Here is a 114,314-nt window from a genome sequence, read left to right as displayed (position 1 = left end):
TTCCCGTTTCGCTCGCCGCTACTCAGGGAATCGAATTTTCTTTCTCTTCCTGCAGGTACTTAGATGTTTCAGTTCTCTGCGTCTACCTCGAATGCGCTATGTATTCACGCAAACGTAACATCCTATAAAAGATGCTGGGTTCCCCCATTCGGAAATCTCTGGATCATAGCTTACGTACAGCTCCCCAAAGCATATCGGTGTTAGTCCCGTCCTTCATCGGCTCCTAGTGCCAAGGCATCCACCGTGCGCCCTTATTCACTTAACCTTATCAACCTTGCGGTTGGGTTTTGATCTTTCTTCTAGCGATAGAAGTCCGATCAAGAAAATAAGCAATTGAACTTATTAAAAAACTCACTCAACGCGGTGTTCTCGGTTTGTATTACTAATTTACTTCAAATATCCAGTTTTCAATGAACAAAAATATCTCTTTGAGAGTAAACCTCTCAAAACTGAACAAAGTGAAAAACAAACAGTGTAGTCTCCGTAATATTCCTTAGAAAGGAGGTGATCCAGCCGCACCTTCCGATACGGCTACCTTGTTACGACTTCACCCCAATCATCTATCCCACCTTAGGCGGCTGGCTCCAAAAGGTTACCTCACCGACTTCGGGTGTTACAAACTCTCGTGGTGTGACGGGCGGTGTGTACAAGGCCCGGGAACGTATTCACCGCGGCGTGCTGATCCGCGATTACTAGCGATTCCGGCTTCATGTAGGCGAGTTGCAGCCTACAATCCGAACTGAGAGAAGCTTTAAGAGATTAGCTTAGCCTCGCGACTTTGCGACTCGTTGTACTTCCCATTGTAGCACGTGTGTAGCCCAGGTCATAAGGGGCATGATGATTTGACGTCATCCCCACCTTCCTCCGGTTTGTCACCGGCAGTCTTGCTAGAGTGCCCAACTAAATGATGGCAACTAACAATAAGGGTTGCGCTCGTTGCGGGACTTAACCCAACATCTCACGACACGAGCTGACGACAACCATGCACCACCTGTCACTTTGCCCCCGAAGGGGAAGCTCTATCTCTAGAGTGGTCAAAGGATGTCAAGACCTGGTAAGGTTCTTCGCGTTGCTTCGAATTAAACCACATGCTCCACCGCTTGTGCGGGCCCCCGTCAATTCCTTTGAGTTTCAACCTTGCGGTCGTACTCCCCAGGCGGAGTGCTTAATGCGTTAGCTGCAGCACTGAAGGGCGGAAACCCTCCAACACTTAGCACTCATCGTTTACGGCGTGGACTACCAGGGTATCTAATCCTGTTTGCTCCCCACGCTTTCGAGCCTCAGCGTCAGTTACAGACCAGAGAGCCGCCTTCGCCACTGGTGTTCCTCCATATATCTACGCATTTCACCGCTACACATGGAATTCCACTCTCCTCTTCTGCACTCAAGTCTCCCAGTTTCCAATGACCCTCCCCGGTTGAGCCGGGGGCTTTCACATCAGACTTAAGAAACCGCCTGCGCTCGCTTTACGCCCAATAAATCCGGACAACGCTTGCCACCTACGTATTACCGCGGCTGCTGGCACGTAGTTAGCCGTGGCTTTCTGGTTAGATACCGTCAAGGGATGAACAGTTACTCTCATCCTTGTTCTTCTCTAACAACAGAGTTTTACGATCCGAAAACCTTCTTCACTCACGCGGCGTTGCTCGGTCAGACTTTCGTCCATTGCCGAAGATTCCCTACTGCTGCCTCCCGTAGGAGTTTGGGCCGTGTCTCAGTCCCAATGTGGCCGATCACCCTCTCAGGTCGGCTATGCATCGTCGCCTTGGTGAGCCGTTACCTCACCAACTAGCTAATGCACCGCGGGTCCATCCATCAGCGACACCCGAAAGCGCCTTTCAAATCAAAACCATGCGGTTTCGATTGTTATACGGTATTAGCACCTGTTTCCAAGTGTTATCCCCTTCTGATGGGCAGGTTACCCACGTGTTACTCACCCGTTCGCCACTCCTCTTTTTCCGGTGGAGCAAGCTCCGGTGGAAAAAGAAGCGTTCGACTTGCATGTATTAGGCACGCCGCCAGCGTTCGTCCTGAGCCAGGATCAAACTCTCATAAAAAGTTCGAACAATCTTGCGATTGTTAAGCTCAATTGTTTGCTAGCATATTGCTTGCTTGTTAAAAATGTTTGTTGTCTTGAATCAATCAAGACGCCCTACACATTTGGTTTGTCTTTGCTTTGTTCAGTTTTCAAAGGTCTACTTGATTAACGCTACTTGATTTAAAGTTGAAACTTCTTAACGAGCTAGCGATTAATCATTCGATATTGCCGTAGCAACTTTTATATCATAACAGACCGACATTTGTTTGTCAACTCTTTTTTTAAAAGTTTTTTCACTTCGTTTTTCAGAAGTGCTTCAGCAACTCATTTATCATAACTCATCGTTTGTTATTTGTCAACAACTTTTTTGAAGTTTTTTTCGATGAAATCAAGCTTCATAAGCTGTTGTTTTTTAACGACTCAGTTATCTTATCATGTGATAACTCACACGTCAAGAACTTTTTGAATCTTTTTTATTACTTCATTTTTTTAAAACGAGTAACTAAAAACAACAAAAAAGAATATATCATGTAATTTTACACATGTCAATAAGTATTTAAACCTTTGGTATAGGTTATACTTCAAGTTTCAGCTTTTCTATATTAAATAAGCCATAGTCATTCTACTGATTCTGGCTATCCAGATAATCGAACTGTAAGACTTCTTTCAGCTGTTGTCCATTTATGACATCTTTGGTTACTCCACACGGTTGCCCCATTGATGAACGTTCATCGTTTTCCCGTTGATCAATGAGGTTGAGACAAGAGGCTGTGAAATAAGCGTTCAACTCCGAGCGAATAAGCGATGATTTTTTAAAATAGCTCCTCATATTTTAGAAAACCATCGCTTATTGTTGAGGAGTTGCTTCTTGAACGCCTTTTAGCAAGAGGTTGTGAAAAGAGTGTCTTGACCTAAGCGTTAAGTCAAAAAATCTCGAAACAGCTCCTCATGTTTTGAGATTTTTTGACTTATCGCCGAAGGTCAGCTCTTTGAACACCGTTTATTCGTTTTTAGAGATAATAGAAGAGACTGAGACAAGTTTCTTTTAGAAAAGATCACTCACAAAAAAAGGAAATGAATAGCCATCCATCTCCTCTAACCGACTATTTCGTTTTTTTGCCACTGAAGTCATCCTGTATTTATTGGCTTGCAATTAATTTCTCCATTAATTCCTCATTAAACCCAACAAATAAAACATTATCAAAAATAATCAGCGGACGTCTGATTAGTTCTCCATGTGTTCTACACAAAACAATCAATTGTTGTTCATTAATAGTAGATAAATCAATTTCCAGATTTTTGAAACCTTGTGACCAAGTGGCGAACAGTCGTTCCGCGTGAACATTCTCAAACCCACACAATTCTTTTGCTTCCTTAACGGTTAGCTCTCTCTGATCTAAATCAATAAACTGATAAGAGAGATGATGTTCTTCTAACCACTGCTTTGCTTTTAGACACGTCACACAATGCGCCGACCCGTATACCTTCACAAGATTCCTCCTTTTTTAAATTTAACTGAAGATACTGTTTTGCATATAAATCATTCTTCTTGCAACTGAACGAATTTCTCTTGGAACAAACGAACGAATTTCATCTTCATTAAAACCGATCAATATTCTTTTTTCATCAATTAAGATCGGACGTCTTAGTAAAGAAGGATATTGTTTAAACAGGACGATCATTTGCTTTAATGTGAGCTCGTTGAAGTCAATAGCTAATTTTTCGTATATTTTTGAGCGAGTAGAGATAATGTCTTCAACGCCTCCGTTAGCGGCTGCTAAAATTTCACGTATTTCATTTTCTGATATCGGCTCTGCAAAAATATTTTTTTCTTCAAAATCTAAACGATTTTCTTGCAACCATGCTCTTGCCTTTCTACAAGAAGTACAGCTAGGGGAAGTATATACTTTTATCATTCTCTCACTCCTTTTTAATTATAATCCCATTCTAACTGAAAGTTATAAAAAACACCAATTATTAGCTATTAAAATTCAGAAAATTTATTCTTCTTTGCTATTAAACCCTTTTAATCCTGTGTTTATATGAAAAAAAATAATTTATTTTGTATAAAAAAAAGAAGAAAAACACATAAAAAAAACGACATTATTAGTATTTTATACCTAATAATATCGTTTTTTATGTGATTAAACATGTATTTTTTTAATTTTACAACCTGTTTCTCTAATAAATCTAGAAGTTTTCAATTTTCTCGTCCCCTTCATCAAAGGTATACACAAATAGAGACGATTTCTTGCTCGGGTCATTGCTACATAAAAAAGACGGCGTTCTTCTTCGACTGTTGTCACATGCTCTGCCTTGACCTTATCCAAACTAATGGCTGCTTTATCAGAGGCACCATTGTAAGGAATAGCTCCTTCATTACAACCAACTAAAAAAACATTGCGATAGCTTAAGCCTTTACTTCTATGAATACTTTGAATGCATAAAGCATCAAGTTTTCCTTGCCGGTAAGCGATTAAACGAGTTTTTAGTTGTTTCGCAACTGCTTGGATGTCTTTTTCTAAATGGTTGATTTTTTCTAATGTTGGAAATTGTTTGAGCGTTCCTAACAACCATTCACGCTCACTACCGTCTATTTCTTTAGTTGGTCGACTTAATTTAAGGTAGCTTTGAATTAAACGATCAAAACCTTTTCCGCCATTTTTATCAAAAGTATGAAGGTCCTTTACAAACCGATGAATCTCTTTTTCTTTTGTTTTTAAATGCGGCTTTACAGAAAGGATATATTCCACAATATCTGTTACTTTATTTCGTTTAGAAAAATAGTCCTCACATTCAGCTTTCTTGAAATAGCAATTAATCATTAACTGATAGAGTACTTGTTGATAACCCTGTGTCTTTTTTTGATAAGTAGTTGCATTTTGCCAGTAAAGGATCCTTTGATAGAACTGTTGAAATAGTTTTATTCCAAATATCCCTTCGTATGGGCCATCTGCTTCTAGCACAAAGGGGATATCCGTCTGTAACAAGTCTTGGACTAATTGCTGGGTTTGCGTTAACGACCGATATAAAACGATTGATTCTTTGTATTTTCCTTTATGTTTAATCAATGTTTTGATTTGTTCAATGATCCAGCGACTTTCAGCTTGTATATCATCAAAAGCTAGCGCCTGCATGATCCCCGCCTCTTTCTTAGCTGGAATCATTGCTTTTTGGATACGATCATTTTTATTAAATGTAATTAAGCGATTCGCTCCTTGAACAATGGTGGCACGTGAACGATAGTTGGTTAATAAAAAAAGCGTCTTCGTTGCGTACTCTTGGTCAAAATTTTTAATATAAGAAGGTTCCGAACCTCGAAACCCATAGATACTTTGATCATCGTCACCGACCACAATAAGTTTCATTGGTGTTTCCTTCGTGATCAGGCGAACAATTTCCCACTGTAAAGGATTCGTGTCTTGAAATTCATCAATAAATAAATAATCATATTTTTGTCCCACGAAGTTTCTGATTTCTTCGTTCTGCAAGGCTTGTTTTAAATTACTTAGAACATCATTGAATTCAAAAAGATGTTGCTCTTTCTTTTGTGCTTGCAGTTCTCGCATGAAGTGGGTCATTCTTTCGGAAATCGGCATAGTTGCATTCGGTTCAATAAAGTCAAAGTTTTCTTTTATCAATACTCGCGTTTCTTCTATTGATAAGTTCATATTCTGCCAATAATCAAGACGTGCCGCCAAATTTTTTTCTCCATATTGATCAAAAGCATATAAATTATACTTACGAATAAGTTGTTGTATTAGTCCACTGACTTTGTATGAGGTCTCTTTTGAAAATTCTCCCTGTATCCCTTCAGTGACTACTTCTGGGAATTGGCGACAAATATCATTGTACAAACGAAAAAAGATACTATGAAAAGTTCCTATATGAACATTGGTCTTTCGTTGGCTAAAATTATCTACTCGCTTTTTCAATTCATTCGCAGCATTTCTCGTAAAAGTGATCATCAATATCCGTTGCTCATCTACCTGATTTTCAGTCATTAAATAGACAGCTTTTGCACAAATTGTTTGGGTCTTCCCACTTCCCGCTCCTGCAATGATCCTTAGATTTTTTTCCATATTGTAAGTAATCGCTGCTTTTTGCTCGTAATTAAAACGATTGTAGGAGCGCTTTTCCATCATATCGAAAAATGAATGACTATTATTCGTTTCTTTTTCTTCCTCAATCAGCCCAGGTGCTTCACCATAAGCTGCTTCATAGCTTGCAATGATCTCTTCTTGCATCCGGAAAATTTGTTGGAGCTTCTCATATCTTTTTTCCCAATGACTGATTTCTCTTTGTAAGCGAAGTATTTCTTTTTCATTCCCTTGATTGATTGTTTTCACATCTTTCTATATATAAATGGTCAATATTTTTCTTTTATACTAACAGACCTTTCTAAAAATTAAAATGACTTTAGCAAACACTGACCTTTTCTGAAAATTATCTATAAAATATCAAAAACATATAACCAATATGATAGAATAAAAAAGACAAATATATTAATTTGAAGGTGAATATAAATGAGTACTTCATTTCATGAAGGACGGACAATCGGACTTTTATTATCCTTTATCGGTGGCGCAATGGACAGTTATACATATATTCAATATAACGCATTTGCTTCAGCACAAACGGGTAATATTGTCTTAGCAATCATCCAAGCTTTCGATGGTGAATGGATTAGCGTTGGAAAAAAAATTCTTTCTACTGTCTTCTTTTTTTTAGGGATTTTACTGACAAAATTTTTGATTGATTATTTCAAAAAGAAAGAAAAACACTATTGGCGTTTGTATGTTCTTTACTACGAAGCAATTATCTTTTTCTTAGTCAGTCTGACTCCAATCAGTATCCACCCAGCCATCGTAACCATCATGATTGCATTTACAGCAGCTATTCAATGGGTCGCTTTTGATAAAATCGATGGACGAGCTTATACTAATCTTTTTACTACGGGGAATCTAAAAGGAGTTGCTACTAACTTATACGATTCTCTTGTCACAAAAGAAAAAGCAGCGTTCGATCGTTTTTTCCATTTTCTGACAGTTGTTCTGGCTTTCATCAGTGGCGCAGGCGTTCTCGTTTTTTGCCATCATTTATTTGGGCATTTTGCTATTTTATTAGTGGCTGTTTTATTTTTAATCATAGCAATTGTTCAAAGCATTCAAGTATGGAAATTTTACCAACGTCATATAGTCTTATCCAAAAAATAAGGACAAGCGTGTTCACTTTAATGACCAACTAAAAAAATCACTATACTAAAACACAACAAATAGACTGATTTACAGGATACTCGGACAGTACCTCAGCCTATTTGTTGTGTTTATGTTTATTTTTATTCATTCCATTATCGCACTTGATTTTCGAACAACAAGTTGCCAATGCAAACTGTCGGCAGTTTCATTATCTTCTACTGCACATTTGATGACCCGGATCATCACGCTGTTTTCATAAACTTTTTCAATTTCTCCTTTGATAGGTGCTTCAAATAAATCTGAAACAAAAGCACCTGTTTCACCAACTTCAAATAATTGCTCATCCATTTTCTCCATTACTTGTTCATTCCCCATGATAGTTCCTCCAATATTTTTTAAGTCAATCAATTTTTAACACACTTCTAGGCAGAGAACACATAAAAATCATAAAAAGCCCTTTTCATGTCAAAACCGTTCACTTTTTTTATCTGCCATTTATAAAATACTCAAAAAAGAAAGATCTAACTGAATTTTTTGATCTTTTTTTTACGGTTTTGATGTCAAAACAACCTTTTATGAATCGAAACACTATTTTTAACAAATTTAGAATAAAATCGTTATTGGAGGTACGTTGGATGAAAAATAAAGTTGTAAATAGAATATTAGACACATTATTCAGTGGTGAAAAAATAGAAGATGAAATGGTTTATCTCCAAGTAAAATTTGCCCTTGATGTATTAATGAATAACCTTGGCAAATTGGCCGTTGTTTTAGTATTTTCTTTAATAACCGGTTCTTGGGTCGAAACAGGATTGACCTTTCTTTCTTATATTTGTATCCGTCGCTATGCTTACGGACTTCATTCTGATTCTGAATTTGTTTGTTTACTATGGACTTTGCTTTATTTGTGGGGCGTTCCCCTCTTAATGAAACACTTTGATGTGACCATCTCTTCCCCACTGAAGGTCATTTCATTGATCATCTGTTTCTTATTGTTGCTTCGCTATGGATCAAAAGGTACAGCAATCAATCCCATTGAACCTGAAAAACGCCCACCACTGTTAAAAAAAGCAATTTTCATGTTTCTTCTATTTGCAATAACTATTTTATTTTTCGCTAATTCTTACTTTTCTACTTACTTGCTTCTCGGGATTATTTTAGAAATAGCTACGCTGCTTCCAATTACGAATTATATAATGAATCTTGGAGGAATTTTCTATGAAAAAAACAATCATTAAACAACTTACTAATTTGTCTGACTTCTTTGTGTCTGGATGCTGCTTTGGTATGAGTTCAGAGTTTAAAATCCCTGAAAAATTAAAAAAATAATTCAATAAATATGCTATAATTTGGTAAAAATCAATGGGAGCTGTACTTTATGTTTTTGTGGTCCATAGCCTTGCAATATTTAATTTACACAATTTGTGTATTACTCATTGAACACCAAATTAAAAAGAAATACTTATTCGTTACCACTATTTTAATCTCTTGTGTCTTGTTAGGTTTTATGTATCCTTTATTTGGGATATTTACTGCTTTATTTGCTATAGGTATGCTGATGCTAACATTCTTCTTCTTTTCTACTTCCCCGCAAAAACTGGTTTATGCTCTTCCTTGGGGATTGCTTACTTCGCTTTTAGGAGACCATTTGACGAGCATCAGCGATTTTTTTATTTTGAAATCTGCTGTCATTGAACCAGGAGATTCCTTGCAGTATATTCATATCGTCATTTCTGCGACGTTATCGATCTTACTTGCTTTAGCTTTTAAAAAAGCCTTAGAAAATTTCCATGGGTTGGATCGCCGAATGATTGGAACCGTTGGCGCGTTGATGTTATTTACCTATTATATCGTTATCTTTTATACACGTTTTTCTGGCGAGACTCCCCAAATTTTAACTATCAACACTGGCTTTTTCATTCTTTATCTCTGTGGCGGGCTGTTTATCCTCATTTATTATTGGAAAATTTCAAAGAGAAAAATGGCAGACCAATTGTTAGAACAGCGTATGCAAATGCAACAAGATTACATCCGTGATCTAGAAAAAAACTATCAAGACCTTAGAGAATTCAAGCATGATTATCAAAACTTGCTTTTTTCAATGAATAGTTATCTTGCTGAAGGTGACCTGGAGGGATTACGTAAGTACTACAATCAAAATATCTTACCCACTCGTCAAATGATGGATCTTTTCCCAGCAAACCTTAGTCTGTTAGATAACATAAAAATTCCTGAAATAAGAAGCTTATTGTCTTTGAAATTAATGATGGCACAAGAAAAAGGATTATCCGTGCATCTTGTTATTCCAGAAGAGATCACTTTAAAGAAAAAACACACAGTAAACATCGTCCGAATGTTAGGTATTATTTTAGATAATGCGATTGAAGGAGCTTTAATTACTAAAAAGAAGAAAATTGAACTCTTTGTTTTAAAAAAGAAAAACTCAGTGATTATTCGTGTCATCAATACAACGATGAATACACTTCCGTTAAATCAATTAAAACAAAAAGGTTTTTCAACAAAAAAAGATCCTAAAAACGAAGGACTCGGTTTATTCATTTTGGATGAGCTGTCAAAGGCCAATCCTTATATCTTTTTAGAGACATCTATTGAGAATCAACGTTTTTCTCAGACAATCTATATACAAACAAAATAAAGGAGTATTCGTATGATTCCAATTTATATTTGCGAAGATGACACGAAACAGTTGGAAGTAATTTCAGCAGTGATCAAAAATCGAATTATGATTGAGAATTTGGATAGTTATGTCCATATCGCCACTTCTGATCCAATTGAACTTCTTCAAGCAGCTAGAGTACGAACCTCATCTTTTGGTATTTATTTTTTAGACATTGAATTAAAAGATAGCGATCTAGATGGTATTATGATCGGAAAACGCGTAAGAGATCTAGATCCTTTAGGAAAAATTATTTATGTTACTTCTCATACGGATCTTTCAATGTCTATCTTAAAGAGTAATATTGAACCGACTGATTATATTATCAAAGAAGATATTTTTGATTTAAAAGAAAATGTGGAACGTATTTTAAGTAAGATCTTTGAAGATGTCAAAGCGACTCCTTTACAAAAAGATATTTTTAAAATCGAATTTAATGATGAAATAAAATTTCTTCCGATCAAAGATATCCAGTATTTCTCTACTTCCCCAGGAACGCCACATAAATTAGAGGTTCATTTGACTCATGCGCAAATGCAGTTCTATGATAAAATCAAAGAAATAGAGAAAATGAACCGTCATTTTATCCGCTGCCATAAATCATACGTGATCAATACTCAAAATGTCCGTACGATCAACAAAAAAACTCGTGAAATCACGTTAGCAAATGGCGAAGTGATTCCGGCTTCTGTACGTGGTTTAAAAAAATTGATCTCGTAAATCTCAGACTTCTCCCCAAAAACAAACAAAAAAATGAGCAAAACTCGTCTGTTTGTTTTGCTCATTTTTTCTTATTTATCTTTTCTTGTTCCTATTTTGTAGTTTAATGTAACAGCATTTCTTGCGCAATTTCTTGCCCACTCATCTCCACTGGATAAAAAGTTGGCCAATGATCCATTTCTGCCAGTAAACTTTCTTGACTTTCATTCCCTAAATAGATATGAAAATGTTCCGAATCTGTTGGTGCAATCGAATGATCACTGAATTGTACATATCGATAAGCGCCACTTTCTGGCTCTACTGCTTCAAATAAGTAGCGTACGCCTCGATTTCCTGCAGCGTAATTCAAAACTCTTTTACCTGCATATCGGTAAGATGATTGCTTCGTCTCACCATTTTTAAAAGTAAATGCCATTCTATCTCCGTCAATCTTGATCTTTTCGACATCCGTCTGGTATCCGACGGTATAATAATCCTTGTACTCTTTTGCTGATTTTTTTGGATCGATTTTTGCCTTATACTCAAATACGGGATCTAAGGTTCCATCAGCTAAATAGTTATCGACCGTTTGCCATTGCCCTTTCCAATCGGACAATTTGCGGTCTTTCACAGCTGAATCTTCAAAGTAACCATTATATACATTTTTTTCTTTTTCTGGTGTCAGTGTGGCTTCCAGTGGATTCACTGTATCTGTCGTTTTTTGTAACGACTTGAGGTTTTCTTTCATTATGGTTACGTAGTTTTCACCATTTGCAAGTTGTTCTTTCGTTAAACCTTCTAGAGGATTCAAGACAGCCAAAGAAACGCCGGCTTCATTTGCTAGAGTTCTAGCGATACTGTCTTTAGCATTTTCTTCGAAATAAATATATTTGATCCCATGATCTTTTACAAACTGTTTTAATTCAGCAATTCTTGCGGCTGAAGGCTCCTCACTTGAGGATAAGCCAGCTATTGACACTTGATTCAGTCCATACTCTAATGCCAAATAGTTGAATGCGGCATGTTGGGTAACAAAAGATTTTTGTTTTGCTTTACTTAAGGTATCCTGATAACTCTGATGAAGTTCTTGTAATTTTTCTAAATAATTCTCCGCATTTTTAGTAAAGGCTTCTTTTTTATCGGGGTATTTTGTGATCAGTTGATCCCTTATACTTTTTACTTGTTTCATTGCTAAACTTGGAGCTAACCAAACATGCGGGTCTAATTCATGAGAATGCCCTGCTTCGCCATGACTATGGTCATGTCCTTCTTCACTACCCGGTAACAACAACATCCCTTCAGTCGCTTTGACTGCTAACACATTCCCCTCTTTCAATGTGTTTTGGATTGCTGGTACCCAGGTTTCCATATTTTCGTTGTTATAGACAAAGACATCCGCATTTTGAATTTTTGCCATATCTTTTGCTGATGGCTCATAGTCGTGTGAATCTGTCCCAGCAGGAATCAATAACTCAACTTCTCCTTCATCTCCCACTACTTCTTTCGTGAAATCATACATTGGATAAAAAGTCGTCATCACCTGCAATTTTTCTTTTTTGTTCGCGGCTTCTTGTTGATTGCCACAACTGGCAAGTATACAAACAGTAACTACTATCCCTAATAAATAAACCAAACGCTTCATTTGACGACACTCCTTCATCTTCTTTCATTTTACGATTAAAGTTACCAAATCGTAATCTTTACGTTTTAGCAACAGGATTTAATTTATCATATCGCTAAATAAATAGTCAAGCGTTTTCTTAAAACTATTTCTTTTTATTTTCTAGCCATTTCTGAACAGTATCATTTTCTTTTTGTCACTAGTTCCGACTATAATAAGATAAATCAGCTTGACGTTCCCGATAGGTAAAAAACAATTTCCTTTTACTTTTATCTTGAACTTAGAGCGATTTAGTACATTGAAAGGAGTAATAAATTGAAGAATAATTCTAAAGATCAGTCTCGTCTGATACGTTTTCTAGGAGGAACGACTTCCTATTATGTATTAGGGTTGTTGATTATGTTAGCTTTAGTGATCTATTTTTTTCAGCAGATCGGTTTTATTTTTAAACCATTTTTTGTGATTTTTGCAACGACACTCGCCCCAGTACTATTTGCGTTAGTTTTATATTATTTACTAGACCCGTTGATCAAACGTTTGAGCCGAAAACTATCTAGAAATTTATCTGTTACTATCGTTTATGTCATTATTTTATTTTTGATCGGCTTAGGGAGTGTTTGGTTAGTTCCTTTCTTGGAGCAACAAGCCAAAACACTAATGACTAGTTTTCCTGATTTATTTAACGATTTTATACAAACTTTGAAAAACTTCCTAGCGCAAACACCTTTTGCGGACACATTCGATCAATTCTTTTCATCGATTGATGATTGGACGTCTAATTTTGCCTCGTTTATTGGCGATTATTGGGAAAGTGGTGCACAAAGTATCGGGAATATCTTTTCAGCAGTAACATCTACCTTTATTACATTGTTTACTGGTCCAATCATTGCGTTCTTCTTATTAAGAGATCCTCAGAAATTTTATCAAGCTGTGTTAGGGATCGTACCACCCAAGTTCCGTACAGATTTTCGGACATTGACTAAAATCGCCAATCAACAATTAGGTGATTTCTTAAAAGGGCAAATCATTGCTTCTTTCATCTTAGGAGCTGTTTATTGGGTCACATTTTTATTGATCGGCTTAGAATTTGCAAGCATACTAGCAATCGCAGCTGGGATTTTATGTATCATTCCTTACATTGGACCATTTATTGCCTTCTTTCCTGGATTGTTTATTGCTTTCCAAGATTCGACATTCATGGCAATTAAGTTTGTTTTGGTCTGGTTCATCGTCCAATTACTTCATGGGGACTTAGTTATCCCTCGAGTTATGGGCAATCGCCTTCAAGTCCATCCAATCACTATTTTGATTGTTTTATTAGTGATGGGTGATTTACTAGGACTCATGGGTGTAATTTTTGGTATCCCAATTTACACATTGATCAAATTATTGGTTGTCTTTACTTTTAAAAAGTTCAAACAACGCTACAACAAGTATTATGGCGATCAGGGTGTCTACCAAAAAGCAGAATTTTCGGAAAAAGACTACTTTGAAAAAGAGTAAAGAAAGTCTGGAACATCTCTCAAAAAAACGAGGGACTAGGACGACCAAGCTTATTTTCTTACTGAAGAAGACTATTGTCCCAGTCTCTACTAAACAGACCTTTTTTCCTGTATCTATGTAAAACAACAAGAGCTGCAATCCACATTTAGGAGTGCAGCTCTTCTTTTTTATGCTCATCAATCGCATAAAATGATTGGGGTTTTTAATTTACATCGATTCAATGACTAAGTGATTCCGTTTATTGAAGTGACCTGTTACTGAAATAGTATAATTGCCTTCTTCCAAAATAAGCAATTTATCCGTTATTTCTATATTGACCACTGATTGATTGGTTCAGGGCTCATTGGTAATGTAAATCGCACAAGCAATGGCTGTGTCTTGATTTCCTGAATTTTACCGAGTAAAACAATAGATTATTCCATCACGATCACCTCGCTAAAATTATAGAAAAAACAACTAAAATCGAGAATTTTTAATCGATTTTAGATATGCTAATAATAATCAAGACAGTAAAGTTTGTGACGGTGGCTATCCGATTGAAAGTGAGGTGGTGCGTATGTGCGTACTTCCAAAATCTTACAGAAAGGAGAAGCCTTTTGCCTGTTGAAACGGCGTTAGGATTAATGATTGGTTTCGGTTCTTTAATCGCAACAATCATTTTTGGAATCTTGGCAGTTGTAAACAACAATCAAAAAAAATAACCGTCAGCTTTAGCCGGTCGACGATTATTTTTCAAAAATAATATTAAACTGGTCACCGTCTTAAACGGTGCTGTTAAGGGAGTTGTTAGCGCAACTCCTCTTTTCGTATTCATTATATCAACTTTATTGATCTTTTACAATCAGAATGGGAAATCATCATTGCTAATATCATTGTCCATCCAATGGATTTTGCGAAGCGTTAAATCCACTGTTATTAGTCATCGTTGTTTCATGTTGTTCAAAGGTGGTTGTGATTGGAATCTTGGCAGGTTGATCAGTGTGATTACTACATAACACTAAGTAACGCATAATTTTACATCATATTTATTTTTAGATATTAGTGTCCAGAAAATGGAGATTTGATCGACACAATGACAATAGATATTTTTAAACTAAAAAGTAAGAATAGAAAGGGAAAAAACAGCTAAGTTCACAAGTTTAAAAAAGAAGAAACCCCTGATATAATGTATTTTTTGTGTGTCACTTTTCTTTTTAAATGGCATAAATTTTTAATTTTATTTGACACAAAATATAAACCTCTGTACACATTCCGGTATTCCTCATTTAGCTCAACCTGTTTTAATTTTGAGCGTATCTTAAATCAAGAAAACTGAGACATTGATCAGATTTTTTCTAATCAATGCCCCAGTTTTTAGACTTACATTAATTTGTTTTTTCCTTAATTTACAGACACTGTTTGGTTTTCAGCCAATAAGTTGCCACTTCCATCATAGAAATTCATCGTTACTTGATCATCAGCTTTGATTAGATCTGGCTTCACATAATAACTGATTGCCCCATCCTTAAAGCTCCCACCTTTACTGATCAGTTTACCATTGACAAACAAGTGTCCTTGGTGGACTTGGGTATCAGAGCCATAGGCTCCTTTGATCGTTTGTGTGCCGATTTTATAAGTCAATTCGTTGATTTCAGCTGTTGGTGTTTGAATAGTGACATCAATCTCTGATCCTGGAATTTGTTGCCCTCGATTGTTGGCACCCATCAAGACTACCTGATCATCTTCTGATACTTTGAGGTTTCCTACATAATAACTGAACTTGCCATCTTTGAAGCTACCGCCTTGACTAACTTTTTCGCCATTGACCAACAAGATTCCTTGGTAAACATCGCCTGTGTAGCTTCCTTCGATTACTGTACTGATTCCCACACGATGGGCTTCTGTTAATTGACCCAGTTGTTCTCCTATAGTCACTGGTTGCGGGTCCCCTAGTGGTGTATCGAATTTATCATAGCCTTGAATCGTTGCTTGATCCCCTGCTTTGATGATTTGAGAGTTCACATAATAGCTAAACTTACCATCTTTATAGGTTCCGCCCCAGCTGATTACTTCCCCATTCACTACTAGTTTTCCTTTATGGATATCCCCCGTATAAGTTCCAGTAATGGTTGAATCACCTAGCTTATAAGTGTCCACCTGATCAATTGATCCTGAAGATTCGGAAATCACTTCAATCTCTTTTGAATCTATCAATTCCTTCTCTTTGTTGTAGCCATCTAATACGACTTTGTCACCGACTTTTAATTTGCCAACACCGACATAATAGCTGAATTGACCATCTTTGAAGCTACCGCCCCAGCTGACCACTTTGCCATTAACGGTTAATCGTCCGAGAGACATATCCCCTGTGTAGGTTCCAGTAATATTGACATCTCCTACATGATATTCTTGTGGTTTCAACTCACTTTTCACTAGTTCTGCCACATAAGTTCCTGCCGTTAAATCACCAGTTCCGTAATTTGTCATAAAGTCAGCAGGTGAATAGCCTTTGGACTGACCATCTTCACGAATCCAATTCCCTGTCAGCTGATCTCCATCGTTCAATGCTTTCGGTGCTGATAAACCAGTGTCTCCAACCGCTTTAAAGTGATCGCCTAGTGTTAATTTAGCAAGAGGTGTGTCCTTAAAAATATCCTGCATATTTGTTACGTTACTAGTATCAAAACCACTTAAATCTAGACTTGTTATGCTACCCATACCACTAAACATATTACTCATATGTGTTACTTTGCTAGTGTCAAAGTTGCTTAAATCTAGACTTGTTATGCTACCCATACCTTTAAACATGGCTCTCATATCTGTTACGTTGCTAGTATCAAAACCACTTACATCTAAATTTGTTACGCTACTCAGACCGTTAAACATAGAAACCATACTTGTTACGTTGCCGGTATCCAGTTGACTTAACCCTTCGATTTCAGTTACATTCGCAAGGTCACCTTTAATGCTACTTCCAGTAAATAATAAATTAGCATTTTCTGGAGCAACTACTTTTCCAGACAAGACAATTTTCTTGATGGCTTTAATATCTACTTTGTCGCTGTTCCATGGTGATTCTTCATAACCACTTAACTCACCTGCTCCGATTGTTAACGTTCCTGTATCTTCATCAAACATATACGGACTAGTACCCCACGTGTCTGTTTCAACGGAAACATACGTGCCAGCAGTCAAATCACCAGTGCCATAGTTTTTCATGAAATCTTTTGCTGAATAAAACGTCCCTTTGCCATCTTCTCGCTTCCAAGCAGAAGTAAGATCTCCTTCTCCATTAACAAATTTAAATGTGTCTCCTAGTGTTAATTTCTTAAGTGAAGTATTAGTAAACATATAACCCATATCTGTTACTTTGCTAGTGTCAAAGTTGCTTAAATCTAGACTTGTTACACTGCTCATACCATAAAACATAGAAGCCATATCTGTTACGTTACTGGTATCAAAGCCACTTACATCTAGACTTGTTATGCTACTCATATCTTTAAACATTTTCCACATATCTGTTACGTTACTGGTATCCAGTTGACTTAACCCTTCGATTTCAGTTACATTTGTAGGTTTTTCAGCCGTGGTATTTCCACTAAATAATAACCTAGAATTTTCTGGAGCAACTACTTTTCCAGACAAGACAATTTTCTTGATTGCTTTAGCATCTACTTTTTTGTTTTCGAACCATGGCGATTCTTTATAGCCACTTAATTCGCCTGCTTCAATCGTCAATGTCCCTGTGTTTTCATCAAAATTATACGGACTGGTACCCCACCATCCTGTAGCAGAAACGTACGTGCCAGCAGTCAAATCACCAGTGCCATAGTTTTTCATGAAATCTTCTGCTGTATAAGCCTTACCTTTGCCATCTTCTCTCTTCCAAGCAGAAGTAAGAGCTCCTTGTCCATTTACAAATTTGAATGTATCTCCTAGAATTAATTTCTTAAGTGGAGTATCAGCAAACATATTACCCATATCTGTTACTTTGCTAGTGTCAAAGTTGCTTAAATCTAGACTTTTTACGCTACCCATACCTCTAAACATATAACCCATATCTGTTACGTTACTGGTATCAAAGTTACTTACATCTAGACTTGTTAAGCTACTGACAAAATTAAACATAGAGTGCATATCTGTTACATTACTGGTATCAAAGCTACTTACATCTAAACTTGTTACACTGCTCATACCATAAAACATATAACTCATAGCTGTTACGTTACTGGTATCAAAGCTACTTACATCTAGACTTGTTATGCTACTCAAAGCTTTAAACATATCTCCCATATATGTTACGTTACTGGTATCCAGTTGACTTAACCCTTCGATTTCAGTTACATTCGTAGGTTTGTCATCCGAGGTATTTCCACTAAATAATAACCTAGAATCTTTTGGAGCAACTACTTTCCCAGACAAGACTATTTTCTTGATGGCTTTACCATCTACTTTTTTGCTGTTCCATGGTGATTCTGCAGAGCTACTTAACTCACCTGCTTCGATCGTCAATACCCCTGTATTTTCATCAAAGTTATACGGACTAGTTCCCCATGTGCCTGTTTCAACGGAAACATACGTGCCAGCAGTCAAATCACCAGTGCCATAGTTTTTCATGAAATCTTTTGCTGAATAAAACGTCCCTTTGCCATCTTCTCGCTTCCAAGCAGAAGTAAGACCTCCTTGTCCATTAACAAATTTAAATGTGTCTCCTAGTGTTAATTTCTTAAGTGGAGTACCAGTACACATATTATACATAGATGTTACTTTGCTAGTGTCAAAGTTGCTTAAATCTAGACTTGTTACGCTATCCATACCGCTAAACATATTACCCATATCTGTTACTTTACTGGTATCAAAACCACTTACATCTAAACTTGTTACGCTGCTCATACCTTTAAACATATAATCCATAGTTGTTACGTTACTGGTATCAAAGCTACTTACATCTAAACTTGTTACACTGCTCATACCATAAAACATATAACTCATAGCTGTTACTTTACTGGTATCCAGTTGACTTAGCCCTTCGATTTCAGTTACATTCGTAAGATCCTTATTAGCGGTACTTGTACTAAATAAGAATTTAGAATTTTCTGGAGCAACTACTTTCCCAGCCAAGACAATTTTTTTGATGGCATTACTATCTACTTTGTCGCTGCTCCATGGCGATTCTTTATAGCCACTTAACTCACCTGCTCCGATTGTCAATACTCCTGTGTTTTCATCAAAAGTATACGAGCTGGTACCCCATGTGCCAGTTATCTTAGAAGCTGCTGCCACGTTCGCTTTTTGCGCTACTTTTGGCGCTTCAGCTGTTGGATTAGTTGCATCCTCTTCACTGTCGGTAGTCGCTGCTGTTGCTTGCTCTTGTTCTGTTGCTTGGTTTTGGGTGTCATCCGTTGTTTCAGCTGTTGGTGCTAATGAATCACTAGCTGTAGTGGTTGAATCCGTTGTGTTTACTAACGGATCTGTGACGTTTTGTATCGTTTGATCGATGACTTCTTTTGCTTCATTCGCCTGTGTTTGTTCAGTAGCAGTTTCAGCTGTTGGTGACAAAGTATCCGCTAATGCCATCGTTGGTGCAATCCCGGTATTTCCCATCACCCCAGCCACCGCAAACATCGTTAATAGCTGTTTTTTACGTTTTGCTGTTAATTTTTTCTTACTCATATTTACTCCTTTTTTGCTCTTATTTTTGATCATTACTTTCTCGTCAATACCACTTCATCAGCTTTAGGTGTTTCCCCTGTTTTCAATTGATGTCTCTTTCCAATGTCTTGTTACCGAAGCTGAAAAAATCGTATTGATTATCTCCCCTGTAGCGTTTATTTTACTTGTTCTAAGCAAGCATAAACGCTCAATATTCCCAATTAATATTCTTGAATTTTGAGCGTTTACCATAACGTTTTTTTGTATATATTTATTTCATTGATCGAGGAAATCAATCAAGCTTCTTCTACTACTTATCATCTGAAGAAATTTTTCACCTACATGGTACGCTTTATGTAAAGGTTAATGGGTAAAAGAAAAAGAGAGTGAGACAATAGTCAGAAAAAAATCTGATTATTGCCCCGCTCTCTTTTTTATTACATTTTTAAAGCTACTTTCAAATGTTGTTTGCTATAATTAAAAAAAGGTCTTTAAGGAGAACTAAATCATGCTTTTAATTAAATTTATGTTTACTTTAATATATTATGGTAGTTTTATTTATACAGTCTACAAAGTCAGGCAGATCCAACAGGAGTATTCAGATATCATGGCTCTATATAAACAAGAAAGAGAGCGTACTTTTCCAAACCTAACTGAACAAGAACAAAAGAAACGAAAAAAAGCAATCTCACAATATTATGAAAAAAAGGACCCTTCTTTTGCTCTAAAAAGAAAATTTTCATTTATCATTTATGTTATTGTCTTTTTTATTTTGGAACGTGTTATTCGCTGCTTTTTCCCTATTGAAGACGTTCCCAAAAATTTGAATTATATAATTCCCTATTTAGGAATAGCCCTTACCATCAGTGCTGTTACAGGTTTTTACTTAATTAAATCCAAAAAAAAGGAACGCGAAATATTTAAACAGTATTTAATAGACTATCCCAAAAACGAATTACAATTTGTTTGGGTTTCAGAAAAACTTCAGGCAAGTTTTATGCAAAATACAAATAAAAGATTTATAGTCCATCTTACACTAGGTATATTAATGATATTGTATCCTCTTTTTTCTTAGATGAGAGCATACATTAAATTGTTATTGCTTCCATCATATTCTTTGATTTGCAATACTCAATTTTAACATTACTCAATCGATTTTTTCATGATTCTTTCTTCTTATCTCACATTTGTTTTTAGACAAAATAAAAACGACCTTAATCCAATAACTCATGGATTAAGGGTCGAATGTTTTCCCACTAGCTGATAGTCCATTAAAAATTCAAATTTCTTTCAAAATATCTCGTGTAAAATTTTATCTGCAACCGATTCATCGTTTTTTTCAAAACAGTTGCTCATAAAGACATCAGTAATTTGTCAATCTCATGAAAGTTTTTTTACTTTAGAAACAAAGATCATGCTCAGTTACTATCGGCTCATCGTTTACCAATTTTTTGCTCTTGATCTTTTATTTACTGGATCAACAGTGCGATCGCTTGATAAGGCCTTAGGGTCAATTCCTCTTGAATAAGAGTATTGGCATAATTGCTGATAAGCGGTTGGGCACTAACAAATTCTTCTGGGATCGTTATGGTCGTTTCATTTTCGTAAAAATTAGTTAAAACCAATAATTTTTGTCCGTCTAATTGTCTTAAATAACCGTATACTTGGGGATGATCGGGTTCATAAGCTTGATAGTCCCCTGATGCAATTACAGGATATTGTTTTCGCAATTGAATCAATTTTTTGTAGTATGCGAAAATCGATTGCTCAGATGTACGTTCTTGTTCTACATTGATGACCTCATGATTTGCCGCTAACCCTAACCAAGGTGTTCCTGTGGTAAAGCCTGCTGTTTCATCACTTGTCCATTGCATCGGTGTCCGAGCGTTATCTCTGGATTTCGCCTTGATTCGCCGAAAAGCTTCTTCTTCCGAGAATGATTGGTTCAGCATTTCTTGGTAAGCATTTAAACTTTCTACATCGACGTAATCATCGATATGCTGAAAGTCTGGATCGATCATCCCAATTTCTTCCCCCATATAAATATAAGGCGTCCCACGATTCAAATGGATCATCGTCGCTAACATTTTAGCCCCTTCTGTGCGGTATTTATCAATTGCTACAAAGCGGTTGAGGGCTCTTGGCTGGTCGTGGTTATTTAAGAACAACGCATTCCAGCCATTTCCTTTACTCATCGCTTCGCCCCATGTATGGAACAGACTTTTTAAAGCTTCAAAATCAAAAGGTGGCGTACTCCATTTGTTTCCATTTTCGTAATCAACCTTCAAATGATGAAAATTGAACACCATCGAAAGCTCATTCCGACTTGGTTCCGTATACAAAATACAATTTTCAATCGTCGTTGAACTCATTTCTCCAACTGTGATGATTTCTGGATCTTGACCAAAAGTTTCCCGATTTAATCGTTGAAGATACGTATGAGTAATCGGCTTGTCAGTATATTCTGCTTTTCCTTGGTTCTCTGCATTATTTTTGAGTTCTTCATCTTTCCCGATCACGTTGATCACATCAAAGCGAAAACCTTTGACCCCTTTAGACATCCAAAAACGAACAACTTTGAACAACTCTGTTTGCACTGCTTCATTTCGCCAATTTAAATCTGCTTGTGTTTGATCATAGAGATGTAAATAATACTTACCCGTATCTCCAAAAGGCGCCCATGCATTACCACCAAATTTAGATACCCAATCGGTTGGCTCATCTCTTAGAATAAAAAAATCTTGGTAAAAACGATCGCCAGCTAAAGCTTTTTGAAACCATTCGTGTTCTATTGAGACATGGTTTAAAACCATATCAAGCATAATCTCTATATTATAGCTCTTTGCTTGTGTGACTAGTTCTTCAAATTCTTCCATCGTTCCAAATAGTGGATCAATCGCTACATAATCAGAAATATCATAGCCATTATCTTTTTGTGGACTCGGATAAATGGGGTTCAACCAAATCATATCGACCCCTAGTTCATGCAGATAAGGTAATTTTTCTTTGATCCCTTTTAAATCGCCAATCCCGTCACCATTACTATCACGATAAGATTTAGGATAAATTTGATAAACTACTTTCTCATTAAACGACATCCTCATTCGCCTCCAATCAGCTATCATTCCAACTTATATATACAAGTTTACAAATCCTATTATAAAGGAAAAGGAAGCGTTTATCAAGGACAGAGCTAAGTCCTCTAATAGGAAGACCTCACCCATTATAAACTGTCGCACATCCAACAAATTGGCATAACAAAACCTGCGTATCATTTTCCCTACACCAAATTTTCTTTTCATCAACCAGTTACTTAATAAAAAAACTTCTTGCAAAAGTCTACTCAACTTTTAGCAAGAAGCTTTTTTTATTCGTTTGATTTCAAAGCATCAATCATATTGATGTGTTTTAGTTTGAAGTGGGTCACCACCATGACGATAACTGTAAAGACAATAGTCAAAACAGCAGAAAGAGCATATGCTTTCCAAGTGATCACTAATGGGAAGATCACCGTCTCCATTGAAGCCTGTTGTAAAATAAAGTCAGTTAGGACGTAGCCGATGCCAAATCCACCTACAATACCAACTAAAGTAAAAATAATATTCTCCCTCACAATATACATCGTTACTTCTTTATCAAAAAAGCCTAGTACTTTGATCGTTGATAATTCCCGCACTCGTTCAGAAATATTGATATTGGTTAAATTATACAACACGATAAACGCTAACAGCCCTGATAAAACGACAAAAATCACAACGATTGAATCGAGGTTCGCAAGTGATTCTTCTTGGGTTTCCATTTGTTTCGAAACAAAAGACGTATTTGTTACTGCATTGGTTCCCAATAGCTTTTCTGACAAAGCATTCTCTTGTTTTTTAGACATTGGGTCAGCTTGAACTAAATAAGCATTTGTAGAAGCTTCGTTTCCTGATACTTTTTGATAATAGGCAGGGCTCATATAAACAAAGTTTCCTAAATAGTTTTGAGCAATGGCTTTCACCGTAACCGATAACTCTTTTTGGTCATCCGTGTACAATGAAAGGCGGTCTCCTTCAGATACATCAAACAGTTCGGCAGCTTTTTGTGTGAGGACGATTCCTGAATCATTCAACTCCATGTTACATCCTTTTAATGAGATCAAGTGAATAAACGGTGATAGACCTTTTGACGTTTCCGGTATGATCATCGTAACGCTTTGAGTCGCTTGTCCTTGTTGCCGAAGCTCGATCGTTTGCATGTTTACTGCTAGCAAATCAGTAATTTTCGGATCGGATTCTAACTGTTCCTTTGCTTTTGTTTCACTGTTTTCTGTTTCTCCATCTAAAGTGACAATTGCTTGGTAATTCGTAATTGGGCCAAATTGTTTATCAGAAACAGAGCTTAAAGAGTCTTTCAATCCTACGCCTGCTACCATTAAACCAGCACAACCAGCAATCCCAACGATTGCCATAAACATTCTGGATTTATAACGGAACAGATTTCGATAACTGATTTTCTGATTAAAGCTTAATCTTGACCACAGTGGTGTGATATATTCCAATAATATTCTTTTGCCTGGTTTTGGCGCTTTGGGTTGTAATAAAGCTGCCGGTCTTTCTCTTAAATCTTTGAATAAGACAATCATCGCTGCACCAAATGCAGCGATAAAAAACGCCACTGCCGCTTGTAAAATCGGAGACCAATCATAAAAAATGACTGCTGATCCGATATCATAGCGTTCATTCGATAGTTCAAAAATAATTCTTGGTAATAGATTGGTTCCTAAGACGGTTCCTAAAATAATTCCTAGACCAGAAGCTAAACTTGCATAAATAGCATATTTTTTTGCAATTTCAAATTTAGTATAGCCTAATGCTTTCAACGTACCGATTTCTCGTCGGTTTTCTTCGACCATCCGTGTCATCGTCGTAAAAGTGATCAATGCTGCAATAAAGAAGAAGAAAACAGGAAAAACATTAGCAATGGCTGCGATCCGTTCAGCTAAATCACCAAATTCTTGAAAGCCCACATTATCTGAACGCTCTTGGAAACGATAGGTTGGTTTTTCCAAACGATTGATCTTTTCTTCATTTTCGGTAATTTGGGCCTGTGCATCATTCAGTTTTTCTTGTTGTTCAGCGACTTGCTTTTCTTGCTCAGCTAGCTGTGCTTCTTGCGTAGCTAGTTCATTAGTTGCTACTGTTCGTTGTACTTCAGGCAATTGTTCGAGCATTGAACGTTGTTGCTCTAGTTGGGATCTGGCAGCTGCCAATTGACTTTGTGCCAGACTAATTTGTTCTTGACCAGCACTCACCTTTTCTTTTTCTGGTTGTAAAGACTCCTTAGCTTGTTCCCTTAGTTCAGTTAAACGTGCAGCTGGTCGATCTTGGAAAAGTTTCTCCACGCTTTTTTGGTTTTGTGCCATTTTGTCCCGATATTCTTTACTATAAGTATCAAAGGATGAAACATTTTTAAACGTTAAATAAATAACCGATTGAATGTCTGTGTTAAATTCTGTTTCAGGTAAATAAACAAAATAATCAATCGTGCCGTTCCCGACATTGGCAAAACCACGTTCTAAATTATTGATGAAAAGTGGCGATCGTACAAATCCAACAATTTGATAGTCTTTCTTTTTCACGTTGTCAGAATCGATCGTATACGTTTCGCCTATTTTATAGCCTAGACTTTTTGCTTTTTCATCTAGTACGAGTTCGTCTTTATTCTTTGGTAAATGCCCGTCTACTACTTCTAAAAGGTTTTGTTTATTTGATTTTTTATAAGAAAAAACTTGCACAACTTCGTTTTTACTTGAGCTGGAATAATAAAATTGTTTTCCCGTTTCCAGTTGTGCATCAGGGATTTTTTCGGCTCTAGTTACGTCTTGTTCCGTTAAACCACCAGTTGAAATGATTTGTAAATCCGATAGATTGCCTTTTTCAACATAGTGATCCATCGTTTTTTGCATAACCGGCCCCGCCGTTTTAACGCCTACGAATAACAAGGTCCCTAGCAAAATGATCAATACAATGGCAATAAATCTACCTTTCGATTGTTTGATTTCTCTAGCACTTGCTTTAAGATATGTTTTTGTTTTCATAGCCCCTCCTTACCACACAATCTCATCAATGGTTGAAGGATGATCGTTTGTTTCAATCGAACGGACTTTCGCATCGTTGATATGGATGACACGATCAGCAATCGGTGCTAAGGCAGAATTATGAGTAATGATCAACACCGTATTCCCATGTTCTCTACTCGCATTTTGTAATAACTTCAACACCTGTTTCCCTGTTTCAAAATCCAACGCACCTGTTGGTTCATCACATAGAAGTAATTTCGGATTTTTTGCTAATGCTCGAGCAATGGAAACACGCTGCTGTTCTCCTCCTGAAAGCTGTGAAGGAAAATTGTCCAGCCGATGTGCCAGACCTACTTGTGTCAATACCTCCACTGGATCTAACGCATCTGGTGAAACTTCTGTTGCCAACTCGACATTTTCTTTTGCTGTTAAATTCGGTACCAAATTATAAAATTGAAATACAAATCCGACATCTGTTCGACGATAGGCGGTCAATTGTTTATCGTTGAACTGAGCGATGTCTGTCTGATCAATGATGATTTGCCCTTCATCTGGCTTATCCATCCCGCCTAATATATTAAGAACAGTTGACTTCCCTGCACCACTTGGACCAAGTATAATGACTAGTTCTCCTTTTTTGATCGCAAATGAAATATTATCATTTGCGGTAATCGTTGTTTCTCCCATTTTGTACCGTTTACATTCGTTGATTACTTCTACATAGCTCATCCTTCTTCTCTCATCTCCATCTCTTTACGAATAAAGTCGCTACTTTTTATTTTACCATTGAAATGAATCAGACTAAAGATTTGATAGACGATTCATTGACAAATACAGAAATTATGTTTTACTTACATGGAAAACGATCTATTTATTGAAAGAAGGAAAACCCATGACTACTACAAAATCACCTATTCCACTCGAATTAGCAAAAACAGCTTTTTTACCGATCGATCTCCAAAAAGGAATTGTGAATTCTGGGCAATTATTCCCTTATGATGCAACCACCATCCTCTCAAACAATCAACTGATTGCTGAGCAGTTAAAGCATACACCTGCTTGGAATATACTAGTCAATGTCGATATTACCAGCTTTCAGTATTTGAGTGCTAAAAATGACCGAGCACAAGCAGGTTCTTTTTATACCCCCCCTAAAGAATTTACTGATTTATTACTTGAACCTACCACCAAAGGAACACAAAACACACTCACGATCACTAAACATAATCCAAGTGCTTTTTTTGGAACGTCTTTAGATGCCCAACTTCGTCGAAGAAAGATCGATACGCTCATTCTTTCAGGTGTAGCAACTTCAAACGGTGTCTATGCCACCGCTTTAGATGCTTTTCAACATGGTTACCATGTTATTGTTATCGAAGATGGTTGTAGTGATCGAGATCTAGAACTTCATACGCTCTTTTTTGAAAAAATGTTTCCAAAAACAGCACGAGTGCGTACAACCAAAGAAATCCTTCAAGCAATCGAAGAAGCCAGATAAAGGAACCAAACACGCCTTGTTTTTCATTTACATTGCTGGTTTTCCATGGGAAAATAAAAGTAACCGTTAGATAGGAGTATCAGAATGAAGAAAAAGAAAATAACGATTAAAGACGTGGCAAAACATTCTGGTGTTTCCATTGCCACTGTTTCATTGATTTTAAATGGTAATGAAGAAAAATTCAGCGCTAAAACAGTTGAAAAAGTGCTTGCTTCAAAAGACATTCTCGGCTATCAACCTGACTATGTCGCTCGCCAAATGATTACGAAAGAAACAAAAACGATTGGTGTCCTCGTGCCGGATATCACCAACCCTTTTTTTAATACGCTAATGCGTGGAATTGAAGATGTGTTATACAAACAAAACTTCGTGACGATTTTATGTAACGCTGATTCTGACCATCAAAAAGAAATTGAGTATTTAGCCGAATTAGCACGACGAGGCGTCGATGGGTTTATCATAGCTACTTCCGCTGTTTCGACTACAGCAATCAATGAAAATCTCAAGAAACAAAATCGACCTTTTATTGTGTTGGATCAAAAAAAGGCTGAAGGATTTAGTGATGCAATCAGCACAGATGATTTTCGTGGAGGATACTTGGCTGGTACACACTTACTTCATTTAGGTCACCAATCCATTGCGCTCGTTTATCCACAAAATCCCCCTGAAAACGTCTATCGTAGGATCGAGGGTTTTAAACATGCACTAGATTTTTATCAGCTCTCGCACGACAATTTATTGTTACTACCTACTCATTTTTCTAAAAATGGTGGGTACCAGGTCGTTCCAACGATTCTTAATTCCTCTGCGACCGCAATCTTTGCCTTAAACGACGAGCTCGCTTTTGGTATTTATCGTGGGTTGGAAGAACATGGAAAGAAAATCCCCGAAGATTATAGCGTGATTGGATACGATAATGTGGATATGTGTGAATATGTCAAACCAAAATTAACGACGATCGCTCAACCAATTTTTGAATTAGGTCAATCTGCTGCTCAATTATTATTAGCCCGTATCCAGTCGCCTGAAAAAGAATGGAGCGAAAAATTATTACCAGTAGAATTGAAAAAAAGAGCTTCAACTAAGCGTGTAAGTAGCATTTGTGAATAAATTATGAAGAAAAAAATAAAACATGATGAAGTATTTTTGTGTTTTATTTTTTTTTGTTTTTTACGGTCGTTATTTTTACAAATATTTTGTAGAAATCTATCTCCTTTGGTACAATTTAAGTAGTATGACCATTTCCCCCAAATTTGTTCTCCCCCAACAAATTAATGGCATGCAGAATAATTAAAATGTTAAAGCGAAGCGACTTATTAGAAAAAAGAATCGTAGCTTATTAATCAAAAAAATCAGATCTTTGTTATGTATTAACAACAGTTGCATGAGCATAGAGACTCGTCACAAGCAAAAAGAAAAGGAGTACCGCATATGAACAAAAATAAAGCAATACGCCTACTTGCTACATCTTGGCTGATTGCTCCAACGATTTTATCGACTCAAGCTGTTTTTGCAACAGAAAACCAACCAACAACTACAAGTAGCTCACTTGTTTCGGGAAGTGATTCTGTAACTTCAACAGCATCAAGTACAGACACAACTGAATCGTCCACCACAGATTCATCAGCCACAACTGGCTCAACGGGTGAATCATCAACCACTGATTCATCAACGACTGAAACAGGTGAATCAACTGAGAAACCTGCGGAAGAAGTTGCGACACATACACTGACAGTTAATCCCGAATTACTGGGGAAAATTAAGCTGTCTGTTATCAGTAGCGCCCCTCGAGAAGAAAAAGAGTTGACCATCCAACCTAATGGCACGGTCAGTGGGTTGAAAGAAGGAACGAAAGTGTTCTATGAAATCACCCCTCCTAAAGGTGAAAAATTACTTTCTTTCCAAGTAAATGGTGCCCAAGAAGTGAATTATCAAAAAAGATTCTTTGTCGTTGGTGTAATGGATCTATCATTGACTGCTTCATTCAACACACCAACTGTTCCATCTGAAGACTCTTCTACTCAGGATACGACTAATTCAGCTGGAAATACTCAAGATTCTTCTCAAACGACAAAACCTAATGATACAACGAAACCTAGCACAGACAAAAATAAACCAACTGATAGTTCAAAAGAACAATCGAAACCGTCAACGTCAACCAGTAACGATTCAGTTGTTTCAGCGAATACCAATAATTCTTCCAATCACCAAACAAATGACAAAAATAAAGGTCAACAGTCAGGAATTGAAAATCCTGTAGACGGGTCCTCCGATTTTGTCAGCAAAACACCGATTGAAACAACTTTACCAACAAACACGACAGCAGTTCAAAAAGAAATCGTGAAAGAAGCCTATAAATATTTAGGCAGACCCTACGTTTGGGGAGCAAAAGGACCAAGTACATTTGACTGTTCGGGTTTAGCTTATTATGTTTACATGAAAGCCACTGGTCATTATATCGGTGGATGGACAGGTGAACAACAATACGCTGGAACACAGATTCCAATAGATCAAGCACAACCAGGTGACTTAGTATTCTGGGGACCTTCCTCAGGTGTCACTCACCACGTTGGGATTTATATTGGTAATGGACAATTTATTCATGCCCCTCAACCAGGTGACAAAGTTCGGATTACTTCAATTGCTGATTTCAGACCAGATTTTGCAGTACGTGTCAATATCGCAGGTCTACCAAGCGTGACTGACCAACTGAAAAACCAGTCGATTTTAGATGGTTTAAATGATTCATTCAACTTTACAAAAAATCAAACAACGGATCAGTTTTTGAAAAAAATTGCTACAAGCGCGCAAGAAATTGGTCAAAAAGAAGGCATTTACGCTTCTGTTATGATGGCTCAAGCGATTTTAGAAAGTGGTTCTGGCAATAGTTTGTTGGCAAGTGAACCAAACTATAATCTGTTTGGCATAAAAGGAACTTATGAAGGAAAAAGTGTTTTGTTCAATACTTTGGAACAAGACAGCAACGGTGCAAATTACCAAATCCATGCAACCTTCCGTAAATACCCTTCTTATAAAGAAAGCTTAGAAGACTATGCGAAATTGATCAAAGGCGGGTTGTCCAATAACAAAGATTTCTACAAACCAACTTGGAAATCTGAAGCCAAAAGTTATAAAGAGGCAACGAAGTATCTGGAAGGCCGCTATGCTACAGATAAACAATACGCCAAAAAATTGAATGCGATCATTGAATCGTATGATTTAACTAAATACGATGAACCGAAAAAAGAAGATAATAAAGAAACCAAAGTTAAAAATGTTTCAAAACCTTTGGTAGTACCTGTGTCTTGGGATAAAAATGAGATGTCGCTAGTTGATGTAGACACTTGGTCTTTAAAAACAATTAGGAAAAAACCAGAATATCTTTCTACAATGAAAACACCAAATTACTGGGAATTGTACTTGCAACTATCTGCCAGAGAAATTCCAAAAACGACTGTCATTAAAGTCAAAGCCGATACCATTCCTTTATTGAAAAACTTAGCGATCATCCATCCATCGTGGAGTAGATTAACTTAAAAAAAGCTATGACAGAAGTGTCTAGCTCTGAAAACAAGCCGGAGAAGAGGTTGAGACAAGTTTTGTCTCAGTCTCTTCTCCGGCTTATTCATGTTTAGAGTGAACGTGTGATGTCTCAGATGTTTTTTGTTTTAGCGTACACAAAAAGCACACAACCTTGTAAGATTCAAGTAACGAACAAAAATCAAAGGAGTGTGCCTTTTGTTAAACTATTGGATCGTCCATCAAACCACTTCAGTAACCCATATGGAACAATTTATTCCAGAAGCTGATATTACCTAGTCAATACCTCAGATGAACCAATGCTTCTTTTTCGTCTCTTTAACAAGTGCTATCGATGAAACCAACCAATTTCACCTATTTAGAGTATTTTTATTTCTCTCTTTTCAAAACAATACTTGTATATAACCAAACAGTCAATACATAGTAAATAAAGTACATGACAAAGAAAATTCCGAACGGTATCAACACATCACGATATGGATCATTCATTAAAAATTCAAATAGTCTTAAACCAAATAAGACATGGATCGCTCCTAAAATACCAGGTGCTAAGAATAAAACACCAATTTCTCGTCGAATCGATTGTCTTAATAAGCCACGAGTCGCACCGATTTTTTCTAACATCGTATATCGACCAATATCGCTCTTACTACCTGAAAGAATCTTAAACATCAAGCAACTTGCTAACATCGCTAAGAACGCAATTCCTAGGAAGAAGCCCATAAATTCCATCCCTGAGAAAATACCATTCACTTGTTGATACATTTCATATTTTTGTCCACTCATGGCTTGGTAATCTTTCAACTCTGGATTGACTTGATTATTTTCTTTTACTAATGTTTCGATACCTGGTAAACTTGCTTCAAAATCTTTGACTGTAATTAATTGTAGCGTTGTTTCTGGCAGCGCTAATTGATCGAATTCACTCGCACGAACTAATTTTATTCCCTTCGCTTGTTGCGTAGGTAATTCGTTTTGTCTTAATGTCTCTTGCAACTCACTTGATTTTGCGATTTCTTCACCAGTTGCTGTCTTTACTTTGTTATCCGCAAAAGTGTTCCCACTATATGCAATATATCTAAGCGGCTCTTTTTCCCATTCATCATAATTGTAATAAACGTATTGTTCATCTTCTTTTTGAGCATAGATGTTATTTGACGTTGGATTTAGTTCTCTGACTTTTCCTTGGTCAATCTTTTGTGCATTGTTTAGAACTAAATCATAAGCGTTTGATGAATTGGTCAATGCGGAGATTTGATTTCTGAATCCTAAACCAACCGTTAACGCTCCTAAAGCTAAAGCAAATAAGATCGCTACCATTGAAAGCATTTGCGTATAGTCCCGAATCCTAAAGCTTAATTGTGATAAGGTAAAGTTGTTCAACTTTTTCAATGAGATACCTTCTGATTTTTTCAGTAAAGACAAGAAGAAAATAATCACTGAATGGAAAATGAAATAGGTTCCCAGACAAATCGTTACGAGAGAAATCCCTAAACCAGACAATCCAATACGTGCAATTTCTGATAGAACGTAATAACCAACGCCTAATAAAACAACCCCTAATACAACTTCAAGTAAAAATAAAAATTTATTTTGTTTCATTCGTGTTGGTGTAGCTTCCGCACGAATCAATGTAAGAATTGGCTTTTTCACAATTGAAAAAGCATTGGTGATTGCTGCTAATAAAAACAAAACAGCAAAAAAGAAAAGAGTGATCAGAATACCCTTTACACTAAATGGTGTAAAATGTGTAATTGAAATGTTTAATTGTTCAACGAGTATTCGTTCCACAATACTTGTTAGCCCTACACCAATCGCAGAGCCAACGACGGTCGCCGTTGCACCCACAACAAATGTTTCGGTAAAAATCATTTGTGCAATTTTTCTGCCCTTAGCCCCTAACATCATAAACATTGCATAATCTTTCTGACGCATCGCCATTAAAAATGAATTAGCATAAAGGATGTATACAAAAGTAATGATTGCTAATAATACCGAGCCAAAATGAAAAATTAAAACAGTTGATCCAACGGTAGAATTACTTTCTAAAAACGCTTCATTGCTTGCGATTGACTCGAACATATAAAAAATAGCTGAAGTCATAACCAAACCTGAAAATAATACAATATAATCTCTTAAACGCCCTTTAATCCCAGTAAGCGATAATTTCCAAAGCATGTTTTTTCCTCCCCTTACTGTTCTAGATTTCCTAAGATCGTTAGAATATGACGATAAAACTCATCACGGCTTTGTTCGCCACGTTTGACTTCTTCGTGGATACCGCCATCTTTGATAAATAAGATTCGTTCACAGTAGCTGGCAGAAAACGGATCATGTGTTACTAATAGAATTGAAACATCATCTTTTTGATTCAATTCTTTCATCGTATCTAGCAAATCACGCGCACTCTTAGAATCTAAAGCTCCAGTCGGTTCATCACCTAATAAGATCGTTGGTTGTGTAACCAAGGCACGAGCTGCTGCTACCCGTTGTTTTTGACCACCTGAAATTTCAGAAGGATAACTTCCCATGATATGAGAAATCGATAAACGTTCTGCTACTGCTTTGACCCGTCGCTTGATTTCTTTAGGTTTAACACCTTGTAAGGAAAGTGGTACTGCAATGTTTTCTTGTGCAGTTAAGTTTTCTAGTAAATTAAAATCTTGGAAAATAAAGCCAATCTCTTTCGCACGAAAGTCTGCTAATTGGTTTCCTTTTAACTTTGTTACATCGTTTTGATTGATTCGGATATTTCCGTCTGTGGGTTTGTCTAATGTAGATAAAATATTTAACAACGTTGATTTACCAGATCCAGAAGCCCCCATGATTCCGATAAATTCTCCTTTTTCTACTGTAAAGCTGATTCCACTTAAGGCTTGTGTTTTCTTCTCATTATTCTTACCGTAGATTTTTGTTACATTTTGAACCTCAACAATTTTTTCCATTTTCATCTATCCTTTACTTAGTTTTTCTTGTGCTAACTTAGGTATATCGTTTTGTTTGACTTCTTCATAAGAAGTGACACCTTTGTTTTTATTCCATGTAATCTCTAAATAGGCTCCTTTTCTTAAAGGACGCGGTTTTTGTCCATTAAATGTTAATATTTTTTCACTTCCCTTTTCATCATATCCGGGAAGAGTATATTTATATTGGATGGTTATTTCATCACGATTATCTTTTATTTCCTCTTTTTCTCCATCTGTCGTAATTTTGACATAGTAGCTATCGCCACCCATGATCATTCGATCCGCAATTTTTAGGCCCCCAAAGATAAAAACTACCGAACCTAATACCAACGCTGCAATGGAAATGCCAATCCCGACCAGTAGTTTCTTCATTTCCTCTCCTTCTTTCACATATGATAGGGCAATTATAAAAAAAAAGACCGTATTTTACCTTTGATTTAACTGTCAAATATCTTTCAATATTGTCATTTATCTATCACAAAGCAAAAGAGTGATTCGCAAGCTTGAATCGAATCGTTTTTTATTTAGATAATAGTTTGATGAATTTTATAAAAAGAAGTTGAGATAAAAGTGTTTAGCATCAAGAAATAAGAAGGAATTTCCGAAAACTGCTTCTCATATTTTTTGAAGATGCTGCTTTGATCTTACCGTGAACAAGAGGTCAGCTCTTTGAACGCCATTTATTCGTTTTTAGAGATACTAAAAAAGACTGAGTTTTGGCTCAGTCTCTGACTACTCTACTGTTCTATTATAGAAAAAATACAGTTGAAAAATTCGTTACAATCATACGATATTTACTCAATAATGGCTATTTTTCTTTCACTGTCCCTGTATTAATGACTGGTTGTGTTCCTTTATCTGTAATAATCGAAACAAGTAGGTTATTGATTAATTGGACTTTCCGATCATCTGTGAAATTGATCTCTTGTCCTGTTTCAATTTGTTCCAATGCCATTTGTGTCATCGTAACTGCTCCTTCAACGATCGTTTGCCGAGCAGATAAAATAGCTTTTGCTTGTTGTCTTTGTAACATTGCACTAGCAATTTCAGTCGCATACGCTAGATGATTCAATCTCGTTTCAATCACCTCGACCCCAGCAACAGATAACCGCTCTTGTAGCTCGTTGGCTAATTCATCAGAAATGGCAGTCGTATTGCCTCGCAAAGTCAAATCTTCTTCATTGAAAGTATCATAAGGGTATTGGCTAGCAATATGACGAATCGCTGTCTCACTTTGAATCTCAACAAAATCTTGGTAATACGCCACATCGAACAACGCCTTAGCCGTGTCAACAACTTTAAAAACTACGACGGCAGATATTTCGATGGGATTGCCATCTAAATCGTTCACCTTTAAAACCGAACTGTTAAAATTTCGTACTTTTAAAGATAAGTTGATTTTTTGTGCAAACGGAACCGTTAAGAAAAACCCACTTTCTCGTATCGTCCCAATGTACTGTCCAAAAAACAAAATAACTTTTGCTTGGTTGGGACTAACAACCGTTGCGGAGCTTAGTAGTGCAATAGCAATCAACCAACAAACAAAACCCATGACCGTCTGGAAGATCGCTCCACTTGTCATGCCAAAATAGAATAAGAAGCCGCCGATACCAACTAATAACACCAAACCGCTCAATCCAATATACCCATTTACATAAACCGCTTTCTTTTCACTCATCACTTAGTTCCTTTCTTAGACCATTCCTACATGATTGGTTTCTTTCTAATCCGTGCCATCACTCCCTCTAATTCTAATTCCTTATCTTCTGTGATATACCAACCACTCACTTGTGGTCCTCCGGAAGTTTGGGGTAGATATTCTAACCTTGTGCGTACCCAATGTTTTTCTTCAGTAAAATAATCTTCCACTAAAATCTCTAAATCAATTCCTGCAGAAAGAATCAAATTCTCTCGAACTGATTTGAACACAAAACGCTCTTTTTCTTCGTCGTACTTTAAGATCCCTGTATCTAAAATCGGCAAAGAGTAATAGTCTAATTCCCTCTTTACTTTCAATAAATGATGGAATACTTCATTGTAAACTTGTTCTAATTGCCGACCTTCTGAGTTATTCGGGTAATCGATCATCACACGTTCTTTTTTTGTATCATAATATTTATGATTAAGTTCCGTGAGATAATTATGTAATTTTGTTATTTCTAACTGTAGCTCTTCTCGTTTCGCTTCATCTATTCTCATCTATTTTTCCACCTTATTATCTCAGCTGTGTTTTCTCTATTTTCTCTTATTTTACTACAGATTTGTAAGTTAAGCGATGAAAAAAATCGTTCTTCCCCATGATACTGCCCGATGTCTTAGCATCCTAACAGTCATGTCTGTTATATTAGCTAACCTATCTGAGAAACTATCTATCAAACACCTATCCGAGATAAAAGATGTAAAATCGTTATCTAAATGTGAATAAACCGTTATTCGAAAAAACTTTTACGTGGATCATCATCCATAATCAACGACCGTCATTCAAAATCTTTTGAAAAAAATCGCTTAATCAAAAAATCGAAAAGTTCCAAAAATAGTTGCACCTATCTTTGAACCTCTTCGATTTATTTCTCTTTACTTCCTCTTAATGACAGACTTTATCCTTTTTAAACATCATACTGATGGTTTTCGTCAGCTATCACCACACTGCTATCATAACCAGTGATTTTTATATTGTTTTCTCCTTTGATCACTGTTTTGATTGGTAATTCTTCATTATTTTTTGTGACAGTTGACATCCCTAATAGATCAATATCTAATCCAATCTCTCCATTATCAAGAAAGTCTACATAGCAATTTTCTAACATAACTGTTCCTTGAGTATTTTTGAATCCATTTAAGAATAGATTCCCATACTTGGCATTCAATTCGATGTTTGAAATATCTGAATTATCAATATTTACATAACTTTGCACAGAATTTACTTTAACTTTTTTTCCATCAACTTTATTAAATGTAATGTATCCACCATTATTTGTAACGGAAACATTCTCACTCACTACGTCATTTAATAAAAGTTGTCCTTGCTCTCCTTCTAACACAAGTTGATCTAAAGGAAGTTCGCTAGGAACTGTCAGGGTGATTTTGGATGTGTTATTCATTACATGAAACAAGACGTTTTGTTCACGACCATTTCCGTTAATCGTCAAAGTATCTCCTTTAGTAGTGACTTGAGGTTTACTTGCTTTTTCATACGTAGAGTTAACTTCAAAATTTTTGCCACGTTTGATCTCAACTTGTTGGTATTGTGCATTGACCACTATTTTGTTGATTTTTTCTTTTGTCGATATCACTTGTGAGTCATGGTTCATTTCGACCAATTGAGGGCCATTTTCCCAAGCAAGGCTTCGGTGCGTCCCAAACGCATAGGTTGTCCCAGCAAGTAAGCCACCACTAACCATCAAGCCTAGACCAGCCATTAAAAAATATTTTAATTTCATCTTCACACCTCTTTTTCTTATAACTTCGACGAATGAATCGCACGTCTCGTTACAAAACGACGTCCAACCCACTTCACAAAATTCATCATCATTTTAAATATCCATTTTGTCATTTTCAGAAGGAGCGGCGCACAGAAGACGACGGTTCCAGTAGCGAATAGCCCTAATCCAACGTAAAATAATCCACTTTCTATCGACTGCCCCAACACACCAATACCCGAAACAACTGAAAATAATCCAAGTCCTAAAACAGTAATACAACCGACATAACCACCTACCAGCAAAGCGACTAATAGACATAATAACCCCACGATCACTGCAACAAAACCAATCGCCAAAGGAATCAACAGAGGGGAGGCACATAAGCCAATCACGATCATCCAAATCAAACGAATTTGTCGTTTAGAACTTCTTGGGTTGATTTCATCTGTTGCTGAATCATCTTGTTCAGAGAAATAATTGATTTTCAATTTAAGCGCAAACTGTTTAGGCGTACCATATTCTTCAATGATTTGATCAATTGTTTTGCCAGAATCTAAAAAATATTCTTCATAATATTGAATCAAATCGAATCGGTCATCTTCAGGAATCTCTTGGATTTCCTCTATTACCTCATCTAAATATTCATTCATGTTTATTATCCTCCAATAATCGATTTAAGGAATCTCGAAAGACGATCCACTCATCAATAATATCTTCTAACCGATTATACCCCGCTGGTGTTAATTGATAATATCGACGATTTCTTCCTTCAAAGGGTTCATCATAAGTATCTAAAAATCCTTCTTTTTTTAACCTTCTTAAGACGGGATACATCGTTGACTCACTTACCGACAGGCTTTCCTGTACGATTTTAGTCAACGCATAGCCATACATATCTTCTTTACTCAATGCAGCTAATACCGTGCCATCAAGTAATATCGTTGGAACTTGGATGTGCATTCCTTCACCTTCTTTTATACAATATCTTCTTTCACAACATATTATACTATATATAATATTGTTTTAAAATATAAATGTTGATTATTTTTAAATAAAACAGCATAATACTTAGATCTAAAATCTATAAATAACGCTCCGAAATCAATTGCTGCTTCAGATTATTAGAGTTGAGCCATTTGAGAAAGACAAAAACATACTAAGATGAGTGAGCAAGATATTCGACGGAATACCTTACCCACTCATCTTAGTATGTTTCTTTTATCACGTAATTGATCTGGTTTTAGTTCATAATAAAACAATTGAACAGAACAACTACTTCATCATTAAAGTTTAGCTTTTTATTTTTTCAAGCTGATCACAGCTGTGGTTCCTACTTCAGGAATGCTGTTATAGCGTATCGTACCCTCATGCAATTCAAGGATTTTTTTTACCAAAGACAATCCCAAGCCATTGCCAGCCATCTGACGGCTTGTGTCTCCTTGATAAAATTTTTCAAAAATGCGATTTTGAGTTTCTTCGTTCATCCCTACACCTGAATCCGTTACTTCCAATAAAATATCTGTAGCATTTTGAGTCAAACGAATTTCGATCTTGCCATCGGGTTGATTATACTTGATCGCATTATCCATGATATTCAACCACACCTGGTATAAAAATTCTTCGTTTCCCTCATAAAAGACCGTATCCAAATCGATATGCAACTTCAACCCTTCCCATTTAGGTTGCAAAAACACGATGACTTCTCGTATTTGTTCATCTAAACGAAATTTATGCTTTTCGATTTTGACACTTTGGTTTTCTAACTTATTTAGTTTCAAGATATTTTCAGTCAACTGTGAGAGCTGAGTAATATTTTCAATCAATCGTTGCAAAAACACTTGCTTCTCTTCTTCTGGAATATCTGGTGCTTGTAACAATTGGACATAGCCTTGGATCGTCGCTAGTGGTGTTTTAAACTCATGTGAAACACTCGAAACAAAATCATTTCTTAGCGTTTCGATGCTATTGAGTTCTTGGACCATCACGTTGAAATCTTTATATAACTGTTGGACTTCTGCGACTTTGGGAGGTTCCTCCATTCGAATAGAAAAATCACCTGTAGCTACTTTACTCATATTTTTACGTAGTTCACTGATTGGCTTCAAGATCCTATGACCGACAAATCCAGAGATTACCGTGCCGACGATCATGCTAAAAAAAGCAAAAACGAATAACGGATAGAGTGTTGGTCGTTCAGATGGCGTAACGTTTTGATGAGAAAGCAAAAAAATAAAGCCTAAGAAGCACAGTAGAGTCACTAATATTGAAACAAACACAATGCTAGCAAAGTAGATCCACAGTTGAGAGTATAATTTCTTTTTCATCTTTTGACCTCCGCTTTATACCCGAGTCCTCTAACGGTGATGAGCTGAAAATCTTCACTTGCTTCAAAACGTGTCCTTAATCGTTTGATATGTACATCGATCGTTCGTTCTTCTGTATTTGTATCCAACCCCCAAATATCGTCCATCAATTGTTGTCTCGTAAAAATCTTATTCGGGTAAGCTAACAGTTTGTAAAGCAAAAGAAATTCTTTCTGAGGCAGCACACTGACCTTTTCATTTTGTCTCACTTCATACGTTTCCTGATCTAAGGTAGTATTTCCAATATTCAATTGATTACTATGATTGATTTTTGCTCGCCTTAATAACGCTTCTACACGTAAAACCATTTCATTGACATCTACGGGTTTCGTCATGTAATCATCCGTTCCTAACTGGAAACCACGTTTTTTATCTTCAAAATCGGCTTTAGCCGTGATCATCAGCACAGGAAGCTCTATTTTTCCATCTCGTAAACTTTCCAACAATTCATAACCATCCATCTCAGGCATCATGATATCGGTAATAATCAATTCTACATGAAAATTTTCCAATCGTGCTAATGCTTCTGTTCCACTATTAGCTGTGACTACCGAAAAACCAGCATGTTCTAATACTGAACGATAAAGCAATTGTAAATTTTCATCATCTTCTACTACTAATATACGGTTCATTTTATTCCCTCGATTTTTTGAAAAATTTCTTGTTTCTTTCTGATTGTTCATATTGAGTTAACATTCATTGATTATACTGCGTTTATTGTTCTGATATACTTTTAAGTATACCGAATATTCTAATAAGAAAGAAGGACGAATATGCTACAACTTAAAGATATAAAGAAATATTATAAAGTTGGCGAAACAACGACTAAAGCATTAGATGGCGTATCTGTTGCCTTTAGAAAAAAAGAATTTGTTGCCATTCTTGGTCCAAGTGGTTCAGGAAAAACAACGATGTTGAATGTCATCGGTGGCTTAGACAACTATGATTCCGGAGATATGGTGATCAACGGAAAGTCCACAAAAGACTTTAAAGATAGCGATTGGGATGCTTACCGAAACAATTCGATTGGTTTTATTTTTCAAAGTTATAACTTGATTGGACATTTAGGAATCATCGAAAATGTTGAATTAGGGATGACACTTAGCGGTGTGGCCAAAGAAGAAAAACGCCAAAAGGCTGAGGAAGCCTTACGCCGTGTCGGTTTAACGGATCATATGCACAAAAAACCAAACCAATTATCTGGCGGACAAATGCAACGGGTCGCAATTGCCCGTGCTTTAGCCAACGATCCAGATATCCTCTTATGCGATGAACCAACTGGAGCTCTAGATACCGAAACAAGTATCCAAATCATGGAATTGATCCAAGAACTATCTAATGAGAAGCTAGTAATCATGGTTACCCATAACCCTGATCTTGCTCATCAATATGCAGATCGAATCATTGAATTTTCAGATGGTAAAATCTTGGCAGATTCACATCCTCATATCGAACGACCAAAAGATGATCAATTCAATTTACGTCGGACAAAAATGAGTTTCTGGACAGCCCTGAAACTTTCATTTAATAATATCCGCACGAAAAAGGGGCGAACATTTTTGACGTCCTTTGCTTCAAGTATTGGGATCATCGGGATTGCGATCGTCTTGGCATTATCTTCAGGTTTCCAAAAACAAATTGATAAAACACAGTCTGAAACGATGGCAAAATTCCCGATCACTATCTCCAAAGTGACAACCAATCGTTCAACAGATTCTGCTTCATTGGGTACTAGTAAAGCGGATTATCCAAATACAAAACAGGTAACTGCTAAAATCAGTGATGAAGATAAAGCACAGCACACCAATAAAATCGACCAATCTTATGTAGATTATGTCAAAGATATCGATCCTAATTTAAGTAATAATATTGGCTTTACTCGTGCTACTGGTATCAATATGCTTCGCCAAGTTGATGGTAAAGTGCAACCAGTAAGTTTCTCTAACCAAAACCCTGAAAACGAATCATTATCATTATCAAGCACGATGTCTGCTATGACGGGTGTCGGTGTTTCCAGTTTTCCAACACAGTTAGACAATCAAAAAGAAAACTTTTTAAAAGCGAACTATTCACTGCTTTCAGGCAGTTATCCTGCTTCTGCGAATGACGTGGTCTTGATCGTAGATGGTAACAACAATACAAATATCAATGCTTTGAAAAACCTAGGATTTGACGTAAAAGACGGTCAAAAACTAGACTTTGATCGCATTGTTGGGACAACTTTCAAAGTAATCAACAACAATGATTACTACACGAAATTACCTACTGGCAACTTTATTCCAAATACTGATTATGATACGATGTATGCTAATTCAACGAACGAAGTAAAAATTGCAGGGATTTTACGAGTGAAATCTTCTTCAACGATGAATCTTCTTTCACCTGGAATCGCATATAGTGATCAATTAACGACACAAATTGTTAACGAAAATAAAGATTCTGAGATTGTAAAAGCGCAAAAAAATAGTGATACGAATGTGATGTCCAACGAAAAAGTGGATGAAACAGCTAAACAATCACTGATCAGCTATTTAGGCGGTGACAGCATTCCAACTAGCATCATGATCTATCCAAATAACTTTGGTGACAAAGAAAAAATCCTTGATTACTTAGATGCTTACAACAAAGGAAAAGCAGAAGAAGATAAAATCATTTACTCTGACTTAGCAGGAACAATGACTGAATTGACTGGTGGTTTGATGGATGCCATCACTTATGTATTGGTTGCTTTTGCTGGTATCTCACTAGTGACAAGTATGATCATGATCAGTATTATCACGTATACTTCAGTCATCGAACGTACCAAAGAAATCGGGGTGTTAAAAGCATTAGGGGCTCGTAAAAAAGATATCACTCGTGTTTTTGACGCAGAAACTTGTATCTTAGGAATCTCTTCGGGCTTATTAGGTGTTTTGATTGCTTGGTTAGCAACGTTCCCAATCAATCATTTACTCTATCAAATGACTGATCTAAAAAATGTGGCTCAATTGAACCCACTCCATGCACTGATCCTCGTGATCGTCTCTACGATCTTAACGATGTTAGGTGGGCACATCCCAGCAAGAATGGCTGCTAAAAAAGATGCAGCGATTGCTCTGCGTGCAGAATAAACGATTGATATTATTTGAAAGAGATTGAGAAGTCCTTAGCAGCAAGAATAAGAAGGAATTTCCGGCAATTGACAAGAAACACAAATACTTGTTTTCCCTGTTGATTGTCGTCTACTTGGTTCTTCTCAAATTTTTGGACAATTTCGGCTTATTGCCGAAGGTCAGACTTTGAACACTATTTATTCTTTTTTAGAGATACTAGAAGAAACTGAGACAAGTTTTAGCTCAGTTTCTTCTTTATTTTTTAGTCAGTAATATTATGTGTTAGAAACAACATAGCATGCACTGTTGACTGGATTGTAAGAATAGTAGATGTACCACTCTTGCGTGTAGACCCCCCAGCACATATTGCTTCTCCAATTGAAACTTTAGAGCTGTAGGTATTCCCTATTTCTGTACCTATGTTTTTTACAGTTAAATGATAGAATATGCATCTTTTAGAAAACGCTTAAATAGCCAAAATTATTTTTATGTATTTGAAACTTTTTTCTATTTATTTGACTCTAATAGATGTAAGAGAAAAAATCTTTATGAAGTGGGAGGAAAATCGTGTGCCCAGTGATTTATTTTTAGTAAAAAAAGCAAAGGAGGGAGATAAAGAGGCATTTGTCCAATTGTTTAAAAGTTATGAAGCTGTTCTCTATAATACAGCGCGTAAGTTTTTGAACAATTCAGAAGATATTGCAGATTGTTTACAAGAAACAGCATTGACGGCCTACAAAAATATCCAAAGCGTGCAAAAACCAGAATATTTTAACACCTGGTTATGCAAAATTCTCATTAATAATTGCAAAAAAATTCTCAAAAAATCAAAGAAAGAAACTTTTTATGTAGAATACGAGGAAGAAAAAAATACAACGATACGTTCAATGGAATTAAAACACATGCTACAAAAATTAGATTTGAAATATCGAATTCCGTTGGTGCTCTATTACTATAATGGGTTTTCCATCAAAGAAATCAGCACGGTATTATCTGAACCAGTCAATACAGTGAAGACACACCTTGCTCGAGGGAAAAAACTACTAAAAATAGAGGAGAGCTAGGAGGAGAAAAAATGACTATTTCTGAAAAGAAATTTATGGAAGAACTCAAAAAAGAGGAACGCTTACCCTCAGAAGTACGAACCAAATTAGAAGCCACCTATGACTCTATACGAAAGGAGAAACAGGTTCCACTTAAAAACTACATAAAAAAACGGGTTTATTTGATAGCTGTTGCCGTATTTCTCATAAGTATCTGTTTGTATGCTTACTCACCCTTAGGCACTGCAACTGCTAATTTTTTACGATTTGGGAAATTTACTTCTGAAACATTGAATCAAGAAGGGTTTATTTCCAACCAACAACTTACAGCCTATGATAAAAAAGCAGATATACAGTTAACAGAACTCTATGTAGATAAAAATGAACTAGGGTTACATTTTACTGTTCATCTTCCAAAAAACTCGGAGCTTTTAAACAAAAAATGGGAGAAATATGGATTAAATTTTGGGATCAAAAATGGGCAAGATCAGTATTTGATTGATTTTCGTTCAGGTCTAGCAGAAGAAAAAGAAGACTTGTCGCTATTCCGTTCGATCAATGAGGAACAGACCATTGATCGAGAAACAAACACATTGGAATTTATTTACAATCTACATCCTACAAAAACGGGCTCGGTTCCCTCTCTTGAAGAGACAACCATACAAATCAATGGCATCACAGCCTACAGAACAAGTGACCCAAAAACATATTCTATTTTTAAAGGCGAATGGGAACTACCTATTGATACAAGTAAGATCAACTATTTTGACGAAATAAATTTTACTCCAAAAAATAATCACCTTTTACCGATTGAGCGAGCAATGGCATATCCTACTAATTTTGTCATTCGTTTTAAAGATGAACAAGACTTTTTGAAAAAGTTGCCAAAACCAAAAAGTAATGCCGACAACAATATTCAATTAAAAATAGTAACTGAAAAGACGACAACCTATTACCCATATTCTAAATTTACTTCTGTTACTGAAGGGTCAAATAACTATTGGGATATGACTTTTGACTATTCTGGATATGATCAACAAGCCTCGATTTATCTCGAATTGAAAGGAATCGGAGAAATTGAGTTAGAAAAATAGATCGGATTGTGGCAAATCCATCATGTTAGTTATAAAAAATGAGCAGAAGACAACTATCTTCTGCTTTAATTTTTTGGAATCACTTCTACAGAAACGATATCACCGATGTCTTTCTCAATTTTTTTACGAATATCTTTACGTATCCCTAAGATGTAGCAAATTGTTCCATCTTCGTTTTTCACCCCCATATTCACAATACTTCCCTCATATGCTACTCCATCAAATGTCGCTTGAACTTTGACTCGGCCTACACCAAACTCTTCTCTGAGATCATAAGGAAAAATGATATATGCGCCACCCTTACCTATTTCAGAAGCATAAATTTTTGACTGGAAAGAATATTTTTTTTGCATTTCCCCACCCCTTTTTTGTTCAGTATAACAAAAAAAAGGACTCTCCACAGCTGATCGTTCAACTGTATGGAGGAGCCCTTTTTGAAATTAACTGATTCTTGCACTTACTTGATTAGCTGACTATTTATTTGCTTTGACTTCTTCAACTAATTTCGTTAATGCTTGTTGTTGGAATTGCGTTGCTAATTCTTTTGACAATGTTGCTTGTTCTTCTGGCGTCATGGCTGGATTTTCAGTCATAGCTTTCATCAGACCTTCTTGTACAAAAGCCTTTGCGTCGCTTTCCATCGTACTTTGTTGTTCTTTTACTCGTTGCGCTAATGTTTTTGCTTGATCCGTACTTAATTCGATCCAATCAGCTGGAATTTTAAAGGTATTCACACGACTGGCATATTCGTGGTTATTATCCGCTAGATTGAACCAGAATTTATACATATCATTTTTATAGACCCAATAAGTTGTTTTTGCTACTTTTTGCGCTTGACCAGTCGTACGTTCTACTTTATTGGTTTCATTATCAGTACCGGTAGCTTTTGGTTTCTTTTGGTCTTCACTCGTACGGTAAAGGTAGACTTTTTCAGTCCCGTCACCTAATGCTTGATATAAAAGCATATTTGCACTATCTGAATCAGCACTTGATACGATGTTAGTGGTTTTCGTTTCAGTTACTTTTTCCATGCCAAAATGGTTGGATAAATTAGCCACGATCAACCCTAAGGATGCCACAAAGACTAACCCAAAAAGTAATGATACAATTGTTTGCCAAGCTTTTTTTGCAAAGATATTCATTAGGGCAAAAGCCACTAAACTAATGATCAATACGAAAATAATCATGCTTTATCCCCCGCTTTCGCTAGAACAGGTTCTTTTCTCTTCAATAAGAAGGCAATCACAAAACCAATCACACCAAAGACGATCGCCACAAAGAATGCTGCGTGGTAACCAGATAATGTCGCATTGATCGCTTGGTCTTTATAAGTTAAAGGCGTGCTTTCTAAGACTGATTTTGCAGGTAGATTATCTTTTGTTACATTGGTCAATACACTGATCAAAATAGCTGTCCCAATCGAACTAGCAATTTGTCGGAAGGTATTGTTTACTGCAGTCCCATGACTGATCAGTTTGTTTGGTAAAGCATTCATACCAGATGTTGTTACTGGCATCATAACCATAGAGATCCCAAACATCCGAATCGCATAGAGAACAACAATATATAAAATAGGCGTTGTTTTTGTTAAGAAAGCAAATGGTGCTGTTGCAGCGGTTAGCACGAACATCCCGACAATCGCTAAACGTTTTGCACCGTGTTTATCAAATATCGCACCTGTGATCGGCATCATCGCCCCCATAATCAAGGCACCGGGTAGTAACATCAAGCCAGAATGAAAAGCTGATTCACCACGGATATTTTGGATATATAGAGGAACAACCATTTCAGCACCGACCATCGCCATATTCGTTACACCAGCTAAAACTGCTGCAATTGTAAAGGTTGATGATTTAAATACACGCAGTTCCAAGAATGGATTTTCCAAACGAAGTTGGCGCCATGCAAATAAGGCAATAAATATTACCCCTACGATCAAGAAGCCGATCACTTTCGCACTGCCCCATCCAGCATCACCGACACTTGAAAAGCCATAAAGCAAACTACCAAATCCAATTGTTGAAAGGATCGCAGATAGAATATCGATACTTGGATTTGATAACGGAATAACGCTTCGCATCAAGAAAAAGGCTAAGACCAAAACTAAGACGACAATTGGTAAGACCATACCAAATAGATCACGCCAATGATAGTTATCAATAATATAACCTGATAATGTTGGTCCTAAAGCTGGAGCCAATCCAATAACGATTCCTGACATCCCCATGGCAGATCCTCTTTTTTCTGGTGGGAAAATCGATAACATAATATTTTGTAATAAAGGCATTGAAACACCCACACCACAGGCTTGGATCAAACGTCCAATCAATAAAGTACTAAAGTTAGGGGCAACAAAACAGGTAATTGTTCCGATTAAAAAGACTGACATTGCTGATAAATATAAACTTCTTGAACTAAATTTATTGATCAGCCAAGCAGTAATCGGAATCATGATTCCGTTAACCAATAAGAACCCTGTTGTTAGCCATTGAACACTTGATGCAGAGATATCAAAATCTTTCATCAGCGTAGGAAAAGCTGTAGTTAATAAGGTTTGATTTAATACCGTACAAAAGGTACCAATCAATAAAACGACAACTAATAGTGTCCGATTATATGGTTTGCCGTAAATATCTACGGGTTGATTTTTATTCATATTTCTCCTTCTTTCTGAATTCTTTCTGAAACCACTTGAATACTTTAGTCCTATTTCGTTCATTTGTCAACCTACTTGACACATAAGTTATCCCAAGTATAATTAAGGAAAGTTAGACAACAAAAGGAGGGACAAAAATGGTAGGAGCATCCCTGAAACGTTTATTAGAAAATGATCATTTACTGGTAGGAATCAGTGAACTAAGTGAAATTGTCGGTGTGTCTCCACGTCAGTTACGATATTGGGAACAAAAAGAATTCATTCGTTCCGTTTCTACTGGTGTGAATTGTCCTCGAAAATATCAATTACCTACTGTTATCAAGGTTGAGATTATCAAAAAATATTTAGATGAAGGCTATACGTTGAACAAATCAGCTGAAAAAGCCGAAGAACGTCTAAAAAAAATGAAGCATGTCCGCAAAGTTTTTTCCAAAGCAATCAAAGAAATCGAATTGATTGATGAAAGATATACTGTTTTATTGATCGGTGATTTCAAAGAGACAACTGAAGACTCAAAACTTTATATCATCCACGATGAAGCAACAGATGAACTCACGTATAAAATTGTCCCCGTAAGCGAAAAAATTGATTTCGAACAATTATTGAAAAATCTTTAAGCAATGAAAAATAAAATGTAGTCAATTCTCCCAATTTCTCATGTGTTTTACCAAAACAGTTTAAGAAATTGACGATAATCGACTACATTTTTTGCTTCTTTTCTATCTTTTTCAATTCACTACTATCATTAAATGAAGTTATTCAATTAAGTTTATCTTATATTCTCTATTCCATTTATTATTTCTGTCTTTTTTGCTCTTCTAATACGCCCGTCAACCAATTCGCATATTCTGTTTCTCGATTGATCGCATGGGATAAAATCAAATAGTGTCCATAATTTTCTTCTTGTTCTTTTCTTGTTGGAAATATCCTCTCTTGACGTGCCAATAGATGTGCTCGCTTTTCTTCATGGAGATCCCGTTGCTGCTCAATGATCTCTCTCAACATCGGATCATTCACATCTTTCACAAAATATAATTTCAACACAAACTCATCTCGATTGACTGGTAATTCATTCGTTGGCGTCCGAATCCATTCGTTTAACAATGCCTTTCCTTCATCCGTTAATTGATAGACTTTCTTCTCTAATTTCATCCCTGTAATTTCAACTTCATGTTTGATGATCCCTCGTTCTTCCATTCTTGCTAATTCAGGATAAATTTGACTATGCTTCGCTTGCCAAAACTCACCGATTTCATTTTTGAACGATTGGTTTAATTCATAGCCTGTCATCTTTTTTTTACTTAACAATCCTAACAAAATATAGCGTAGCGTATTTTTTCTCGCCATGCTCTCTCCTCCTTGACAAATCCTTTTATTCATTCTATCATAATCACGTAATCAAAAACATGTACTTTATTACATGTTTTAATTTAAAAGGAGCTGTTGTTTCATGAAAGAATTTAAAGAACTAGAAGATTTTATCGGTACACACTTTATTTATACGTACGATAATGGTTGGGAATATGAATGGTATGCTAAAAATGACCATACTGTCGACTATCGAATTCACGGCGGAATGGTCAAAGGCCGTTGGGTCAAAGATCAAGAAGCAGATATCGTTAAGTTAACAGATGGCGTCTTCAAAATTACTTGGACTGAACCAACTGGTACTGACGTGGCCTTGGATTTCATGCCCAATGAAAAAAAATTACATGGAACGATTTTCTTTCCTAAATGGGTTGAAGAACATCCTGAGATCACAGTTACTTTCCAAAATGAACATATAGCTGAGATGGAAGCAGCACGTGAAAAATATGAAACTTATCCAAAATTGTTAGTACCAGAGTTCGCTAACATTACTTATATGGGCGCTGCTGGTCTCAATAATGAAGATGTCATTAGTGAAGCTCCTTATGAAGGAATGCCTAGTGATATCCGAGAAGGTCGTTATTTTGATAAAAACTATAAACGGATAAAATAAGAATCATTCGTAGATTTGACTATTAGTCTTATACGAATAGGGAAAAACAACCATAGCATCTCATACTATGGCTGTTTTTTTAATTAACTATTGATCTAAATAAAGCGAGCAACAAAGGATGTATTTTGAAAATTTCCTGTAATAATGATAATTTTTTTCATATTTTTTCGAATTTCTTGCCACTCTTTTAGGTAAGCTTTATGATTAAATAAGTTACATTATCAAAAAAGGAGTATGACAATTGAAAAAATATGTTCCGTATTTGACAATTTTACTATTTGCATTCTTATTTGTTATGCCAAATATCCTAACACATGACCTTATCATTGGAGCAGATGCACCATTTCATTATAACCGTTTTTACGATGCCGCTGAACAATTCGCTAATTGGGATTTCCATTATTTCCCTTCCATGTATGGATTTCAGCAAAGCGGGCGTATCGTCAATGCGATCTATGGTCCGTTGTTTGCTTATTTTCAAGGCTTGATCGTTTTAGTTTCAGGCAGTTGGTTCCACTATCAAATCTTATCAAACTTTATTCTCTTTGTGATTTCTGGTTGGTCGATGTTGACACTATTGAATTATGTTCAGGTGAAAAAATGGGTCAGCATACCAATCTCGGTATTATTTATGACGACTTATTCCATTCAATATTGGGCAATCAATCAGGGCTTTACCAGTTGGGGCACCTGTTTTTATCCCTTATGCATGATTCCATTAGTGGACTTTGTTGTTCATAAAAAATTTCCTGTCTTGAAAGTTACCTTTTCAATTGCACTGATGACTCAGATCCACTTACTGTCCACCGTTATGTTGGTACTGATGTATATCCCTTTTTATCTTTATTATTTCTTTACTCAGACAGAAAAAGGCAAAGCAATCGGGCAACTGATCAAATCTGTCCTCTTTTATTTTGTACTAACAGCAAATATTTGGGCAGGATTAGCTATCGTCTATGGTGGAAATAAGATTTTGCCACCTTTTGTCAACCGAGAGATGAGCCAAAAAGCAATCAATCTGGATGGCAGCTATTGGCTAGCGTATCCCAAGATTTTCCCAATTTTTTTATTGATCGGACTAATACTGTATCTTCTTTTCCGCCGTCACTACGACATTTTTACAAAGTTACTTTTACGCACAAGTCTTGGATTCTTCCTACTTTCAACCAGTTTGATCCCTTGGACAACACTAGTGGAAAAAGAGGTACCTTTCGTAAGCTTGATCCAGTTTCCTTTTCGTTTCTTTGTCCCATTTACCTTGCTCTTTCTACTCTTTTTAGCGCTTGCGCTAAATCAATGGGAAAAGAAAAATTGGTATCGTGCGTTGAGTGTCCTATTTCTCTTTGTCGCTTCTGCACAAACGATCCAAAACCTCTATCAGCATCTGGATAAATGGCAAGACGAAACATTTGTCAGCCGTCACACGTATCTCTTTGATACACCAGCAGAGGCAAGAAAAACATTTTATGACCATGATATGTCGACTAGTTTATTCGTTTTTCAAAAGACAACACCCGATTATCTACCAATCTATCATGAAACTAAAGCAAATAAATATGATCGCTATAATGAAGAAATCTTGGAAGGAGAAACCACGTTCATTAAATCTCATCCTGGAGGACGTTTAACGATCAAATGGAAAAACACTGGGGAAGAAACTGTCCATTTACCAGTCATTGTCTATGACCGTACAGTGTTACTGCAACACGGCAAAAAATTGACAGATTATCAATTAACAGATATCGGTACTCCTATCGTCAAACAGCACAATGGAATCAATGAGATCACTCTCTATTATGATTTACCAATTTTCTTTTACTTTGTGATGGCATTCTTCCTGATTGGTTGGTTCGTTTTGATCGGACTCTTTGTCAAAAATCGTTACCAGGTTGGGAGGATAACTAAAAAATAAGGGACTGGCTTCTGTGGATCAAAAAGAGAAATTCTCAACACGGAAGCTGTCTCTTTTTTATACCTTTTTATAAAATAGCAAACAAATCGTCAAATATAGTAGTCCTAATAAACGAATCGCGTTAGTAGCTACTTTTTTTTCTAAACATAAGAAAAAATATTTATTTACTCTCTTCTTTTATAAACTATACTAGAATACAGAAAAGAAGGAGTGATACATATGCCTCAAACAACAAATCGACAATTGACTTTGAAAAAAAAAATCGGACATGCTTTTGTTCATCAATCTACGAATACTCCCCTTAATACTGAGTCTCACCTTAAAATGATACTTAAAGATCTACCTGAGGATTCGCTATCAATTAATGAATCAACTGATGAACGGCTGTATGAGCTGCCAAAGAGTGGTCCTGAGCCGCTATATGTAACTGTAATTGGTGATCAATCACCTACGCCCATTTCAAATGTTCGGTCAATGAGTGAATCAACTTGTATTAATGACCAAGATTATTCTAAAAGAAATACCATTTTAGACATTTTAAAAAAAACTGCAAACTCTCCTGAAGAGGTAATAGAGCTGACAAGCATCATAGAGCAGTTAATTAATGAACTGCCACATCGTGAGCCTAGCGGTGAAGATCTGCAACCTCATGAGCCTAAAATCAAAGATTCCCTCGTTGTACTTTTGAATCTTTTAGATAACTTGCCAATTCTAACCGATTCCGATAAAGATCGATTTATAGACCATTTTGATATTTTACATGAGGAAGTACTACATAATACCAATTTACAAAAAAATACACCGGTAACTAAAGAGTCCGACTCCTTGAAAAATGTCCGAGAATTCATTTCTGCCCAGCGGAAAAAAAGTCCAGCCGAGTTAAAAAAACAATGCAGAGACCAAAGAAACAGAGAATTTTATTGCCTTCCTCCTTGGTGCTTCCCATCGCGCTAACAGTCATTTCATTATCTAATCAAATTTCTGCACGTAGCTGAAGCTGCTGCAAACAAAAAGTCCCATAGAAAGAAAAATGGATACATCCTTTCTATGGGACTTTTTGATTATTTTATTGAATGGGGCTGACCGTTATCTCTACTCCATAATGGTCACTTACAATGATTTCTTGTTTTCCATCAAAAATACTACGATAAGAAGGAACTGAGAATTCCTGTGGTACATAGATATAATCGATTCGTAACTGCTCTGTATTCGTTTCCCATCCATCGATTTTCTGTTCAATGGTTGCCTGACCATGAACTTCTTGGGCAACAGTATAGGAATCGACAATCGCAAGAGGGCTTTTTTCAACCAAGCGATAGCCTGCCTCTCCTGCTGGATTGTTAAAATCTCCCATTAAAAACAGTGGATTTGAGAGATTAGCTAAGTGTTCCATCAAGCGATGCCATTCAAAAGCAAAGCCCTTCGTTTCATCTATCCACCAAGAAAAATGACAGCTTGCTAGAGTGATTGTTTGGTCATCGATCATCGTCTGACTGATCAAAATTTTCCGAGTGTGGTAATCCTCTTTTTGCTTTGTTTCAGAAACATAGATTGCTTCACTGGTTAGTGGTGTCTTAGAAAGCAGCGCATTCCCCTCTTCATAAATCCCATAACCGACATGACTCATTTCCCAACTCCAATAATAGTCTTTCCCTTGTTTGGCTAAGTAGCGCACCAAACAATAAGCAAAATTATCGACATGGACGGGCGATTGTTCTATAACTGGACAAAATTTGTTTAATTCTTCATTCACGATACTTTCGGAAGTGATTAATTGATTGACTTCTTGTAAAGCAATCACATCATAATCTGCTTGACAGATTTTATCTACGATCTGGCGCATCTTTTCTTCTGGTGATTCTTCTAACCAGCTATGTGTATTCAAAGTCATCATCTTCATCTTCAATTCTCCTTATTGATTAAAACTTACTTCATTTCTTTTATGATAGGATAGCCATGGATTATTAGCTGTGACTGTTTACCCGCTCGCAGATATTCAAAAAATAAGTCTGAGAACTCAAAAACGAAGTATAGCGTTTTCGTGTTTTCAGACTTATTTGAGAAACAGAAAAACTGACTATCGGAAACCAAATAAGGAATTAAATTTGGTACTGGTCATCTTACTCATTATTGTTGGGTGTCTTTTATAATGATCACAGTTTTATTTCGCCAATTACTGTTCCTAATTCCGTTGGTCCTAAATGTTTGAGAATCATTTCATTGACTTTCCCATCCGTAAATACCACCATAATCGTTATATCTTTTCCTTCATTTTTGATTTCGGTTAGATTCATTTGTGCCAGTTTTGCTCCTGCTTCAACGGTTTGACCTTCTGTTACCAGGATTTCAAAAGCTGGTTGATCCATTTGGACTGTGTCGATTCCCATATGGATTAGTACTTCTGCACCTTCTTCTGTTTCCATTCCAATAGCGTGTTTTGTTGGAAAAATACTAACTACTTTCCCAGTAACAGGTGCCACAACTTCACCAGTCGTCGGAATAACAGCAAAGCCATCCCCCATCATTTTCTTTGAAAAAACAGGATCGTTGACTGTTGCCAAGTCTATCACTTCACCAGCTGCTACAGTCTGCAACTCTTTTCGTATACCTAACGTTTGGTTATTAACTGTGTCTTTTTCAACGACCACTTCTTCTACTGGAGCAGGAATAGGTACCCCCGATTGAAGCAAATCTTCGATATCTGATTTTAATACATCGGCTTTTGGACCATAGACAGCTTGTACACCATTATCTTTGACGATTAGCCCCATAGCGCCTGCACGTTTCCATTCTTCTTCTGAACCTACTTTCTCACGATCAGCTACACTCACACGTAACCGTGTCATACATGCATCTACATCTTTGATATTATCTTTCCCGCCTAATAAGTGAATGATTTTGATGATTTGTGGGTCTGACGTGCCAGCTTGGACTGTCGTTTGTTCTCCATTCCCACTGCTATCGTTACTGTCACTATCATAATTACCATTACGCCCTGGTGTAGCAAAATTGAATTTTTTGATCATGAAGTTTGCCACAAAGTACGTAACGACTCCAAACAAAATGACGCAAATGACGAAGTTAAGCAAATCGCCACCAAGTCCAGCTTTCATCGCTAGAGGAGTTCTAGTTAACAATTCGATGTTTCCAAAGGAATGAACACGTAACGGTAATAAATCTGCCATTGCAAATGCTGCCCCTTGGATCACAGAATAAACAATATAAAGTGGAACTGCAGCAAACATAAACATAAATTCTAATGGTTCAGTAACCCCTGTTAGAAAAACAGCTAATGCAGCTGAGAAATACATGGAACGATAGCGCGCTTTTTTATCAAGATCAACATTTCGATACATGGCTAAAGCTAACCCCATCAAAATACCAGAAGAACCAATCATTTGCCCCACTTTAAAACGAGCTGGTGTCCAGTTGTTCAACACAAATTCATACTGTGACAAATCCCCCGCACCTTTTAAATTCACCAAATCAGTAGCCCAAGCTAACCATAAAGGATCTTGCCCAAAGACTTGCGTTCCTGCTTGTGCACCAGATAAGATTTCATACGTGCCCCCTAATTGCGTATAATTGATCGGAATCGTCAACATATGATGCAAACCAAAAGGTAACAATAATCTTTCTAAGGTACCATAAAGAAATGGCGCTAAAACCGGTGCACTTTCTTGTGACTGAGCAATCCAAAGACCAAAATTATTAATACCTGCTTGGACATTTGGCCAGACAACAGCCAATACTAAAGCTACAATCGTTGACCAAAGAATCACTACAAAAGGAACAAATCGTTTTCCATTAAAGAAAGATAACGCATCAGGTAATTTACGATAATTGTAATATTTATTATAGGCCATTGCACCAACAAAACCAGCAATAATCCCTACAAACACGCCCATATTCAACGCAGGTGCCTCTAATACGCTGGTAAAAAATCCTTTGACCATGATCTTCGTGCCAAATAATGTATGGGTAAAGGCATCTTCATTTGCTAGCATCTCACTCGTCACTCCGAAAATCGCTCCCGTGATCCGGTTGATCAAAACAAATGAGATCCCTGCTGCAAAAGCACCACCTGCACGCTCTTTTGCCCAACTTCCACCTATTGCTAAAGCAAACAACAGATGTAAATTCCCGATGATCGCCCAACCAATATTTTCAATGACACCACCCGTTGTTACTAAAAAAGCTAAATCGGGGTCAATCAACGGGATAGATTTCCCGATACTGATCATCAAACCCGCAGCTGGCATCACTGCCACAACAACCATTAAAGCTTTCCCAAATTTTTGCCAAAACTCAAAATTAAATAATTTCTTCATAACTCCTGCTCTCCTTTATGCAATCGGTTTCGTTGTTAGTTATTATAGCCTTTGTTTCTTTTTTTGTAAATGCTTTATTTTTGATTTTATTCACTTTCTACCCAAACAGTCGCTATCAGAAGAATCATTTTCTTTTCGCATTTAGTAGTAACTTATTATCAAAACAGTTAATGTTTTCCAGGAAAATCACCTTTTTATCCCTTTATTTTAAATCCCCGCTAAAAAATTCTGCTTTATTTATATTGACTTACGCAATCGGTTGCGTTTATTATAAACGTATCAATGAAATTATCTAGGAGGAGTACAATGAAACAAATCAAGCGCCTATTTCAAATTGATCCTTGGAAGATCAGCACCAACACATTAGATCGGGAAAATCTCCGTTTACAGGAATCTTTAACTAGTATTGGTAACGGATACATGGGCATGCGAGGGAATTTTGAAGAAGCCTATTCAGGTGATCATCATCAAGGAACTTATTTAGCTGGGGTTTGGTACCCCGATAAGACTCGTGTTGGTTGGTGGAAAAATGGCTATCCCGAATATTTTGGCAAAGTGATTAATGCAATCAATTTTATTGCCATGGATATCTATATCGATGAGCAATTATTAGACCTTGCTACAATCGAACCAGAAGACTTTTATTGGGAATTGAATATGAAAAACGGTGTGTTATCACGTAGTTACACAGTAACGACTGCAACTAACAAACTAAAGATCACCTTTGAACGTTTTTTAAGTATCGTCAAAAGCGAAGCTGCTTATATTCGTTTAACAGTTACGATGCTCGAAGGAAATGGCACGGTCAAAGTCATCTCTAAATTGGATAGTAACGTTCAAAATGAAGATAGTAACTATGATGAACATTTTTGGAATGAAATCGGTCGAGGTACTTCTGATGAAACGGCCTACTTAATGACCAAAACGATTCCAAATAATTTTGCGATCGAACAATTTACCGTAACAGCTGCCATGAGACATTTCGTGAATGAAGAATTAGCGCAACCAATTTACCACGAAGATACATTAGCCGTCCTTGGGGAATTTTCTTTCGACTTAACAACGAATCAATCCGTGACACTTGATAAAGAAGTGATTGTATTGACGAGCCGTGACATCCCCGAAGCACAGCAAGTCCAACAGATTCTCCAAGAATTTAGTGACTTACAAAGTCATTATCTGCAAGCAAAAGCAGAACAAACCACTGCTTGGAGCAAACGCTGGGCACTGGCTGATGTGGTGATCGAAGGTGACGAGGAAGCACAGCAAGGGATTCGTTTCAATCTTTTCCAACTATTTTCTACTTATTATGGCGAAGATGAACGTTTGAATATTGGACCTAAAGGCTTTACAGGAGAAAAATACGGTGGTGCTACTTATTGGGATACGGAAGCTTACGCTGTCCCCTTATATCTTGCTTTGGCAAAACCTGAAGTGACAAAAAATCTCCTTAAATATCGCCATAATCAATTGCCTCAAGCTATTCATAATGCCCAACAACAAGGGTTAAAAGGCGCCTTGTACCCAATGGTTACTTTTACAGGGGTCGAATGCCACAACGAATGGGAAATTACCTTTGAAGAGATCCATCGTAACGGTGCGATCGCTTATGCGATTTACAACTATACGAACTATACAGGTGACACCGCTTATTTGAAAAAAGAAGGGTTAGAAGTATTAGTTGAGATTGCTCGTTTTTGGGCAGATCGGGTTCATTTTTCAAAACGTCATAACAAATATATGATCCATGGTGTGACTGGTCCGAATGAATATGAAAACAACATCAATAACAACTGGTATACCAATACGATAGCTTGCTGGGTATTAACGTATACTAGAGAAAACTATTTAAAATTCCAAACAGAAACTACTGTAACGATCACTGACGAAGAACTAACGAATTGGCAAACCATTGCAGAAAATATGTATTTTCCTAAAGATGAAGAATTAGGTATTTTTGTCCAACATGATACATTTTTAGATAAAGAATTATTGCCGGTATCAGAGCTATCTCCTAGCGAGCTTCCATTAAACCAACATTGGTCTTGGGACAAAATTTTACGTTCTTGTTTCATTAAGCAGGCGGATGTGCTACAAGGAATCTATTTCTTCAACGACTCGTTTAGTAAAGAAGAAAAACAACGGAACTTTGATTTTTATGAACCAATGACCGTTCATGAGTCTTCCCTTTCACCAAGCATCCATGCCATTTTAGCTGCTGAATTAGGTATGGAGGATAAGGCAGTGGAAATGTATCAACGGACAGCCCGCCTTGATTTAGATAATTATAATAACGATACCGAAGACGGCTTACACATCACGTCGATGACTGGTAGTTGGCTCGCAATCGTCCAAGGATTCGCTCAAATGAAAACAGATCACGAACAGTTACGTTTTGCTCCTTTCTTACCAAACACGTGGACAGCCTACTCCTTCCATGTGAATTATCGTGGTCGTTTATTATTTGTTTCGGTGTCTAGTGAACAGGTGCAATTGACTTTAGTATCAGGCGAAAGTTGCCCATTAAAGGTGTACGAAAAAACGTATCTTTTAGAAGACCAGTTAAAGGTACCTTTGCGTAAGGAGGAATTAGATGTTTAAAGGAGTTTTGTTTGACTTAGATGGGGTGATTACAGATACTGCGGAGTTTCATTATCGCGCTTGGAAAAAATTAGGTCAGGAAATCGGTGTTCCCATTGATCGAACATTCAACGAACAATTGAAAGGGGTTAGTCGAGAAGATTCACTTCGCTTATTGCTTTCCTACGGACAAAAAGAAAGTGAGTTTTCCCCACAAGAATTTCAAGAATTAGCGCACAGAAAAAATGAGTACTATCTTGAAATGATTCAAGCGATCACGCCTACAGATGTTTTTCCAGGGATATTGCCATTACTTGAAGAATTGAGAGCAAACAAGATCAAGATTGCCCTTGCTTCAGCTAGTAAAAACGGACCTTTCCTCCTTGCTAAAATGGCATTAACGCCATTTTTCGATGCAATTGCCGATCCTGCAACGATCAAATTGGGTAAGCCGGCTCCCGATATTTTCTTATTGGCCGCAAAAGAAATTGGCTTATCCCCACAAGAATGCATCGGGATCGAAGATGCACAATCTGGGATCAAAGCAATCCGTGCTAGCGGGGCATTTCCAATTGGTGTTGGACGAATAGAAGACCTTGGAAAAGATATCCCAGTCGTACCTGATACGACTTGCCTTACACTAGACTATTTAAAAAATGAGTGGACACAGTATGTCTAAACCTTCCATCACTGTGATCCCCATTCCCAACACCAACTTGAAGCAAATCACATTGAAGAACGACGAACTCACAGTCGTTCTTCTCAACTACGGGGCAAGGCTTCATCAAATTCTAGCTCCAGATAAAAATGGTCACTTAGAAAATGTCTTATTATCTTATGATTCTTTAGAAGACGTTTTAAAAGATCAAAGCTATTTTGGGGCAACGATTGGACCAGTCGCTGGCAGAATTAAAAATGGCTCTTGGGCTGATCATCAGCTAGAAAAAAACGAAGGAAATCACCATATCCATGGTGGTTCAAACGGTTGGGCATTTCAGTATTGGGAGGTAGAAGTTTTTGAGACTCCTACAGCGATCGGTGTTGTTTTTTATTTGCAGGATACTTTTTCCGGTTATCCCGGTCCGATCACCGCAACCGTTACGTATCAGATTGTTCAAAATAATTTAGAAATGATCACCAAGACAAGCAGCTCGACTGAAACTATCTGCAACCCAACGAATCATGCGTATTTCAATCTTTCTGGCAATGGCAAACGAGATATCTACGATCATGAATTAACGATCCAAACAGATGGAATATTAGCCTTAGATCACGAAAAAATACCAACTGGTGAAGTGATCGCTCTCAGCGACTTACCGCTTAATTTTAAACACTCACATTCGCTAATGGAAATTTTAACGAATGATCCAAACGGACTAGATGATGCTTTTGTTTTAAGTACGCCTAAACGAACGAAGAAAATACTTACCTTGACCGAAAAGCAAGCTGGTCGCCAGTTGTCTATAGCAACGACGAGCAAAAGTATGGTATTATTTTCTACGACTGGATTTGAAGCAGATTTTTTAATCAATGGGCAAAAAATGCACTCAAATTATGGGTTGGCAATTGAACCACAAGAACTTCCTGATGCCGTTCATTTCCCTGAATTTGGGTCAATCGCATTATATCCGGGACAAGAAAAAATTTGCTCTACCACTTATCAATTTCATCGTTTAAATGAAAAGCAAGTCTAGAAAAGAGGTGTATCGTTTATGGCGATCACAGTGAAGGATGTAGCCAAAAAAGCTGGTGTTGCGACCTCGACTGTTTCACGGGTCATCAATGACCATCCAAGCATCTCAGAGGCAACCAAAAAAAAAGTACGAAAAGTCATGGATGAACTAGGCTATGTACCAAATATCACTGCTAGAAATCTAGGGAAAAGAATTTCTAGCGCAATTGGCGTCATTCTCCCACCCCTTGATTCAAAAGAACGGATTGGAAATCCTTTTTATCTTGAGATCATGGAAGCGATCAATGAAGAAGCACGCCGTTATGATCTGACAACTGCTATAGCAACAGCCAAAAATTTTGATACTTTATTAGAAAACGTGCAACGGATGCATCTGCAAAAACAAGTCGATGGGTTTATTTTAGTTTATTCCGACAGTGAAGATCCTGTCATAGATTATCTCTATACGAATGAGATTCCTTTCACTTTGATTGGTCAGCCTTACCGACATGAGAATGAAATCATTTATGTCGATAATGATAACCAATTATTAGGTAAACAAGCCACGGATTTCTTGATTCAAAACGGTCATGAAAGCATTCTTTTCGTAACCAATACAACCCACGAGAGCCTTTACTTCGAACGTTATTTTGGCTACCAAAAAGCCTTGATGCTAGCTGGACTTACAGTTCATCCTAGTGTAGTGATCGAACAACCCGAAGATTATTTAGCTTTTGATGCCATTTTGAAAAAGTCCCAAGCAACAGCGCTTGTAGTCATTGACGATATTTTTGCCTTACGAACGATGCAACTAGCACAGATGTATGGCTATCGAATTCCTGATACCCTATCGATCATCAGCTTCAATAACTCTATTTTCGCTACATTGACTCACCCTTATTTAACCAGTATCGATATCGATATTTCTGAATTAGGAAGGGTTGCGATGCAAAAATTATACGAATTGATCCACGATGAAATCAGCAGCGGTGTTCGTTTAGTCATTCCTCATCAACTCGTCAAACGAGAAACCGTCGTTCCTCGTTTATAAGAAAAAAAATAAAACAACTGTTGAACACACAAATAAACTATTTGTAGTGTCTTCAGTTGTTTTTTTACTATACAGGTTCATTTTTTAAGAATCTACACTCTTCAAATAACTTTTTCATGAAAAAGAAACTGAGTATAAAAAGCTATTTCGATTCTCGTTCTCAAACCTTGATGGTGCCTAGACTATTCACTGGTACGTTTTTTCATCTTTTGATTAAGCCAGAAACCACTCAAAATCGTAAAAATCGGTGCTAAGATCGAGAAGAAAGTAAATGGTAGATATTGTAATGCACTGACTTTCATCGTGCCCATAATAAAGGTACCACTAACTCCCCACGGAACGAGTGAATTAACGGTTGCTCCAGCATCTGCCAAAGTTCTGGTAAGATACTTTTTATTAACGCCCGCACGATCAAACGATCGCTTAAAGGTTTCGCCTGGTAAAATGATCGACAAGTACTGTTCGCCTACGATCAAATTGATTCCGATACAGCTTAATGCTGTAAAGCCAACCAAGCGAGAAGGCCGATCCATTTTTTCTCGCAATTCCTGAACAATCGTTTCCACAATCGTATATTTGATCAACAAGCCACCCAAAGCTAAAGCTAGAAGAATCAAGCTTGCTGAACCAAGCATACTAACAATTCCCCCTCTTGAAAGCAATTCATTGATTTTAGGGTCTGCTGTATGGGCAACATAGCCGTTCATTAAAATATTAGCTACTTTTGACATCGTTAAATGTGGTTGATTGATGAAGGAAAGAACAATCGCAGCAGTTGAACCAACTAGTAGTGTTGGAATCGCTGGAATTTTTTTAATCGCTCCACCAAACAAGATCACTAATGGGATCAACGTCCATGGAGAGATCCAGAAACCTGCTTTCATGTTTTGGATCATATCCGTGATCGCATGTAGATCCGCTGTGTGACTTCCATTCCCAAGAAAAACATAAAATAACATAGCAATTAAAAATGCCGGCAAATCAGTGTAACGCATTTGAGCGATATGCTCAAATAAATTTACTTCTCCGATCCCTGCCGCCAGGTTCGTAGTATCAGATAACGGCGAACAATTATTTCCTAAAAAAGCCCCCGAAACAACTGCTCCTGTCGTCATCGCATCACTAAAACCTAAAATATGACCGATTCCTAAAAAAGCAATACCGATCGTCGAAATCGTTGTAAATGAGCTTCCCACCGTAATCCCGACGATTGCACAAACAAGAAAAGCAGTCGGTAAGAAAAAGCGAACCGAGATCAATTGGAAACCATAAACCATGATCGTTGGAATTGTTCCAGATAAAATCCACGAAGCTACCAAAACACCAATCAACAGAAAAATCAAAATTGGGATGATCCCTGGAGTAATTCCTTTGACAATCCCATCATGAATCTCATCCCATGAGAAACCTCTAAATCGTCCGTAAAATAACAAACACATGAAAGCGATTAGTATAGGAATATGCGGAGACAATTGAAATCCAATAATCAGTATTCCTAATATCGCCAACAATATGAATAAAACTGCCATACTTTCTTTCACAGATATTTTTTTATTCATCGTATCTTCTCCTATTTTTTTTACAAAAAAAGCCCTACCTAAAAAAAGCGTTCTTTTGGTAGGACAACTGGTCATAGCATCATTTTTTTGTTTTAGCGGATAGACGATGCTAATGACGATTATTTTCTCAAATCCGCTGAACCTTATGATTAGCGTTATTTTCGCAAAGGTTCCCTGATTAAAAAGCATACATTTGGCAAACCATGCTGTAACAGACATGAGCTACTTCTGGAACACCGTTTGTTAGGAATAAGGGACTGTGACAAGTTTTTTGTCATAGCCCCCTTCCCTATTTACATTTTTTACTTGCTTCTTATTTATTCTATTCTTTTAAACTCTTTTCTACTTCGCTTCCCCAAGAATCATTTTTAAAACGATTGATGATCAAAGGAATGACAAACATAACGATTGCAATAACTGCTACCAATAATGCATCCGTCAAGGTAGATGTTCCTAAAGTGGATACAACTACTGCAATGATAGAGAAAATCAACATGCAGCTAACTACCCAAGCCATTCCATTTCCTTTTTTACCAATTCGATAAGGACGTTCTAAATCTGGATGGCTTTTTCTCATTTTGATCAATGAAACAGCAATCAAAATATAGACGATACAATAAATAACAGTTGTAGCATTTGTTAATGTTAAGAATACAGCACTGACGTCATCCATTACGCCATAAAGTAAAGCGAATAATGAAATAACGATTGATTGAGTTAATACGACATTACGAGAAACACCATATTCATTTTCTTTATGGAATCCAAATTTAGGTGGTAAGAAACCTTCACGTGCTACTTGGATAATCGTTTTAGATGGTCCAGTTACCCATGCAGATAATTGAAGTAACACACCGATAAACACCATAAAGCTGAAGATGTTCCCAATAATTGTTGGTAAGCCAAGGATTTGGCAATAAATCAAGATTGGTTGCGTAATGTTTGCTAATTCCATTTTTCCATTTGGTACAACATTGGCAACTAACATTGCATTGATCACGTTCAATAAAACAAGACCAATCAACGCAATAAAGACCCCTTTAGTGTAGTTTTTCGTTGCATCTTTTAAACGAGGCATGTAAACAGAACTCATTTCGATACCAACAAAAATAAATGTGATACCTGCAAGATATTTCAATGATTCACTATGTTGTAAATCTGGGAAAGCTTTTGACCAAGAAAAATCTCCTAAGTAACCATTAGATACTAGACCCACTTTGAATGCGGCGAATAAACCAAGGACAAACATGATAACCACTGGGATATACACACCTAACCAAACGCCGATGTTCCCACCAACTTTGGCCATATCAAATTTCAAGTTCAAAATTGTAATGATCCAATAAATAACTAAAATACAACCTAATACAAATAAATGATTATTGCCTAATTCTACGTTCCCGAATGTATTTCCTAATAATGGACCTAATGTTGATGCAACCATAACCATCCCTGGGAACATTTGAACCCAAAGCAACCAGGCAACAACAAATCCCCATTTACTTCCTAAGGCAGTTTTGACCCATAATTGTGGTCCACCTTCTTGTGGAAGCATCGTAGAAAGCTCACCAGAAACCATCGAAATAGGACCGGCAAAAAACAGTACGGCAAAAATTGAATAAAAAATCAATGTCCAACCAACGGCTGCTAAAGTCGGAATACTCCGAACTGTCGCACACAAAGCCATCGTCAGACCGACAAAGGTCCCAAGACCCATTTTACTTACTTGTGATTTACTCACTGTTGACACGCTCCTTGTTTTTTTTGAATAAAAAAACGTTGTCTTCAAAGTAATCCCCAGTCGCAAGACAAAAGCCAAGAGGTTGTTCCCCACAACTTTTTTAGTATAAAAACGATGCTTAGTGACTGGATTTTATTAGTTATTATTTGCTAAAAAAGAAAAATCTGAAATAGTCTTGTGTTCCATTCGCTGTATTTGTATTGAAGCTTTTCGATCTTTCTCTTCATTCATACCAAATACCTAAAAGAGCGCAAGCTATTTCATTACAACCTCGGCTGTTTTGAACGGATTACTTGTATCGCTTCAAAGACAACCTGTAAAACAAAAAACACCTGAGCAGATAACAGAAGTGCTGAGCTCAGAAAAACCAGCAGAAGAATCTAAAAAATAACTTTTTGTATTTTAAAGATCCTTCAACTGTATTTTTCGATTGAGCTACCACCGTTTATTCGGTTTTATAGCATACAATAAAAGTGACTTCTACTTCTTATACTCAGAATGTTTTTTATTTTATTATTTTTCTTCGCTTGCTAGTAATTGATTTGCGTAGATTTTTTCTAATTTTTCTTGAAGAGCTGCTTTGATTTTTCCAGCATATTCTTCGAAGTTTTCTGCTTTATTCATGTATGGTGTCATTACACTTGCACGTAAAACAGTTACTTTTCCTGCACGGTTCCATTCTTCATCTGAGAAACCTAATTGGTTCACAAATTGTAATGGGCTGTTACCATAATCTGGAATAGCAAAGTCAGTGTGTGATGTCAAGAATTCATTACCATAGATGCTACCTTTAACGTATGAAGAGTAGTCATAAACGTCATGATTCAATTTGTTCATTGCAACTAGATCGTCGTTGCCTTTTTCTTTAAATACATAGTCAACCATATTGAAATCTGGGTAAGTTAATGGATGTACTTCGATTTCTTTATCGCCAACTTTAAATGATAAATCTTGTAAGAAGTTATAGAAACGATGTGCTCCTTCGATTGAAGCTCCCATCAATTTACCATAACCAGTTACATTAAGTGGTAAGACATGATGTGCAGCCCAAACACTAGCAGCAGTTGCCCCTGCTTTTGAACCTTCTAAAATGTATGCACCAAGTAATGCTGGGATATCTGCGCCTTTTTCAAACACGTAAGTAGCAAAGTAAGAAATAACGTCGCGCATACGTACGTCTTTGATGACGATCCCACCAGCTGAGTAAGGAACATAACCCATTTTATGTGGATCAATTGTTACAGATTCTGCTTCTTCAATTGCTTTGAAGGCACGGTGTACATCTTCTAAGATATAATCTTTGTTTTCTGTAAATACATGATGTTTTGCATGAACATCTTTTAATTCTTCAAATGGAATAAAGTTATTTTCTTCGTCTAAGAAAATGGAACGACCATAACCGCCGTAAGCAGCATCAACATGCAAGTAGAAGTAAATACCATCTTTTTCTAATACTCGACGTAATGTAACGATTTTATCGATACCGTCAATGGCTCCTTCTTCTGTCGAACCAACAACACCGACTACACCCAAGATTGGTGTTTTTTCAGCTGCTAGTTGACGAACGATTTTTTCAAGTTCGTTGATATCCATTCGATAGTTGTGATCAACTGGTACAGGGATTACTTGATCTAACCCGATACCGATGATATCAGCTGCTTTTAGCCATGAGTAATGTTTCGTTTGTGGTACTAACCATTTTCCTAATTGTTGTAAATGTTTTCCGCTACGTGCAGAATGTGCTTTGATGTCATCAATTTTTTCTGGAACACTATCTAACAAGTCCATGATTTCTTTTGTAGACATGTTCATCAATTCCCAGTCACTTTTTCCTGAGACTAATTCAGGTGCAACTTCTTTCATTGCAAGTGGAAGTGATTTGATGTTACGTGCATACCAAAGACCTTCTAAGTTAGCTAAAGAACCATCAGCAACGATGTGTCCCCAGCCATCTTTATAGCCCATTAATTTCGCAAACTCTAGTCCTACTTCTTCTTCCATTTGACTTGTTGCTGGAGAAGATTCGTAAGCAACGTTGTTACCATTCCATAGCATTGCGAAATTATATGCTAGTAAAGATGGCATTAATGTTTCAGAGTTCATATGACCCCAATAACGTCCAGCTGTATGCCATGGTACTGAGTGAGTACGCATACGAGCTGAGATTTCAGATAAAACATCTTTTGTTTTATTGACTGTGTGCTCAAAACTTGCACTACTTTGTTCTTCTGGTGTAATAACTGGCATGTCTTGTGGCATGTAGTTTTGTCGCCAGCCTAAATGTTCATCTACTAAATCGTTCAACAAATCTTTATAGAGTTGGCCGTTCTCCGCTTTGTCTCCGATAAATAGTGCATTTAGGTTTAATTCATTTGACAATGATTCCATGTGAAACCCTCCTAAAAAATATTTAAATTTTGTCGAGCCCTACATTACACCTGTTTTTTATTTCTGTAAACTAAATCACAAGTGGTTTTTTAATCATTTTATAATAATTGTCAATTGTGTAAATTGTTTACACATTTAAAAAAATTAAAAAAAACGAGGGAATTTACAAAAGTAAATTCCCTCGTAAAGATTGTATTAACGAGATCCCACGTCACCCTTTTAGGTTGGGTTTCAAAATTGGAATCTTGTAATAGAGTTGACCATTTTCAAGCCAAAAAATTACTAAATTCTAATCAACTACTTTGGCCAAAAAGTAATTTTTCTTACCCTTTCGAATAACCACAAACTTACCATCAAATTCCTTCGATGGATCTATGACAAAATTTAAATCGGTAACACGGTCACCGTTAATACTTATAGCTCCGTTTGAAACATCTTCACGCGCTTGACGTTTTGATGGTTCAATTTTTGTGGAAACCAATAATTCCACGATATTTTCAGGTTTACTTGAAATTTCAACGTTTGGCATTTTACCAAATCCTTGAGCGATCTCAGCTGCATTTAATTCTTTGATGTTTCCAGAGAACAATGCTTCTGTTATTTTTTGTGCTTCTTTCAAGTCTTCTTCACTATGAACGAATCTCGTCACTTCTTCTGCTAAACGTCGTTGTGCTTCACGTTTTTCAGGTTCAGTTTCAACTTTTTTCGCCAAATCTTCAATTTCTTCTTGTGATAAGAAAGTAAAGAATTTCAAGTATTTCACAACATCTCGGTCATCTTGGTTCAACCAGAATTGGTAGAACTCAAATGGTGATGTTTTCTCAGGATCTAACCAGATAGCGCCACCAGCAGTTTTACCAAATTTTGTCCCATCCGCTTTTAACATCAATGGGATCGTTAAACCGAATGCTTCTGCTTCTGGTCCTTCTAATTTACGGATTAAGTCTAATCCAGCTGTGATGTTCCCCCATTGATCAGCACCACCGATTTGTAGTTGAACATCATATGTTTTGTGTAAGTGTAAAAAGTCAATTGATTGCAAGATTTGGTAAGTAAATTCTGTAAATGAGATACCGACTTCCAAACGACTTGCTACGATATCTTTCGCTAACATCGTGTTAATATTGAAGTTTTTACCGTAATCACGTAAAAATTCAAGTAATGAGATTTTTGATAACCAATCATAGTTATTCACAAACGTGATGTTTGCATCTTTCCCAAATAATTTTCTCATTTGGTTAGATAAAGCATCAACATTATGTTGGACTTGTTCCATTGTTTGTAAGACACGTTCTGTCTTACGACCACTTGGGTCTCCAATTGTACCTGTTCCGCCACCGATCAGAATGTATGGATGATGTCCTGCCAATTGAAATCTTTTCATCATCATAAATGGAATCAAATGTCCGATGTGCATAGAATCCCCAGTTGGGTCAACTCCGCAATATAGTGAAATACTCTTTTCGTCAACAAGTTCACGAAGTCTTTCTTCATTCGTTTGTTGGTTAATGGCATCACGCCAAGTTAATTCGTCGATAATATTCATGTTAAATCCCTCCGTATCATTTTATTGTGAAAGCAGGAACCTGCTATCATTCATACTAATTAAAATCAATAAAAAAAATCCCTTGGTTAACTAACCAAGGGACGAAATCTCGCGGTACCACCCATTTTATATGTTTCATTCAAAACATATCACTCAAACATTTAACGCTGTCACGTGACAAATCAATGCCAAAGGCTCCTAAAATGTAATTCGTCTTAAAGCTTGTACTAGTTCTCAGCAACCACTAGCTCTCTGAAACATTGGCTTTAATAACTACTGCGTTTTGATCATTGCCTGTTATCAAGTTAATATGTGTCTATCATAGAACGCTATTTTTTCTTTGTCAATAAAAAAGATGAAAATTTCTTTCTATACTTCTTCAACAATGGAATAAAACAGTAAAATCCGAACATTCTTTTTTTAAAATTATTTGCATCCAATTACCTAAAATAACTCATTGATCCCTTTATTTCATCCGTTTTTTCTAAGATGAATGATCCATTCAATGGCGCTCATTTGACCATCAAATGAAAATTTTAAAACTTTTTGAAGCTTAAGAAAATTTTATAAACTAGTATTTATCAACGACAAATTTACTTCTTTTACTTTATTATTTTAACGTTTTCGATCATCTAAGCGATCAGATACCCCTTTCTCTCACCCTACTGAATGTTATTATTTCCCATTCAATCGAAGGTATAAAGGCATCAATTCCTGCATACCATCTAGAATCAACTTTTCAGCATCTTTTAATTCATTCGGATAAAAATAAAGCTTACCAAGTTGGAAGGTTTTATCCTCCATTGCTTTTTTTAATTCGATTTGTTTTTGCTTATCCGTCAAATAGGTGGCTAACGGCAAGTGATCCACCAGTTCATGTTCTGGTTGTGGCCAAATATAATACTCTTCAACTGGGATGTGCTTACTCCATTCCTCTAAAACCGTTAGTAGATGATTGAAGGACGAAATACTTCCTTGGCGTTCTTCACTTTTATAGTGTTGAAACATCAAATAGATTTGGAATTGTTTTTTATTTAGCAAAGTAGCTAAACAAGCATTTTCCTGTTGGCGTCCTTCACTACGGTACGCACACCAAAAATGGCTTCTGAGATTCCAACCATTCGTCCAACTTTCGATTTTTGGTTTTCTCATCTGCCATTGCAAGGGGGTTGCTTTTGCCACTTGTACATTCATTTTTTTCCACTTTTGCCAGTGTGTTTGATACCTCACCTTAAGCTGTACTAATTCTTCAGTAGTATAACTTTCTTTTAGCTGCTTAAAGGTATACATCGAACGATCAAATAATTCATAATCACTAGTTAATAAATCCATTCCGCCACTTCTTTCTTAACGATTTCCCTATCCTACATTGTAAAGACTATCAATGAGAGAAACAATAAAAATAGCAAGAAAAGAGTGAGCATGGAATTATTTCGGTGAAAATACTCGATAATCATCTTCCTTTATCATTTAGATCTTGTTTTGCTTGTGTAATTGGTTGTCTATTGACTGGATTCTGCTTTGTTGTAGTTTCCTGTACTTTGTCTTTTAATTGAGCTTTTTGTCGCTGTCCATTCCCTTGTTCTAATTCCATATGCTTTTCCAGAGAGGCGATCAGCTTATCTGTATATTCTATATCTTGTTTTACCAATCCTTTAAAACTATTAATCAAAGGCATCATTTTGGCAACCAGAAGTTGTGATTGACTCTGAGTAGTGTTTTCCAGTTGAACATTCAAATTTAAAAAACGCTCTCTTTCCTTGCTCACATCTTTCTTTAACTTTTCAAGACTTTTTGTTCCTAGAAGTTTTTTTCCTAATGCTAACTCAGCTTTTTGAGCGTCAATTTCTTTTTTCAACATATATTTTTGTAACCAATTCACACCTTTTGCTAATTTTTCTTCGTTTTTGTTCATACTATCCTGCAATTTATCGATTCGTTGAGTCAAATGAACTTTCATATTTTCCTGATCTCGTGGTTCTACGTCTAATTTTTTTGCATAATTTAAATAATTTAATCGATTCATCCGATCTTTTTTCAAATAAGAAACTTGATCATATTGCCTTTGTCTTTGCTTATCTAACTCTAGGATCGTTTTATATGTATGTAAAAATTCCTTATCCAATAGCATGGGAATTTCCATCTTTATACTCTTTTTTTTATTTCCATTTACCTCAGTTAATTGGTAAATCTTGGCATTTTTTTTAGATACTACTTCTTGTTCAACAAGCTGATAAATTTTTTCTTTTGTTTTAACCTCTTTTGCTTTTGGTAGTATTGACATTTTTTTACTCCTTATCATTTAGTAATCGAGATATTTCGAAAACGAATGCGTTGTGCCTAAACTTAGACGAAACGCATTTGGACAAACGAAACTTTCCAAACATATTACTAATTACGTGAATCGTGTTCAGGCGTTGATCTTTGTTGTTTCTCTGGTTGGCTTTGTTGTTTCCCTGGTTGGCTTTGTGGCTGCGTAACTCCTTCTATCAGAGTATATAATTCACGTGGACCATTTGTTTTTTGTTCATCATTTCTTTTCATTTCGGCTTGTACTTTATTCTGATATTCATGTAACTCCGCATTTAGTACTTGTGGGCGATGATTCTTGATATTTTCAAATCTCTGCTGTGTCTCTAAGAAATTTTTTTCGGTCGTATAAATTGAGCGAGCAAGTTCGCCTAATAGCGGTGCCACGTACGGAAATAGACTGGCTGATACTTTATTATTTAAATCTATAAAACCTTTCTTCACCATACTAAATTGTTCATTCATATTCAAATCAGAATATTCTTTCGTTATTTTATTTATCCATTTCTTCTTTATCTTTTTACTATCAACCTCCCCACTCAAACTATAGCCTTTCCCATAAAGTGATGATAGATCAGACTCCAGTTTACCTTTTATAAGCTTTTGTTCATCTTCCAATGAACGCTTCTCTTTTTCCAATGCTCCTATTTCACCTGTAAAATAACTTAAAAATCTTCTAAACGGTGAAGCTTTGATCTTATCGATTTCATCAGTTTTTTCCTTGATTAGTACTGGTATTGTATTTAACCGATCCAATTTGTTATCCATGTTGTTTTTTTCACTAATGTAGCTAGTCAATTCTACGCCTATCTCTTTTTCCAACGACTGAATATTTATTTTCATGTCGTCTTCATCACGCTCTAACTTGTTTTGCATACTAATTACTGAACTCATGTCTTTATTTAGTTCAAAACACTTTTGTACTTCTTTTTTAGGAACAACTAATGATTCCTTATATGAACCAAAAGAATATTCGCTCATTAGACGTAGATCTGATTTTTCGTGTTTTTTCAACAGTTTTTGTTTGTTTTGTTCAATTGACGCAATTTTAGCTTGGTCGTTAGTGACATACGCTGCTATACTTTCCTTTTTATATTTCTTAAATTTCTCTTCCTGTTCCATTTCTAAACTAGATACTGTCGCATTTTTATTTTTGTTATTTAAATCCCCCATATCTGCTTATCTCCTTTATTGTTTTAATGTGTTAAGAATAACACGCGCGACGATTGTTATTTCTCCGACATTTTCTCAGTTTGGAAATTTTTGTTTTAAAATTGTTTATCCTTTGTTTTTTTTGATTTGAAAGCAGATTCTCATAAGTGTTCTGGAATAGAAAAAAACTGACTTTTGTTCTCATTTTTACTGGTTAAAAAGTCAGCTATATAAATATTTTGTTATTTATGATTCTATATTAGTTAATAAAGTTTCAAAGAAAATAGCACTAGAAGCTGCTCCGGGATCGATATGGCCAATGGCTCTTTCCCCTAGATAAGAGGCACGTCCTTTTTTGGCTACTAAATCTTTTGTATGTTCCTTCGCTTCTTCAATCACTTCTTCTGTTAATCGATTATTCTTCAAGGCTTCAGTAACAGGTAACCAGACATCTAGCATCGTTTTCTCTTCTGCTTCTGCTTTCCCCCTAGCTTGAATCCCATTTTTTCCTTCTTCAATGATTTTCCCTAATTGTTCTTGTGATGTAATCACATCAATGTCTTTTGTAGCCTTCATCATATTCATAAAGGCAGAACCATATAATGGTCCAGAAGCACCTCCAACTTTTGAGATCATTGCCATCGAAAGAACCTTGAACGTGTCACTGATCGTTTTCGGTTGTTCTTTTTGAAACGCTTCTTGATAAGCCGTCATCCCTCGCCCCATATTATTGCCATGATCGCCATCACCGATCGGCGTGTCGAGCTCACTCAGATAACTTTTATTTTCATCGATTTTCTCTGTAAAATCCGTTAACCACGCTTGAATTTCTTTGACCGTTAGTTCCATTATTCTCCCACCTTCTACCACGAAATTGTGTGAACTTCACTTTCCAATGCTTCCTGCCATTTCTTAGTTGTTAGGTCAATCATCGTCAGAGATAATCCTTGCATGTCTAAAGAAGTCATAAAATCACCGACTTTATGAAATGTCACTTTGACTGCTTCTTGATCGAGTAATGATTGGACATCATTCATAAAAACAAAGAGTTCCATCAATGGCGTGCCACCCATCCCATTAACTAGCACGCCAACTTCTTTTGGTTTCTCTGGGTAGTCAGCTAAAATTTTTGTTACTAATTCTTCAGCTAATACTTTAGCAGGTTGCAACTTTTCTCTACGATAACCAGGCTCGCCATGGATCCCTACTCCGTATTCGATCTCATCTTCGGCTAATTCAAATCCTGGCTTTCCTACTTCAGGAACCGTGGCCGCACGCAATGCCACACCAATCGTCTTGATCGCTGGAACTAGTCTATCTCCTAGTTCCTTCAATTCTTGCAAGGATGCACCTTTCCTAGCGGCATCCCCTAAGATTTTATGCACAAGAACTGTTCCAGCTACTCCACGTTTGCCAGCAGTATATGTGCTATTTTCCACCGCAATGTCATCATCCACTACAACACTTTCTACTTCAATCCCTTCCATAGCCGCCATTTCTTTAGCCATGTCAAAATTGAGTACATCTCCTGTATAATTCTTGATGATCAATAAAACGCCTTTTCCTTGATCCGCTTCTTTGATAGCTATCTGAATCTGATCAGGTGTCGGCGAAGTAAAAACATCTCCTAAAACTGCAGCACTCAACATCCCAGCACCAACAAAACCTGCATGCGCTGGTTCATGACCACTTCCTCCCCCAGAAACCAAGCCAACTTGTTCTACTTGATCATTTTTTGCTACTACTCGAGAATCAGCTACTTGGTGAATCATTTCTGGATAACTTATCACTAAACCAGACAACATTTCTTCTACGATTGTACTAGGATTATTCATGATTTTTTTCATTTCACGTCCACCCTTGCTTTCCCGCATTCTGTGCTTCCGTTAGTATTTGTTGAGGATCATCCGTGATACCTGCTGTGATCGCTCCAGCAAAAGCCCCTTCAACAAGTGGCGCATCTACAAGGTAGTATTTCTTTTGTTGGTCTTCATCCAACATTTCCTTGGCCATTTCAGCGTTCAAAACCGCACTCCCGATATCCGCAAACAAAAAATACATGGCGGAATCAGCTGATTGGTTGATCGCATCGATGATTTTCATCGGATCAGAACCAATTCTTCCCTCTACTCCTCCTAAGGAAAAAAGTAACACATCTTCTGATTGTTGCATCTGTTCAATCATTTCTTTGAGTCCATCCGTTAACTGTTGACTATGGGAGACAAGTAAGATACTTTTTTTCATGCCATTTCTCCTTCTTCCTTTTGTGGTCACACCAAGTTTGCGCTTTCATTCTTTTGATCATCAACTATATTCTTTTGCATAGTTCCAGTATATAATAGAATGTCCATTTTTTGGAAATGATGCGCTGTAATTGACTAGCTAATTCCAATTGCGACTTAAGAAATAAATTTTGATATACTATTTTTAAAGAAAGGAGTGATCGAATGATCATTACAACAACAAACAACGTGGAAAATAAAGAAGTAACAGCATATAAAGGCATTGTTTTTGGTGAAGTCATTACTGGAATCAACGTATTAAAAGATATCGGGGCAGGATTTCGCAATGTTTTTGGCGGACGTTCAAAAAGCTACGAGGATGAATTGCTTGCTGCACGTGAAGAGGCCTTAGCAGAAATGCAAGAGCGTGCTCGATCATTAGGTGCAGATGCAGTCATTGGGATGAAAATGGATTATGAAGTATTGGGGAGCGATAACGGAATGCTAATGGTCACCTGTAGTGGGACAGCGGTTACAATAAACTAGTTCAGACATGAGGTTGTGAAAAGAGTGTCTTGACCTGAGCGCTCACCAAGTAAAAACTGCGACGAGTAATCGCAGGAGCATTAAGGATGAAAATCTCGAAACAGCTCCACATGTTTTGAGATTTTTTGACTTATCGCCGAAGGTCAGCTCTTTGAACACCGTGAATCAGAGGTCGTGAAAACATCGGGTAGCTCTGATGACAATAAGAAAGAATTTTTTGAAACAGCTTCTCATGTTTTGAAAAATTCAGGCTTATTTCAAGGAGCTGATGTTTGAACACCGTTTAGCAAGAGGCTGTGAAAGAAGCGTTCAGCTCCGAGCGAATAAGCGATGATTTTTTAAAATAGCTCCTCATATTTTGCTTATTGTTGAGGAGTTGCTTCTTGAACGCCTTTTATTCGTTTTTAGAGATACTAGAAGAGACTAAGATAGAACTCTCACTTAAAAAATATTCCGAACCTGTTCTACCAATACACCGATTCAATAAAAAGATTGATATAAAATAAGGTGTTTCCTAAAAAATATACGTAAAAACGTTAATTTTTAGGAAACACCTATGCGATTTTTTCCTAAATTTAATTGATTATCCAAGTAAGATACTGCTATCTAATTATTTATGTACGTTGCTCTTTTCATCAATGGATTATTTTCTGTTCTACTATCTATGATTGCTGGCATTTCACCATCCGATTATCCTCTTGAATTTCGATTCGTTTTATTGCTATTTTGCATTTGATCTTGTTTATCACCTCGGTTGTTGAGCTTTTCTGCCCGCTGTTTAGCATTCTCTTTCAGTTGGTGTATCTCTTGCTTTCTCACTGGAAGCTCTTCTTTAAATTTTTCATGTTTTCCTATTCAACCTTGTACATTTCTTTCCAGGTCTTCAACCTTTTGCTCCATGACGTTTAATTTCCCACTAATTTTTTCAAGTTGTTCTCTTCTGTGTTTACTAACATCTCGTAGTCCCTTTGTCTTATCTTCAACAACGTCATACTCTGCTGACAGTTCACTAAGTTTCGCTTTAGGAACATTAATTTCACTTTTCACCTGATCACAGACAGCTATATTCTTATCTAAATTCCCAGTGACCATTTTTTCTAAGTTACCCTTCTGATTAATATCTTTAATCAGTTGATTATTCGTATTTATAATATCCTCAGTAACTGTTTTTACATCCTGTGTTAATTTAGTTTTTCTCCTGTAAAGACGTTAAACAACTTCCGTACAAAAGAATTGTTGAAATCAGTGACGGCTTGGTTCTTAGTAACGAGATCCGTATCTAGTTTTTTTCTCGTATTTACCTCCCCAATAGATGTATCTACCTCACCTATTTCAGCTATTTGTTGGTCGCCATTTTGAACAGGCGATAGCTTTTGCTCTATTTGGCTAATCTTATCTTTAAATTGGGATTCAAAATTATTTACCTTTTTCTCTAAATCATCAATTAGAGGATTATCGAGTTATTCTGATGCTGCAGCCATTCTCTCCAGAGTTTTTTGCTATGCTGATTTTATATTGTTTACTTTTTTTATGTCTTTAGAAACTTTTTCTTTAATTCTTTTATTGTTCTCTAATGCATTATTGTATTGTTTTTGTGAACCTTCAAAAGCTTTTTGATTCGGTATAGTTTTCTCATCTGTAAACTTTTTTTATCGTGACTTTCCATATTTCATTCCACTCCTCTGTTTTTCGTGCTAACATATGTAATACAAGCGTATTATGAGTTTATTCATGTTATTTACTAATAATTTTTTTGTTTGAGAATTTTTGACGATGCCTTGCTAAGTTACTATGCCCTTGAATGGTTTTTACTATCATGCTTCTGACTATTTTGCGTGTTTAGTGAGTCCGATTGATTCAAGTATATAGTAGCTGTTTTTTGTTGTGCTCGATTAATCTTTTTATGGATTTTTTGAGGTTTCTTCGAGTTGTCGTTAATTAGTTTTCGGGCTTCAATTTGTAGAGGTTCTATTCCATCCTTTAGCGTTGTCACCTTACTAATGATTTCAGCATATACTTTCATTGCATAGGGTTTAACTGCTTTTACTTTTTCCCTTTCTACTTTATCTAACTCTTTTTTGAACATTTTTATTTCTTTTTCTAAGCCTTTTTTTACTTGTTTTGCAATTTCATCTGTAGATTCTATTGTCTTAAAACGTTCCTTAAGATCTTTCGGAAAGCGTGCCTTAAGTTCTTCTGGAAAACGTTCCCCAAGTTTTTCCTGAAAGCGTTCCTCAAGTTTTGCCTCAAAGCGTTTCTCAAATTCTGCCTCCCAATCCTTAGTTTTCAAGGTTGTTTGCTGTATGGGGTTCCTTGGTTGCTCTTTTTTTCCAGTAAAAAAATTAAGCAAGCGTTTGAAGAATGACGGTTTCTCACCAACTTTACTACTTAAGCTATCTACTAGATTGTTATTTACGGGTTCTAAGGAAGATGTCTTCAATTTACTAAGCTGATTCTTTCTTTCTTTTTTTATTTCTTTTTTTATTCCTTCTTTTATTTCTTTTATTTCTTCGATTTCTTCTTCTACTTCTTCTTCGATTTCTTCTTTTATGTCTTCTTCTGTTTCTTTTTTTATTTCTTTTAGTTCCTTAATAACATCCCTATTTGGAAACAAGTCTTTTATAATATTTTTTACTCTAGTCTCTGATTCCTTGATTTGTTGATCTATTTCCTCCTTTTGCTTCCGTGCGTTAGGACCGAACTCCTCGACTTCTGGATCTCGCTTACTATCGTCAATTTCACTTTTTGGTTTTATTTCCTGTTTTATTTCCTGTTTCTTTGGTTTGGAAGGCATCACTTTATATTCTTTTAAAAATTCATCCACCATTTCAGCGTGTTTATTTTCTGCGGCTACATGTTCAGCCTTTGCAACAACAGTCTTATCTGAAAAAGGTTGATATGTTTCCATATAATCCAATACCTGCCATGCACCATTAACTTTATTTTGTTGTCGGTCAATTTCTTTTATAGCTTTATCCATCGCTTTTTTCTTTTCAGCTTCTGCGGCTACTTCTGCAGCTGATTGCTGAGTTATTCCTTCCTGAAAAACTGGCCTTCCCATTCTTATTTCACTCCTTCGTTATATTGATAAATTAAGCGTAACATGACAATAAAAACTTTATTTTTTAATAATTTCTTTGTTTGGAAATTTTTAAAAAAGTTTCATTCTTCTAGAATAAAAAGGCACTTCATCGTACCATTAAAAATTCTGCGAGATCAAACTAACGTTTTTTGAAACAAGTAGTATTTAGTATCCTCTATCTGTACTTACTCGTCAGCATTTACCAATCGTTGACTTCACCTCCGAAAGCAAACAAAAAAATCAAGAAGATCAAAAGCAATTTTTGCTTTTCCATTCTTGATTTTAATGCCAATCCTATATTTTTCTTATTTACAGATTCAAAAGATGCTCCTTCAATAACAGACCACTTTTTTCTTCAGAAATCTCTTGTATCACTTGATACGTATATCATATCTTAGTAAAACATCAGGCAAGATACCGCCACATATTAGAGAGTACAAAATTTTATTCTCTATAATGTATGTACTTCTCTGCCAATTGATTGATTCGTTTGGTTATGTACTTGTTGAGATTGCCGGGTGCTATTTTTGTTATTTTTTAACAACTCCTTATTCCAAGCATTCGTTACCAATATTCTAGGATTTTGATAATCAACAGATTTTTTCTGTGACTGATCCACTTTTTCTGAAGGTTCCTTATCTTTAAGTTCCAGCATCACCCAAAAACCCAATTGTTCTTTTATCTTTGGCTGTTGCTCCTTAATAAATTTTAAACTTTTCTTTATTTGAGCAGCTAGTTCATTATTAATCTTTGGTTGTTCTTCTCCTGTTGGATATTTATTTTTCAGCTGTTTCAACTGGCTTTTTAAATCTGCCAATTCATTGTTAACATGATCAACTTCCTTTTTCGCCTTGATAAAAATTCTCTCAGCCTGCTCATTCTTTTCTGTTTCAATCCTTTTTCGCTCAATGAGTTCCTTTATTTTATCCTTAAAAGTTGTCGATAACCCGCTTTTTTTGGCAGTGTACTTTTCTCTAGCTTTTATATGTTTTTTAGTAAATCGACTAAGAAATCGTTTTACTCTCGGCTGATCGCTATTAATTATTTTTTTCGTTGATTTTTCCCAATCCTTATGTATCTTCGTAATTTCTTGGGTAATATTTTTCACAGAATGAGTTGCCTTATCACGCTCTTGTATCGTTAAGTCATATAATTGTTTAAAGTCACTGGAAAAGATATTTTGAACTTTCATATCTAATTCGGTGCTTTTATGGACTAAATATTGATACAAACTAGGAGCATTTAATTCTTCAATACGTACATTTTTATTTCCCAATTCAGCCGAAAGTTGATTGGTAAAGATATTTTCTCTTTCATTCAAATGTTTGCTTTTAGCATTTTGTTCCCTTCTTTCATTTGTTTGATTTACTGTTTCGATTACTATTTGATCTATCGCTTTGCTTATCAGACGAATAAATCCTTGTTGATCTTTACTTTGTTCTTGCTTACGGTATTCGTCTATTTTTTGCAGATTTTGTGTTATACCTCCCACGGTACCTTTAACTTCTTCTAAATTCTTCTGTAAATTTTCTATTTTTTTCGTTAAAGATTCCCTATTTACCTCTTTTGGTATATTTTCCTTTACTATTTCATAATTCTGATTTAAATCATTCAAAGTGGATCCTATATTTGCACACTTTTCTTTCCACCCCTCAAATATTTCATTACTAGAGAAAACTTCATTAAGGATATTCTCATTTCTTGTGTAAACTGTTTGTGCTTCTTCTATTTTAGAAATCATAGTATTAATTGTAGCTTTTTTTGTATCTAACTCTGTTCGTAATTCAGCCTGTTCCTTAGTAAAAAAATTAATGATTTTTCTAAAGAATGACTGATCAATCGCTTTAATTTTCGAGTCTATTTGTTCAGCATCTGATTGTAGAGATAACTTTTCAAAATAGCTATCCAAAAAATTTTCTTTGGCTTCATCACGTTCTCTTATACTATTTAAGATATTTTTAATTTCTTCGTCTAGTTTAGATAACTTTGTATGTACTTCTTCCTTTTTACTTTCTAACGGGCTTAATTTGTCGATAACTTCAGTTTCTACTATCTCATAAAGAGAAGAATCTTTTTGTTTAAAAAATTCTCGTTCTTCATCTACTGATAATCTACCTTCTTGGACTATTGATTGAGTTTCTTGCTTACTTTCTTGTATCCTCGCTTCTTCATTATTAGGAGAATGTTTTATTTTTGCACGTTCTCTTTTATCTTGAATTTCTCTATTTGTTTCTTTCATAATATGTAAATCCCACTTTGCTTTTAAGTAGTCATTCTCTGCTTTTCTTGCTTTATCATTATGAGGATGGATGGAATAAGCATCATAAGTTGAGAAGAGCTGTGCTACCAATTTTTTTTGCGCCTTCAATTCTTCACGACTATATTCCATATCTGTTGCTTTAATTGGGCATCTTAGCATCGTTGCTAACTTTTCCTCTTCTTTTTCATGAATACGAGCTGCTTTTTTATAATTTTCTCCGTGAGGATAGGTAGCGTGACTATCCATTTTTTTATAGGCGTTCTCTACTATTTTTTTTTGCTTATCAATCTCTGCTTTTGTAAATCCTCTACCTTCTGCTATTTCTGTCATTAGATCCCCTTCTCTTATTTGATTAATAATCTGAATGTAACACAAATGTAGAGTTTTTTTAGCCAAAAATTTCTAAATAACAGATTTTTTGTTCTATGCTAATGATATTTATTCCTAACGACTTTCTTTATTGATGAGAATCGCTGAACCAATAACTGTTTTTTGTCTTTATCTCCTCATCATTAACTACAAATATTATTTTTTCCTTCATAAAAAATATCATTCATTTGTTTTTTTGGAACAATCTTCGATGTTGAATATTTAGAATATTATTTAGCAAGTAAAAAGGATGTGATTTTTCGCCTCATCAAGCAAAAAATCACATCCATATCATGTTAGAACATCTTTTTCATTCACTTTTCCAACGATCCTTTTCAAAAATTATCTCTTAGAACAAGGATAGCCGATGAATCAGTATGAGTTTCGTTCACTATTACTTCGCCAAACGGTAGATGGCATCTGCATAAATGGCAGTTGCTCTGAAAAGATCATCAAGACTCATAAATTCGTTGGCTTGGTGCATTGTATCTGTATAGCCTGGGAACATTGCGCCATAAGCTACACCACGTTTCAATAGTCGGCCATAGGTTCCGCCACCAATGATTTGTTCATAGCCTTTTTCGCCTGTATGGTCTTCATAAACTTGCAATAAAGTTGCTACCAATGGATCTTCCATTGGTACATAGTGAGGTTCCATGACACGTGTGCCACGAGTAACTGTTGCTCCTTCTGCTTTCATCGTTGTTGCAATGTCATTTTCTAAGCCGTCAACGGTAACCCCTTTTGGAAAACGGAAGTTCATGTTGATATAGTTATCTTCTTCTGACCCATTTTCTTTAAAGGCAAACAATCCAGCGTTCATGGTCAATTTACCCATTTTTTCGTCTTCATGGGCAACCCCTAATTTTTCTCCATAAAAATCTTCATGGACATAGGCTGCTGCTACATGGATGAATTGTTTAGCAGAACCGATAAATTCATAATCGTCTAAGAATAATGCTAAGAATGAACCGGCATTGATCCCTGATTGAGGACTTGCACCATGTGCGCCCTTTCCGATCAATTCGATTTTCACATAGGTATTATCCGCTTCGATCGAACCACTTACTGGGTTTGCTTCAACAAAACGATAAAAAGCTTCTTCCATTTGGATCGCAGCTTCCGCACTTGGTACTTCAAGAGTCGCTGTTGCTGTTCCAGGCACCATGTTTTCACGTAAACCTGAAGTAAATGTCTTCAAGACATAATCTCCTGCGTTATCTCCTTGGAAACGTAGTGCGAAAGAAACATTTCCTTTTTCACCATTGATGATTGGAAATTCTGCATCTGGAGAAAATCCAAAGTCAGGTTCTTCTTCATGTTCAAAGTAGTAAGCCATGTCTGCCCAACCACTTTCTTCATCACTACCAACTACAAAACGAACTTTTTTGGATAATTCCAAGTCAAGATCTTTGATGATCTTCATGGCATAGTAAGCAGCCATGCTTGGTCCTTTATCATCACTAGAACCACGAGCAAAGATTTTCCCATCTTTGATTACTGGTTCATAAGGATCTGTATCCCAACCATCCCCTGCTGGTACTACGTCCATATGACCAAAAATACCTAAAGTTTCATCGCCTTCGCCAAGATCAATATGTCCTGCATAGTTATCAACATTTTTTACGACAAACCCATCACGTTCGCCATAAGCCAACATATGTTTTAGCGCATCTCGAGGTCCAGGTCCAAAAGGTGCATCAGGAGTTACTTTTGAATCATCCCGTTCACTATTCACACGTAAAAGATTTTTTAAATCTTCAAGTAGTTCTTCTTTACGTGCTTCTACTTCTTTTTGCCAATCGATTGTCATAAAATCAATCCTCCACTCATTAAGTCTACCTGTCCATCATACCATAAATCCTGCCAAAAAAACGTGCAAAAAAATTTGTGGTTCCTTAGCCAAACGGTATTTTATTTAAAAATACTCAGTTATAATACAAGAAAGGAGGCGGAGAAATTGTTAATAGATAGCGATTTATTACAAAAAGTAATTCAACCACGCCCAGAAAAGTCACATAAAGGAACATTCGGTCGTACTGTCTTGATTGGCGGTAACCATCAATTTGGTGGTGCGATCATCATGAGTGCACTAGCGGCTGTACACAGTGGCGCAGGATTAACGACTGTTGCTACGGACCAGCGGAATCAAGCACCACTTCACACGCATTTACCTGAAGCCATGTGCATCGACTGGCAAGAAAAAGAACAACTGTTAGCAGTGATGGACACGGCAGACGTTCTATTGATTGGTCCAGGATTAGGGGACTCCTCATTGAGTTTAGAATTATTAGCATTCACTTTAGCACATCAAAAAAGCCATCAGTGGTTAGTGATGGACGGTTCAGCATTAACATTATTCGCTAAAGAAAATCTAACCCTCCATTTTCCCGAGCAAACCGTCATGACTCCTCATCAAATGGAATGGCAAAGAGTAAGCTCACTTAAGATCGAGGAACAAACACCTGAGAACAACCGCAAGCAGCAAGCCAAATTAGGCGCAACGATTGTTTTAAAAAGTCATCGAACCACGATCTACGGGCAACAAAAATGTTATCAAAATACTACTGGCTCTGCCGCAATGGCCACTGGAGGTACTGGTGATACATTAGCTGGTATGATCACTGGATTCTTGGCACAATTCCCTAAAAACGATGAAACAATCGCAGCAGCTGTCTACCTGCATAGTTTTATTGGGGATCAACTGGCAAAAAAACAATACGTTGTTTTACCGACACAAATCAGTCAAGCCATCCCTCAATGGATGCACTATTTTAGTCAGAAAAAAGATGGAAACAAGGAGTTCTAATGATGGAAAAATTTACTGGATACATGCGTGAGCCGTTTTACTATGAAACCGATCAAATGGGGATCATCCACCACAGCAACTATATCCGTTGGATGGAAGAATCTCGTGTTGCTTTATTGGATCATTTAGGTTTCAGCTATACAAAAATTGAAAAACTAGGAGTGATCATCCCTGTTTTAGAAGTCACTTGCCAGTACAAAGAAATGATTCGTTATGGTGAAACTGTTCGTATTTTGCCTAAAATCGAACAATATAGTGGCACAAGATTAAATTTTAGTTATGAAATCTACGGTTTAGATGACGGAAAATTACGAACAACTGGCTCTAGCAAACATTGTTTTTTACTCGCTGACAATCAGAAGTTAACCAAACTTGAACGGGTAAATCCTGCATTAGATCGCTTATTCCACGAGTATGCACAGTTGGATAGCTGAAGAATAGTATTTACCTCTTGTATTTTTTAGGATCTCCATTACGGATTTTCTTAAAAAAAATCAAAAAAGCTGCCTTTTTTCTTGTGTTGGCTTGATTCATCCGTATAATAAAATAAAAAGCAGGTGATCATCATGTATGTTGTGAAAGTATTGCACGGTTACATTGATAAAACAGGCTGCCGCACAAGAGAAAAAAATCCAGATAACTTATTGATTTTCAAAGAAAAAAAAGCATCAGAAGCTTTTGCTAAATCGATCGGAGGGCGTGTCAAACAACTGCACGAAGTACGCCCTGATTGAAATAAAACCTCAATCATTAGTTAGTCAACATGATTGAGGTTTTTGCTTGTCCAAAAAATTTCTTTAAAAAACGAGCTTACCAAAAAAAGTGATCCTTTTGGTAGGCTCGTTTTTCTTACTATTTTCTCTCTTCTATCTTGAGAGGGTTAGTTTGTCACCAGTTAATTGAATATTAACAGCATCTACTATTTTTCCTTCTTTTGACAAAACAGCAATATTTATGCCCGCTTTATTTCTTGCAACATTTATATCGCCCACTTTTATCGCAGCAAACTGTTGGTCAGCATACGGTGTAAAACTTGAAGATACTGAGATCTCTTTCCCATTGATTTCTTGGCTAACAGAATTATAGTTCTTTGTCTGTGAAAATTCAGGATTTTTTCCTAACAGACGGATACCCGAAAAATTCCAAGAACTTTCTGAATCCCCATTTTTAAACTCAGGGAACAGCTTACGGATCTCTTCAGCTAACTGTTGGTTCATTTGTGTCTTGTCTCCTGCACCTGCCATCACAATCAAATGATCAGTTTGACTTAATGCTTCAAAATAGGCGTTAGCATTCCAAATACTCATCCATTTTGGATCTCCCTGTTGATAGATTGTTTCCCAAGCCTCTTTTGGTACTGAATGAATGGACTCTAAACCAAAATATTTTGCATTCGCTCGATTGACTTGTTTCGTTATATCCGTTTTTACGTGGGATAGTCCTCCCGAGTAAGCAGTATGACCAGTTTGATTATAAATCGTAAAGTTGGCAATCACCGGATTCAAATTCCCTTGTTTTTTTTGCTCTCTGACGTAATGGTATTGTTGATTGATTTCTCTATAAGAAAGTGCTATGTCATTGACTCCTAAAGCAAAAGTAAATAGAAATTGGGTAATCAATACGCCACTAATCACCCCATAAAACGCTCCCTGGGTAGATTTCAACACTTTATCTGGCCATTCAAACGCCATCGCCATAATGATAAATAAAACACCACCAAAAAATGATCTTCCCCAATCAAGTCCAGCTGGTGAAAGAGATAATACATAGATCGTGGCTATCCCTGCAAAGAGATAGATATAGGATAGTCTCAACCATTCTTTGTGTTTACTAAAGAAAATTCCCAACACGATCAGAATCGCCATCAACACAAAAAGAGCTAAACTATTTTCATATAGCGTTTTTGTGATTGAAAAAACGCCCGAATACAATTTCCGAGGTAAAGACCACTGGCTACGAGCAAAATAAGTAGCTCGAACAGCATTTCCAGGGGCTGTTACCATCATGAATAAGCCAAAAATTGCTCCTAACAATCCTGTGAACATCCATGGTCGTAAAGGCTTTTTCTTTTGATAATAAAAATAGAGGTAGCCAAGAACAATCAAGATCATCCCACCAGAAGTGTTTTCATTACACCAGCCAGCTAAGATTCCTAAAATGAGTAGCAATATGCTATTTACTATAGGATTAAAAGACAATTCTTGCTCTTTCTCATAATAGCGGTGGTAAAGAAATAGGAAACTGACAACGATGATACCTCCCCATAAATAGTTAGCAGCACCAGTTTCCCATAAAATTGTTTGACCGAAAGCTGGGACAAATAACCATAAAAATACATTAATTAAAAAATATTTGAAGGAATAAAACGTAGTATTATCTTTTGTGGTCATTTTATAAATCAATAATGTCAATAAAACATAGATCAGTGGATTGACCAAATTAAATACTGTTTTAGGCATCAACAAAAATAAACGTGCAATGATATGGACAACGGATCTTCCCGTCCAAGTCATATATTGTGTGTATTCATCATGTAAAATAGACGAAAAACTACTTGTTTTATACATATACTCAATATCATCTGCAATTAACGGTGTTAAAAAATTTAAAACAACCATGATAACATAGGCAGAAATAAGAACTAAAATTTTTTTATTATTGCGGATAGTCTCTTTTATTTGTTTCACTTCGCTCCTACTTTCTTCTTAAATTTTGCTATAAAAAGGGTTCCTGTGATTCACAAAGAAAATTATAGCATTTTTTGATTCAACTTACATTCTTACTTTTGTATTCGACTGCCCATAGATCAAATAAGGAAACAATCATCAGTAACCATAAAAGCGTGTTATGTACGAATAATCAAAGGACTAACCCTATTCTCCGACCCTGAAAAAGGGAGATAAAGACAAAGCACCTGACCTGTTCGTTATTCGAAAAAAGACAGCATAAGCAAGATTATCGTAATAGCAAGAGGTCGTGAAAGAAGCGTTCAGCTCCGAGCGAATAAGAGAGGATTTTTTAAAATAGCTACTCATATTTTAGAAAATCATCGCTTATTGTTGAGGAGTTGCTTCTTGAACGCCGTTTAGCAAGAGGTCGTGAAAACATCGGGTAGCTCTGATGACAATAAGAAAGAATTTTTTAAAATAGCTTCTCATATTTTGAAAAATTCAGGCTTATTTCAAGGAGCTGATGCTTGAACACCGTTTATTCACTTTTAGAGACACCCGAAGAGACTGAGGGGAGTTTTGGACTCCGAGGAAAATAAGAAAATACTTTTCGAAATACTTTCTCATTTTTTGAAACATTAAGGTTTATTTCAATTTGCCTATGTATAAACACCTTCTAGAACAAGAAATCGTGAAAGAATCTTTTCTTCTTTCTGTTCAAATTATTCTAAGATTTCTCTTCACCCACATCATTTTTCATAGCGCACAAATTTTTAGAACATAAATAAATCCCTTATGCTAAAAGCACAAGGGATAAAAAATCTTTTACACTTCATTCGTGTAAGGGTCCCATCAAAATTAAATTGATGCACCGAAAAATAGTATTATTTGTATACGGTTAATTCTTATTTACAAATTAATTGTATTTTCTAAATTCTTTTTTGTCAAGCCACTTATAAACCTTCTTGGCTTCTTCTATTTAATTCTTTTAATCTAAAATTTTCTTCTTGTAAGAGTTTGATTTGCTCATTCAACTTCTCCACATCTTCTTTAGCTTTTTGTTTACTTTCTGCTATATCCTCTTCCATCTGTTTCAATAAAAAAGGAGTAAGATACTGAGATATTTTTAAAGATATTTCGTCTAACTTTGCTCCATCAGATATCAGTCCGTGTCTTTTCAATATTCTACTACGACTTATATATCTTAGTTGGTCTATTCTAATAGTAGAGTTATACAATAAATTACCTTGATTGTTAGTTTTTTGTTTTATTTGTACTAACAATGGATTATTTATATCTTGATAATATCTAGGAGATGAGGTTATAGGAGCGACTACTAATCCTTTAATTCCAGCTTGTAACACTACAGCATTATGGTCAAAAGTTAATTCTTCCCCGAATCCTCCAAAAAAATCAACAAAAACTATTTGTTCTCTTTGAAATTTTTGTCGCTGAATACCTTTTAAAACGGGTATTCCTTGATGATTAATATAGTTTGAATATCCATAACACCATTTTATTCCATCTTTCATCTTCATATTTTCTACTTGCTTGGTCAATTTATAATGTCTGAAAGAGATATCGCTCATTAATTTTTTATCAGATTTTGAAAAAGTCTGGGTCAATTCTGTGACAAAAGAAAAACCCCGCTCGATAAAAGCGGGGTATACGTTGGTTTAACAACGTTTATTTGATTATTTAGCTAAAGCATCTTTAGCTTGGTCAGCTAATGCAGTAAATGCTGCTGCATCGTGGACAGCTAAGTCGGCTAACATTTTACGGTTGATGTCGATTTCAGCTAATTTCAAACCGTGCATCAATTTTGAGTAGCTCAAGCCATTCATACGTGCTGCTGCGTTGATACGAGCAATCCACAATTTACGGAAGTCGCGTTTCTTTTGACGACGATCGCGATATGCGTAGTTGTATGAATTCATTACTTGTTCTTTTGCTGTTTTAAATAAAGTGTGTTTTGAACCGTAGTAACCTTTTGCTAATTTTAGCATTCTTTTACGACGTTTACGAGTGACTGTTCCACCTTTAACACGTGCCATGTTTAATTCCTCCTAATAAAAATAAATCTTCAAATTTCGATCTTTTTGTTTTTTTTATTTCATTTTTGCTAGTTGTTGGCGAATACGTTTGAAGTCGCCACTAGAAACCATGCTTGCTTTACGCAATTGACGGCGTTGTTTTTTAGTTTTACCGTGGAAACGGTGACTTGTAAACGCGCGGAAACGTTTTAATCCGCCTTTACCAGTACGTTTGAAACGTTTTGCTGATCCGCGGTGTGTTTTTTGTTTTGGCATGACTATATTTCCTCCTCAAAATCTTTCGTTATCCGACTATCGACTGTCCAACAGTCAGTGAGTCATTCAAATTACTTACTGTCGTTTTTCGGTGCCAGCGTCAAGAACATGCTGCGTCCGTCCATTTTCGCTTTTTGCTCAACTGTCGCAATATCAGCTGTTTCTTCAGCTAAGCGATCCAAGACTTTTTGACCAATTTCTTTGTGGGTAATGGCACGGCCTTTGAAGCGGATAGAAGCTTTCACTTTATCGCCCTTCTCTAAGAACTTACGTGCATTACGAAGTTTTGTATTGAAGTCATTCACGTCAATTGTTGGACTTAAACGAACTTCTTTAACATTGATCACTTTTTGTTTTTTACGCGCCTCGCGGTCTTTCTTTTGTTGCTCGAAACGGTATTTTCCGTAGTCCATGATTCGCGCAACTGGTGGCTTCGCACTTGGGGCAACTAACACAAGATCTAAATTTGCTTGTTCTGCAATTTTCAATGCTTCTGCTTTTGTCTTAACTCCTAATTGCTCACCATCTGAACCGATCAATCGTAACTCACGTGCACGAATGCCGTCGTTAACCATCATATCCTTTGCTATGGTCATTCACCTCCAAATATTATGAGAGAAAGAAAAGCGTACCGAATATTCGGCAATAAAAAAACGAGTTCTCTTCCAGAACCCGCACGTACTTCACCTAATTCAATAGATGAAAACTATCTAGCCCAGTGACTGAATCAACTAAGGCGAGAAGCGGGTGCTTCTGCTTTTATTTCTCAACTTCAATAGTATAGCAAATATAGATTTCTTTGTCAATCTTTTTCACTAGAGACTATCGAAACATTCCCCAATCATTTAATTACTTTAGTTGTATACTTGTCTAAATAAAAAAACTTTTAGCTATCGAAACACACCCTTCATCAGACACTCAACTTTTTTGGTGACAGTCTTCCTAGAAACTACCGAATCCTACGCCACAATGCGATCAGCATCCAAACTGACAATATCAGACTGATGAATAAGGCAATCCCCCAACCAAAGACAGAATGTGTAAAAGGCAATTGTAGATTCATACCGAAAAAGCCTGTCACAATGGTAGGAACAGTCAGAATCAACGACCAGACTGTCAAAAATTTCATCGTGTCATTTAAGTTGTTGTTCAACAAATTATTATACGTTCCCGAAAGTTGATCAAGGATCTGGGAGGCCAAATTGGTCATTTCCACTGCCTGCTTTGCTTCGATCAATGCATCATCCAATTGTTCCTTCTCTTTTTCAGTGAGCTTTCGATAAATCGCTAATGCTTTGATTTGTTCTAATAATACGACATTTTGTTTTGTACCAGTCACTAGATAAACTAAACCAACTTCGAGGTCAGATAAAGCTAGTAAATTGCGGTTCGTAGTTTTTTCTCGCAACTTTTGGTTTAAGCGTTGTCGTTCACTATTCACTTCTTCAATCAACGGGAAGAAGGAATCTGAAATTAGAAAGAGCGTACGAAAAAGTAAACTATATACATTTATCTCGGAATCTCGATCTAAGATTGAACGAATCAGGCGAATCACATATTCTGTATTTTGAGTCGTAAATGTAAATAGACCATTTTCTTTTAGAATAAATGCTACTGGACTTGTTTCATAGTGGTTTTCGATTTTTTGTTGATGAGGAACATTGGTGACTAAAAGTAAAATATCATCAAGAGTATCATATTCCACACGAGCACGTTCATTTTTGTCTAAAGAATAGGTAAGCATCTCATCACTAATGCCATACTCTTCCTTAAGATTTTTGATTCCCATTACATCATCTCTAGGCACATTCAGCCAAAAATTTTGATCAAAATTAAAAAAATGTTTTTCTCTCATACCTTCCCCTTCTTCCTGCTTCGATAGATTCATTAGGTATCTCACGACGATTCTTCTAAGTATTCTTGGCGAATTTACAAATCGTTAGCACTTCTGACCGCTGTCTCGCTTTTAAAAATAAATAAGCCGATGAAAAGCGAAAATAGCTCTCCTATTTTCAATTTCTTCGGCTTAGCTATCGAAGTTAGATCCTGTCTTCTTTATACTATCATTTTTTATTGGACTCAAGAAACAAAGACTTCTTGACGAATTTCTGCTAACTTTGCTTCAATCATGTTCAGCACTTCTACTTTTGCTTGGGGATCTTCCACAAAATTGAATCGATCGCCATCAATTTGGATTTTGGGACTTTCATTGTACTCGTCATACCATTGATCATAGCGACGATTCAATTCTTTGTAATAATCATATAAGCTTGGATCGAAGGAAAGTTGTTCATATGATCGTCCTCTTTTTTCGATCCGTTCAAGCATCGTATCAAATGAAACACGAATATGGACCAATAAATCCGGATGTTTTTTATGTGCGGCATACGGCAACTCTTCCATCATATTTGCTAATAGCTCGTCATATACTCGAACTTCTGTTTCAGTTGCCCGACCCAAATCAGCATTCAAATGAAAAAGCAAAGAATCTTCATAGATCGAACGATCTAAAACATTGTTGTCTTCTTTCATTGCCTGCTTGATACTTTCAAAACGTTTATTCAAAAAATAGATTTGTAACAAAAACGCATACTGCTCAGGATTGGCATAAAATAAAGGCAATACCTCATTATCCTCGATTGACTCATAAAAAGCTCGACTTCCAAAGTGTTCAGCCATCATTTCTGTTAAACTTGATTTTCCAGCGCCAATGGTACCTGCTAAAACAATCACACTCATTAACCTCCAACTCACTTTATCACTAAATGTTGTGTCTTTTTCCAATTCTTTTTAAATATACCCCCAATATCTGGTGGTGTCAATTAGGAATAACAGGATATTTCCATTCATAAAATTCAATAAAATCTTAAGAAAAAAGAGGTTTTTCAACAGAAAACGTATTCTTTATTTTACTTCTGTGAAGGTTTTAGTAAAATAAAGATGAATTGTTTTTTGAACTTCTATGTTATACAATCTGTTCGTTAGCGCAAAGGATCCAAGGCGCTTTATTTTTTGCTCAAAAAAGTTATGGGAATAAAAGAAGGAGTTAGATTATGGCAAATTATGGCCAAGGGGAATCAAATGGTAAAATTATTCTGATGGGCGAACATGCAGTTGTCTACGGCGAACCGGCAATCGCTTTTCCTTTTCAGGCAGCAAAAGTAGTTGCTTCCTTGAATGAACACATCACTTCGTCAGGAGATCAGCTTGTTTCTTCCTACTATACAGGAATATTGCGTGATGCCCCACATTCGTTAAAAAACATCAAGCAGTTAGTATTCAACTTAAAAAAGGAACTGCAAATTGAGCAATCATTAGAGTTAACTATTCACAGCACTATCCCTGCCGAACGTGGAATGGGCTCAAGCGCTGCAGTAGCTACGGCAGTTACTCGTGCCTTTTACGATTATCTCGAACAACCACTTTCTCGCGAACAGCTCTTGACAAATGTCCAAATTTCAGAAAAAATTGCCCATGGTAATCCTAGTGGTATCGATGCTGCGGCAACAAGCAGTTTAGAACCAATCTACTTTGTGAAAGGACACCCGTTTGATTATTTCTCTTTAAATATCGACGCTTTTTTGATTGTCGCTGATACCGGAATCAAAGGTCAGACGCGAGCAGTGGTCAAAGACGTTGCTCATTTATTTGAAAAAGATCAGCAGAAAGTTGGACAAAAAATCCAACAACTAGGATACTTAACAAGGCAAGCCAAAAAAGCCATTGTTAAAAATAACCCCGAGCATTTAGCCCAAGCGATGAATGAAGCCCAACTAATTTTAAAAAATTTAACGATCAGCAACGATTTTCTTGATGTATTGATCGAAACCGCTAGAGATTCAGGCGCTTTGGGAGCAAAACTAACTGGTGGTGGTCGAGGTGGCTGCATGATTGCGCTAGCTCAAACAAAAACAAAAGCCCAAGAAATCAGCGAAGCCCTCTTACAAGCGGGAGCAGCTGCAACTTGGATTCAAGGATTAGGAGTACATACCTATGTTTAAAGGCAAAGCACGAGCATATACGAATATCGCCCTTATCAAGTACTGGGGTAAAAAAAATGAATCGTTGATTCTCCCGATGAATAACAGCTTATCACTCACATTAGATGCATTTTATACGGAAACTGAAGTCAGCTTTTCAGAAGCTTACACAGAAGACCAATTTTATTTAGATAATCAATTGCAAGATGAAAAAGCAACCAAAAAAATCAGTACTTTTTTGGATATTGTGAGAGAAAAAGCGGGTACCACGAAAAAAGCAAAAGTGATCAGCCAGAATTTCGTTCCGACTGCTGCGGGTTTAGCTTCTTCTGCCAGCGGCTTAGCGGCTTTAGCCGGAGCATGCAACGAGGCATTGGAATTAGGGTTAGATGACCAAGCTTTATCAAGACTGGCTCGTAGAGGATCAGGTTCCGCTTGTCGGAGTATTTTTGGTGGATTTGTTGAATGGGAAAAAGGACACGATGATCAAAGTTCGTATGCTCATCCAATTTCCTCAGACGGTTTTGAAGATCACTTAGCGATGGTCTTTCTATTGTTGAATGAGCAAAAAAAAGATGTCTCAAGTCGTGATGGTATGCGCCGAACGGTTGAAACTTCAAGTTTTTATCAAGGATGGTTAGATTCTGTCGAAGCCGATCTTTATCAATTAAAACAAGCAATCAAAACTAAGAACTTTCAACTTCTAGGTGAAACTATGGAACAAAATGGGTTAAAAATGCATGGAACGACATTAGCTGCACGTCCGCCATTTACCTACTGGTCTCCTGATAGTTTAAAAGCCATGCAAGCGGTGCGGGATTTAAGAAACCAAGGGATTCCTTGTTACTTTACTATGGATGCTGGGCCAAATGTGAAAGTGCTAGTTCAAAAAGACCATCTAGATAAGGTCAAAACAGCATTTAGTGACTTATTTAGTAGCCAACAAGTCATTTCGGCTTTTGCAGGTCCAGGAATGACGATTATTGAATAAAGGGAGATTTTTATGATTGAAGTATCTGCACCAGGAAAACTTTATATTGCTGGAGAATACGCAGTTGTTGAAACCGGACATCCGGCTATCATCGTAGCCATTGATCAGTTTGTTACTGTAACCGTTGAAACCGCACGAAAAGTCGGCAGCATCCAATCTGAGCAATATAGTGGCATGCCGATTCGTTGGACTCGGCGTGATGGTGAACTTGTCTTGGATATTCGTGAAAATCCATTTCATTATATCCTTGCTGCCATTCGTTTGACTGAAAAATACGCACGAGAAAAAAATATTTTACTTTCTTTTTATGACCTAAAAGTGACAAGTGAATTGGATAGTTCTAACGGACGCAAATACGGTCTAGGCTCAAGTGGCGCCGTAACTGTCGCAACAGTCAAGGCATTGAATATGTTTTATGCGTTAAATCTTACACAGATTGAAATTTTCAAAATTGCTGCACTAGCAAATTTAACGGTTCAAGATAATGGCTCTTGTGGAGATATTGCAGCTAGTTGTTATGGTGGTTGGATTGCTTTTTCAACCTTTGATCACCAGTGGCTCCAAGAACAAGAAAAACAACATACAATCGTTGAACTCATCGAAATGGATTGGCCTGGTTTATCCATTGAGTCTCTTCCGACACCGAAAGATCTGCGTTTACTGATTGGTTGGACTGGCAGTCCTGCATCAACTTCTGATTTAGTCGATCAAGTCCATCGCTCACGTAAGGAAAAAATGGTAGCCTATCAAAAATTTTTACAAGACAGTACATTATGCGTTCATGAAATGATTAAAGGATTCAAAGAGAATAACATTGATTTGATCCAAGCCATGATCAGGAAAAACCGACAACTACTCCATGAGCTATCGTCAATTACGGGCGTATTGATCGAAACCCCTGCTTTAAATAAATTATGTAGCTTAGCAGAAGAATACGAGGGTGCAGCAAAATCATCTGGAGCAGGTGGTGGCGATTGTGGTATCGTAATCGTGGATCAAAAATCCGGTATCTTGCCTTTGATGAGCGCTTGGGAATTAGCAGAAATTACACCCTTGCCATTACACGTCTATAGTAACCAACGAAAGGAAAAAGGATGAATCGAAAAGATGAACATGTCTCATTAGCTAAAGCTTTTCATAGTAAACAAAAAAATGAATTTGATACGGTTCGAATCGTTCATAACCCCTTACCTGAAGTTTCCATGTCAGAGATTGATCTACATACGACTGTTGCTGGCTTAACTTTAGACTATCCTTTATATATCAATGCTATGACTGGTGGAAGTGAAAAAACTAAAAAAATCAACCATGATCTAGCGATGATCGCAAAAGAAACAAATTTAATGATTGCCACGGGTTCAGTCAGTGCAGCTTTAAAAGATTCTGCTTTAAGCGATTCTTACACGATCATGCGTGACGTTTATCCAGAAGGAAAGATCCTTGCCAACGTAGGAGCCGGCACCTCTTTAGCACGAGCAAAAGAGGCGATTGAACTACTTCAAGCCGATGCTTTACAACTCCATCTCAATGCACCACAAGAATTGGTGATGCCTGAAGGGGATCGTGATTTTTCCAATTGGAAAGAATTGATCAAAGAAATCAGCGAAGGCATTTCGGTTCCTTTGATCGTGAAAGAAGTCGGTTTTGGTATGACCAGAGAAACGATTGATGAACTAGCCGAGTTGGGGGTTCAGACAATCGATATCAGTGGCCGAAGCGGAACCAGCTTCACTCAAATCGAAAATGCTCGTCGCAAAAAAAGAGAGTTAGATTATTTAGTCGATTGGGGACAATCAACGGTTACTTCTCTGCTAGAGGCAAACGAAGCCCAACATCAAGTAGAGATTCTTGCTTCTGGTGGTATTCGCAATGCCTTCGACCTCTTCAAAGCACTTTGTCTTGGTGCCAATGCAGTAGGCGTTTCTGGAACGATCTTAACGCATCTCATGACACACGGCGTGGCAGAAACGATCCAACTAGTCCAACAATGGCAAGCAGAACTTCAACGGCTATTGACCATGGTAGGAGCTAAAACTATCCAAGAACTTCATCACCAACCCTTGATCTTATCTGGAACTACTAAAGATTGGTGCGAAGCCCGAGGAATCCCTCTGACCAAATATGGCACACGAAAGAAATAAACAAATCGATTCAACTCAAAAAGGTTGTCCAATCATCGAAAAGATGAATGACGACCTTTTTTGTCTACAAAAATACAAAGTTTTCTTAGAATGAGATTTTCTTATGGCGTTGACTCTATTTTATCCTTCACCAATCGCCTCATACGTTTGTTCTAGTTTTCATGCGATAAATAATAGGATACCAACTCTTTTGCATCTGATAAACAAAAATAAAACCTATGTATCTTTGACAAACGGCTATAATTCCATTCCTGGCATCATTGGCGGAGCGCTAGGTTTTATTATACCCATCCCCTTCCCTATCTCAGGATTACTCGTTTCACATACTTTCCCTAGTTCTTTGCTTATTAGATCAGTCAATTGTTTTTTCCCCTGCTGTTTTTCCTGAACTGCTGTTTCACGCTTAAAGTTATCTGGATTGGTTAGTAGGTAACTATAAATATCTCTCCAACTCATCTGAAGATCTCGTTCTATTTTTTTTCGTTTTTTATCCACTTTACCACCACTAAATAGATTGAGCGTTTTTCCGCCAGGGTTAATCCTGAATCGTATAATTTTTTCTAGCTGCATAGATCTTTTAAGATATAAACGTATTATGACATAATAGTCTATTTTATTTTGATTAAAACAAGGATTCTTTACATTCCCTAATTTTTTTAACGTTTGATCTAGCTCCTTAAGATTGTGGAGATTATTTTTTAATTGTTGCTTTCGTTGTTTTTCAGTCAATTCTTTAGTAACCAGTTTTAGTTCTTTTGTTGTTACTTTTTCTTTTGCTGCTATATTTTTTTCGGTTGCTGCTTCCTCTTCTGTTACTACATTATTTTTTGTTGCTGCTTCCTCTTTTAGTTTGTCATCCTCCGGTGTATTTTTTTCATCTGCGACAACTTTAGTGTTCACCACGTACTTTAATAAAGAATGATCGATCCATTTTTCACCTCTCCTACCAGTTAAATACTGCATTTCCTTCGTCAGTTTTTTTATCTCAGACTTGCAATTTTTGATTTCTTTTGCTATTTCGTTAAGCTCTTTTTTTTTGCTCTTGATCGTTTCACCATGTACTCGCTTGGTGCTTTTATATAATGCATTTTTTTTTGCTTTCACTGCGTTTTGAAGTTCCTGCTCACAATCTTCCTTTTTTTTAATTTGAGAATGCTTTTTCTTATACCAATCCTCTCTTTTCTTAGCCCGTTCTTCAATTTCTCTCTTTAGTTCATTTTTCAACTCTATGTATAGCTCAGTGCATTTGTGTACGTTTTCAAGTGGTTCTAAGTTTTCCCGCAATTTGACTTCTAATGAATCAACGGTTGACATCAATTGTTCTTTTCCCATATTTTCTTGATTTTTTGTTTTCTCAAATAATGGTTTTGTCATCCTAACAACTTCCTTCCTTTTTTCATTTTTACTTATCTAAAGTAACATGGTTCATTGGTCTTGATAAAACTACTTTTTCTAAAAAAGCGAATTAATCGTTTTTTTCTAACAAAAGAAATTCCTACGCTAGTTCTAACGATATTGATCCCCTTTCCGACAAAAAAAGGGACTGGGACAAAAGTTGTCTCAGTCTCTTCTAGTATCTCTAAAAACGAATAAACGGTGTTCAAAGAGCTGACCTTCGGCGATAAGTCAAAAAATCTCAAAACATGGGAAGCTGTTTCGCGATTTCCATCCTTAACGCTCAGGTCAAAACACTCTTTTCACGACCTCTTGTTCACGGTGAGACAAAAGTAGCATCTTCGGAAATAAGCCGAAATTTACCAAAAATTTGAGAAGCAATTTTCGGAAATTCCTTCTTATTTCTTGATGCTGAACACTTTTGTCTCAACCTCTTGATTAACTATAATTGTATTGAATTAACCATTATAAGCATCAAGAATGATTTGTTTTAGCTCACTGATCAATGGCTCTTTTGGATTTGCTGTTGTACATTGATCTTCATAAGCAAGTTCTGCCATACGGTCAACCGTTGAATCTAAGGTTTCTTGTGTCACACCTTGCGCCTTCAAGCTCATATTGATTCCAACTGATTGTCCTAATTCATAAACTGCTGTTGCTAAAGCTTCAACTAATTCCGCTGTTGTTTGTCCTTTTAACCCTAAGAACTTAGCAATATCTGCATAGTCTGTATCTGCACGGAAGTAATCATATTTAGGGAACATTGCATGTTTTTGTGGATCTTTTGCATTATAGCGGATGATATGTGGTAATAAAATGGCATTTGTACGACCATGTGGGATACCATATTCTCCACCAATTTTATGCGCAACTGAGTGACAAATTCCTAAGAAGGCGTTCGCAAATGCCATCCCTGCCATTGTAGAAGCGTTGTGCATTTTTTCTCGTGATTCCATATCAGGAGTTTTCACTGATTTTTCTAGGTAATCGAAGACTAATTTGATTGCTTGTAAGCTCAATCCTCTTGTATAATCAGAAGCCATAACAGAAACATAAGACTCAATCGCATGAGTTAATACGTCCATCCCTGTATCTGCCGTGACAGAAGCTGGTACTGACATGACAAATTGTGGGTCGACGATTGCTACATCTGGTGTTAATGCATAATCTGCCAATGGATATTTCACATGTGTATCACTATCTGTGATAACGGCAAAAGGTGTTACTTCAGAACCCGTTCCTGAAGTTGTCGGAATACACACAAATTGTGTTTTTTCTGGTTTATCGATCTTATATGTCCGTTTACGGATATCTAAGAATTTTTGTTTTGCTCCAAAGAATGAAGTATCTGGGTGTTCATAGAACATCCACATTCCTTTAGCAGCATCCATTGCAGAACCGCCACCTAATGCAATCACTGTGTCTGGTTTGAAATCAGCCATCAATTTCGTTCCTGCATAGACTGTGTTTGTTGAAGGATTTGGCTCAACTTCTGAGAAGACTTCGATTTTCACATCATTTTTACGTCTTGATAGTACTTCACGAACCGTATCACAGTAACCAAACTGCACCATACCAGGATCACAAACGATCATGACACGCTCTACGTTTTCCATTTTTTCTAAATAAAGCAAAGAGTTCTTTTCAAAGAAGATTTTTGGTGGTAATTTGAACCATTGCATATTATTTCTCCGTTTCGCTACAGTTTTGACATTGATCAAGTTGATGGCACTTACATTTCTAGAAACAGAATTTTTACCATATGAACCACAACCTAAAGTTAGTGAAGGGATCATTTCGTTGTAGATATTTCCGATTCCACCTTCTGCTGAAGGAGTATTTACTAAGATACGGCAAGCTTTCATCCGTAGACCAAACTTCACATGTAGCTCTTCATCCTCTGAGTGAATCACTGCAGTATGGCCTAACCCGCCTAAGTTCAACATTCCTTCGCATAATTCAAAGGCATGTTCTGTATTGTTTGCTTTAACCATTGCAAGTACTGGAGAAAGTTTTTCACGTGAAAGAGGGTAATCCGCTCCGACACCTTCTAATTCAGCTACTAACATTTTTGTCCCTTCTGGAACTTTGATGCCAGCTAGTTTTGCAATGTCCATTGCAGAATGTCCAACGATTGCTGGATTTACTGCGTATTTACCTTCATTCATCACTGCATCTTCTAATTTTGAAAGTTCAGCAGGTTTCACAAAATAGACTTGATGTGCTTGGAATTCTGCTTTAACTGCAGCATAGACTTCTTTGTCAACGATTACTGCTTGCTCAGAAGCACAAATCATTCCGTTATCGAACGTTTTAGAAACGATCAAGTCATTCACTGCTCGTTTGATTTTTGCTGTTTTTTCAATATATGCTGGTACATTACCTGGTCCAACACCTAAAGCTGGCTTTCCTGTTGAATAAGCAGATTTCACCATTCCTGCCCCACCAGTAGCTAAAACAATTGCGATCCCTGGATGATTCATCAACATTGAAGTCGCTTCAATCGATGGATGTTCAATCCATTGAATACAATTTTCAGGTGCGCCAGCTGCGATCGCTGCATCACGAACGACACGTGCTGCTTCAGCAGAAGATTTTTGAGCACTTGGATGGAATGCAAAAACGATTGGGTTTCTTGTTTTCAACGCGATCATTGATTTAAAAATTGTCGTTGATGTTGGGTTAGTTGTTGGAGTTACCCCACAAACCACACCAACTGGTTCAGCAATTTCAATCAAGCCTTTTTGAACATCTTCATTGATGACACCAACTGTTTTATCGTGCTTGATGTTATTCCAAATATATTCAGAAGCATACATATTTTTGATCGCTTTATCTTCATAGATCCCACGACCAGTTTCTTCAACTGCCATTTTAGCTAACGGCATATGTTGATCTAATGCTGCCATTGCCATTTCATGCACAATATGATCTACTTTTTCTTGATCAAAGTTTTCCATCTCTTTTAATGCGACATTTGCTTTCGTTGCTAATTCATCAATCATTCCTTGAACATCAATAGTTTTTGGTTGTTCTTTCTCCATTACTTTAGCCATTGTCTTCCTCCTAATGGGTCATGGTTGTTTGTTAATTAATTCACATTCTCATCATACAACAAACCTTTTCAGATGTAAACCTTTATTGTGATTTTTTTCACAGTTTTTTAAATTTCGATTAAATCCTTTATTTATCAGTGTTTTTATTTATTATCCTAATTATCCAAAGTATTTTATCAAAAAAACAGTTTATTCAAAACTTAACAAAGTCAGAGTTTTAGGATAAAAAAAGAGCCCGAGACACCGTCTCAGACTCAACTACTAAGCTTTACCTATTTGTTTTCTTTACTATCTTCAGGTGTTTCAACAGTTTCAGTAGCTTCTTCTTTCACTTCTACTGTTTCAGCAACTTTTGGTTCTGTTTTTTCTACCGTATTTACTGTCGAATCATTGGTTACGACAGTTCCAGGTTTAACCGTTTTGATGGCTGCTCGATCGTATTCTAGAAAAATCCCTTCACAATCTATAACAACTGTGCGTTTTTCATTGTCGATCTCTGAAACAACACCATGTAATCCGCCGATTGTAACTACTTCATCGCCTGATTTCATACTGTCTAGTAAATTTTGTCGTTCTTGTTGTTGTTTCTTTTGTGAACGTGACATAAAATACCACATTGCTAAAAGAGCAACGAACATGACTAACATTGGTAATGATCCCATTTTTTTCACCTCACTAACATGTATCTACACACTCAACTTTAGCAGAAAAAGGCGTGAGACACTAGTTTTTTACATAAATTTAGTGAAAAAGATTAGAAACTTTTGGCATTCTCTTTATTAAACCCATATTCCTCAAAAAAGGCTGCTCGAAATTCTAATAAATTGTCATCCATGATCGCTTGACGCACTTGTTTCATCAAGTTTAATAAGAAGTACAAGTTATGGTAAGACGTTAACCGTATCCCAAATGTTTCATCACATTTGATCAAATGACGAATATACGCACGTGTATAATTTTTACATGTGTAGCAGTCACATTTCTCATCGATTGGGCGGAAGTCATGTGCGTATTGTGCATTTTTCACGACTAAGCGTCCTTGTGAAGTCATACAAGTACCATTTCTTGCGATACGTGTAGGCAAGACACAGTCAAACATATCGACTCCTCTAATCACGCCGTCAATCAATGAATCTGCTGCACCAACACCCATTAAATAACGTGGTTTATCCTCAGGGATCAATGGTGTTGTAAACTCTAACACACGGTTCATTTCTGATTTAGGTTCGCCAACAGACAAACCACCGATTGAATAGCCAGGGAAATCCATTGAGATCAAATCTTTTGCACTTTGGCGACGTAAATCTTCAAACCCAGCTCCTTGAATGATACCAAATAATCCTTGACGATCAGGATTCAGATGGGCTTTTAAGCCTCGCTCAGCCCAACGTGAGGTCCTTTCCACTGATTTTTTGACATAATCATAGCTTTCATCAAAAGGAGGACATTCATCGAAGCTCATCATGATGTCTGATCCTAATTTATTTTGGATATTAATTGCTTTTTCTGGTGATAAAAACATCCGAGAACCATTTAAATGATTTTTAAAATGGACACCCTCTTCTTCGATGTTACGCATATCGCTTAGCGAGAACACTTGAAAACCACCTGAATCTGTCAAAATCGGTTGATCCCAATTCATGAACTTGTGTAAGCCGCCTGCTTCTTCTACCAAGTCTTCTCCAGGTCTTAACCATAAATGGTACGTATTACTTAAAATGACTCCCGCACCCATTGCTTTTAATTCTTCAGGTGACATGGTTTTGACAGTTGCTAGTGTTCCCACAGGCATAAACATTGGTGTGGGAAATGTCCCATGAGGAGTGATCAATTCACCAAGACGGGCACCGGTATGTTTTTCTTTTTTGATTAAACGATAACGAATGGCAGGTTGTGTCATTCAATTCCCTACTTTCTCTATAATAATCGCATTGACAACTCCCATCATCATAATCGTTCTAACTCTTTTTTGCAAGGGTTCATTGGGTAACAGGTGTTTATTTAACCTTCATTTTTTAAAGAAATTATAATAACAGATAAAAGATAAAGAAAGCCAAATTGTTTCTTCTTTGTTATACTTATGGCATAAATAAAAAGGAGTGAAACTCATGCTATCTTCAAAAGAACTGAAACAACAAGCAAAAGACAGTTTAAAAGGACGCTGGGGACAAGCTGTATTATTGAATTTAGTCCCAACGTTAATCACAATTGCACTCATTATGATCATAGCTATTCCGACCGCTTTATTATTTGCTCATTCTTATAATGATCCTGCAGCTGTCCAAGATATGGCAAACAATACCAACGGAGGTGCTGCTTCTAGCGGTGGTGGTATTGTGTCTGGTATTATCAGCGCACTATTTATGAGTGGGATCTCATGGACCTATCTAGATATCCTGCGTGGAACCAAATCGACCATCGAACCATTTAAAGATGCCTTTCGTGGTTTTACAGGATTATTTCTTGGTGGTGTGATTTTACTAGCTATTTTGATTTCGATCTTTACTACTTTATGGGCGTTATTATTCATGGGCGTTATTATTCGTTATTCCTGGTATCATCAAAAGTTATTCTTATTCCCAAAGTTACTTCATTTACTATGATGTTATCACTGAAACAGGGGAAAAACCAGGAGTGCTCAATACGATCACTGCTAGTCGTAAATTAATGGATGGCTACAAAGGTAAATTGTTCTGGCTTGATCTATCCTTTATTGGCTGGCATATCTTAGCCATGCTAACTGCTGGAATTGGTTATTTATGGTTAAATCCTTATATTACAGCAACTAAAGCAGCTTTTTATGAACAATTGCCAAAAAACGTATAAAAATCAATGTCCAATGAAACGACCCTCAAAAGTTAGACCAAAAATCTAACTTTTGAGGGTCGTTTCACATGCTTCAGCCGCAGTCGCTTTTTTCATTTCGCTCACTTCTGCTCAGCTTTTAGAACTTCGCCAGTATACGCATCAACTTTGACTGTCACTTTTTTTATTTTTTCTTTAATAGTAATTGTCCAATACGATTTCCCTGATTGTCTTTCAAGGAACCACTTTACCGCTTTTCCTGTCCCATTCGTTTTTTCAGCTACATTTTCAGCTACTTTAGTAACTTCCGATAAACTTTTTAAGTTTTTGATATTGAACAGATCTGCGGATTGCTCGGTAGTGGCTTGTTCGTGTTTGTTTCGTCTGCGATATACTTTTTTTTTTGATGTTCGCTGTTTTAGTTGAAATTCTTACGCTGCATTCTTTAGTTGCATCTCTACCAGTAATTTCGTAATAGTAAGGACCAACAGTCTGACTAACTTTCACAGAAGTAATCGCTTGATTAGGATAACAAGTCTGATAAGTTTCAAGTGCTTCTTTTAATGATACATTGAATTTTTCCGGCTCCTCAATTTCATCCGCAGATGTGGACGAACTAGAAACATTGGCAACCTTGATTTCTTTCGTTTCATTCCCATAATTTTCATAAGGATAATTAAAAACAAACATCACCAACATCCCCAAACTAAAACTAGTTAATACCGTTAAACACCATACAAACAACTTCATCTTTTCCGCTCCTTCACAATCAATTGTTAGATTCTTGAAATGAACGATTAATCGTTCTTTTTTTAGGAGTTTGAGGCTGGATGAATTGAATCCTCCAGCCTCATTGAGAGAATATAAGAGATAAAGCAAATAATATATCCCTATGTCTTTATTCTACTTAAATCTTTCATCTTATTTTTTTTATTTTTTTACCATCTAGTCATGAACAAATAAAAAAAAAACATATTAGAAAAGCTCCCCCATGGCTTTTCTAATATGTTTCATCATTACTTTTGATGGAAAGGAACGATTTTAGAAGTCAGTGTCACTGATTTCTAAATTTACTGTTACATTTCCACGCAAAGCTTTTGAGTAAGGGCAAACTTGATCTGCTTCTTCAACAAAACGTATTGCTTCATCTTTCGGCATATCTTTGATAAAGACTGTCAAAAGAACTTCTATTGTAAAATCTGCCTCTCCATGATTCAGCAAGGCAACGTTTGCTTTTACTGAACTAGGTTGATTGATGTTTTTTCTAGATAAAACTAATTCTAAGGCACCGTTAAAACAGGCACTATAAGCTGCTGCAAAGAGCTCTTCGGGATTTGTTGCATCCGTGTTTTGGGTTCCAGGTGCTGCGACATCATACAAAAATTTTTTCTCTTGTGAATAAATTTTACCACTACGACCACCTGTATTAATAGTAGCTACCTCATAAATTTTGCTCATAAATTTCGCCCTCCAAAGTTGATTGTAAATATAGTAGTTGGCATCTAGGTAATTGGGTATCACATAAAAGGTTAGTGTATAGGAATGATTGGGTTGTTTACAAGAATAGTAAATTTTACCTGAAACCAAACTGCGTCTATTTACTTCTTTACTCTAAAGGATTATTCAACGTCATTTTTTCTTAAAAAAAATACGAATCTACTCTTTATTGAAATTATTAAAAATTTTGAGCAAGGAAACTACTCGTGTTCAATTTTCTTTTTTCCATTTCCCTAAACCACTCAAAATAGGGTTATAGCCAAACAAAGACGTTAGTAAAAAATAGATAGGGACGGCTATAGAAACTTGGATTAGATTAGTCAAAAAGGTAGGTGACATGCCATTTGTAATTATTCTTGTAACGAACCACATAATAATGGATGAACAAAAAATAACCAGTAAGTTTTTTTTCTTAAAGCTAAAATTTGTTTGATTCAAGAATGATTTTGTACGTACCACTGTTACAAAAATTTCTGCTAAAAGGTTTGAAAAAACCACTCCAAAAAAACCGATCCACGGTAACAAGATTAAATTAGATAAAATATTGATAACCGCACCAATTAATACAGATTTATTGTAGATTTTTACTTTGCCAATCGGTATCAAATATTGTCTAGAAATGGACATACCTAAGGGCATCACAACGATCAAAATAGAAAAAAGTGGAATAACTTTATTGATGAATAAGAATTCTTTCCCAAAAAACCAGGGAACTAATTTATCGTAAACCGTAAGCATCCCGAACATCGCTGGAACACTAAAATATAATTGTAAATGAATCGTCTTATCAATGATGTCCACCATCTTATTAATGTTTCCTTTGGCATATAACCCACTCATGTGCGGTAATAGCACCATATCAAGCGTTGTAATAACCGTGATAAATACCGTATTGATTGTTAATGAATTAGTGTAATAACCAACAGCTGTACTACCAATAAAAACACCCAATAAAGTCTTGTTTAGATTCGTATAAAGTAAAATAGCAACCTGTGGGATAAAAAATTCAAAAGATGATCGGATATGTCTAAAGCTATCTAAGAATGCTACCTTTTTAAAATTTATATGTTTATGAATAAATAGCCATGTCAATAGTTGAGATAATAAGGTTCCTACTGACTGTAGTAAAACATATAAAATCGTATCAGAAGAATCTTTAATCAAAAAGATAATTAAAATGAAAGTAACAAATTGAATTCCCAGATTGATCATGCTCGTTTTTCTGAAATCCTCGATTCCCATAAAAAACCACGAAATGTCAAACATAACAGCTATAATAGTGAGACTTTGTATATAGAAATAGATCTTATTACCTAAAAAAGTAGTAAATAACAAAAAAACTAAAAGTGTAATACATGTTAAAACTGCTTTTAATAAACAGATTTCCCAAAACGTTTTTGAAATATTTTCTTTACGATTATAAACTAATGCGATTTCTCGATTCCCATACATCGAGATCCCTAAACTAGCGACTAACACAAAATATTGAGTAATCGAATTGGTGTAATTAAAAATCCCTAATCCTCCAGGACCTAATGCTTTTGAAACAATTGGGACTGTAATGATTGGCATGATAATCTTTGTCAGTTGAAATAATGACTGATACCCAAAATTTTTAAGCACATGTTTCAATTCTATTAGTCCCTTCCAAATATATCTCGCGTATAGACTTTCATTTCTACATCTTTGAGTAACGGATCAAATCGATTGGCTAATATCACATCTGAATGCTTCTTGAACTCATCAATGTCCTTTATTACTTTAAATGTCGAAAAATGCTCCTTCTTCACTGTCGGTTCATAAATGACTACGTTAATGCCTTGATCTTTCAAAAGACGCATGATACTTAAAATAGATGAATATCTGAAATTATCAGAGCCCGCCTTCATTGTTAAACGATAAATCCCTACTATATCTGGATTTTTTTCCATGATACGATCTGCAATAAATGTTTTTCTTGTATCATTTGACTGAACGATGGCTTGGATCAGATCATTTGGCACGTGCTGGTAATTCGCTAGTAATTGTTTCGTATCCTTCGGTAAACAATATCCGCCATAACCAAAAGAAGGATTATTATAATAGTCCCCTATTCTTGGGTCCATTGAAACCCCCGAGATAATTTGAGCTGTATCTAATCCATTCATTTCAGCATAAGTATCAAGTTCATTGAAATAAGCAATCCTTAATGCTAAATAGGTATTAGAAAACAGTTTGATCGCTTCTGCTTCTGTTGAATCAGTTAAAATAACAGGAACATCTTTTATTCGAGTATTTTTTTTAAACATCGAAGCAATTTTTTGTCCTCTTTTCGTGTTTTCGCCTACAACGATACGAGAAGGATAGAGATTATCATACAATGCTTTTCCTTCCCGCAAAAATTCTGGTGAAAAAATAAAATCCTCTGATTGATATTTCTTTTTTAAATACTTAATATAACCTAAAGGAATCGTTGACTTAATGATAAATACAGCATCCGTACGTACTGCCTTTACCTTTTCGATTACTTCTTCTATGGAGGAAGTATCGAATAGGTTTTTTTCTTCATCATAATCGGTTGGAGTAGCAATCAAAATAAATTTTCCCCATGATGCTGCACTTTTGAAGTCTTGTGTAAAAGTTATTCCCAATTCTCTATTATTCAAAAATTCTTGGATCTCTTTATCTTCGATTGGGGAACAACCTTTTATTAGTTTCTCGATTTTTTTCTGATCGATATCATAAGCAACCACATCATTATTTTGGGCAAGCAACAATGCATTTGCTAGCCCTACATAGCCCATACCGAAAACAGATAGTCTCATTTCTTACACCTTACTTATTTTTTTATTTTTTGCTTGTTTTAAAATTTTTTGTATTTTTTTATTATCCCCCCATACAGCCTTAGAATCATATTTTCTATCGGGATAGGCACCATAATCCAAATGAATATTCAAGTGATTATCTGCAATGAATTGTTCGACACGTTCTTTTAATTTAACAGGATAACCTGAGCAAATATTAATGATTCCTGAGATTTCGTCTTGTTCAACAGCTGCTGCTACTTGAAAACAAAAATCATCATAGTCTAAAAAATCGTATTGGTTTTCCCCCATTGTAAAAGGAAAGTTTACCTCTTCTTCCTTGGCTTTCTCAATGATTTTTGAAAAAACCGAACTACCACCCGGTTGATTCGATACAATGTAATAAGCACGCAACCATTGAAATTTTTTATTGGTTTCTTTAGCCATAAACGAACTGAAATTTCTCAATGAATCTTTTGCAATGCCATAGTAACTCATTGGGTGTGTACTAGTGAATTCGTTAATGCAGCCTTCATAAAATCCAACTTCATGCATCGATCCCATCACTACGATTTTATCGATTCCTGATAAGAAAAATTTTTTTAAAAATAGTGCATGATCGGATAAGTTTCTAATATGACTTTCTGCATTATGGATAAATCCATCTTGCCATGCAAGATGGACTAATACGTTCGGTTCACCAAAATAATGATACGGATCAGAAATATCAAAAAGATTTTCTTGATAGATAGTGGCTTCTTTATTTATTCGATTCGTTCTGACATCTGTCGCAATAACTTCATTTCCATCATTGATCAGTTGGTCTACAATTCCAGTTCCTAAATAACCGTTTGCTCCAGTTACTAATATTTTCATCAATTCTCACTCCCAAAATTTACTATTTTTTCTATTATTTTTTCCCATGAGAAGAGGTCGAGTAACACCTGATCCCCAACAGGGATACGTTTTTTTCCCAAAAATTGAAGCATTTCGTTGATTGAGATCGGTGAATCATCATCCTTTACTTGATAAATATTTTGTTTTACTGCACTAAAAAATGGTGTTTCGCCTGATGTAATCACTGGAATTCCTTGATAAAGTGCTTCGGATACTTTGATAGCTGTCTCAATATTGGCACCTCGTAGATGTAACTTTAATGTACCGATAGCCATTGAAGCTTCACCATAAAGCTGTTCTAATTCTTGACGATCTTTATACCCATGAAATATAACGTATCCTTGTAATCGGTAAGATGCTACCAGTTGTTTTAACTCTTCAATTGCTGGTCCCCCACCAACAATGTCAAAGAAGACCTCTGGTGCTATCTCATCTTTTGTCCGATAATAATATTCAAGTCCTTCAATTAAACGATCCAGCCCATGATAAGGATAAAAATTTCCAACAGCAACTACCCGATGTGTAGGCTGTTCTTCATTTTTCTGATATAAATTGACTGGCAAATTATCCGGATCTACACCATTGTAAAAAGAAACCATCTTCGCCTTTTTTTTATTACTTGTCTTCGCCTCAATTACTGCAATCTTATTGCATTTTTTTTCATACAATCGATCACCTAAGTAATTCCATACTAGACTCAATCCACCCTTTAACTTATTGGGTGCTACATTCAATTGTTCTTTATAATAAGGATAAGTAGGAATTTCCATAATCGTTTGAATTGTTTTTTGCTGAGAGATACTTAACAGTTCACTCATTATTTTTGTATAATATTGATCCCGAAAATAGAAATGAGTCCATTCTCTCGACAACAATAATTTTTTTGTTGCTATTTGGATATCTTTTATTTTTTGACGGTGATTCGTTGCATCACTCTTTGTTAATAGACTGTCGTGAATCATCTGCTTGTCATAAAACTCACGTACTCTTATTTCTTGTTTTTTAAAATAAAGTAACCAACATTGCTTTTTATGATTGCTCATATACTTTGCTTGGGAACAGTTCTTTTTAAAAATACCTTTATTTTCTTCTGCAGAAATCCCACTCAAAAATAAGATGCTCATTGTATTTTGTCCTTTCTTATAGCCATTCATTCTGATAAAATAGCGGATTAAAAATCCTTTCAGGTATAGAGATCGAAAAATAAGAAACATAAAACCAAGCCAGAAGGTGAATAACTAACATCCCCCACAAAACGAGTTGATAATAGGTGACTTTTTTGTATTTATAACTAGCATTGATCACAGAAATATAAATCAAAGGCAATATACCTCTGGCTAAACGGTAAAATTCCACAGAATACCAAAGCAAAGGAATAAACATCAATAAAATCACCGAAGCATAAAACACATATTGTGAGAATAGTTTATTTTTTTGACTGATTGTACTTTTAGGAAATCCTAAATGTGCCCAGTATGCTAACCCCACATTCAGCAAGAAAAGAAAAATAACTTGTATCGAACCATTTGTTATTTTTTCAGTATATTGTTGGATTCTTCCGGAATTTGTTGAGAACTCTTCGATTAAATAATTCAAATAGGGAGGAGTTCCACTATAGATTACATAGATCAACTCCAGAAAAATTGCACCACCAACCATTAGTTGAATAAAAAACTTTTTGTTTTTTGAAGATAAAAATAAAAACGGTAGATAAAATAAACTGATCGTATGAAATAAGCTAGCGCTAATTATGCCAAAAAAATATTTTATTTTTTTATTTTCTACTAAATATGGAAATGAATAAATCACAAGAGATATCGCCACTAAATTCCTTAGTTGAATAGCATCAATAAAAAATAAAAATAACGTATAAATAATTATAAATAGATGAGTATTTACGCAATATTTTTTAACTGTCGCACCGATTAATAGGGTTGCAAATAAAAAGACCAACCCACGCATACCAAAGAGTCCTAAATTTAATTGTCGGCAAAACTGTGCAAAATAGTAAAAGCCGAATTCTGTCGCTTTATATTTGATACGTGCATCATCAAAATAAGTTGCTTTATAGTAGACCATGTCTGTATTTTCAGTACCACCTGCAAAAATCAATCCGAGGATCAAAACACTTAATAAGAGTAAATATTTATTGCGTTTATTTCTGAAAACTTCAATAAAATTAAGTATCAGTACAGCAAAATAAGCAACGATGATCATCCAGCAGACACCCTATTCAACATTTTTTTTATAAAACTGGTTCCATAAATCAACTGATTCAAGGTTCGATATCTCCGTTTTTCCATTAAACGACTCACCAGACATAAATAGTTTCTATAATACCGTGATGATTCTATGATTAAAGGTTTCTGTATTTTCTCTTTGGACAATAGTTGTTGGATATCTTGTAGCATCTTTTTTTGATTCGCTGTATTCATGCCGAATTGGGTATAGATATTCAACCCATGTCGTAAAAAATAAGTATAGCGATATTTTTGATAGTAGGGATAAACGCGTTCATTCCATTCAATTTCTCCAATTGTTTCTATAAATATTTGAAAATCTTTCACAGCTGAGGGATTATTTTTTAAAGAAGTACTCGTCAATTCACGTTGACTATATTGATAAACTACTTCGGGGACCAGCTGAATCGTTTGACATTTAGAAACATAGTTAAAATTGAATAAAGTATCTTCTTGCCCATAACGAAATCTTTCATCGAATTTCAAATCATACTCATCTATTATTTTTTTTCGGTACAAACAATTCCATAAATGGAGAAACGTCATTCGATGATCTAAATTAAACAAAGCATAAGCAATCTCTTTTTGATCCTTTAATTGCTTTTCTTCATAGGAGTAATCTATTTCAGACAAAAGCAGTTGTTTCTTATCAATCAACTGCATCGATTTGCCGCCTACGATCATATCTGCATCTCCGATTTTGTTAGACAAATAGACATAGATATTGGGATCAATTGCATCGTCTTGATCGATAAAACTAACAAATTCGCCTGTCGCATAAGCTAACCCTGTATTACGGGCTGCACAGATCCCCGCGTTTGTTTGATGAATCAATAATATACGTTCATCTTGTTGTGCAAATTTTTGGCAAATTTGATAACTATCATCTTGTGAACCATCATCAATCAAAATCAACTCGATGTTTTTGTAGGGCTGATTCAATAACGCTTGGAGTGTATTTTCTAAATACAAGCTTCCGTTATAGATTGGAACAATCACGCTAATTCTCTTCAATTTCCTTACTCCTTTCCACTGAAGATCCGATCGAGCCAAGTGGATAATTGATAGTTTTTGTAAAGTTGATCATTTAGTAAATGGTAGTCTGTCTCAATAAAACGTTGTGGAATAACTGGCTTTTTTCGGTCAACTACGCAAATATTATCAGGATGGTAAAAATCATAATTTTTCACTTCTGGATTTGTTGTAATCAGTTTTCTTCTCATTCCATGTGTCTCAATCGTACGCATCGTGAGACCTGATTGATTTGCTAGCTCTAGATCCAAAATAATTTTGCTCTCTTTAACCACTTCATTAACGATTGTTTGCGGAAGTGGTTGATAGATGAATTCTTCTTTTTTGGCTGTTGCGAGTGTCTTAGTTCCATATTTGTAATAATAAAAATGCCAGATAGAAGGAAGATATAGTTTGAAATAGTAGCTATATTGTTTTTTCTCACAAAGTTCTTTTACTTGATTGATAAATGAGTAACGCATGCTATGACCGAATCCCACAAAAGAAAAAAGATAGGTTGGCTCTTTTTTGTTTTTCTCATCGGAATTTATGTAGAATAATGGCAAAAAATTTAATTCTGCGTATTTCTTGCAGTCTTTCGCATCAAAACTATATAAATAATTAAAATAATCAAAGTATCTAGTCACTTGTGAAAATGTAGCAATTGAATCCCATAAATAGGCTAATTTAGGGATCGGTCCAACAATATCGGTCACCTCTTTGATGAACTTTTCAGGAAACAGTACTGGATTGATAACGAAAAAGTAATCATAATTTTCTTGTCCTATCGCTAATAAAATTTGCTTCAGATAACTCTCTCTTAAGGTATTGAACTTTGTAGAAAGTTTCATTTTGAGGTGTGAGTCCGAAGGGATCGCATTATAATACGTCACTTTTGCGCCTTTTCTTTCTAATTCTTCGATGATCAGCTGTGGATAATCGTAAAATTTCCATGCAATAAACAATATTTTTTTATCCTTTAAGCGTTTGTCCATACTATGCCTTCTCTCAATTTTCTCCGTTGTACTGTTTTGTAATCTCTCGAATCATTTGATTTAATGAATAATTTTTTTGATAGATCGCTATTATTTGTTGTTTGTCACAGCTATGCTCTGCATTTAGGATTGCTCGTGCAAATGAGTGAGGACTATCTGTATTTAATAAGCAACCACCTGTTTGTTCAATAATTTCTTCTACTCCTGTCACCTTTTTGCCAATAATCGGAACACCAGCGCGAATCGCTTCGATCAAAGAATAAGGCAACCCTTCATATCTCGAAGTGATCAAATAATGATCATACCCTGCAACGATTCGTTCACTATCCGTTCTTTCTCCTAATAAATGGACATTTCCCGTCAAATCGTGCTTGATTAAAAATGCTTTGACTTCTTTGAATAGTGGTCCATCCCCTGCCCAGACAAAATGATAATTAGGGTCTTGTTGAATGACTTCTTTTGCTACTTCCATAAATAAAAAAGGGTCTTTTTGAAAAGAAAGACGTGCGTTGTTACCAATAACAATATTCGATTCCTTCAACCCTAGAGATTCTTTGATCGTTTTTTTAGAAGGAAAGTCGATTGCAGGCAATCCATTGCGGATGACTATAAATTTGGATGGGTTATCAAGGTGTAATTTTATACCTGCCATTCGTTCTTCTTCAGATACATTAAACGTCTTCTTCGTTGCATACCTACTTAGCATCTTCTCTATCCAAATAAATAGTGTCTTCTTAGATTGCTTAAATTCCGAAGATAAGAAAGAATACGCATGTGGTGTATAAAAAACTTGCTCAATACGATTTCTTTTAGCAGCTATTCGCCCTAGCGCACCGGCTTTCGAACTATGACAATGCACAATATCCGGTTGAATTTCTTTCATTTGTTGTTTCAAGAAGCGGTAAGTAACATAATCATTTTTCACATCGACATTTCTAGTAAAGGTAGGACAGGGAATAAAGGTAGCTCGATCTTTTAACTGCATATATTGATCAGAAAAACAGTGATCCATTTTTTTTGTTCCATGAATAAAGTAAAGATCAAATTCTTCTTGGTCTAATTGTTCAATCAATTGAACGATATGTTTTCTTAAGCCGCCTTCCATTGATTCACTCAAGAGCAAAACTTTTTTTTTCATTTCCCTATCAACACGCTCCTTCAGGACGCAAAATAACAAAAAATGTACGATAGATGATTTTGAAATCAATATAAATACTTCGCTTTTCGATATATTCTAAATCTAGCATCACCATTTCAGAAAAACCGATATTGCTACGCCCGTTAATTTGCCATAAACCGGTACAACCTGGTTTGACCAATAGTCTTTGCTCATCATATTTCGTATATTGCGAAACCTCTCTTTGTAAAGATGGACGAGGACCAACTAAACTCATTTCACCTTTCAAAACATTCCATAGTTGTGGTAATTCATCTAAGCTTGTTTTACGAATGAATCGTCCAAATTTTGTTACACGTGGGTCATCTTTCATCTTGAACATCGCCCCTTCTACTTCATTCTTGCTCAGTAGCGTTGGGAGCTTTTTTTCTGCATCGACACACATCGAACGAAATTTATACATTTTGAATAACTGCTTATTTTTGCCTACTCGGTATTGGGAAAAAATGATTGGTTTTCCCGGCTCTTCCAGATATATCCTAAGAGCAATCCAAAGTAAGAGAGGTGATAAAACCACAAGGCCAATAAAGCTAAAAATAATATCAATGATTCTTTTAGAAAGTTCATATAATTTTTTGCGTTTCAGCTTCACACGATAAAATTGGACTCTCGAGCCAAAGCCCTCTTGAAATTTTTTCGTAACCTCGATATTTTCACTCATCCCATTGCCACCTTTCTTTATCGAATGGATCAAATCAACGAAAGAAACTAAATCGACGATGTTTCACTCTTTGATAAGTAAACGGCTCAATTTTGTTTTCGTATAGGATATCCATCGGCATTTTCTTTAATGATTTAACTTTTTCATTACCATAATCTTTTTGAATGATGTGATATGCTTCTTTTAAATAAAAATTCCTTTTTTCTAAACTATGGGCATCGGAAGCAATCATTTGAACCATATTTAATTGAATCATTGTTTTGGCAGTCTTTTGGATTTTTCGTCCAAACAAACCGACGATACTTGGTGCCGTTCCTTGAGCTAGCGCCCCCATATCTAAGAAAGGCAACAGTTTATTCGGATCATTAATGAATATCCTATTTCTTTCTGGGTGGACGATGATTGGTATATAGCCTTTAGCAATTAATTCAAAAAAGAGCTTTGTTGCATAAAGGGGAACGTCATTCGTCGGGAACTCTATTAGTAGAAACTGTTTTTGCTGCCCAAAACCAATAATTTCTCTTTTTTCTAAATCTTCTATCAACGTACCAGTAATACGATTTTCTTGACCTACGAGCAATTTCAGCTCAATATTGTTACGATCAAATTCAGTTTGTAATTTTGCTACTTCATTGGCTACATTCGTAGCGGGATTCAAAAATCGCCCATTCTTATGATGGGGGGTACACATCAAATGTGTGATTCCTTGTTCTCTGGCTTTCAACGCCATTTTGAGACTTTCATCGATGGTTTTCGGCCCATCGTCAACTCCTGGTAAAATATGACAATGTAAATCGATCATTTTTGAGCCCCACCTTTATTGATAACGACCTTTCTTTTTATCTCACTGATTACATACATTCCAATAGCCATAACCACAGCAAGTATCCCTGCATATATAAATGTTTGGACGAAAGACAATAAGTACCCCCGTACAAAGTAATAAACACTTTCCGTTAAAATACCGATCCGATCAATCACACCACTAAAATAGATCCATGTGGGTAATAATAGGAGTGTTCCGCCAGCGCCTAAAAACATCAAGGCGACAAATCGGAATTTTTGATGTGACCAATGAATGGTGTGGAGTAATA

The 114,314-nt window shown here is 36.2% G+C and carries 94 protein-coding genes, 2 rRNA genes, 1 pseudogene and 2 other annotated features (2 of these 99 running past the window's edge); of the genes and pseudogenes, 30 read left to right on the top strand and 67 right to left on the bottom strand.

Annotated features, from left to right (window positions below):
* The 5 genes from IGJ23_RS01565 to IGJ23_RS01545 form a co-directional block, all read right to left on the bottom strand.
* Positions 1-265 (bottom strand): 23S ribosomal RNA (locus IGJ23_RS01565) (it extends 2,649 nt beyond the left edge of the window).
* Between the two features lie 232 nt (positions 266-497).
* Positions 498-2,057 (bottom strand): 16S ribosomal RNA (locus tag IGJ23_RS01560).
* The 16S and 23S rRNA genes sit together here, the layout of an rRNA operon.
* A gap of 1,120 nt (positions 2,058-3,177) precedes the next feature.
* Entirely contained in the window at positions 3,178-3,528 is a 351-nt protein-coding gene (locus IGJ23_RS01555) for a Spx/MgsR family RNA polymerase-binding regulatory protein (protein WP_010720213.1), read from the bottom strand.
* Between the two features lie 21 nt (positions 3,529-3,549).
* Positions 3,550-3,954 carry a Spx/MgsR family RNA polymerase-binding regulatory protein gene (locus tag IGJ23_RS01550; RefSeq protein ID WP_438774549.1) on the bottom strand — a complete coding sequence of 135 codons (405 nt, stop codon included), beginning with the start codon at positions 3,952-3,954 and terminating at the stop codon, positions 3,550-3,552.
* A 228-nt stretch (positions 3,955-4,182) separates the two neighbouring features.
* A complete protein-coding gene (locus IGJ23_RS01545; protein WP_010720215.1) occupies positions 4,183-6,387 on the bottom strand; it encodes an ATP-dependent helicase in 2,205 nt (734 codons plus the stop codon).
* A 177-nt stretch (positions 6,388-6,564) separates the two neighbouring features.
* Between IGJ23_RS01545 and IGJ23_RS01540 the strand changes: the two genes are divergently transcribed.
* Positions 6,565-7,254 (top strand): YoaK family protein, encoded by a 690-nt coding sequence (locus IGJ23_RS01540; protein ID WP_010736953.1) that lies wholly within the window; start codon positions 6,565-6,567, stop codon positions 7,252-7,254.
* Between the two features lie 126 nt (positions 7,255-7,380).
* On the opposite strand, the gene IGJ23_RS01535 is transcribed toward IGJ23_RS01540, so the two are convergent.
* Positions 7,381-7,611 (bottom strand): hypothetical protein, encoded by a 231-nt coding sequence (locus IGJ23_RS01535; RefSeq protein ID WP_010720217.1) that lies wholly within the window; start codon positions 7,609-7,611, stop codon positions 7,381-7,383.
* Between the two features lie 260 nt (positions 7,612-7,871).
* On the opposite strand from IGJ23_RS01535, the gene IGJ23_RS01530 reads away from it, so the two are divergent.
* From IGJ23_RS01530 to IGJ23_RS01520, 3 genes are all read left to right on the top strand, one after another.
* Positions 7,872-8,474, top strand: coding sequence for an accessory gene regulator B family protein (locus tag IGJ23_RS01530; protein ID WP_010736952.1), 603 nt, complete (start codon positions 7,872-7,874; stop codon positions 8,472-8,474).
* Between the two features lie 140 nt (positions 8,475-8,614).
* Positions 8,615-9,892 (top strand): sensor histidine kinase, encoded by a 1,278-nt coding sequence (locus IGJ23_RS01525; RefSeq protein WP_010736951.1) that lies wholly within the window; start codon positions 8,615-8,617, stop codon positions 9,890-9,892.
* Positions 9,893-9,904: 12 nt separating this feature from the next.
* Positions 9,905-10,633: a LytR/AlgR family response regulator transcription factor gene (locus IGJ23_RS01520; protein ID WP_010720220.1), complete on the top strand. Its 729-nt coding sequence runs from the start codon at positions 9,905-9,907 to the stop codon at positions 10,631-10,633.
* A gap of 103 nt (positions 10,634-10,736) precedes the next feature.
* Here the strand turns inward: IGJ23_RS01520 and IGJ23_RS01515 are convergent, their stop codons facing one another.
* Complete coding sequence (locus IGJ23_RS01515; protein ID WP_207431864.1) at positions 10,737-12,254, bottom strand: zinc ABC transporter substrate-binding protein AdcA; 1,518 nt, start codon at positions 12,252-12,254, stop codon at positions 10,737-10,739.
* Positions 12,255-12,548: 294 nt separating this feature from the next.
* On the opposite strand from IGJ23_RS01515, the gene IGJ23_RS01510 reads away from it, so the two are divergent.
* On the top strand, positions 12,549-13,736 hold the full coding sequence (locus IGJ23_RS01510; protein ID WP_010720222.1) for an AI-2E family transporter: 1,188 nt from the start codon (positions 12,549-12,551) through the stop codon (positions 13,734-13,736).
* A gap of 596 nt (positions 13,737-14,332) precedes the next feature.
* On the top strand, positions 14,333-14,437 hold the full coding sequence (locus IGJ23_RS01505; protein ID WP_223603620.1) for a putative holin-like toxin: 105 nt from the start codon (positions 14,333-14,335) through the stop codon (positions 14,435-14,437).
* A 168-nt stretch (positions 14,438-14,605) separates the two neighbouring features.
* On the opposite strand, the gene IGJ23_RS01500 is transcribed toward IGJ23_RS01505, so the two are convergent.
* Positions 14,606-14,746 carry a hypothetical protein gene (locus tag IGJ23_RS01500; RefSeq protein WP_161298828.1) on the bottom strand — a complete coding sequence of 47 codons (141 nt, stop codon included), beginning with the start codon at positions 14,744-14,746 and terminating at the stop codon, positions 14,606-14,608.
* A 370-nt stretch (positions 14,747-15,116) separates the two neighbouring features.
* Positions 15,117-19,388 (bottom strand): BspA family leucine-rich repeat surface protein, encoded by a 4,272-nt coding sequence (locus tag IGJ23_RS01495; RefSeq protein ID WP_438774548.1) that lies wholly within the window; start codon positions 19,386-19,388, stop codon positions 15,117-15,119.
* 487 nt (positions 19,389-19,875) lie between these two features.
* Between IGJ23_RS01495 and IGJ23_RS01490 the strand changes: the two genes are divergently transcribed.
* Positions 19,876-20,442, top strand: coding sequence for a hypothetical protein (locus tag IGJ23_RS01490; RefSeq protein WP_367010830.1), 567 nt, complete (start codon positions 19,876-19,878; stop codon positions 20,440-20,442).
* A 394-nt stretch (positions 20,443-20,836) separates the two neighbouring features.
* On the opposite strand, the gene treC is transcribed toward IGJ23_RS01490, so the two are convergent.
* From treC to IGJ23_RS01475, 3 genes are all read right to left on the bottom strand, one after another.
* A complete protein-coding gene (treC, locus tag IGJ23_RS01485; RefSeq protein WP_034699232.1) occupies positions 20,837-22,465 on the bottom strand; it encodes an alpha,alpha-phosphotrehalase in 1,629 nt (542 codons plus the stop codon).
* A 269-nt stretch (positions 22,466-22,734) separates the two neighbouring features.
* Positions 22,735-25,446, bottom strand: a complete 2,712-nt coding sequence (locus IGJ23_RS01480) for an FtsX-like permease family protein (protein WP_438774547.1) — start codon at positions 25,444-25,446, stop codon at positions 22,735-22,737.
* 9 nt (positions 25,447-25,455) lie between these two features.
* A complete protein-coding gene (locus IGJ23_RS01475) occupies positions 25,456-26,157 on the bottom strand; it encodes an ABC transporter ATP-binding protein (RefSeq protein ID WP_010720230.1) in 702 nt (233 codons plus the stop codon).
* A 163-nt stretch (positions 26,158-26,320) separates the two neighbouring features.
* Between IGJ23_RS01475 and IGJ23_RS01470 the strand changes: the two genes are divergently transcribed.
* The 3 genes from IGJ23_RS01470 (at position 26,321) to IGJ23_RS01460 (ending at position 30,463) form a co-directional block, all read left to right on the top strand.
* Positions 26,321-26,926, top strand: coding sequence for a cysteine hydrolase (locus tag IGJ23_RS01470; protein WP_010720231.1), 606 nt, complete (start codon positions 26,321-26,323; stop codon positions 26,924-26,926).
* An 84-nt stretch (positions 26,927-27,010) separates the two neighbouring features.
* Positions 27,011-28,036 (top strand): ribose utilization transcriptional repressor RbsR, encoded by a 1,026-nt coding sequence (gene rbsR, locus IGJ23_RS01465; RefSeq protein WP_010720232.1) that lies wholly within the window; start codon positions 27,011-27,013, stop codon positions 28,034-28,036.
* 321 nt (positions 28,037-28,357) lie between these two features.
* Positions 28,358-30,463: a glucosaminidase domain-containing protein gene (locus IGJ23_RS01460; protein ID WP_438774546.1), complete on the top strand. Its 2,106-nt coding sequence runs from the start codon at positions 28,358-28,360 to the stop codon at positions 30,461-30,463.
* A 372-nt stretch (positions 30,464-30,835) separates the two neighbouring features.
* Here the strand turns inward: IGJ23_RS01460 and IGJ23_RS01455 are convergent, their stop codons facing one another.
* The 10 genes from IGJ23_RS01455 to IGJ23_RS01410 form a co-directional block, all read right to left on the bottom strand.
* The gene (locus tag IGJ23_RS01455; protein ID WP_063626493.1) at positions 30,836-32,644 is read right to left on the bottom strand and encodes an FtsX-like permease family protein; all 1,809 of its coding nucleotides are present in this window, start codon (positions 32,642-32,644) and stop codon (positions 30,836-30,838) included.
* 14 nt (positions 32,645-32,658) lie between these two features.
* The gene (locus tag IGJ23_RS01450; protein ID WP_010720235.1) at positions 32,659-33,411 is read right to left on the bottom strand and encodes an ABC transporter ATP-binding protein; all 753 of its coding nucleotides are present in this window, start codon (positions 33,409-33,411) and stop codon (positions 32,659-32,661) included.
* Positions 33,412-33,417: 6 nt separating this feature from the next.
* Positions 33,418-33,804 carry a YxeA family protein gene (locus IGJ23_RS01445; protein WP_284613706.1) on the bottom strand — a complete coding sequence of 129 codons (387 nt, stop codon included), beginning with the start codon at positions 33,802-33,804 and terminating at the stop codon, positions 33,418-33,420.
* 436 nt (positions 33,805-34,240) lie between these two features.
* Positions 34,241-35,110, bottom strand: coding sequence for an SPFH domain-containing protein (locus tag IGJ23_RS01440; RefSeq protein WP_178286897.1), 870 nt, complete (start codon positions 35,108-35,110; stop codon positions 34,241-34,243).
* Between the two features lie 26 nt (positions 35,111-35,136).
* The gene (locus tag IGJ23_RS01435) at positions 35,137-35,631 is read right to left on the bottom strand and encodes a DUF5348 domain-containing protein (protein WP_010720238.1); all 495 of its coding nucleotides are present in this window, start codon (positions 35,629-35,631) and stop codon (positions 35,137-35,139) included.
* Between the two features lie 407 nt (positions 35,632-36,038).
* Positions 36,039-36,872, bottom strand: a complete 834-nt coding sequence (locus IGJ23_RS01430; protein WP_010736937.1) for a DUF4097 family beta strand repeat-containing protein — start codon at positions 36,870-36,872, stop codon at positions 36,039-36,041.
* A 17-nt stretch (positions 36,873-36,889) separates the two neighbouring features.
* Positions 36,890-37,504: a DUF1700 domain-containing protein gene (locus IGJ23_RS01425; protein ID WP_438774545.1), complete on the bottom strand. Its 615-nt coding sequence runs from the start codon at positions 37,502-37,504 to the stop codon at positions 36,890-36,892.
* The gene (locus IGJ23_RS01420; RefSeq protein WP_010736935.1) at positions 37,497-37,814 is read right to left on the bottom strand and encodes a PadR family transcriptional regulator; all 318 of its coding nucleotides are present in this window, start codon (positions 37,812-37,814) and stop codon (positions 37,497-37,499) included. The genes IGJ23_RS01425 and IGJ23_RS01420 overlap by 8 nt, the downstream gene beginning before the upstream one ends.
* 338 nt (positions 37,815-38,152) lie before the next feature.
* Positions 38,153-39,178: a HAMP domain-containing sensor histidine kinase gene (locus IGJ23_RS01415; protein ID WP_010736934.1), complete on the bottom strand. Its 1,026-nt coding sequence runs from the start codon at positions 39,176-39,178 to the stop codon at positions 38,153-38,155.
* Positions 39,175-39,849 (bottom strand): response regulator transcription factor, encoded by a 675-nt coding sequence (locus tag IGJ23_RS01410; protein ID WP_438774544.1) that lies wholly within the window; start codon positions 39,847-39,849, stop codon positions 39,175-39,177. The genes IGJ23_RS01415 and IGJ23_RS01410 overlap by 4 nt, the downstream gene beginning before the upstream one ends.
* Before the next feature lie 141 nt (positions 39,850-39,990).
* On the opposite strand from IGJ23_RS01410, the gene IGJ23_RS01405 reads away from it, so the two are divergent.
* From IGJ23_RS01405 to IGJ23_RS01395, 3 genes are all read left to right on the top strand, one after another.
* Positions 39,991-42,327, top strand: a complete 2,337-nt coding sequence (locus tag IGJ23_RS01405; protein WP_181914780.1) for an ABC transporter ATP-binding protein/permease — start codon at positions 39,991-39,993, stop codon at positions 42,325-42,327.
* 530 nt (positions 42,328-42,857) lie between these two features.
* Positions 42,858-43,373: an RNA polymerase sigma factor gene (locus tag IGJ23_RS01400; protein WP_438774543.1), complete on the top strand. Its 516-nt coding sequence runs from the start codon at positions 42,858-42,860 to the stop codon at positions 43,371-43,373.
* An 11-nt stretch (positions 43,374-43,384) separates the two neighbouring features.
* The gene (locus IGJ23_RS01395; RefSeq protein WP_207431855.1) at positions 43,385-44,446 is read left to right on the top strand and encodes a DUF4179 domain-containing protein; all 1,062 of its coding nucleotides are present in this window, start codon (positions 43,385-43,387) and stop codon (positions 44,444-44,446) included.
* A gap of 65 nt (positions 44,447-44,511) precedes the next feature.
* On the opposite strand, the gene IGJ23_RS01390 is transcribed toward IGJ23_RS01395, so the two are convergent.
* From IGJ23_RS01390 to IGJ23_RS01380, 3 genes are all read right to left on the bottom strand, one after another.
* Positions 44,512-44,799 (bottom strand): DUF1905 domain-containing protein, encoded by a 288-nt coding sequence (locus IGJ23_RS01390; protein WP_034699260.1) that lies wholly within the window; start codon positions 44,797-44,799, stop codon positions 44,512-44,514.
* Positions 44,800-44,919: 120 nt separating this feature from the next.
* The gene (locus IGJ23_RS01385) at positions 44,920-45,633 is read right to left on the bottom strand and encodes a DUF4811 domain-containing protein (protein WP_010736929.1); all 714 of its coding nucleotides are present in this window, start codon (positions 45,631-45,633) and stop codon (positions 44,920-44,922) included.
* Positions 45,630-47,102, bottom strand: coding sequence for an MDR family MFS transporter (locus IGJ23_RS01380; protein WP_034699264.1), 1,473 nt, complete (start codon positions 47,100-47,102; stop codon positions 45,630-45,632). Before IGJ23_RS01380 ends, IGJ23_RS01385 begins: the two co-directional genes overlap by 4 nt.
* Positions 47,103-47,239: 137 nt before the next feature.
* On the opposite strand from IGJ23_RS01380, the gene IGJ23_RS01375 reads away from it, so the two are divergent.
* On the top strand, positions 47,240-47,719 hold the full coding sequence (locus IGJ23_RS01375; protein ID WP_010720251.1) for a MerR family transcriptional regulator: 480 nt from the start codon (positions 47,240-47,242) through the stop codon (positions 47,717-47,719).
* A 178-nt stretch (positions 47,720-47,897) separates the two neighbouring features.
* Here the strand turns inward: IGJ23_RS01375 and IGJ23_RS01370 are convergent, their stop codons facing one another.
* On the bottom strand, positions 47,898-48,449 hold the full coding sequence (locus tag IGJ23_RS01370) for a PadR family transcriptional regulator (RefSeq protein ID WP_088775258.1): 552 nt from the start codon (positions 48,447-48,449) through the stop codon (positions 47,898-47,900).
* Between the two features lie 103 nt (positions 48,450-48,552).
* Here IGJ23_RS01370 and IGJ23_RS01365 point away from each other — a divergent pair, with 103 nt between their 5' ends.
* The 3 genes from IGJ23_RS01365 (at position 48,553) to IGJ23_RS01355 (ending at position 51,949) form a co-directional block, all read left to right on the top strand.
* Positions 48,553-49,083, top strand: a complete 531-nt coding sequence (locus IGJ23_RS01365) for a phenolic acid decarboxylase (RefSeq protein ID WP_010720253.1) — start codon at positions 48,553-48,555, stop codon at positions 49,081-49,083.
* A gap of 295 nt (positions 49,084-49,378) precedes the next feature.
* Positions 49,379-50,995 (top strand): hypothetical protein, encoded by a 1,617-nt coding sequence (locus IGJ23_RS01360; RefSeq protein ID WP_371126270.1) that lies wholly within the window; start codon positions 49,379-49,381, stop codon positions 50,993-50,995.
* A 219-nt stretch (positions 50,996-51,214) separates the two neighbouring features.
* Positions 51,215-51,949 carry a hypothetical protein gene (locus tag IGJ23_RS01355; protein WP_438774542.1) on the top strand — a complete coding sequence of 245 codons (735 nt, stop codon included), beginning with the start codon at positions 51,215-51,217 and terminating at the stop codon, positions 51,947-51,949.
* 112 nt (positions 51,950-52,061) lie between these two features.
* On the opposite strand, the gene IGJ23_RS01350 is transcribed toward IGJ23_RS01355, so the two are convergent.
* On the bottom strand, positions 52,062-52,895 hold the full coding sequence (locus IGJ23_RS01350) for an endonuclease/exonuclease/phosphatase family protein (protein WP_063626486.1): 834 nt from the start codon (positions 52,893-52,895) through the stop codon (positions 52,062-52,064).
* 253 nt (positions 52,896-53,148) lie between these two features.
* The gene (locus tag IGJ23_RS01345; protein ID WP_438774541.1) at positions 53,149-55,326 is read right to left on the bottom strand and encodes a PTS transporter subunit IIBC; all 2,178 of its coding nucleotides are present in this window, start codon (positions 55,324-55,326) and stop codon (positions 53,149-53,151) included.
* 306 nt (positions 55,327-55,632) lie between these two features.
* Here IGJ23_RS01345 and IGJ23_RS01340 point away from each other — a divergent pair, with 306 nt between their 5' ends.
* The 4 genes from IGJ23_RS01340 to IGJ23_RS01325 are packed head-to-tail and all read left to right on the top strand — an operon-like array spanning position 55,633 to position 60,629.
* The gene (locus IGJ23_RS01340; RefSeq protein ID WP_063626484.1) at positions 55,633-57,927 is read left to right on the top strand and encodes a glycoside hydrolase family 65 protein; all 2,295 of its coding nucleotides are present in this window, start codon (positions 55,633-55,635) and stop codon (positions 57,925-57,927) included.
* Positions 57,920-58,585 (top strand): beta-phosphoglucomutase, encoded by a 666-nt coding sequence (gene pgmB / locus IGJ23_RS01335; RefSeq protein WP_010736920.1) that lies wholly within the window; start codon positions 57,920-57,922, stop codon positions 58,583-58,585. The genes IGJ23_RS01340 and pgmB overlap by 8 nt, the downstream gene beginning before the upstream one ends.
* A complete protein-coding gene (locus tag IGJ23_RS01330; protein ID WP_081128224.1) occupies positions 58,578-59,600 on the top strand; it encodes an aldose epimerase family protein in 1,023 nt (340 codons plus the stop codon). Before pgmB ends, IGJ23_RS01330 begins: the two co-directional genes overlap by 8 nt.
* Before the next feature lie 18 nt (positions 59,601-59,618).
* On the top strand, positions 59,619-60,629 hold the full coding sequence (locus IGJ23_RS01325) for a LacI family DNA-binding transcriptional regulator (RefSeq protein WP_438774540.1): 1,011 nt from the start codon (positions 59,619-59,621) through the stop codon (positions 60,627-60,629).
* 182 nt (positions 60,630-60,811) lie between these two features.
* Here IGJ23_RS01325 and nhaC read toward each other — a convergent pair whose 3' ends face one another.
* The 10 genes from nhaC to dhaM all read right to left on the bottom strand — a co-directional run bounded on the left by nhaC (position 60,812) and on the right by dhaM (position 73,569).
* Positions 60,812-62,188 (bottom strand): Na+/H+ antiporter NhaC, encoded by a 1,377-nt coding sequence (gene nhaC, locus IGJ23_RS01320; protein ID WP_010720262.1) that lies wholly within the window; start codon positions 62,186-62,188, stop codon positions 60,812-60,814.
* Positions 62,189-62,510: 322 nt separating this feature from the next.
* Entirely contained in the window at positions 62,511-63,929 is a 1,419-nt protein-coding gene (gene tyrP, locus IGJ23_RS01315; protein ID WP_010720263.1) for a tyrosine-tyramine antiporter, read from the bottom strand.
* A 513-nt stretch (positions 63,930-64,442) separates the two neighbouring features.
* Positions 64,443-66,317 (bottom strand): tyrosine decarboxylase, encoded by a 1,875-nt coding sequence (gene tdc, locus IGJ23_RS01310; protein WP_438774539.1) that lies wholly within the window; start codon positions 66,315-66,317, stop codon positions 64,443-64,445.
* Between the two features lie 289 nt (positions 66,318-66,606).
* Positions 66,607-67,863: a tyrosine--tRNA ligase gene (gene tyrS, locus IGJ23_RS01305; protein ID WP_010736915.1), complete on the bottom strand. Its 1,257-nt coding sequence runs from the start codon at positions 67,861-67,863 to the stop codon at positions 66,607-66,609.
* 94 nt (positions 67,864-67,957) lie between these two features.
* Positions 67,958-68,163 (bottom strand) — a binding site (T-box leader).
* 375 nt (positions 68,164-68,538) lie between these two features.
* Complete coding sequence (locus IGJ23_RS01300; RefSeq protein WP_438774538.1) at positions 68,539-69,195, bottom strand: HI_0552 family protein; 657 nt, start codon at positions 69,193-69,195, stop codon at positions 68,539-68,541.
* A gap of 121 nt (positions 69,196-69,316) precedes the next feature.
* Positions 69,317-70,147, bottom strand: coding sequence for a hypothetical protein (locus tag IGJ23_RS01295; RefSeq protein ID WP_438774537.1), 831 nt, complete (start codon positions 70,145-70,147; stop codon positions 69,317-69,319).
* Positions 70,148-70,254: 107 nt separating this feature from the next.
* Complete coding sequence (locus tag IGJ23_RS01290) at positions 70,255-71,346, bottom strand: hypothetical protein (RefSeq protein WP_438774536.1); 1,092 nt, start codon at positions 71,344-71,346, stop codon at positions 70,255-70,257.
* 225 nt (positions 71,347-71,571) lie between these two features.
* Positions 71,572-72,174: a dihydroxyacetone kinase subunit DhaL gene (gene dhaL / locus IGJ23_RS01285; RefSeq protein WP_010720270.1), complete on the bottom strand. Its 603-nt coding sequence runs from the start codon at positions 72,172-72,174 to the stop codon at positions 71,572-71,574.
* A gap of 14 nt (positions 72,175-72,188) precedes the next feature.
* Positions 72,189-73,172 (bottom strand): dihydroxyacetone kinase subunit DhaK, encoded by a 984-nt coding sequence (dhaK, locus tag IGJ23_RS01280; RefSeq protein WP_010720271.1) that lies wholly within the window; start codon positions 73,170-73,172, stop codon positions 72,189-72,191.
* A gap of 1 nt (position 73,173) precedes the next feature.
* A complete protein-coding gene (dhaM, locus tag IGJ23_RS01275; RefSeq protein ID WP_438774535.1) occupies positions 73,174-73,569 on the bottom strand; it encodes a dihydroxyacetone kinase phosphoryl donor subunit DhaM in 396 nt (131 codons plus the stop codon).
* 203 nt (positions 73,570-73,772) lie between these two features.
* Here dhaM and IGJ23_RS01270 point away from each other — a divergent pair, with 203 nt between their 5' ends.
* Positions 73,773-74,093: a putative heavy metal-binding protein gene (locus IGJ23_RS01270; RefSeq protein WP_010720273.1), complete on the top strand. Its 321-nt coding sequence runs from the start codon at positions 73,773-73,775 to the stop codon at positions 74,091-74,093.
* Between the two features lie 855 nt (positions 74,094-74,948).
* Here the strand turns inward: IGJ23_RS01270 and IGJ23_RS01265 are convergent.
* The 4 genes from IGJ23_RS01265 to pepV form a co-directional block, all read right to left on the bottom strand.
* Positions 74,949-75,185, bottom strand: a complete 237-nt coding sequence (locus IGJ23_RS01265) for a hypothetical protein (RefSeq protein ID WP_438774534.1) — start codon at positions 75,183-75,185, stop codon at positions 74,949-74,951.
* Positions 75,186-75,882: 697 nt separating this feature from the next.
* The gene (locus tag IGJ23_RS01260; protein ID WP_367010806.1) at positions 75,883-77,154 is read right to left on the bottom strand and encodes a hypothetical protein; all 1,272 of its coding nucleotides are present in this window, start codon (positions 77,152-77,154) and stop codon (positions 75,883-75,885) included.
* Positions 77,155-77,626: 472 nt separating this feature from the next.
* On the bottom strand, positions 77,627-79,765 hold the full coding sequence (locus tag IGJ23_RS01255) for a hypothetical protein (protein WP_438774533.1): 2,139 nt from the start codon (positions 79,763-79,765) through the stop codon (positions 77,627-77,629).
* A gap of 433 nt (positions 79,766-80,198) precedes the next feature.
* Entirely contained in the window at positions 80,199-81,617 is a 1,419-nt protein-coding gene (pepV, locus tag IGJ23_RS01250) for a dipeptidase PepV (RefSeq protein ID WP_010720277.1), read from the bottom strand.
* 147 nt (positions 81,618-81,764) lie between these two features.
* On the opposite strand from pepV, the gene IGJ23_RS01245 reads away from it, so the two are divergent.
* The 3 genes from IGJ23_RS01245 to IGJ23_RS01235 all read left to right on the top strand — a co-directional run bounded on the left by IGJ23_RS01245 (position 81,765) and on the right by IGJ23_RS01235 (position 83,347).
* Positions 81,765-82,613, top strand: coding sequence for an NAD(P)H-hydrate dehydratase (locus IGJ23_RS01245; RefSeq protein WP_411244916.1), 849 nt, complete (start codon positions 81,765-81,767; stop codon positions 82,611-82,613).
* 2 nt (positions 82,614-82,615) lie between these two features.
* A complete protein-coding gene (locus tag IGJ23_RS01240; RefSeq protein WP_014834326.1) occupies positions 82,616-83,047 on the top strand; it encodes an acyl-CoA thioesterase in 432 nt (143 codons plus the stop codon).
* Positions 83,048-83,179: 132 nt separating this feature from the next.
* The gene (locus IGJ23_RS01235; protein ID WP_010720280.1) at positions 83,180-83,347 is read left to right on the top strand and encodes a hypothetical protein; all 168 of its coding nucleotides are present in this window, start codon (positions 83,180-83,182) and stop codon (positions 83,345-83,347) included.
* Positions 83,348-83,479: 132 nt separating this feature from the next.
* On the opposite strand, the gene IGJ23_RS01230 is transcribed toward IGJ23_RS01235, so the two are convergent.
* The 7 genes from IGJ23_RS01230 to IGJ23_RS01200 all read right to left on the bottom strand — a co-directional run bounded on the left by IGJ23_RS01230 (position 83,480) and on the right by IGJ23_RS01200 (position 90,330).
* Positions 83,480-85,300 (bottom strand): DUF3329 domain-containing protein, encoded by a 1,821-nt coding sequence (locus IGJ23_RS01230; RefSeq protein ID WP_438774532.1) that lies wholly within the window; start codon positions 85,298-85,300, stop codon positions 83,480-83,482.
* 935 nt (positions 85,301-86,235) lie between these two features.
* Entirely contained in the window at positions 86,236-86,814 is a 579-nt protein-coding gene (locus IGJ23_RS01225) for a type II toxin-antitoxin system PemK/MazF family toxin (protein WP_438774531.1), read from the bottom strand.
* A gap of 162 nt (positions 86,815-86,976) precedes the next feature.
* Positions 86,977-87,336 (bottom strand): 50S ribosomal protein L20, encoded by a 360-nt coding sequence (gene rplT, locus IGJ23_RS01220; RefSeq protein WP_010720283.1) that lies wholly within the window; start codon positions 87,334-87,336, stop codon positions 86,977-86,979.
* 54 nt (positions 87,337-87,390) lie between these two features.
* Positions 87,391-87,591 (bottom strand): 50S ribosomal protein L35, encoded by a 201-nt coding sequence (gene rpmI, locus IGJ23_RS01215; protein ID WP_002289309.1) that lies wholly within the window; start codon positions 87,589-87,591, stop codon positions 87,391-87,393.
* A gap of 71 nt (positions 87,592-87,662) precedes the next feature.
* Entirely contained in the window at positions 87,663-88,187 is a 525-nt protein-coding gene (gene infC, locus IGJ23_RS01210) for a translation initiation factor IF-3 (RefSeq protein WP_010720284.1), read from the bottom strand.
* A gap of 43 nt (positions 88,188-88,230) precedes the next feature.
* Positions 88,231-88,356: a sequence feature (ribosomal protein L20 leader region), on the bottom strand.
* Positions 88,357-88,540: 184 nt separating this feature from the next.
* Positions 88,541-89,446 (bottom strand): magnesium transporter CorA family protein, encoded by a 906-nt coding sequence (locus tag IGJ23_RS01205; protein ID WP_010736889.1) that lies wholly within the window; start codon positions 89,444-89,446, stop codon positions 88,541-88,543.
* A gap of 224 nt (positions 89,447-89,670) precedes the next feature.
* Complete coding sequence (locus IGJ23_RS01200; protein WP_025480266.1) at positions 89,671-90,330, bottom strand: deoxynucleoside kinase; 660 nt, start codon at positions 90,328-90,330, stop codon at positions 89,671-89,673.
* 314 nt (positions 90,331-90,644) lie between these two features.
* On the opposite strand from IGJ23_RS01200, the gene mvk reads away from it, so the two are divergent.
* The 4 genes from mvk to fni are packed head-to-tail and all read left to right on the top strand — an operon-like array spanning position 90,645 to position 94,703.
* Positions 90,645-91,592 carry a mevalonate kinase gene (gene mvk / locus IGJ23_RS01195; RefSeq protein WP_010720287.1) on the top strand — a complete coding sequence of 316 codons (948 nt, stop codon included), beginning with the start codon at positions 90,645-90,647 and terminating at the stop codon, positions 91,590-91,592.
* Entirely contained in the window at positions 91,585-92,562 is a 978-nt protein-coding gene (gene mvaD, locus IGJ23_RS01190; protein WP_207431839.1) for a diphosphomevalonate decarboxylase, read from the top strand. Before mvk ends, mvaD begins: the two co-directional genes overlap by 8 nt.
* Positions 92,563-92,574: 12 nt before the next feature.
* Positions 92,575-93,660: a phosphomevalonate kinase gene (locus tag IGJ23_RS01185; protein WP_010720289.1), complete on the top strand. Its 1,086-nt coding sequence runs from the start codon at positions 92,575-92,577 to the stop codon at positions 93,658-93,660.
* On the top strand, positions 93,657-94,703 hold the full coding sequence (fni, locus tag IGJ23_RS01180) for a type 2 isopentenyl-diphosphate Delta-isomerase (protein ID WP_207431838.1): 1,047 nt from the start codon (positions 93,657-93,659) through the stop codon (positions 94,701-94,703). Before IGJ23_RS01185 ends, fni begins: the two co-directional genes overlap by 4 nt.
* A 237-nt stretch (positions 94,704-94,940) precedes the next feature.
* Here the strand turns inward: fni and IGJ23_RS01175 are convergent, their stop codons facing one another.
* From IGJ23_RS01175 to tgt, 4 genes are all read right to left on the bottom strand, one after another.
* Positions 94,941-96,035: a hypothetical protein gene (locus tag IGJ23_RS01175; protein ID WP_438774530.1), complete on the bottom strand. Its 1,095-nt coding sequence runs from the start codon at positions 96,033-96,035 to the stop codon at positions 94,941-94,943.
* A gap of 521 nt (positions 96,036-96,556) precedes the next feature.
* Entirely contained in the window at positions 96,557-99,154 is a 2,598-nt protein-coding gene (gene adhE, locus IGJ23_RS01170; RefSeq protein ID WP_207431836.1) for a bifunctional acetaldehyde-CoA/alcohol dehydrogenase, read from the bottom strand.
* A gap of 272 nt (positions 99,155-99,426) precedes the next feature.
* The gene (yajC, locus tag IGJ23_RS01165) at positions 99,427-99,816 is read right to left on the bottom strand and encodes a preprotein translocase subunit YajC (RefSeq protein WP_010720295.1); all 390 of its coding nucleotides are present in this window, start codon (positions 99,814-99,816) and stop codon (positions 99,427-99,429) included.
* A gap of 92 nt (positions 99,817-99,908) precedes the next feature.
* A complete protein-coding gene (gene tgt / locus IGJ23_RS01160) occupies positions 99,909-101,054 on the bottom strand; it encodes a tRNA guanosine(34) transglycosylase Tgt (protein ID WP_010720296.1) in 1,146 nt (381 codons plus the stop codon).
* Positions 101,055-101,262: 208 nt separating this feature from the next.
* Here tgt and IGJ23_RS01155 point away from each other — a divergent pair.
* Positions 101,263-101,980, top strand: a pseudogene (locus tag IGJ23_RS01155) (DUF975 family protein).
* Positions 101,981-102,081: 101 nt separating this feature from the next.
* Here IGJ23_RS01155 and IGJ23_RS01150 read toward each other — a convergent pair.
* The 14 genes from IGJ23_RS01150 to IGJ23_RS01085 all read right to left on the bottom strand — a co-directional run.
* A complete protein-coding gene (locus IGJ23_RS01150) occupies positions 102,082-102,291 on the bottom strand; it encodes a PepSY domain-containing protein (protein WP_368014327.1) in 210 nt (69 codons plus the stop codon).
* Entirely contained in the window at positions 102,257-102,709 is a 453-nt protein-coding gene (locus IGJ23_RS01145) for a hypothetical protein (protein WP_207431834.1), read from the bottom strand. The genes IGJ23_RS01150 and IGJ23_RS01145 overlap by 35 nt, the downstream gene beginning before the upstream one ends.
* Positions 102,710-103,000: 291 nt before the next feature.
* Positions 103,001-103,417, bottom strand: a complete 417-nt coding sequence (locus tag IGJ23_RS01140; RefSeq protein ID WP_010736880.1) for an Ohr family peroxiredoxin — start codon at positions 103,415-103,417, stop codon at positions 103,001-103,003.
* 249 nt (positions 103,418-103,666) lie between these two features.
* Complete coding sequence (locus tag IGJ23_RS01135) at positions 103,667-105,088, bottom strand: flippase (protein WP_010720300.1); 1,422 nt, start codon at positions 105,086-105,088, stop codon at positions 103,667-103,669.
* Positions 105,089-105,093: 5 nt separating this feature from the next.
* Complete coding sequence (locus tag IGJ23_RS01130; protein WP_207431832.1) at positions 105,094-106,260, bottom strand: nucleotide sugar dehydrogenase; 1,167 nt, start codon at positions 106,258-106,260, stop codon at positions 105,094-105,096.
* 3 nt (positions 106,261-106,263) lie between these two features.
* The gene (locus IGJ23_RS01125) at positions 106,264-107,115 is read right to left on the bottom strand and encodes an NAD-dependent epimerase/dehydratase family protein (protein WP_010736877.1); all 852 of its coding nucleotides are present in this window, start codon (positions 107,113-107,115) and stop codon (positions 106,264-106,266) included.
* A complete protein-coding gene (locus IGJ23_RS01120) occupies positions 107,115-108,260 on the bottom strand; it encodes a glycosyltransferase family 4 protein (protein ID WP_161652308.1) in 1,146 nt (381 codons plus the stop codon). Before IGJ23_RS01120 ends, IGJ23_RS01125 begins: the two co-directional genes overlap by 1 nt.
* 16 nt (positions 108,261-108,276) lie before the next feature.
* The gene (locus IGJ23_RS01115) at positions 108,277-109,353 is read right to left on the bottom strand and encodes an EpsG family protein (protein WP_010720304.1); all 1,077 of its coding nucleotides are present in this window, start codon (positions 109,351-109,353) and stop codon (positions 108,277-108,279) included.
* Positions 109,350-110,390, bottom strand: coding sequence for a glycosyltransferase family 2 protein (locus IGJ23_RS01110; protein ID WP_010720305.1), 1,041 nt, complete (start codon positions 110,388-110,390; stop codon positions 109,350-109,352). Before IGJ23_RS01110 ends, IGJ23_RS01115 begins: the two co-directional genes overlap by 4 nt.
* A 5-nt stretch (positions 110,391-110,395) precedes the next feature.
* The gene (locus IGJ23_RS01105; RefSeq protein ID WP_010720306.1) at positions 110,396-111,382 is read right to left on the bottom strand and encodes a hypothetical protein; all 987 of its coding nucleotides are present in this window, start codon (positions 111,380-111,382) and stop codon (positions 110,396-110,398) included.
* A gap of 13 nt (positions 111,383-111,395) precedes the next feature.
* On the bottom strand, positions 111,396-112,520 hold the full coding sequence (locus tag IGJ23_RS01100) for a glycosyltransferase (protein ID WP_010720307.1): 1,125 nt from the start codon (positions 112,518-112,520) through the stop codon (positions 111,396-111,398).
* A 7-nt stretch (positions 112,521-112,527) separates the two neighbouring features.
* Positions 112,528-113,220, bottom strand: coding sequence for a sugar transferase (locus tag IGJ23_RS01095; RefSeq protein WP_096709714.1), 693 nt, complete (start codon positions 113,218-113,220; stop codon positions 112,528-112,530).
* Positions 113,221-113,254: 34 nt separating this feature from the next.
* On the bottom strand, positions 113,255-114,022 hold the full coding sequence (locus IGJ23_RS01090) for a tyrosine-protein phosphatase (RefSeq protein ID WP_010720309.1): 768 nt from the start codon (positions 114,020-114,022) through the stop codon (positions 113,255-113,257).
* Positions 114,019-114,314, bottom strand: the end of a protein-coding gene (locus tag IGJ23_RS01085; protein ID WP_228197237.1) for a hypothetical protein. The gene runs 430 nt beyond the window's last position; the window shows 296 of its 726 coding nt (coding positions 431-726); the start codon falls outside the window, past its right edge; its stop codon occupies positions 114,019-114,021. The genes IGJ23_RS01090 and IGJ23_RS01085 overlap by 4 nt, the downstream gene beginning before the upstream one ends.

The organism is Enterococcus sp. DIV1682a (assembly GCF_051711005.1).
Taxonomy (GTDB): domain Bacteria; phylum Bacillota; class Bacilli; order Lactobacillales; family Enterococcaceae; genus Enterococcus_B; species Enterococcus_B hirae.
Note: the sequence above shows the minus strand (reverse complement) of the source record. Positions and strands in the feature narration are given on the sequence as shown.

Coding starts and splice junctions, on each gene's coding strand:
- IGJ23_RS01325 (WP_438774540.1), top strand. CDS start 59,619: ATGGCGATCACAGTGAAGGATGTAGCCAAAAAAGCTGGTGTTGCGACC.
- IGJ23_RS01455 (WP_063626493.1), bottom strand. CDS start 32,644: ATGCTTTGGAAATTATCGCTTACTGGGATTAAAGGGCGTTTAAGAGAT.
- IGJ23_RS01490 (WP_367010830.1), top strand. CDS start 19,876: ATGCTTTTAATTAAATTTATGTTTACTTTAATATATTATGGTAGTTTT.
- IGJ23_RS01240 (WP_014834326.1), top strand. CDS start 82,616: ATGGAAAAATTTACTGGATACATGCGTGAGCCGTTTTACTATGAAACC.
- tgt (WP_010720296.1), bottom strand. CDS start 101,054: ATGACACAACCTGCCATTCGTTATCGTTTAATCAAAAAAGAAAAACAT.
- IGJ23_RS01385 (WP_010736929.1), bottom strand. CDS start 45,633: ATGATTATTTTCGTATTGATCATTAGTTTAGTGGCTTTTGCCCTAATG.
- IGJ23_RS01530 (WP_010736952.1), top strand. CDS start 7,872: ATGAAAAATAAAGTTGTAAATAGAATATTAGACACATTATTCAGTGGT.
- rplT (WP_010720283.1), bottom strand. CDS start 87,336: ATGGCACGTGTTAAAGGTGGAACAGTCACTCGTAAACGTCGTAAAAGA.
- IGJ23_RS01370 (WP_088775258.1), bottom strand. CDS start 48,449: ATGGCGAGAAAAAATACGCTACGCTATATTTTGTTAGGATTGTTAAGT.
- IGJ23_RS01365 (WP_010720253.1), top strand. CDS start 48,553: ATGAAAGAATTTAAAGAACTAGAAGATTTTATCGGTACACACTTTATT.
- IGJ23_RS01500 (WP_161298828.1), bottom strand. CDS start 14,746: ATGCGTTACTTAGTGTTATGTAGTAATCACACTGATCAACCTGCCAAG.
- rpmI (WP_002289309.1), bottom strand. CDS start 87,591: ATGCCAAAACAAAAAACACACCGCGGATCAGCAAAACGTTTCAAACGT.
- IGJ23_RS01440 (WP_178286897.1), bottom strand. CDS start 35,110: ATGAGTGAAAAGAAAGCGGTTTATGTAAATGGGTATATTGGATTGAGC.
- IGJ23_RS01380 (WP_034699264.1), bottom strand. CDS start 47,102: ATGAATAAAAATCAACCCGTAGATATTTACGGCAAACCATATAATCGG.
- treC (WP_034699232.1), bottom strand. CDS start 22,465: ATGTCGTTTAATGAGAAAGTAGTTTATCAAATTTATCCTAAATCTTAT.
- tyrS (WP_010736915.1), bottom strand. CDS start 67,863: ATGAATATTATCGACGAATTAACTTGGCGTGATGCCATTAACCAACAA.
- IGJ23_RS01400 (WP_438774543.1), top strand. CDS start 42,858: ATGAAGTGGGAGGAAAATCGTGTGCCCAGTGATTTATTTTTAGTAAAA.
- IGJ23_RS01125 (WP_010736877.1), bottom strand. CDS start 107,115: ATGAAAATATTAGTAACTGGAGCAAACGGTTATTTAGGAACTGGAATT.
- IGJ23_RS01470 (WP_010720231.1), top strand. CDS start 26,321: ATGACTACTACAAAATCACCTATTCCACTCGAATTAGCAAAAACAGCT.
- IGJ23_RS01350 (WP_063626486.1), bottom strand. CDS start 52,895: ATGAAGATGATGACTTTGAATACACATAGCTGGTTAGAAGAATCACCA.
- IGJ23_RS01185 (WP_010720289.1), top strand. CDS start 92,575: ATGATTGAAGTATCTGCACCAGGAAAACTTTATATTGCTGGAGAATAC.
- IGJ23_RS01100 (WP_010720307.1), bottom strand. CDS start 112,520: ATGAAAAAAAAAGTTTTGCTCTTGAGTGAATCAATGGAAGGCGGCTTA.
- IGJ23_RS01300 (WP_438774538.1), bottom strand. CDS start 69,195: ATGGATTTATTAACTAGTGATTATGAATTATTTGATCGTTCGATGTAT.
- IGJ23_RS01375 (WP_010720251.1), top strand. CDS start 47,240: ATGGTAGGAGCATCCCTGAAACGTTTATTAGAAAATGATCATTTACTG.
- IGJ23_RS01420 (WP_010736935.1), bottom strand. CDS start 37,814: ATGCACATCCAAGTTCCAACGATATTACTTGATGGCACGGTATTAGCT.
- adhE (WP_207431836.1), bottom strand. CDS start 99,154: ATGGCTAAAGTAATGGAGAAAGAACAACCAAAAACTATTGATGTTCAA.
- dhaM (WP_438774535.1), bottom strand. CDS start 73,569: ATGAAAAAAAGTATCTTACTTGTCTCCCATAGTCAACAGTTAACGGAT.
- IGJ23_RS01410 (WP_438774544.1), bottom strand. CDS start 39,849: ATGAACCGTATATTAGTAGTAGAAGATGATGAAAATTTACAATTGCTT.
- IGJ23_RS01495 (WP_438774548.1), bottom strand. CDS start 19,388: ATGAGTAAGAAAAAATTAACAGCAAAACGTAAAAAACAGCTATTAACG.
- IGJ23_RS01390 (WP_034699260.1), bottom strand. CDS start 44,799: ATGCAAAAAAAATATTCTTTCCAGTCAAAAATTTATGCTTCTGAAATA.
- IGJ23_RS01340 (WP_063626484.1), top strand. CDS start 55,633: ATGAAACAAATCAAGCGCCTATTTCAAATTGATCCTTGGAAGATCAGC.
- IGJ23_RS01235 (WP_010720280.1), top strand. CDS start 83,180: ATGTATGTTGTGAAAGTATTGCACGGTTACATTGATAAAACAGGCTGC.
- IGJ23_RS01200 (WP_025480266.1), bottom strand. CDS start 90,330: ATGAGTGTGATTGTTTTAGCAGGTACCATTGGCGCTGGAAAATCAAGT.
- IGJ23_RS01480 (WP_438774547.1), bottom strand. CDS start 25,446: ATGAAAACAAAAACATATCTTAAAGCAAGTGCTAGAGAAATCAAACAA.
- IGJ23_RS01430 (WP_010736937.1), bottom strand. CDS start 36,872: ATGAAATTAAAATATTTTTTAATGGCTGGTCTAGGCTTGATGGTTAGT.
- dhaL (WP_010720270.1), bottom strand. CDS start 72,174: ATGGAACTAACGGTCAAAGAAATTCAAGCGTGGTTAACGGATTTTACA.
- tdc (WP_438774539.1), bottom strand. CDS start 66,317: ATGGAATCATTGTCAAATGAATTAAACCTAAATGCACTATTTATCGGA.
- IGJ23_RS01265 (WP_438774534.1), bottom strand. CDS start 75,185: ATGGTCACTGGGAATTTAGATAAGAATATAGCTGTCTGTGATCAGGTG.
- IGJ23_RS01360 (WP_371126270.1), top strand. CDS start 49,379: ATGCCAAATATCCTAACACATGACCTTATCATTGGAGCAGATGCACCA.
- pepV (WP_010720277.1), bottom strand. CDS start 81,617: ATGACAATCGATTGGCAAAAAGAAGTAGAAGCACGTAAAGAAGAACTA.
- IGJ23_RS01475 (WP_010720230.1), bottom strand. CDS start 26,157: ATGAGCTATGTAGAAGTAATCAACGAATGTAAACGGTACAAAATGGGA.
- IGJ23_RS01535 (WP_010720217.1), bottom strand. CDS start 7,611: ATGGGGAATGAACAAGTAATGGAGAAAATGGATGAGCAATTATTTGAA.
- IGJ23_RS01515 (WP_207431864.1), bottom strand. CDS start 12,254: ATGAAGCGTTTGGTTTATTTATTAGGGATAGTAGTTACTGTTTGTATA.
- mvk (WP_010720287.1), top strand. CDS start 90,645: ATGGCAAATTATGGCCAAGGGGAATCAAATGGTAAAATTATTCTGATG.
- IGJ23_RS01255 (WP_438774533.1), bottom strand. CDS start 79,765: ATGACAGAAATAGCAGAAGGTAGAGGATTTACAAAAGCAGAGATTGAT.
- IGJ23_RS01550 (WP_438774549.1), bottom strand. CDS start 3,954: ATGATAAAAGTATATACTTCCCCTAGCTGTACTTCTTGTAGAAAGGCA.
- pgmB (WP_010736920.1), top strand. CDS start 57,920: ATGTTTAAAGGAGTTTTGTTTGACTTAGATGGGGTGATTACAGATACT.
- dhaK (WP_010720271.1), bottom strand. CDS start 73,172: ATGAAAAAAATCATGAATAATCCTAGTACAATCGTAGAAGAAATGTTG.
- IGJ23_RS01520 (WP_010720220.1), top strand. CDS start 9,905: ATGATTCCAATTTATATTTGCGAAGATGACACGAAACAGTTGGAAGTA.
- IGJ23_RS01425 (WP_438774545.1), bottom strand. CDS start 37,504: ATGAATGAATATTTAGATGAGGTAATAGAGGAAATCCAAGAGATTCCT.
- IGJ23_RS01435 (WP_010720238.1), bottom strand. CDS start 35,631: ATGAGAATAGATGAAGCGAAACGAGAAGAGCTACAGTTAGAAATAACA.
- IGJ23_RS01525 (WP_010736951.1), top strand. CDS start 8,615: ATGTTTTTGTGGTCCATAGCCTTGCAATATTTAATTTACACAATTTGT.
- IGJ23_RS01260 (WP_367010806.1), bottom strand. CDS start 77,154: ATGGGAAGGCCAGTTTTTCAGGAAGGAATAACTCAGCAATCAGCTGCA.
- IGJ23_RS01140 (WP_010736880.1), bottom strand. CDS start 103,417: ATGAGCAAAATTTATGAGGTAGCTACTATTAATACAGGTGGTCGTAGT.
- IGJ23_RS01090 (WP_010720309.1), bottom strand. CDS start 114,022: ATGATCGATTTACATTGTCATATTTTACCAGGAGTTGACGATGGGCCG.
- IGJ23_RS01540 (WP_010736953.1), top strand. CDS start 6,565: ATGAGTACTTCATTTCATGAAGGACGGACAATCGGACTTTTATTATCC.
- IGJ23_RS01295 (WP_438774537.1), bottom strand. CDS start 70,147: ATGTCAATACTACCAAAAGCAAAAGAGGTTAAAACAAAAGAAAAAATT.
- IGJ23_RS01460 (WP_438774546.1), top strand. CDS start 28,358: ATGAACAAAAATAAAGCAATACGCCTACTTGCTACATCTTGGCTGATT.
- IGJ23_RS01095 (WP_096709714.1), bottom strand. CDS start 113,220: ATGAGTGAAAATATCGAGGTTACGAAAAAATTTCAAGAGGGCTTTGGC.
- IGJ23_RS01395 (WP_207431855.1), top strand. CDS start 43,385: ATGACTATTTCTGAAAAGAAATTTATGGAAGAACTCAAAAAAGAGGAA.
- nhaC (WP_010720262.1), bottom strand. CDS start 62,188: ATGAATAAAAAAATATCTGTGAAAGAAAGTATGGCAGTTTTATTCATA.
- IGJ23_RS01330 (WP_081128224.1), top strand. CDS start 58,578: ATGTCTAAACCTTCCATCACTGTGATCCCCATTCCCAACACCAACTTG.
- IGJ23_RS01415 (WP_010736934.1), bottom strand. CDS start 39,178: ATGAAAAAGAAATTATACTCTCAACTGTGGATCTACTTTGCTAGCATT.
- IGJ23_RS01145 (WP_207431834.1), bottom strand. CDS start 102,709: ATGAAGTTGTTTGTATGGTGTTTAACGGTATTAACTAGTTTTAGTTTG.
- IGJ23_RS01405 (WP_181914780.1), top strand. CDS start 39,991: ATGCTACAACTTAAAGATATAAAGAAATATTATAAAGTTGGCGAAACA.
- IGJ23_RS01450 (WP_010720235.1), bottom strand. CDS start 33,411: ATGGAAAAAATTGTTGAGGTTCAAAATGTAACAAAAATCTACGGTAAG.
- fni (WP_207431838.1), top strand. CDS start 93,657: ATGAATCGAAAAGATGAACATGTCTCATTAGCTAAAGCTTTTCATAGT.
- IGJ23_RS01205 (WP_010736889.1), bottom strand. CDS start 89,446: ATGAGAGAAAAACATTTTTTTAATTTTGATCAAAATTTTTGGCTGAAT.
- IGJ23_RS01105 (WP_010720306.1), bottom strand. CDS start 111,382: ATGGACAAACGCTTAAAGGATAAAAAAATATTGTTTATTGCATGGAAA.
- rbsR (WP_010720232.1), top strand. CDS start 27,011: ATGAAGAAAAAGAAAATAACGATTAAAGACGTGGCAAAACATTCTGGT.
- IGJ23_RS01175 (WP_438774530.1), bottom strand. CDS start 96,035: ATGGGAAAAGAACAATTGATGTCAACCGTTGATTCATTAGAAGTCAAA.
- IGJ23_RS01345 (WP_438774541.1), bottom strand. CDS start 55,326: ATGAAGAAATTATTTAATTTTGAGTTTTGGCAAAAATTTGGGAAAGCT.
- mvaD (WP_207431839.1), top strand. CDS start 91,585: ATGTTTAAAGGCAAAGCACGAGCATATACGAATATCGCCCTTATCAAG.
- IGJ23_RS01290 (WP_438774536.1), bottom strand. CDS start 71,346: ATGGGGGATTTAAATAACAAAAATAAAAATGCGACAGTATCTAGTTTA.
- IGJ23_RS01355 (WP_438774542.1), top strand. CDS start 51,215: ATGCCTCAAACAACAAATCGACAATTGACTTTGAAAAAAAAAATCGGA.
- yajC (WP_010720295.1), bottom strand. CDS start 99,816: ATGGGATCATTACCAATGTTAGTCATGTTCGTTGCTCTTTTAGCAATG.
- IGJ23_RS01270 (WP_010720273.1), top strand. CDS start 73,773: ATGATCATTACAACAACAAACAACGTGGAAAATAAAGAAGTAACAGCA.
- IGJ23_RS01130 (WP_207431832.1), bottom strand. CDS start 106,260: ATGAGACTATCTGTTTTCGGTATGGGCTATGTAGGGCTAGCAAATGCA.
- IGJ23_RS01120 (WP_161652308.1), bottom strand. CDS start 108,260: ATGAGCATCTTATTTTTGAGTGGGATTTCTGCAGAAGAAAATAAAGGT.
- IGJ23_RS01225 (WP_438774531.1), bottom strand. CDS start 86,814: ATGAAAGATGGAATAAAATGGTGTTATGGATATTCAAACTATATTAAT.
- IGJ23_RS01445 (WP_284613706.1), bottom strand. CDS start 33,804: ATGAAGAAACTACTGGTCGGGATTGGCATTTCCATTGCAGCGTTGGTA.
- infC (WP_010720284.1), bottom strand. CDS start 88,187: ATGACCATAGCAAAGGATATGATGGTTAACGACGGCATTCGTGCACGT.
- IGJ23_RS01115 (WP_010720304.1), bottom strand. CDS start 109,353: ATGATCATCGTTGCTTATTTTGCTGTACTGATACTTAATTTTATTGAA.